The 93,847-nt window shown below is 38.2% G+C and carries 78 protein-coding genes and 1 pseudogene; 11 read left to right on the forward strand and 68 right to left on the reverse strand.

Going from position 1 to position 93,847, the window contains the following annotated elements:
* Nucleotides 1-65: 65 nt before the first annotated feature.
* The 6 genes and pseudogenes from ACVWXS_RS12680 to ACVWXS_RS12705 form a co-directional block, all read right to left on the reverse strand.
* A pseudogene (locus ACVWXS_RS12680) lies at nt 66-221 on the reverse strand (IS3-like element ISBsp3 family transposase); the annotation flags it as partial.
* Between the two features lie 183 nt (nt 222-404).
* Nucleotides 405-2,252, reverse strand: coding sequence for an N-acetylmuramoyl-L-alanine amidase (locus tag ACVWXS_RS12685; protein ID WP_456958455.1), 1,848 nt, complete (start codon nt 2,250-2,252; stop codon nt 405-407).
* 289 nt (nt 2,253-2,541) lie between these two features.
* Nucleotides 2,542-3,474, reverse strand: coding sequence for a C40 family peptidase (locus ACVWXS_RS12690; RefSeq protein WP_456958456.1), 933 nt, complete (start codon nt 3,472-3,474; stop codon nt 2,542-2,544).
* Between the two features lie 498 nt (nt 3,475-3,972).
* Nucleotides 3,973-5,055: a CAP and S-layer homology domain-containing protein gene (locus ACVWXS_RS12695; protein WP_456958457.1), complete on the reverse strand. Its 1,083-nt coding sequence runs from the start codon at nt 5,053-5,055 to the stop codon at nt 3,973-3,975.
* A 169-nt stretch (nt 5,056-5,224) separates the two neighbouring features.
* Nucleotides 5,225-5,875, reverse strand: coding sequence for an S-layer homology domain-containing protein (locus tag ACVWXS_RS12700; protein ID WP_456958458.1), 651 nt, complete (start codon nt 5,873-5,875; stop codon nt 5,225-5,227).
* Between the two features lie 61 nt (nt 5,876-5,936).
* Nucleotides 5,937-9,428, reverse strand: a complete 3,492-nt coding sequence (locus ACVWXS_RS12705) for a hypothetical protein (protein ID WP_456958459.1) — start codon at nt 9,426-9,428, stop codon at nt 5,937-5,939.
* A 491-nt stretch (nt 9,429-9,919) separates the two neighbouring features.
* Between ACVWXS_RS12705 and ACVWXS_RS12710 the strand changes: the two genes are divergently transcribed.
* Nucleotides 9,920-10,597, forward strand: coding sequence for a hypothetical protein (locus ACVWXS_RS12710; protein WP_456958460.1), 678 nt, complete (start codon nt 9,920-9,922; stop codon nt 10,595-10,597).
* Nucleotides 10,597-11,853 (forward strand): HlyD family secretion protein, encoded by a 1,257-nt coding sequence (locus ACVWXS_RS12715; protein ID WP_456958461.1) that lies wholly within the window; start codon nt 10,597-10,599, stop codon nt 11,851-11,853. Before ACVWXS_RS12710 ends, ACVWXS_RS12715 begins: the two co-directional genes overlap by 1 nt.
* Before the next feature lie 275 nt (nt 11,854-12,128).
* Here the strand turns inward: ACVWXS_RS12715 and ACVWXS_RS12720 are convergent, their stop codons facing one another.
* Nucleotides 12,129-13,622 (reverse strand): S-layer homology domain-containing protein, encoded by a 1,494-nt coding sequence (locus ACVWXS_RS12720; RefSeq protein ID WP_456958462.1) that lies wholly within the window; start codon nt 13,620-13,622, stop codon nt 12,129-12,131.
* Nucleotides 13,623-13,931: 309 nt separating this feature from the next.
* Entirely contained in the window at nt 13,932-16,979 is a 3,048-nt protein-coding gene (locus tag ACVWXS_RS12725) for an S-layer homology domain-containing protein (RefSeq protein ID WP_456958463.1), read from the reverse strand.
* 350 nt (nt 16,980-17,329) lie between these two features.
* Between ACVWXS_RS12725 and ACVWXS_RS12730 the strand changes: the two genes are divergently transcribed.
* From ACVWXS_RS12730 to ACVWXS_RS12740, 3 genes are read left to right on the forward strand one after another with little or no spacing between them, the layout of a single operon-like run.
* Nucleotides 17,330-17,725, forward strand: a complete 396-nt coding sequence (locus tag ACVWXS_RS12730) for a hypothetical protein (RefSeq protein ID WP_456958464.1) — start codon at nt 17,330-17,332, stop codon at nt 17,723-17,725.
* Between the two features lie 25 nt (nt 17,726-17,750).
* Nucleotides 17,751-19,175: an MBOAT family O-acyltransferase gene (locus ACVWXS_RS12735; RefSeq protein WP_456958465.1), complete on the forward strand. Its 1,425-nt coding sequence runs from the start codon at nt 17,751-17,753 to the stop codon at nt 19,173-19,175.
* A 10-nt stretch (nt 19,176-19,185) separates the two neighbouring features.
* Complete coding sequence (locus tag ACVWXS_RS12740) at nt 19,186-20,367, forward strand: DHHW family protein (protein WP_456958466.1); 1,182 nt, start codon at nt 19,186-19,188, stop codon at nt 20,365-20,367.
* 362 nt (nt 20,368-20,729) lie between these two features.
* Here the strand turns inward: ACVWXS_RS12740 and ACVWXS_RS12745 are convergent, their stop codons facing one another.
* From ACVWXS_RS12745 to ACVWXS_RS12770, 6 genes are all read right to left on the reverse strand, one after another.
* Nucleotides 20,730-21,734 carry an acyltransferase family protein gene (locus tag ACVWXS_RS12745; RefSeq protein ID WP_456958467.1) on the reverse strand — a complete coding sequence of 335 codons (1,005 nt, stop codon included), beginning with the start codon at nt 21,732-21,734 and terminating at the stop codon, nt 20,730-20,732.
* 267 nt (nt 21,735-22,001) lie between these two features.
* Complete coding sequence (locus tag ACVWXS_RS12750) at nt 22,002-26,477, reverse strand: endonuclease (RefSeq protein WP_456958468.1); 4,476 nt, start codon at nt 26,475-26,477, stop codon at nt 22,002-22,004.
* Nucleotides 26,478-27,918: 1,441 nt separating this feature from the next.
* Nucleotides 27,919-31,593 (reverse strand): S-layer homology domain-containing protein, encoded by a 3,675-nt coding sequence (locus ACVWXS_RS12755; RefSeq protein ID WP_456958469.1) that lies wholly within the window; start codon nt 31,591-31,593, stop codon nt 27,919-27,921.
* 452 nt (nt 31,594-32,045) lie between these two features.
* Nucleotides 32,046-32,762, reverse strand: coding sequence for a WecB/TagA/CpsF family glycosyltransferase (locus ACVWXS_RS12760; protein ID WP_456958470.1), 717 nt, complete (start codon nt 32,760-32,762; stop codon nt 32,046-32,048).
* Nucleotides 32,759-34,030, reverse strand: coding sequence for a nucleotide sugar dehydrogenase (locus ACVWXS_RS12765; protein WP_375200067.1), 1,272 nt, complete (start codon nt 34,028-34,030; stop codon nt 32,759-32,761). Before ACVWXS_RS12765 ends, ACVWXS_RS12760 begins: the two co-directional genes overlap by 4 nt.
* A gap of 296 nt (nt 34,031-34,326) precedes the next feature.
* On the reverse strand, nt 34,327-35,253 hold the full coding sequence (locus ACVWXS_RS12770) for a nuclease-related domain-containing protein (protein ID WP_456958471.1): 927 nt from the start codon (nt 35,251-35,253) through the stop codon (nt 34,327-34,329).
* 104 nt (nt 35,254-35,357) lie between these two features.
* Here ACVWXS_RS12770 and ACVWXS_RS12775 point away from each other — a divergent pair, with 104 nt between their 5' ends.
* Nucleotides 35,358-35,726 carry a hypothetical protein gene (locus ACVWXS_RS12775; protein WP_456958472.1) on the forward strand — a complete coding sequence of 123 codons (369 nt, stop codon included), beginning with the start codon at nt 35,358-35,360 and terminating at the stop codon, nt 35,724-35,726.
* A 23-nt stretch (nt 35,727-35,749) separates the two neighbouring features.
* Here the strand turns inward: ACVWXS_RS12775 and ACVWXS_RS12780 are convergent, their stop codons facing one another.
* Together ACVWXS_RS12780 and ACVWXS_RS12785 are read right to left on the reverse strand one after the other, a co-directional pair.
* Nucleotides 35,750-36,598, reverse strand: coding sequence for a flagellin N-terminal helical domain-containing protein (locus ACVWXS_RS12780; protein ID WP_456958473.1), 849 nt, complete (start codon nt 36,596-36,598; stop codon nt 35,750-35,752).
* A 215-nt stretch (nt 36,599-36,813) separates the two neighbouring features.
* Nucleotides 36,814-37,287: a transcriptional regulator gene (locus ACVWXS_RS12785; protein WP_456958474.1), complete on the reverse strand. Its 474-nt coding sequence runs from the start codon at nt 37,285-37,287 to the stop codon at nt 36,814-36,816.
* Nucleotides 37,288-37,472: 185 nt separating this feature from the next.
* On the opposite strand from ACVWXS_RS12785, the gene ACVWXS_RS12790 reads away from it, so the two are divergent.
* On the forward strand, nt 37,473-39,047 hold the full coding sequence (locus ACVWXS_RS12790) for a hypothetical protein (RefSeq protein ID WP_456958475.1): 1,575 nt from the start codon (nt 37,473-37,475) through the stop codon (nt 39,045-39,047).
* A complete protein-coding gene (locus tag ACVWXS_RS12795; RefSeq protein ID WP_456958476.1) occupies nt 39,044-41,806 on the forward strand; it encodes a DEAD/DEAH box helicase in 2,763 nt (920 codons plus the stop codon). The genes ACVWXS_RS12790 and ACVWXS_RS12795 overlap by 4 nt, the downstream gene beginning before the upstream one ends.
* 238 nt (nt 41,807-42,044) lie before the next feature.
* Here ACVWXS_RS12795 and ACVWXS_RS12800 read toward each other — a convergent pair whose 3' ends face one another.
* Nucleotides 42,045-42,464, reverse strand: coding sequence for a single-stranded DNA-binding protein (locus ACVWXS_RS12800; RefSeq protein WP_374963871.1), 420 nt, complete (start codon nt 42,462-42,464; stop codon nt 42,045-42,047).
* A gap of 304 nt (nt 42,465-42,768) precedes the next feature.
* On the opposite strand from ACVWXS_RS12800, the gene ACVWXS_RS12805 reads away from it, so the two are divergent.
* Both ACVWXS_RS12805 and ACVWXS_RS12810 read left to right on the forward strand, forming a co-directional pair.
* Nucleotides 42,769-43,194 carry a YwpF family protein gene (locus ACVWXS_RS12805; protein ID WP_368636194.1) on the forward strand — a complete coding sequence of 142 codons (426 nt, stop codon included), beginning with the start codon at nt 42,769-42,771 and terminating at the stop codon, nt 43,192-43,194.
* Between the two features lie 100 nt (nt 43,195-43,294).
* Nucleotides 43,295-44,275 (forward strand): nuclease-related domain-containing protein, encoded by a 981-nt coding sequence (locus ACVWXS_RS12810; RefSeq protein WP_456958477.1) that lies wholly within the window; start codon nt 43,295-43,297, stop codon nt 44,273-44,275.
* Between the two features lie 332 nt (nt 44,276-44,607).
* Here ACVWXS_RS12810 and ACVWXS_RS12815 read toward each other — a convergent pair whose 3' ends face one another.
* From ACVWXS_RS12815 to rpiB, 30 genes are all read right to left on the reverse strand, one after another.
* The gene (locus tag ACVWXS_RS12815; protein WP_456958478.1) at nt 44,608-45,003 is read right to left on the reverse strand and encodes a hypothetical protein; all 396 of its coding nucleotides are present in this window, start codon (nt 45,001-45,003) and stop codon (nt 44,608-44,610) included.
* Nucleotides 45,004-45,112: 109 nt separating this feature from the next.
* Nucleotides 45,113-45,496 (reverse strand): hypothetical protein, encoded by a 384-nt coding sequence (locus tag ACVWXS_RS12820; RefSeq protein ID WP_456958479.1) that lies wholly within the window; start codon nt 45,494-45,496, stop codon nt 45,113-45,115.
* Between the two features lie 164 nt (nt 45,497-45,660).
* The gene (gene fabZ, locus ACVWXS_RS12825) at nt 45,661-46,104 is read right to left on the reverse strand and encodes a 3-hydroxyacyl-ACP dehydratase FabZ (protein WP_368636188.1); all 444 of its coding nucleotides are present in this window, start codon (nt 46,102-46,104) and stop codon (nt 45,661-45,663) included.
* Nucleotides 46,105-46,244: 140 nt separating this feature from the next.
* A complete protein-coding gene (locus ACVWXS_RS12830) occupies nt 46,245-46,529 on the reverse strand; it encodes a DNA-directed RNA polymerase subunit beta (protein WP_456958480.1) in 285 nt (94 codons plus the stop codon).
* Between the two features lie 47 nt (nt 46,530-46,576).
* On the reverse strand, nt 46,577-47,416 hold the full coding sequence (locus tag ACVWXS_RS12835; protein WP_456958481.1) for a flagellar hook-basal body protein: 840 nt from the start codon (nt 47,414-47,416) through the stop codon (nt 46,577-46,579).
* A 24-nt stretch (nt 47,417-47,440) separates the two neighbouring features.
* On the reverse strand, nt 47,441-48,274 hold the full coding sequence (locus ACVWXS_RS12840) for a flagellar hook-basal body protein (protein ID WP_456958482.1): 834 nt from the start codon (nt 48,272-48,274) through the stop codon (nt 47,441-47,443).
* 20 nt (nt 48,275-48,294) lie between these two features.
* Complete coding sequence (mreB, locus tag ACVWXS_RS12845) at nt 48,295-49,290, reverse strand: rod shape-determining protein (protein ID WP_068986217.1); 996 nt, start codon at nt 49,288-49,290, stop codon at nt 48,295-48,297.
* Between the two features lie 643 nt (nt 49,291-49,933).
* Nucleotides 49,934-50,113: a hypothetical protein gene (locus ACVWXS_RS12850; RefSeq protein ID WP_456958483.1), complete on the reverse strand. Its 180-nt coding sequence runs from the start codon at nt 50,111-50,113 to the stop codon at nt 49,934-49,936.
* 102 nt (nt 50,114-50,215) lie between these two features.
* Nucleotides 50,216-50,473, reverse strand: a complete 258-nt coding sequence (locus ACVWXS_RS12855; RefSeq protein ID WP_068986219.1) for a sporulation transcriptional regulator SpoIIID — start codon at nt 50,471-50,473, stop codon at nt 50,216-50,218.
* Nucleotides 50,474-50,649: 176 nt separating this feature from the next.
* Complete coding sequence (locus tag ACVWXS_RS12860) at nt 50,650-51,333, reverse strand: peptidoglycan DD-metalloendopeptidase family protein (RefSeq protein ID WP_402983288.1); 684 nt, start codon at nt 51,331-51,333, stop codon at nt 50,650-50,652.
* A 37-nt stretch (nt 51,334-51,370) separates the two neighbouring features.
* The gene (spoIID, locus tag ACVWXS_RS12865) at nt 51,371-52,312 is read right to left on the reverse strand and encodes a stage II sporulation protein D (RefSeq protein WP_456958502.1); all 942 of its coding nucleotides are present in this window, start codon (nt 52,310-52,312) and stop codon (nt 51,371-51,373) included.
* Nucleotides 52,313-52,362: 50 nt separating this feature from the next.
* Entirely contained in the window at nt 52,363-52,839 is a 477-nt protein-coding gene (locus tag ACVWXS_RS12870) for a hypothetical protein (protein ID WP_456958484.1), read from the reverse strand.
* A gap of 219 nt (nt 52,840-53,058) precedes the next feature.
* Nucleotides 53,059-54,372, reverse strand: coding sequence for a UDP-N-acetylglucosamine 1-carboxyvinyltransferase (gene murA / locus ACVWXS_RS12875; RefSeq protein WP_456958485.1), 1,314 nt, complete (start codon nt 54,370-54,372; stop codon nt 53,059-53,061).
* Between the two features lie 378 nt (nt 54,373-54,750).
* Nucleotides 54,751-54,990, reverse strand: coding sequence for a DUF1146 family protein (locus ACVWXS_RS12880; protein WP_368636182.1), 240 nt, complete (start codon nt 54,988-54,990; stop codon nt 54,751-54,753).
* A gap of 104 nt (nt 54,991-55,094) precedes the next feature.
* A complete protein-coding gene (locus ACVWXS_RS12885; protein WP_402983279.1) occupies nt 55,095-55,502 on the reverse strand; it encodes a F0F1 ATP synthase subunit epsilon in 408 nt (135 codons plus the stop codon).
* A gap of 24 nt (nt 55,503-55,526) precedes the next feature.
* Entirely contained in the window at nt 55,527-56,942 is a 1,416-nt protein-coding gene (atpD, locus tag ACVWXS_RS12890; RefSeq protein ID WP_285396856.1) for a F0F1 ATP synthase subunit beta, read from the reverse strand.
* Between the two features lie 49 nt (nt 56,943-56,991).
* Nucleotides 56,992-57,849: an ATP synthase F1 subunit gamma gene (gene atpG, locus ACVWXS_RS12895; RefSeq protein ID WP_368636180.1), complete on the reverse strand. Its 858-nt coding sequence runs from the start codon at nt 57,847-57,849 to the stop codon at nt 56,992-56,994.
* 47 nt (nt 57,850-57,896) lie between these two features.
* Nucleotides 57,897-59,405 (reverse strand): F0F1 ATP synthase subunit alpha, encoded by a 1,509-nt coding sequence (atpA, locus tag ACVWXS_RS12900; RefSeq protein WP_368636179.1) that lies wholly within the window; start codon nt 59,403-59,405, stop codon nt 57,897-57,899.
* Between the two features lie 28 nt (nt 59,406-59,433).
* Nucleotides 59,434-59,970 (reverse strand): F0F1 ATP synthase subunit delta, encoded by a 537-nt coding sequence (locus ACVWXS_RS12905; protein ID WP_374963887.1) that lies wholly within the window; start codon nt 59,968-59,970, stop codon nt 59,434-59,436.
* Nucleotides 59,967-60,485, reverse strand: a complete 519-nt coding sequence (gene atpF / locus ACVWXS_RS12910; RefSeq protein ID WP_368636177.1) for a F0F1 ATP synthase subunit B — start codon at nt 60,483-60,485, stop codon at nt 59,967-59,969. Before atpF ends, ACVWXS_RS12905 begins: the two co-directional genes overlap by 4 nt.
* A 174-nt stretch (nt 60,486-60,659) precedes the next feature.
* Nucleotides 60,660-60,884: a F0F1 ATP synthase subunit C gene (gene atpE / locus ACVWXS_RS12915; RefSeq protein ID WP_004269474.1), complete on the reverse strand. Its 225-nt coding sequence runs from the start codon at nt 60,882-60,884 to the stop codon at nt 60,660-60,662.
* Between the two features lie 65 nt (nt 60,885-60,949).
* Nucleotides 60,950-61,672 carry a F0F1 ATP synthase subunit A gene (atpB, locus tag ACVWXS_RS12920; protein ID WP_456958486.1) on the reverse strand — a complete coding sequence of 241 codons (723 nt, stop codon included), beginning with the start codon at nt 61,670-61,672 and terminating at the stop codon, nt 60,950-60,952.
* Between the two features lie 36 nt (nt 61,673-61,708).
* Nucleotides 61,709-62,080: an ATP synthase subunit I gene (locus ACVWXS_RS12925; RefSeq protein WP_456958487.1), complete on the reverse strand. Its 372-nt coding sequence runs from the start codon at nt 62,078-62,080 to the stop codon at nt 61,709-61,711.
* A 517-nt stretch (nt 62,081-62,597) separates the two neighbouring features.
* A complete protein-coding gene (gene wecB, locus ACVWXS_RS12930; RefSeq protein WP_456958488.1) occupies nt 62,598-63,719 on the reverse strand; it encodes a non-hydrolyzing UDP-N-acetylglucosamine 2-epimerase in 1,122 nt (373 codons plus the stop codon).
* Between the two features lie 179 nt (nt 63,720-63,898).
* Nucleotides 63,899-64,114 carry a hypothetical protein gene (locus tag ACVWXS_RS12935; RefSeq protein ID WP_456958489.1) on the reverse strand — a complete coding sequence of 72 codons (216 nt, stop codon included), beginning with the start codon at nt 64,112-64,114 and terminating at the stop codon, nt 63,899-63,901.
* A 91-nt stretch (nt 64,115-64,205) separates the two neighbouring features.
* The gene (upp, locus tag ACVWXS_RS12940) at nt 64,206-64,835 is read right to left on the reverse strand and encodes a uracil phosphoribosyltransferase (protein ID WP_068986233.1); all 630 of its coding nucleotides are present in this window, start codon (nt 64,833-64,835) and stop codon (nt 64,206-64,208) included.
* A 126-nt stretch (nt 64,836-64,961) separates the two neighbouring features.
* Nucleotides 64,962-67,121, reverse strand: coding sequence for an EAL domain-containing protein (locus tag ACVWXS_RS12945; RefSeq protein WP_456958490.1), 2,160 nt, complete (start codon nt 67,119-67,121; stop codon nt 64,962-64,964).
* A 289-nt stretch (nt 67,122-67,410) separates the two neighbouring features.
* The gene (gene glyA, locus ACVWXS_RS12950; protein ID WP_368636172.1) at nt 67,411-68,652 is read right to left on the reverse strand and encodes a serine hydroxymethyltransferase; all 1,242 of its coding nucleotides are present in this window, start codon (nt 68,650-68,652) and stop codon (nt 67,411-67,413) included.
* Nucleotides 68,653-68,712: 60 nt separating this feature from the next.
* Nucleotides 68,713-69,255: a TIGR01440 family protein gene (locus ACVWXS_RS12955; protein WP_368636171.1), complete on the reverse strand. Its 543-nt coding sequence runs from the start codon at nt 69,253-69,255 to the stop codon at nt 68,713-68,715.
* Between the two features lie 92 nt (nt 69,256-69,347).
* On the reverse strand, nt 69,348-69,785 hold the full coding sequence (rpiB, locus tag ACVWXS_RS12960) for a ribose 5-phosphate isomerase B (RefSeq protein WP_402983265.1): 438 nt from the start codon (nt 69,783-69,785) through the stop codon (nt 69,348-69,350).
* 561 nt (nt 69,786-70,346) lie between these two features.
* On the opposite strand from rpiB, the gene ACVWXS_RS12965 reads away from it, so the two are divergent.
* Nucleotides 70,347-71,090, forward strand: coding sequence for a hypothetical protein (locus ACVWXS_RS12965; RefSeq protein WP_456958491.1), 744 nt, complete (start codon nt 70,347-70,349; stop codon nt 71,088-71,090).
* Nucleotides 71,091-71,266: 176 nt separating this feature from the next.
* Here the strand turns inward: ACVWXS_RS12965 and ACVWXS_RS12970 are convergent, their stop codons facing one another.
* From ACVWXS_RS12970 to ACVWXS_RS13070, 21 genes are all read right to left on the reverse strand, one after another.
* Nucleotides 71,267-72,550 (reverse strand): methyl-accepting chemotaxis protein, encoded by a 1,284-nt coding sequence (locus ACVWXS_RS12970; protein WP_423490775.1) that lies wholly within the window; start codon nt 72,548-72,550, stop codon nt 71,267-71,269.
* A gap of 8 nt (nt 72,551-72,558) precedes the next feature.
* Nucleotides 72,559-72,999 carry a low molecular weight protein arginine phosphatase gene (locus ACVWXS_RS12975; RefSeq protein WP_456958492.1) on the reverse strand — a complete coding sequence of 147 codons (441 nt, stop codon included), beginning with the start codon at nt 72,997-72,999 and terminating at the stop codon, nt 72,559-72,561.
* A 24-nt stretch (nt 73,000-73,023) separates the two neighbouring features.
* Nucleotides 73,024-73,521 carry a manganese efflux pump MntP gene (locus ACVWXS_RS12980; RefSeq protein WP_374963898.1) on the reverse strand — a complete coding sequence of 166 codons (498 nt, stop codon included), beginning with the start codon at nt 73,519-73,521 and terminating at the stop codon, nt 73,024-73,026.
* Nucleotides 73,522-73,875: 354 nt separating this feature from the next.
* Nucleotides 73,876-74,910, reverse strand: a complete 1,035-nt coding sequence (locus ACVWXS_RS12985; protein WP_456958493.1) for an L-threonylcarbamoyladenylate synthase — start codon at nt 74,908-74,910, stop codon at nt 73,876-73,878.
* 100 nt (nt 74,911-75,010) lie between these two features.
* Nucleotides 75,011-75,601, reverse strand: coding sequence for a stage II sporulation protein R (locus tag ACVWXS_RS12990; RefSeq protein WP_427418761.1), 591 nt, complete (start codon nt 75,599-75,601; stop codon nt 75,011-75,013).
* A gap of 44 nt (nt 75,602-75,645) precedes the next feature.
* The gene (prmC, locus tag ACVWXS_RS12995) at nt 75,646-76,506 is read right to left on the reverse strand and encodes a peptide chain release factor N(5)-glutamine methyltransferase (RefSeq protein WP_456958494.1); all 861 of its coding nucleotides are present in this window, start codon (nt 76,504-76,506) and stop codon (nt 75,646-75,648) included.
* Entirely contained in the window at nt 76,493-77,569 is a 1,077-nt protein-coding gene (prfA, locus tag ACVWXS_RS13000; protein WP_068986671.1) for a peptide chain release factor 1, read from the reverse strand. The genes prmC and prfA overlap by 14 nt, the downstream gene beginning before the upstream one ends.
* Nucleotides 77,570-77,798: 229 nt before the next feature.
* Entirely contained in the window at nt 77,799-78,371 is a 573-nt protein-coding gene (locus tag ACVWXS_RS13005) for a thymidine kinase (protein ID WP_368636164.1), read from the reverse strand.
* Between the two features lie 125 nt (nt 78,372-78,496).
* Entirely contained in the window at nt 78,497-78,700 is a 204-nt protein-coding gene (gene rpmE, locus ACVWXS_RS13010; RefSeq protein ID WP_068986673.1) for a 50S ribosomal protein L31, read from the reverse strand.
* 171 nt (nt 78,701-78,871) lie between these two features.
* Entirely contained in the window at nt 78,872-79,921 is a 1,050-nt protein-coding gene (locus ACVWXS_RS13015; RefSeq protein ID WP_456958495.1) for an NAD(P)/FAD-dependent oxidoreductase, read from the reverse strand.
* A 41-nt stretch (nt 79,922-79,962) separates the two neighbouring features.
* Nucleotides 79,963-80,916 carry an ABC transporter substrate-binding protein gene (locus tag ACVWXS_RS13020; RefSeq protein WP_456958496.1) on the reverse strand — a complete coding sequence of 318 codons (954 nt, stop codon included), beginning with the start codon at nt 80,914-80,916 and terminating at the stop codon, nt 79,963-79,965.
* A 59-nt stretch (nt 80,917-80,975) separates the two neighbouring features.
* Nucleotides 80,976-82,010: a FecCD family ABC transporter permease gene (locus ACVWXS_RS13025; RefSeq protein ID WP_456958497.1), complete on the reverse strand. Its 1,035-nt coding sequence runs from the start codon at nt 82,008-82,010 to the stop codon at nt 80,976-80,978.
* Nucleotides 82,007-83,059 carry a FecCD family ABC transporter permease gene (locus ACVWXS_RS13030; protein ID WP_456958498.1) on the reverse strand — a complete coding sequence of 351 codons (1,053 nt, stop codon included), beginning with the start codon at nt 83,057-83,059 and terminating at the stop codon, nt 82,007-82,009. The genes ACVWXS_RS13025 and ACVWXS_RS13030 overlap by 4 nt, the downstream gene beginning before the upstream one ends.
* A 44-nt stretch (nt 83,060-83,103) precedes the next feature.
* Nucleotides 83,104-83,898: an ABC transporter ATP-binding protein gene (locus ACVWXS_RS13035; RefSeq protein ID WP_456958499.1), complete on the reverse strand. Its 795-nt coding sequence runs from the start codon at nt 83,896-83,898 to the stop codon at nt 83,104-83,106.
* A gap of 36 nt (nt 83,899-83,934) precedes the next feature.
* Nucleotides 83,935-85,659: an ABC transporter ATP-binding protein gene (locus ACVWXS_RS13040; protein WP_456958500.1), complete on the reverse strand. Its 1,725-nt coding sequence runs from the start codon at nt 85,657-85,659 to the stop codon at nt 83,935-83,937.
* Nucleotides 85,660-85,746: 87 nt separating this feature from the next.
* Nucleotides 85,747-87,648 (reverse strand): AraC family transcriptional regulator, encoded by a 1,902-nt coding sequence (locus tag ACVWXS_RS13045; RefSeq protein ID WP_456958501.1) that lies wholly within the window; start codon nt 87,646-87,648, stop codon nt 85,747-85,749.
* A gap of 315 nt (nt 87,649-87,963) precedes the next feature.
* Entirely contained in the window at nt 87,964-89,247 is a 1,284-nt protein-coding gene (gene rho, locus ACVWXS_RS13050) for a transcription termination factor Rho (RefSeq protein WP_368636156.1), read from the reverse strand.
* A gap of 229 nt (nt 89,248-89,476) precedes the next feature.
* Nucleotides 89,477-90,436, reverse strand: coding sequence for a class II fructose-bisphosphatase (gene glpX / locus ACVWXS_RS13055; protein WP_368636155.1), 960 nt, complete (start codon nt 90,434-90,436; stop codon nt 89,477-89,479).
* Nucleotides 90,437-90,531: 95 nt separating this feature from the next.
* Nucleotides 90,532-91,818, reverse strand: coding sequence for a UDP-N-acetylglucosamine 1-carboxyvinyltransferase (locus ACVWXS_RS13060; protein WP_423470868.1), 1,287 nt, complete (start codon nt 91,816-91,818; stop codon nt 90,532-90,534).
* Nucleotides 91,819-91,880: 62 nt separating this feature from the next.
* Nucleotides 91,881-92,531, reverse strand: a complete 651-nt coding sequence (fsa, locus tag ACVWXS_RS13065; RefSeq protein ID WP_374963914.1) for a fructose-6-phosphate aldolase — start codon at nt 92,529-92,531, stop codon at nt 91,881-91,883.
* Between the two features lie 246 nt (nt 92,532-92,777).
* Complete coding sequence (locus ACVWXS_RS13070; RefSeq protein ID WP_368636152.1) at nt 92,778-93,632, reverse strand: class II fructose-bisphosphate aldolase; 855 nt, start codon at nt 93,630-93,632, stop codon at nt 92,778-92,780.
* Between the last annotated feature and the right edge of the window lie 215 nt (nt 93,633-93,847).

Consider the following 93,847-nt stretch of genomic DNA (forward strand, 5'->3'; position numbering starts at 1 on the left):
TCATATCGTTTGAAGAACCACCTAGCTCCAGAAGGTGAGTAATTTTATACACAATTAAGTGAGCGTTTTTGTACATAGATTAGTTGACATTTGTAAAAGTCACTTTCCGTAAAAATTTGTGCAGGCCCTTTCCCGGCTAAATTTTCTTTGACCGCTTTGATTTTAAATGCTGGCTGATATTGAATGGAACGATCTGAAGCAGATGCCACATTTGGATTCACCGCTAATTGTTTTCTTTGATGTTCTGAAAAATACTTTTACTCATGATGTTACCCCGTTCTTAATTCGTAAAGTTTAGTATAACGGGATTTTCAGTTTTAAAAAACACAAAAACCCCGAACAGAGACACTTTTTTTAAAGTGTCTACTATTCAAGGTTCAGTTTAAACAATGTAGCTTCTTTTATTATTGTTTTGCGTAATATTGTGAAATCCCTTTGAAGATGGATTCAGCAAATAACTCCGCATATTGATCATCTGTCATTTTAGCGCGATCTTCACTATTTGATAGGAAGCCTAGCTCGACTAAGATAGATGGAATATTCATGTTGCGAATTACATAGTATTGCTGTTCTTTGACACCACGATTTTTCATTTTTAAGTTATTAACAATTTGATTGTTTACAAATGTTGCAAGATCAATGTCTTCCTGATGCATATCACCTGTTGAAATAGCATAATATGTCTCAGTGCCCTGTGCAGATGTATTTAGAGCCGAGTTTACATGAATACTTACAAAAATCTCACCATAATTTGCATTTGTAAAATCTACTCGATCTTGTAATGTAGGGTAGGTATCACCCGTACGTGTCATCAACACCTTAGCACCTTCAGCCTCCAGTTTTTCCTTGACACGAGTACCAACCTTCAATGTAATGTTTTTCTCAGAAATAGAACCGTTCACTGTGCCATGGTCTTTACCACCATGACCTGGATCAAGAATAATAATGCGATTCTTTAATCCATTACCACTTTGATTTAATAATTTTAAGTAAGATTTATGGACATACCCTTTTTGACCGTTATAAGTAACTTGTGCCCAATAACCGTTAATACTGTTCACTTGAACATATTCGCCCTTTTTCAACTTACTCACAATCGTAGAAGTAGAGTTAGCTTCTGTGCGAATATTTAAATTATCAACTGTCGCTCGACCTAATAGATTACCTGTAACTGTTGGAGGAGTTGGATTTGGATCTGGCGTAGAAGGTTTTTCTACTTCAACATCCTCTGTACTATTCGCTACAATATAGCCTGGTAAACCATTCACTACAGTTAAATGGTAGCCACTTACCGTCTTATAAACTGGTAACTTCGTTTTGCTATTAACTGTTGTAATAGCTTTCGAAGAAGAAGTTGGCTTTACGTAAACATTTAAATTTTGTGTTGCTGTAACCTGTTTTTGGACATTCCCTAATGCGTTACCATCTGCATCTAAAAACTGAGCATACGTTTTATAAATATAAGCATATGCACCTTTATAGGTAACTTTTAACCAGTCTCCTTCAACCGCATAGACTGATAATTTACCGCCTGTATTGACAGTTCCTACTATATTAGCAGAAGATGAAGAATCTTTAGATTTACGGATATTTAATCCGTCAGTTGTTGAGGAAATTAATCCAATAACCTGTGATGTATCAGGTACAGCTACACCTTTAACAGGTAGCTCTAAACGATACTCTTCACTTTTCGCACGCGCTACAAATAACGCAAATTGTGCACGTGTCACTTGGCTATTTGGGTTATAATTTTGACCGCTTCCCTTTGTAATACCGTTATAGTAAATCGTATTCACGTATTTCACGTACGGATTTGTAATACCTACATCCACAAAAGGAGAATCGATATTTTCATATTCACTTGTATCAAGGTTAAACGCTTTTGTTAAAACATGACTCATTTCATCACGAGTTAAAGGCTTGTTTGGTAGGAATTGCCCCTTTGTATTTGTGGCAAAGTAACCAAGCTGTACAGCACGTTCTACATAACCTGAAAGTTCTGTGCCGACTTCTACATCTGAAAAGTTTGATTTATTGACAACTAGTGGCTTGTTACCTGAAGCAACAACAACCATTTTGGCAACTTGCCCACGCGTTACGTTATTATTAGGTTTATAATACGTTTTGCCATTTTCCGTATATCCTTTAATAACACCTAAATTTACTAAATAATTGATCTCTTCATAAGCTTCATGATCTTTAGAAACATCTACAAACCCACCACTAGCTTGGGCACTATGTATTGTAAACATAGAAGCTGAAATGAATAAGACGCATAATATAAGACTAATTTTTTTGAGGTACACTGTCTTATTTCCTCCCTTCCTGTTCTCATGTTCATTTTAACAAAAATTCACAGACAAAACTATCATACGAATGTAACTATTCTACTATTTTTAAGCATCACCCCTTTTTGATATTTCATAAATTGAGGAGAGCCTGCAGGTGCAAGCTCTCCTCAATTTATACATTATTTAAAAAGAACTTCCCTGCATGATATTACTTTAAACGTAGCCCTTGTCTAAGTAATACGGAATTTAATTATTTTTGTAATTGTTGTGCGCGTTCAATAAATGTTTGAAGTTGCGAAATTTTTAACATTTCATCGTAACCGAAGCTACCATTTCCTTTACCTTCTGTAATACCATTTGAAGCTAGAATTGAAACAAATTCATTTGCCCAATGATTTGAAGGAGCATCAGTAAATGTTACAACATCGCCTTGTTGTTCTAATCCAAAGGCATGTACTAATACTTTAGAGATTTGAGCACGTGTTATCGGTGAAGATGGGTTAAATTTACCATTACCATCACCATCAAAGATACCTAACTTCGATACAGCAGCAATCGCACCAGCATGTTCATATGTTGGTTTTACGTCTGTAAATTTCGTATTTTTATCGGATGTATCCAAGTTAAGTGCTTTAGCAATTTGCTCTGCCACTTCAGCACGAGAAGCGTAAACTGTAAAATCGATAGCAGCTTTCTTTACTTCTTCTTTAACAGCTTCAGCTTGTTCACTATCAAATGTTGCTACGCGTTTAGCACCAATGTAACGAGAACCCCAATAGTATGGATCGTTTACATCTGAGTAACTAACACCTTTACCAGTTTGTGAGTGAATCATTTTTCCGTCACCAGTATATATCGATACATGTGAGACACCTTTACCACTAGTATTGAAGAATAGTAAGTCTCCCACTTGTAAGTCGTCTTTTGCTACCGCTGTACCTTGTTCGTATTGTGAACTTGATGTACGGTTTAATTTAATACCTAAATCTGCAAATACTTTAGATGTAAAGCCTGAGCAATCAAGCCCTTTAGTAGTTGTACCTCCATACACATATGGAATACCTAAATATTTGGATGCTGTTTCAGTAACATCAGATGCTGTAGCTGCTTCAGCTGTATCTATGTGAGTTGTTGTAAATAACATAAAGGATGCAAAAATCGGTAATAACCATTTCTTTTTCATATTTCGGTATACCCCTCTCTGAACTTTTTTGCCTATAAATAGACTATCATAAAAGGTGCTATTTTAATTTTTCAATTGTGTAACGGTTTACAAAACGCAAAAAAACGCTGATACACCAACGTTTCCGTGGTTTATCAGCGTTAAAATATGGGTATTAATTAATGGATATCCCGGCGTTTTGTAACATTCCTGTAATATTAGCTATGCTTTGTTACAATAGAACACGAGATTAGGAAGTTCTAATGTAATAGTTACGGATTTGAGGTATTTTCACACGAATAATTGATTTACTTCGACTTCGCGGAGATTTGCTTCGCCTTCGCGGATATTATCCGGCGGCGTGGAGATTTGCTTCGCCTCCGCGGGGATTCACCTCGGCTTCGCGGATATTTACCTCAGCTTCGCGGATATTCACTTCGCATCCGCGGGTATTTGCTCCGGCCGCGCGAATATCCACCACTACCCACGGGTATTTATTTTCCCCTCGGTCTGCTCAAGTTATTGACTAGAAAACAATTGCACCCAATAGTAATTTCCTTTGCTATCAATCGCAATGGCTACTCCGGTATTTGTGTAATTTTCACGTAAAATATTTTCACGGTGAGTTGGAGAGGCCATCCACGCTTTCACGGCCGCTTCTGGTGATGGGATGTTTCTTCCTATATTTTCTCCTAAACTCGTATATGGGTAGTCGAATAATGTCGCTAGATCCCACGGCATTCCGTAATAAGGGGATTCGTGCTCAAAATAATGTCGATTCACCATATCCTGCGCCTTAATAACAGCGACTTGTGTTAAAGCTGCATCATGGGTAAGTGGTTGCAAATTTTTCTTTTGTCGTTCAACGTTAACTAAACGAATGACATCATTAGACATGGTTGATGAATAATTTTTTGTCGGTATATAAGACTTTGATAAAAAGTCATACGCTAATTCGAAATTGGTTACCTTCATTGAAAAGTCAAGACTTCGCTCAACCAAAGAAGCAAATTGAGCACGTGTGACCAATTGATTCGGTGCAAACTGTTGTGCATTGACCCCTTTAATAATACCGACATCTGCAAGTGATTCAATATAGTCTTTCGCCCAATGTCCCTCTTTCACATCGTTAAACTTACTTTTATTTTCGGAATCCACTTCAATTTGATAAGCAAGTGTTAACATTTTGGCAATTTGCATACGTGTTAAAGGGGCTTCAGGTTTGAAACAATCACCATCTTGTAAAATACCTAATTCAACTAAAGCGCAAATTTCTTTGTAGTATGGATGGTTAATCGATATATCTGTAAATTTTGGCGTATATGTAGTATCCAGTTTTATCTGCATGGAACGAGCAATTGCAGCTGCAGCCTCTGCCCTAGTAATCGGTTGCTCTGGTCTAAAGAAGCCATCATTATAATTTGTCATATAGTGCTTCTCTAACATATGTTCTATCGAGCTACTAGCCCAATGTGATGGTGAAACATCCTTTGCAATATTAGCCGCCAATACTTCTTCAGATGTGCTCGCCAGAGATACAGCATATGATGTAGTCAGCAAAATAAGTGACATGCCAACAACACCAGAAACTTTTTTTAACATAGCTCCCTTCCCTTCATTCAGTTATGTATCGTACTCGGTTTTCCTGACGACAATGCCCCATGACTTCGGGTGATAAGCCTCAAATATACCATTAATTCCTATTTTTCCCTAGATTGTTTTTAAAAAAACACTCCAAGATTGCGGATAACCTAAGAGTGCGTCTTTGCTTTTATTCAACGCTAATAATATAAAAATCATTTTCGTTTTTTTGTAAGGTGCGATATAGGAATAACGCCATCTGACCGCGAGTAACGTCTGTATACGGAGAGAATGTTGTCGCACTAGTACCTTGTGTAATCCCGTAATTTAATAACGTTTGAATATACTTATTGGTTTCATTATCTTTTGTAAAATCTGAAAAAGGAGCAGATAATGTTGTTGCCTGTTGTAAATCAAAGCCAAGTGTCAGCATCTTTGCCATTTGACTTCGATTAATAAAATGATCCAGATTATAATTTGTATTTTTCTGGATAATTCCCTTTTCAGCAAGTGCAGCAATATGACCGTAATATTTATGAGAGGCAGGTATATCTTTGAAGCCAGGATTTACTACATTTTTTGTCTCCAATTTTAGAGATTCAGCTAAAAAGTATGCTGCTTCCCCTCGCGTTAAATTTTGATACGGACTGAACGTAGTCGGTGTTGTACCAAATACAATTCCCTGACTATATAATTCACTGACTGCTTTGTATAATTCTGCTTCGCTTCCACTATTTTTTATATCTGTAAAAGGCATAGTAGCTGCTTCTGTAGGAATGACTGCGACACAGGGTACTACTACTGCTGCAGTGGCAATAGCCCACGCTTTATGTACCTTCACATTAACGCTCCCTTTCCTCAAGGCCATAAAAATGAGGAAAAGAGGGACTGACCCTCTCTCCTTATTCTAAACCTAATGTTCTTAAATGATCCTGTAAAATACGGTAATTATACACTAAATCCTGTTGTTCCAGCGTTAGTGCATCGTATGATTTTTGTGCAGCCAGTACTTTCTTTTCAAATGTTTTAGCGTCTGGGTCCAACTCGCCAATCGCTTCTACAACTTTTAATACTGCCGCTACATCTTTTTCTGCTTTCTTTAAAGTATCGTAGTTAAGGACCTGTCCTTTTACTTTAGAGTCTAATGCTTTATATGCCGCAGAAGCATTCGCTACATCTTGAATATATGTGCTAGAAGCCGGATTAAGACCTGAAATAATTTCTACAACCTTCTTCACTTCACTCATACTTCTCTCCGCATCAAGCAAAATATGATAATTAGACACTCTTTGCTTATCTGCTGTATTTAAGCTATCGTAATCTCTTCGCACAGATTCGATCATACCAAAATACAGTTTATCGCTTGGTTTTAAATCTTCAATACTCTTATAAACTTTAATAACATTATCTAACGATAGAAGCAACTGGTCGTTATAAACATATTTACGCTGAGTGGCAGTAAGATTATCATATGCTTTTAAAATCTTTTGGTATTGGCTGTCCATATTTTTTGATGTCATCAGTTTATCAATTTCGTTGACAACACTTATAACAGGTTTAATAAGCTTTTCTTGCTCCTGCAATGTTTTATAGTTTTCAACAGACATTTGTTGATCTTTTGGTAACGCATTATATGCTGCGCGTATCTCTTCAATACGTTTAACATATTGATTTGGCTGGACAGACGGAAGCTCATCAATCATGCGCTGTACATTACCTGCCCCTAGGATACTTGACTCAGCGGCTTGTAATAAATTGTAGTTTGTTACATATTGCTGCATGTCCTTACTTAGAGCATCGTATAATGCACGAGCTTGTACAGTATCCGCATGGAATGTTTTACTAGACGGCTTTAACTTGCCAATTAATTCAATCACTTTTGCAGTTGGTTCATACTTTTGTAAAGTATCAATATTTTTCACATATTGCTTTTGATCCTTTGTCAGCTTATCGTACGCTTTTCGTGCTGAGTTTACTTGACTAACAAATTTACTTGAGCTTGGATCTAATGTATCGATTTGCACCATGGCAGTTAAAATAGGTTTTACTTGCTTTTCACGATCCGTTAACAACTTCACATTAGAAACAAGCTTTTTCTGTCCTGATGTTAGTTTGTCGTAGGCAACGCGGGCATTCATGAGCTTTGTTAAATAATCCGGATCATCAGGCACTGCCGCATCTATTAATGCAATAACAGTGTGTGCAGATTTCAGCTCAGTTTCAGCGGTAACAAGCTTTTCATAGTTTATGACAGCATTTTTCTTTTCTGCTGGTAATGCATCGTAATTTTTTCGCGCCGTATCTAAATCATTTAAAAACGTCTTACTTGTTGGTTTCAATGTTTCGATTAATCCTATTAATGTAGCAACATCCTCGACGGCAGCTAGTTGGTTATAGTTTGTAACACGCTTTTGTGAGGCAGGATCTAATGCATTGTATGCCTTACGCGCAGCTAAAACTTTTTTTGTATAATCCTTATTTGCTGGATTTAAGTCTGCAATTAATTTAATAACCTTCACAACATTAGCATTATTTTTCTCATAAGTTGTTAATGTCTTGTATTGTGTTACTAATTTTTTCGCATTTTTGTCCATCGTTTTATACTCAGAAGATAACGCTGCCACTTTTGCTACAAATGTAGTATCTGGTTCATTAGCTAAAGCAATAACACGATCATCGAAATTTTTTGCTGTTGCAATATAGCCTTTTGCGGTTTGAAGAGCTGCATTATTTGTTACAAGTACTTTCGCTTCGGACGATAGCTTTTCATAGTCTGCTGATAACAGTTCAACTGTTTCTTTATATGTTTTTTGCGAAGGGTTTAAGGCCATGATTCGTGTCACAATATCCATCGCCTCTACTTGATTCTTCAACGTTTTATAGCTTTTCACATATTCACGTTTTGTAGGGTCAAGCTTTAGGTAAGCTGTGTTAGCAGCCTTCGCTTTTTTCGTATAATCCTTCGCAGCTGGGTCTAGCTTTTCTACAAGGGATATAACATTTAAAACGGCTTTATGTGAACTTTCCCAGCTTGTTAGCTCCGGCAAATTGTTCACGATTTTCTTGACAGTGGCCGCGTCTATTTTTTGTCCCGCAGGTGCGACTGGTGTATTATAAGCTGCACGTGCTTTCTCGATTTGTGTAATTTTATCTGTAGTTGTAGCAATTTCCGCAATGAGTTTTTCAATTTCTTGCGCTGTTGCTATATTTGCCTCAGCCAATTCTAAGTCAGCGATATTTTTCACAAAATCTTTTTTAGCTAAAGTTGTTAACTGATCACTTGCTGCCTTTACTGCAGTACGATAGTCGGCATTACTTGACGGACGTAATGCTGTAATTTGCTTGGAAATATTAGCCGCTCCCTGATATGGCTCAAGCTCTTTATAATTTGTAACTAAACGCTTTGAGCCTTCATCTAGTCTATTGTAGGCAGTTTCAATTGCTGTTACAGCACTAATAAAGCTTGCAGCAGATGAGAAGTCTTCTGGTTTCTTTTGCGTTAGCTGTGTAATACTAGCAATCACTTGATCTGCCGATGATAAGTTTGCTAACACATCTGTATATTTTTTATATGGCGTGACCGCTGTATTTTTAGGATTATGTGCTATAACAATTTTCTTTTGATCAGCTGTCAGAGTGTTTAATCCAGTCGTTACTTCAGTAGCAGCAGCAGCAATTTCAGTAGAAGTGGATGACTGGTTATCGAGAACAGCAATAAAAGAATCTAACTTAGTAATTGTATTCTCTACATCTTTTGCATCCTTGTTCATTTTCAAAAGCTTCTCAATATCTGCACCGTTCTGTTTGAAGTAATTAATACGCTCTGGTTCTCCATAGCCATATTGAGTTGATGTACCTCGAATTGAAGAAACAATGCCATTTGCCTCTGCTGATGCAAGAGCTGTATTTACAGCATTCTCGAAAGTCTTTTGAACATTTAAATAAGAGCCTGCTTCTGTTTCTGAACCTAAAAAAGTAGTGTAATTTTGATGTAATTTTGTCACATCATCAAAAAATGTTTTATTTGTATAAGACAACTTACTTATTTCTGTTCCGATATTTTTTAATTTGGACAATAAATCTCGTTGTGCCACAACATATTCGTATTTCGCTTTAATGAAATTGATTTCATCTGGTTTGAAGTCTGTAGTACTTAAAACCGCTACATCTCCCTTTGCTACTACCATTTCATCATTCGTTGATGTAACAGATAGTTTGCCAAATTGTGCAATTGTTTGTGATCTAGTGTCTGTTGTTGCTACATTAACATTAGCAACTTGCTCCACGTGAGAACTTGTTTGAGGTTGTGTTTCTTGAGCATTGGCAATCGCTGCCGGAGTTAGTAATAGACTTGTGATTACACCAACTTTAATCTGTTTCTTCAAAATGCCCACCCTTTCTACATTTAATAGGAAAATAAATATGTATCATTTAATTCTTATTTGCTACCTTTAGTATCGGTGCTTATCACTCTATTTCAAGCTATTCTCTTTAAGTTGCTCACCTTTACTAACATAAAGATAATTGTTATTTTTAGATTGAATAGTCTTTTTATAGGAAGTTATTGTTAGGATACTATATAATTGAAATATGTGCATTGATCTGGTGCAAATTTTGGCAAAAGATGACTAATTACGAGTAAAAGTGCTAATAAGCCTTATTTGATCTTCCTAAAAGATAGACTTAGGAGACAGACGTAGTGGTAAATATTGTGTCAAAAAAATACGCACATCGAGTAACAAAAACTTTGTATAATTGTCTTAAAAAGACGTTTCTCTTTATCGAGGGAAATCCATGAAAAACTCAGCATTTCTACTATGTTATTTACCAGTAATTAGGTGTATACTACAACTTTAATATGTATTTACTAGAAAGGGAGCTATATATGTTTTATCAATATAAGTTTTGGCATAGCTTAATGCATCCCACTAACTTTACCCAGGCTGTTGAGCAAGGGGAAATAAGAGGCTATAAAAAACGATCCTTCACCGTTTTCCTGCTCTTTATGATGCTATTTGTCATTCGTGAGTATTGGGGCATGGGGACTGAAAGCTTAACAACATTATTTGCATCGAATCATCCCAATGAATACTATACAGCCCGTTTACTATCAATGGTCGGGGCTATTGCCTGGGGAATCATCTATTATTGCTTCCATTATTACGGCGTTACATACTTGTTACATCTATTAACAGACATCCCTTACAAATGGATTCAGAAGGTACAACTTTATGTAATGGTATTTTTACTTATTGAAAAAACAATTTTATTTGCTGTGTTTTATGCAGTTGGTTACACAACAAACTTCTCCTTCTTTTCACTTGCACCAATTACTCAGCAAGTAATTGATACGGATTTTGTGCTATTTGCCATCAATCAATTCACCGTAGCAACTGTACTAACAATTATTGTACAATACACGTTCCTTTCGAAATGGGAGGAATTATCAGAGCGTAAAGCTTTATTAGCGAAAATTATTGGACTTTATGTATTAATGGCTATCTTTATTGGAATGGTTAGTGTGTTACCACTTCAAGAATGGCTGGCAAGGGGGTTAGGATGATGCGCTTTATTAAATCTAGACCTTGGACAAGTTTGAGTATTATTGTGATCGCATTATTAATCGGTGTAAATGCTTATTTTGTATTTAAGGACGATAGTGAAGTAGCAAGATCCTACTTCATCGATGAATTTCAGAAAGCTTCTACTGGTAAACGTGTAGAGACGGTTGAAAAGGATGCGATTGTTGCCCCTTCACAAACTTATACGATTTCAGCAGATGCAAAAAGCCTTTCTGCCATAGATGTAAAACGTGGACAGGAAGTAAGTGCCAATGATTTACTAGCCACCTACAAAACCGAGGAAGTTGACGGTGAATTAACAAAGCTTGAGGCTGAACGCACTGCCTACGAAACCGAATTAAGTGATTTAGAATCTGCTTTAGATCAGATAGAATCCGAATACGGTGACAACAATGACCCGACAAGCTCTATTAATACCGATCAAATTAGTGATAAGTTAAATGTCTCTGTTCAATTTGAATTAGGGCAGCAAACTTCTCCATCAACAGCAGTGGCAATTTTAAACCGTCACATTGCAGAAACCACTCGTCAAGTAGCCTTAATGGATGCGCAAATAGCCCAAATTCAGGCACGAGAAGGCGTTATTTGCCCAGTAGACGGTGTAATTTCAAAAATCACAGAAGAAGCTGGTGCTGTGACATTTGAAATCTATTCATCTGAAAAGGCTATGCTTGCCTACTTATCTGAGGATGAATGGCAAAAGGTGAAAGATGGACAAACCGTTGATTTTAACTTGCAGCATTACAAAGATGATCTAGCAGGTGTTGTGTTTCAAAAACAAAAGATCACGACAAATAATGAATCCCTTTGGGCAAATGAATTAGCCAAATCTGCAACACTACCTCAACCTTCAAGCTACGAGGTAATATTGCATCCAGATGACATTCTAGAAGACATTCCATTTTCAACTGTTGGTAAGGCTTCAATTACCGTAAATGAAGCATCCGATGCGTTTAAAGTAGATTCTGATTGGGTAAAATCCGGAAAGAAAAATAAACATAGCGTTTATACTCTTGATGAAAATGGTAAAATACACCTTGAGGAAATTGATGTAGCCTTTAAAACAGCAGATTCTACTATGTTTACGGGCGATCTAGATGTTGGAACACCTATTATTACAAATGAAGAACGCAATATTTTAGCTCGCTCCTTCCGTTCTATGCCTCTTAAAAAAATTGAGTGGCAGCATTTTAAAGAACTCGACTGGAAAGACTACGTGAAATATATTGTCTTTTAACATACAGAAACCTCCCCGAAATGTCGGGGAGGTTTTCTGCTGTTGGCGATATTTTTAGTTTAATTGGTGATGTTCTCTGGTTTATCAGCGGTTCTGCGCTTTTATCAGCGGTGTTGTCTGGTTTATCAGCGGTTCTGCGCTTTTATCAGCGATGTTCTCTGCTTTATCAGCGGTTCCGGCACTTTTATCAGCGATTTCTCTGTTTTATCAGCGATACTAGCACTTTTATCAGCGATGTTCTAAATTCTACCGACGATCACCATCTTTTTCTTATCTCAATGTTTAATTTCCATTTGTTCTTGTGTCGCTATTTCATAGTACATCGCAGTTACGCCACTTACCTCATAGACCATGCCATGTACATATAGCTTCTCACCATTTGCTCCAATCAGGCGGATAGAAAAAGTAGAATCACCTTTTCCAACTCTTTTTACAGTTACACCTTCTGCTGAAAGCTCTACATCCACTATTTTATGATCATACATCGCGCCTGTGTATTGTTCAATTTTGAAATCTTTCACAGTAAAGCCGATTTCACTTTTTGGAATGAACACACTGCTTTTTTCAACCGCAGAAGTTGTATACAAATCATAGCCATCAGATTCTGCTCGGATGCCAATTCGTACCGACTGTCCTTTATCATCCGATAATGTTGCAATATAGTCCCCTGCTTGTGATAGCCAAAGCACATAGTTACTGCCCTTAGGAACAGTTTCTGCTCCCCAGTCTTCAAGATTAATCGGTTGATAGCTGTAGACTTTCTCACTCACTGCATGACCAGCAGCCGTAGTTAGCTCAATATTTTTCGGATTAAAACCTAAATCCTCCTCCAAAAACAGCGCTGAGCCTGGCGTAACTTCATCGGTTGGCTGGCAATTAATTTGTAGCTTTCCATCTACTTTTGTTACATCAATTTTATATTTTTGCATTTCCATTATTTCATAATTTTCTTCATTACCCATATTGTAGCCAATAAGCATGAAATAGCCCGATCCTTCTCGTAACGCCTCTATCTTCACATCATTATCTGCTCGAAGAATGCGGAAAAATTCATGCTCACCATCCGCCGCTAGGTTGTCTGAAGAAAAAGCCTCAATATAGTTTGAGTCAAGCTCACTTGCGGTAAATGTTTGGATCACTCGTTTAGCCTGCATCGCTTCAATACGATGTATAAATAACGCAAGCTGTGAACGTTTGACCGTCTCTTTTAAACCAAAAGTAGTTGGTGTAATCCCCTTCGTTATATTATTTTCAAACAATGGAGCGACTGCATAATGCGCTTCTGAATATTTTACAATATCTTTAAATGGTAATGTCTGATCAACATTATCACTTTCTAACTGATACGCCACTGTTAGCATTCGCGCTAATTGTTCTCGTGTAATCGCTTGATTGACACCAAAGCTGCCATCAGCAAAGCCTGAAATAATCCCTTTATTTTCTAGAGCTGCGATTGCTCCGTAATATTCATCGCTCGGCTTTACATCTGTAAATTGTGGGTCCACTACATTTTTAGTATCTAGCCCTAAAAGACCTGCTAAAATCTTCGAAGCCTGTCCACGCGTCACATCTGCGAATGGCTTAAATGTACCATCTGCATATCCTTTAATAATACCGCGTGCTGCTAAATCCTTGACCGCGGCACCATATTCCGTCGTGTAATCAACATCCGTAAATTTTTCTGCTGCCTGTACAGTTGGCACTACTACAATAGCACTTGTCGCTAATGCTGCAACGATTGCTCCCTGAAATAAATTCTTTCTCTTCATCCGCTCATCCCCCTACATATTTTCTCCATCATACTATGATAATGCATGGTAATAATACTAAAAGTTTCATATTCTTCTATATGTTATATATTACAGAATGTGTTGTTGAGCTTCTCTCCGTGTTTTACTACAAATAGAAATAGCCCTAACATCTGTATTAAATGTTAGGGCTATAACTTCATTACATATACAAAAAATTACGGAGATTTCTCTCCATCAAAAAGCCTTGTGACCATAATGAAACAAAAAGTTTCATCTAATCACAAGGCTAAGTTACTAGTTCACTAGTTTATAGCATAATCCTTTTAATTAAGGAGCAGCTACGATTGTTACTTTTAATTCTTTTGTTGCGTTACCGATTTTAACTTTTAAAGTTGCTTTAGCTTCTTTAACATCAGATTTTAATGTTGCTGTTGCTTCCGCTGTACCATTACCAGTAATTGTTAAATCTGTTGCTTTTTCAGGTACGATTGTAACTGTATCTGCAGCAAGTGCTGTGATTGCTTTGTTACCGTATTGGTCAACCGTTGCAACGTTTACTACTGCAGGTGCTTCACCTGTAGATTTTAAGCTTGCTACAGTTTGACCAGATACTAATGTAGCTTCTGTAATAGCTTTAGCTAGGTTGTAATCACCTTTTGCTTCTGATGCTGTAAAGAAGAAATCTTGCGTTTTTTCAGCGTCAGCTGAAACAACGAATTTTTGTTCTAAAACTTGACCAGTTGCATTAATTGTTACTTTTAATGTAAATTCTGTGTCAATTTTGTTAGCTGCTGCTGTTGTATCAGTGTTTAAAGCTGTGTCAGCAATATTTACTTTACCTGCAGATACCACTTGTGGTGCAGTTAATTTACCGCCAGTTACTGTCGCAGTATATTCGCTGTTAACAAGTGCTACTTTACCACCGTTTAGTAAACCGTTAACTGTAATTTCTTTTTCTGCTCCTGCTTTTGTTTTACCAATTTCAGCAATTTCATAACCGTTGTATTCTGTACCATCAGTTACTTGTACTTTTACTTCTACAGCAGAATCAATTGTGCCATTTGGAGTTTTAAGTGCCACATTTAATGTTGCAGTACCGTTTTTACGAGCAGTTACTTCATTTGCTGCATTTACTGATACTACATCTGAAGTTCCAACTAATGTTACTGTTACAGGTACATCAGAGTTTTTCATTTCACGACCGTATTGGTCTTCAATGATTAAGTGGTCTTTTGCTGTAATTGTAACTGGAGATTTAAAAGTTGAAATTACTAAAGGTTTTTTAAGTCCACGAACTACAGTTGGTACTGCTGGTGCTTTAACATCTACAGTAACAGTAGCAACTTTGAAAGTTGAAGTTTGGAATACTAATGCTTGTGTTCCAGCCGCTCCAAATGTTGTTTTGTAGTATACTTGACCATCTTTTACTTCAAGAGCTGATTCAGGAACTGTAGTACCACCAACTTTAATACCTTTGTTTTTATCCGCTAAGATTTTTTTGTTAGTGATTACATTGCCTTCTTTATCAGTAACTGTTAATGGGATTAATGTAGATTCCCCAGCTACAGCAATTTCTGGTTGAGAAACAGAAATTGAGTTAGATGTAACAGTTTCTGCAACTTTAACAGTATATTTAGCTGATTGACCGTTAGTTGTTGAAATTAATAATACATCAGTATCACCAGCTTTAAAGATATCTGATATTGCAACTACTAATTTATCTTTATCGCCAATTTTAACTTTTGAAACAGTGTTAGCGATTGTTAAGTTTGTTGTGTTTGTGTTTGTAATTACTAAACCAGTTGCTTTAGCAGGGTCAGTAATTTCTTTTCCGTATTGATCTTTAAGATTTAATACGATATACGCATCAGAAGCTTTAGAATTATCATTTAAGACTACCTCTTCACCTTTAGCGTTATAAACACCATCTACTCCAATAGAAGAAACTGTAGATTCAGCAGATAATTTTACAGTTTTAGTAACTGATGTACCTGTAGCAGAATCAAATAATACTACTGGTACTAAATCGCCGATTTTTTTGCCTTCAACAACAGTACCTGATAATTTAACTACACCTTTAGCTGAATCAGCAACTACAGTTGATTTATCATTTGTTGTTAAAGAAGTTGTTTTTGTAATATCTGTACCATATTGGTCTTTAACTACATAACCAACAGTTGCAGTAGTACCAGTTCCGAAAGTACCGTCAGTTTTAACGGCTTTGTCAACTATAGCTACTTCGTCTAAGATTTCAATTGAATTCACTTTTTGAGCTTCAATTTTAACTGTGCTAGTTAATGCTTTTTCAGTTAAACCAGATACGTTTACAGTGTAATCAGCTGCTTGGAAGTTTGTAGCACCTACTAATTGAACTGATTTTTTGTCTTCAGACCAAGTAAGAGTTACGTTTTGTTTGAAAGTACCGCGTAATAATTCAACTGCAGCTTTAGAAGTATCTTCTACAGCTTTATTGAATTTAACTTCGATTGTTTTAGCGTTAATAGCTTTTACTGATTCTAATTTAACGTCAGTTACATATGTAACTACAGCTGAATAAGTTTTACCATCGATCACAAACTCTACTTTTGTTTCTTTGTTTTCTGGAAGAGCAGTTTCTAATTTTACAGTATGTTTTTTGTCATCAGAAAGTGTTACTTCTAATGTTGTTGCATCTACAACTTTAGCTTCTTTAACAGTTAAAGTTTCACCTTGACCAATTTTAGTAATTGTACGGTGTAAGAATGATGCAAATTGACCGCGTGTTAATGTGTTTTTAGGATTGAACGCTTTCACGTTTGTAAGTCCAGCATATTCTAACGCGATGATTGCTTCACGATTTTCAGTTGCTGTAGCTTTGTCTAAATCAGTGATTGTTGTTTTGAAGTCAGATTCTTTGTAATCTGCTACTAAATCTACGTTATAAACAGTGTTGATCGCACGTACTAAAACAACTGCCATTTGTTCACGGCTCATGTTATTAGTATGCATTAATTTGTTGTTAGAGCCTTTGAATACGCCAGCATCTTTAACAAGTGCTGCATATTGTAATAACTCTTTGTCAGGTGTTGTTGTTGGTAAATCAGTGAAACGTGCTTCTGTTTCATAGTTTGCAGGAATTTCGTAGTTTTCTGATACTAACCATTTACCTAAGAATTTTGTTACATTTCCGCGAGTTACAACGGCATTCGGTTTGAATGTTCCATCTGGGTAACCAGCTACGATTTTAGCGTCTGCTAATGCTAAAATTGCATCCTTGTGGTCACTTTTTTCAATATCAGAAAAGCTGCTTGCTGCGCTTGCTGCTGGTACGATTGCTGATGCTACTAGGGCCGCTGATGCTGCGCCGACAACCCATTTACTATATTTTTGTTTCATATGAAAGAACCTCCTAGATAAATTAGCCACTTTTGGTGACTACGAATCTATTATAAGATTACGCGATAATAAATTTCAAAGGGCAAGATTTGGAATGAAAGATATGGTAAATGCTTATTTCTAAAGGGTTTTTAACCATATTTTAGATTAAAGGATAAAACATATCCATCCTGAAAATTAACATACAAACCTTACTGCCACACGGAAAATATACCAATTTGCCCATGTCTTTTTTACCAACCATTTTTTCGACAAAAATCGACTTTTTACCAATATTTGATTAAAAACCAGTAGTGAACAATTCGTGAATTTACGTTACAATGAGGTAGGTAATTTATTCTTGCATTTCCTTGTTTATATTAGAATTATCTAGCAGTTTTGCAGATTATCAGTTATTTTGGCGATTTTCACGATGTTATCAGCGATTTTGGTCATCTTATCAGCGATGTTCACTGGACTATCGGCGTGTTGACATTTTATCAGCGATGTTCTCGGTTTTATCAGCGATTTTGGGCATTTTATCAGCGATGTTCTCGGTTTTATCAGCGATTCGGGGCATCTTATCAGCGATGTTCTCAGTTTTATCAGCGATTCGAGACATCTTATCAGCGATGTTCTCGGTTTTATCAGCGATTCGAGACATTTTATCAGCGATACCCACGATGCTATCAGCGATTCGAGACATTTTATCAGCGATGTTCTCGGTTTTATCAGCGATCATGGTGATTCTATTAGCAATTACATAATTATTAGAGATGGGGATTTGAAGGAATGGTTTTTAGTAGCCTTATATTTTTATATGTATTTTTGCCATTAGTGCTCATTGTGTACTTCATCTCTCCGAAGATGCTACGCAACACAATATTACTGTTGGCCAGTCTGTTCTTTTATGCATGGGGCGAACCGAAATATGTACTTTTAATGATGATTTCAATTTTGCTCAACTATATTTTGGGGATTGTTATTGAAAAGACAGTTTCGCAGTCCAAACGAAAAGCGCTACTTTGGCTTGTTATTGTGAGTAACCTAGCCATCTTAGGCTATTACAAATATGCCGGCTTTTTTGTGGACATTATTAACAATTACTTGGAGCAGCCAATTGAATGGGAGGCTGTACCCCTTCCAATCGGTATTTCGTTCTATACATTCCAAGCACTTAGCTATGTAATCGATGTTTATCGAAAAGACGTAAAGGCACAGCGTAATTTTTTGGATTTATCACTTTTCATAACATTGTTTCCACAGCTTGTGGCAGGACCGATCGTTCGTTATCAAACGGTAGCTGAGCAAATTAAAAAGCGTCTCTCTACAGCAGAGGATTGGATGATTGGTACACGTCGCTTTGTACAAGGGTTAGCTAAAAAAGTACTGATTGCGAATCCGATGGGCGAAGTCGCCGATCATGTCTTCAGTTTATCAGGTGGCGATTTAACAACAGGTACTGCTTGGATAGGTATCTTAGCTTACTCGTTACAAATCTATTTTGACTTCTCAGGTTATAGTGATATGGCCATTGGTTTAGCACGAATTTTCGGCTTCCATTTTGAAGAAAACTTTAACTATCCGTACATTGCACAGTCCGTCACAGACTTCTGGCGTCGCTGGCATATTTCGCTTAGCAGCTGGTTCAGAGACTATGTCTACTTCCCACTTGGAGGTAGTCGCGTAAGCCACGAATGGAAGCTCTATCGAAATTTATTAATTGTGTGGACACTAACTGGCTTTTGGCATGGAGCAAGCTGGACATTTATGGCTTGGGGTTTTTATTACGGAATATTAATTTGCCTCGAAAAATGGGTGCTTTTAAAATGGTTGGAGCGTATTCCTCGTTTCTTACGCCATGTTTATATTCTTATTATCGTTATGATAGGTTGGGTATTCTTTAGAGCGAATGACTTTACATATGCTTTTGGGTTTATCAAAACGATGTTTGGGCTCTCCGATGCGGCACTTTATAATTATGAAACGATTTTACTGGCGAAAGACTATGCCGTGTATTTTGTAGTAGCGATCATATTCGCTATGCCAATTTATAGACTTTATCAAACGTGGAGCGAGCAAAAAGCAACCGCTTCCCTATCATTTGATTGGAGTCTACGTCTTGTACAAACAATTTACTATGGGGCATTGTTGCTCTTTATTACGATGTTTTTAGTAAACGCAACACATAATCCATTCATTTACTTTAGATTCTAGGTGGGACAATATGCGAAAAATACAAATGTACCTATTACCAATAACCTTTTTTTGCATCATTTTCGGTGGCTTCGTCGTGCATGTGTTAACGGTAGATCGTCCACAATCAGAAATGGAGAACCGTCCGTTAGAATCTGCAAACATTTCACCAAGCCCACAGGAGATCTTTTCCGGGGCATGGTCAAAACAAGTAGAAACATATATTTCCGATCAATTTCCTGCACGTGATACATGGATGCGTAACTATGTTTACTTCCAACGTGCAATGGGGAAAACCTACTTAAACGATAAGTACGCAGTTGATGATGACAGCGGCTGGATTATTTCAAAGCCCGCTGAAGCAAAATCTGATGAAGAGCTTGCTTCCTTCGCCGCCGATTTGCAAAATTTAAGCGAAGGGCTTGCTGAAAAAAATATCCCGTTTACGTTTTACTCACTACCAGCAAAGGCGACTTACTCACGTGAGCCAAGTCCTAGCTATATGCCTGATGATGCGGGAATAGCCAATAATGCGCGCCTACATGAGCTTGTTACTGATGCTGGCGTAGACAATATCCGTCTCTATGATGAAATGAAGAACGACTTTTCTGCTGAACGGAACTTCTACAAAACCGATCATCACTGGACGATGCGTGGCGCATACGCAGGCTACGAGGCACTCATGAACACGATGAGCGAGCGACTCGGTGAAACAATTGAGCCGATTCCATACGAGGAAGCCAACACTTATTGCTTACCGAATAAGTTTGCTGGCTCATGGAATAAAATCCTGTACATGACCGTCGATAACCACGATGAAATTTGCTACAACGAGCCCGCTTCGTTCGCAACGCAATTTACAATCTATGACGGTACAATCGAGGATGGCGTCACGGCTCCGTACGAGTCAGTATACGGTCGTGCCAAACAAATGAGCCCTGACACAGTCGTAAATTATGCTGATGCTTACAGCCGAGACTTTGCAGAGCTTACGATTGTTAACAATGACTATGACAGCGACAAACATGTCGTCGTCATCAAAGATTCATATTTTAATGCCATTCAATTTCATGTAGCTAGTCATTTTAAAAAGCTAACGGTTTTAGACTTACGTTATTTGGATAAAGATGTTATTTCTTATTTACAAAGCATGGACCCAGACTACGTCGTGCTTGCTTACAATGACCGCAATTTAAAATTGATGCCCGAGTAGCGAAAGCTTTTAGTGTGACTATTGTCTTATCTTTTAGCGGCGCTATCGTTGAAGTTAGCGGCGGGATTCCGACTTTTAGCGGCGCAACTTGCTACTTTACCGGCGGAACTCCGACTTTTTGCGGCGATACTTGCTACTTTACCGGCGATACTCCGGCTTTTAGCGGCGCAACTAACGACTCTACCGGCGATATTCAACTTTTAGCGGCGCAACTTCCTACTTTACCGGCGATACTCTGACTTTTAGCGGCGTAACTTGCTACTTTACCGGCGATACTCCGGCTTTTAGCGGCGCAACTAACGACTCCACCGGCGATACAAAAAAAGCAGTGATTTCTATAATGAGAGAAATCACTGCTTTTTCTATGTGACACGCTTTTTAATTTTCCCTACTACCCACTGACTATATGGAAGTAATGAAATCAACTTGGTCACCGCAATACAAACGACTAACGTCCACAGCATCAACAGTGGCACTCGGACTAGCGTGCGATCAAAGTGCTCTACAAACCAGCCTGTCGATAAACGCAGAACTTCCCAATGCATGAGATAGATCATAAACGAATATTGACTCAGCACTTGAACCGTTTTCGTATAAGGTATCGACTGTCCCCAGGCAATTACTAGTAGGGCAATACTTAAAACAAGCGGCATTAAATCAAGGCGTCTCGAATGCGTATCTGTATAACCGAGCAGCATACGGATGTATAAAAAGGCAACAGATAACACGAAGAACACAATTGTCGCGTAACGATACTTTTTCGCAAGCGCGGCAATCTGCGTATAATACACCCCCATCGCATAAGCAATAGCAAAATACCCAAGCCAACCCGTAAAGAATAAACGAAACATTAACTCATTCTCTTCAAAAATCGGATATGGTAATAAAATCACCGAATGATGGACAAGCGTAATCAGCATACATAACGGTAAAAACCAAGCCATAGACCACTTAAAACGTTTCATCAACGCAAAGACTACATACAGCTGCATAATGACCAAAACAAACCAGCCTACAAACTCACTGTAGAAGACATTGCGGACAAATTTTTCCCATAATAAGCCCTTGCGATAAATTGACTCGACAATTACTGCATCGATCATGGCCCATATTAAATAAGGCAGAAAAATATATTGAATTCTATTTGACCAAAAGTTACTCGGTATTTTATCCTGATAACGATTTGCCAAAATTAATATAGACAATAAAATAAATGTCGGCGTCGCGTAACATAGCGCAATACGTAAAAACAGATAAAATGGCTGCTCCGGTATCGCACCAACTTCAATAATAATCCACGAAGAAGTGTGTAATAATAAAATAGATAAACACGCGACCACACGTAGTAAATCCCACTCTTTAATCACAAAACATTCTCCTAAATATTTTTATCTCTAATTTAAGGATGTCATAGTTTGTCGAAGAATGCAATGGCAATACTAGCAATCTAATTTTTACACTATAATGAGGAAATTACTTATATAGAAGAAAGGTGAAATGAATGGGGAAGTTTTAAACGACGACTAGCAGCCCGCTCAATCCAGCATAAGGCTGCAGTGAAACGAGCACAGTAAACGACAAACGCCCGCTTCAGGTTAGCAACTGAAGTGGGCGTTTGTCGTTTTGAGTTTAATTTACCATATCTTTTCTACCCATTCTGGATGGTCTATAAATGGGTTGCGATTACCTTGGATTTCGTAAATTCTCTCATTTCTTTGTTTTTCGTAGGCATCTACAGGATCTTGCTCGTGCCATTGTAAAAGAACAGAAAGTTTACCGTGGTAAGGAGCTGTTCCATTGTTGACTTTGTCATTTAGTTCAAGGTCTACCTTATCTCCAGTCTCGTATCGAGTTGCCATATATAATAGTATACGTGCTACGTCACCTTTTACGCGATTAGGTGGTTCGAATGAATCTGAATCTTTCAGGCAACCATTGCAGCCTGCTACTGGACTGCCGCCATTGTCGAAATCTAAATTTCCTCTTGAGCTATTAACTTGTACATCGGTTGCACGTAAGTGATGGATATCCGTTCCTGGTCCATTGCTTGTTCCAAAATCGCCATGTGATTTTGCCCATGTATGCTCTCGGTTCCAGTTCCCTACATTGCCACCACTGTTTGTTTTGGGACTAGATTTTCCAGAGTAAAATAAAAGGACATTGTTTGTATTATTAGGATCTTCATCCGTATACTTTAATGCATTCCAAACCTCATCATAAGAAAGTACCTTTTGTTCCGAAATGATATCGTGAAGAGCATTTTTTAGTGCCTGCCCCTCTTTGTTATAGGCAGCTGTATAATAATCATTCGCAACAACTGTAACACTGAAACTTGCTGTAACACTTTTTTTACCATCAGATGCTGTAACACCAACAATATGGCTACCCTCTTCTAAATTAAGAGTTAATGTCTTGCCATTTACAGTTCCTTTTGTAGCTGTAAATGAAAGCTCATCACCATCAGGGTCTGAGAAATGATCTGTTAAATCAATGTTAATTGTCTCTCCAACAGCTACAGATTTGTTTGCTATAGGATTTTTAATGATAGGTGCATTATTTTCAGAAGGTAAAGAAGGATCTCCAATGGGTTCCCCCTTCGAATTTGTAAATTTAATTTGCTCAGGAGCTGCACCCTTCTTATAGATTATCGATTTGATATCTATATTTTCAGCACCTCTTATTTCACTAACATTTGAACCTTCAATCGTGATTGATTTCACAGCAGTGCCTTTTAAGTCGATAATCGCCCCTGCTTTTACTGGACTAAGGATAACATCAGTCGTCTTAAAGCCTTCTCCATGTAGCTCCGCATAGGCACCTTTAAGGACCACACCTTTTGGAATAACAGATTGAGCATCTAAATGCACTGCCACACTAGGTTTATTTATTGTCAATTTGTTTTTTTTGTAGTTCTTAAAGTCATATACGATTTCAGGCTGAATCGGTTCAACACTTGAATCTTTCTTCATATCAATTTGAACCATGACAGGATCATGGTCACTTGCACGACCAGCCATGTCCGTAAAATCAGCATTAATATGAAGGACATCGACAACTGTTTTGTCTGCTAGATTATTCGAAACTAAAATATGATCTAATACTTGTGAATTCCCTTGGTATACGTATGTGTAACGATCAGAATCTTCCACTTTATTAATCATGTTCGTCATTAATTGACCTTCATGTATTTTTAAAGCATCCGCAAATTGAAAATCATTAAAATCACCTAATGAAACAATATTTGCATCTGGATTGTTTGATTTAATATCTTCAATAAAATCATAAACAATGTGTGCAATTTTTTGACGTTGCACTTCACTTCCATATTGTGGTGGTTGCTTAGCACCAAATAATGGCGTATCTCCATTTTTAGAATTCCAATGGTTGGCGATCACTACTACGTCTTCACCTTGGAATTCAAATTGTGCCGCTAATGGTTTACGACTACTATTAAACGCTTCGTTTGTTGGATCAATACGGCCAGGGTTCAGTGTTAACTTCCCATCTTTATAATCTACAGCTGTTGTAGCATCCCCTGCTGGAATACCTTCCTTCAACTTCACTCGCTCTGGATTATAAAGGAAGCCAACACGAATATTCGCATCTGGTGCTCCACCGTCTTGATTGTTGATAGGATCAATATTAACATACTGATATTCAACACCACTTGCAGCTTTGATCTCGTCAATTAGTCTTTGATAACTTTCATTTGCGTTTGAATCACCAGGAGAAGCACCGTTATTATCTTGCACCTCTGTTACACCAACGATGTCTGGGCTTCCCATATCAATGCCAATTGCTCGTGCTAACTTTTTCGCCTTATCATCAGTCGTAGAACTTTTGTTATTCGAGAAGTTTTCTAAATTATAAGAAGCAACTGTTAACTTATCATCGGCTTTTACAATTTTTGTTTTCTCTGGTGATGCAGTACCCTTTTGATGCGCGGCTTTCATTTCATCTAAAGGAACATAGATTTTAAAGTTTTGATAGGAATAGCCTACGACTCCCGTAATGGGTCCTTTAAATTGATCACCTGTAGCCACTTCAAAATCACGTGCAGCTGCATTCGGTTCTAAACGGAATTGAATTCTGTTTGGATTAGCATTTCCTTTCTCGTACAATACGCCACCGTGAATTGTATTTGTTGATTCACTGTCAAGCACTGTCACCAGATCTCCATGCTCTTGTGGTGCTACCGCTTTTACGTCCTCTACTTCTACCCGCATCCCTTCAATGCTTTCCCAGAAATCTATAGCATCAATCGTTGGGTTAAATGTTTGAAGTTGATCACTGTCAATACTGCTTAAGGACATTTTTAATTTATCAATTTCAATTGGCTTTGGTAGCGCAACACTATTTTTCACTACTTCTACTTTTCCGCCTTGATCGTTACGTACATTGATTTGCGTTGTTTTTAAATCTGTTTGTTGTCGATCACTATAACCATCATAGGCAAATTCATTTACTTGACCTTTAACAGATACTAAGTCCCCTACCTGAACTGGCCAAGAGTTTTTACCACTGTAAAGTAAAATCCCTTCAGATGTATTCGGATTATTGTCAGCTAAATCATCAGGTGTTTGAATGTTATAATACCAATTGTTATTTAACATGAATGAATAGGTTACGACACCTTCAATTCCCTCAACAGTTTTACCATTGAATGAAGAAGTATGATTGGCACCTTGAATATCATGAATTTGTAATTTATCTGCAATAATATAATCAAACGTAGTTACTTCACTAAACGTACCATTTTTATCTTTAACAATTGCCTTTAATGTAGTATTTTCACTGATTTCTAGTGGTATCTCATATTTATGACTTTTATCAGTTGGCTCAGTGCCATCTAATGTGTAATAAATTTCTGCATCTGCAGTCGGTGTTGTCAACGTAACTGTTGTTTTCCCTGTAAACGTTCCACTTCCAGGAGATGCAATAGCAGGTTTTAATGCTGAGCTATCCACAACAATATCTGCTTTTGAGCGAGGAATAACTTGATAGTCTTGATCGTACTGTTGGACAATACCAGTGATAGATTCATAGGACGTACCCGCAGTTAATCCAAGTGAATTTGTTTCATCACGCACAAGGAAATTCGTCCCATCATTTGCAGTAAAGTTCGCCCATCCATTCCCTTGTTGAACATCTGTAAGCGTAACATTTTTCACTGTTACTAGCTGTGATTCGTTTGCTTCCGTTACTTGATTACCAGTTACTACCTTTGGCGATGGCGCACCAGAATTTCCACCTTTTTCAACGATTGTAGCACCATCTAATTGTAGTAATCCGCGATAGTCAGCTATTTTACCTGTTAAAGTAACCTCATCCCCGATAGACAATTCTAGACTAGTAGGTCGTACTGCAATACCACCTGTATCATCTTGGACGGAGAATGTATTTTTCAAGCCTGCTGTTACTTTCCCTTTGATCGTTACCGTTTCGCCCACACCTTTAGTTCTAGCATCTCCAATTGAGAGGATTGCCGGTGCTTCAGGGTCAACGGGTCCACCTGAATTAGTATCCATTACGTGTTGCCCTAAATTAGAAAAATCATCACTTGAAGAAGAGTTCCATTCTAAAGCTGCGTTAAAGGGGTCATCAATAGTTGGATCACCCGACAAGACTGAATTCTTTCTTACTAAAGTTACATCTTTAGCAAAATCTGCTGAAGGACCAACTTGTCCAATGGAATCAATGATTTCACCCGATTTCCTTAATACGATTGGATCATTTCCATTGAAATTAATAACAGTTGAGTTTTCTAGATTTCCTTGTGCTTTAATGTTTGGATCTGCATCTTTATGATATAAAACATACGTAGCTCCATTTTCTAGAGTACCTGTCAAACTCACTTTATTTTTCGCATTAACTTCTCCGTTCGTATGAAGCTCTAACGTATAATTACTTAAATCAACCGCGGCACCTGTACCATTATAGATTTCAATCGCTTTATTAAAGGAACTACCTTCAATATACTCTGAAATGATTAAATCATTTGCGAGTGTTTCGGCTTTTACTGTAATCGGTGCTACAGGTGTGACAACACTTGCAACTAGAGTTGTTGCTAAAAAGGCATTTATCGGCTTTTTCCACTTCTTCTTTGACATCCAGTCAATTCCCCTTTCAAACTTAGGAAAGTTAGTTTTTAAAATGCAAAGCCTCCCTCAATTAAGAGAAGACTTTGCAAAAAAATTATAGAATTGTGTTTCCTTTAACTGTGATTCCATCAATATTAACTTTTTCAGCATTTGTTTTTGAAAGATCTACATTCTCTTCTACTATTGGCACTAACCTCCTTAACTGCTGTCACCTTTCTTTGGGCCTACACCATACAGGCGACTTTCATCGCATACGGCTTGCCATCAATAGTTGAAATAATTTAAACCTATTTCCCCACTATATGTATATGTTAACATATTATTGTTAATGACTTATTTTAATAGTATCTATATTGTGTAAATTAATTTTAATATTAGAAATTGGTAGGTTCATCACCGAAAAATGTGATTAATTTTCTATTAATTCAATAACTTTACATCTCGCTATAAAAGAACTTCGGAGTACTATCCGTCATTACTTTGCCTATTTAAGATAGCAATTACCTTCTGCATCTGTATAATCTACCGATGATGTCACAATAGGCTCTGGTAACGGTGCTAGTATTGCTCTAGAAATTAGCCTTTCATAGATTTCTTCTTTTTCAAAAAAAGTGACTCGTAACCTACTTTATCAATTGATATTGTACTACCAATTAGCTTATTAATGCCTTCTATAAAACGTTGTAATTCCTCCATCTTCTTATTCCTCCTGTACTACATGTAGCCCTATTCTTTTAATAAATGAAAACTAAACTATCGGTACATAGAATTAAATTGTCAATCAGGTCTACCCCAACAATTTAACTTAATTTCATGAATTTCCTCGTAGCACTCTCTCTGAAAATGATTAATATTCACCTCCTAAATAGAAACAACCCCAATAACCCTGCTAAGGTATTGAGGTTGTTTCATACTATATTAAAATAATAATATATCTTTAACTTTATATTTATTACCTTTTATTCCTACATAGATTCGTTGTCTATCCATGTATATGTGTTGTCGAATTTAATACTGGCAGATACCATTGAAAATATACTATATGACACATTGTTAACTGTCGGTGGATTTGTTCTAAAATTATTGCTGTTTTGGATAAGAATTTTTGAGTTCTATCCACACGATATTTCAAACAGAAAATCCCCTTACGCCACAAAGGACATAAGGGGATTTCCGCAATTCTTCAACTAGATTCAAATCTCATTTCTTACGAAATGAATTATCTTAATAGTTTTAGAAGCTGTTACCTCGAACTTATAAACCTTTTGATTTTAGAAGTTCGATAGCTTGATTTACTGACTTATAGAAATTAACATCTTTCTATCATTGCTACTATATAAAAGATTAGTTAGTTCCTATATCTATATTTTATTTATCTCCAAAAATGAACCCCCTGTAGAAAATAATCTCTACAGGGGGCAATAAAGTAATACTACTTTATAAAACTATATTAGTTATTCGTAACTGTTAATTTAGCACCAGCAGTTGGAGCTTCATTTCCAGCTTTTTGAGTTAATACTACAACATCAGTACCAGTAACTGAAGCTGTATATTTTGCAGTTGCAGTTGCATTAATTGCAGCTACGATATTTGTAGCTAAAGTATCAGCTGTCGCATCTGCAGCAACTGTTGTGTAAGTGTAAGTTTCAGTTCCTACTTTTACAGTAACAGTTTTACCTACTTCAATGTCATTAGCAACTTTGAATGAGAATTTAGCAGGATTTTTAGTTAACTCTTTACCATCAACAATTTTATCAGCTGTAACACCAGCTAGTGTTCCTGGATTAGCAATTGTTACTGCACCAGTTTCAGTAGAAGATACTTTAACAGTATCTGATACTACTTCTGCTTTAATTTTAGTACCATCAGTTGCAACTTGGTCAGTAATTGCTTTAGCAATTTGAGCCGCAGTAGCATTTGCTGGAAGAGCAACAGTTGTTGTTGCTACATCTGTACCTTTTGTTAAAGTTAGACCGATGTTACCAGCTAAGTTAGTACCAGGTGTTAATACTAATGATGCTGCAGATGCAGGAGTTTCTGAATAGTCAACAGCAGGGTTACCAATAATAGAGAAGAACTCTTTAGAAGTAACATTTACATCAAAGTTCACAGTAGTTACTGCTTTACCGTCAGTTACAATTGCACTAATTGTAGTTTTACCAGTTGTTTTTGGTGAAACAGTAATTGATGCTTTATCAGTAGCTACAGTCGCAGTCGCTACAGCTGCATTAGTTGAAGTAGCAGTTAGAATTTCTAATTTATCACCATCTGCATCAGTAGCTAATTCACTCACAGTAAGTTTTAAATCTGTACCATTTGCTGCTACTGTTTTTGCTGGAATATCTTTTGCTACTGGAGCTTTATTTTCAGCTGGGTTAGTAGCTGGTACATATTTTTTAATAGCATCAGCACTACCTTCTTGAACAGTGATTACTTTAAATGTAATTGTATCACCATCAACAGTGTAAGATACAGTAATAGCTGCATTTTTAGCTTCATATTGAGCTAATAATTTTTCAAATGCTTCTTCACCGTATACTTCATTACCATTTGCTCCGAAGTATTTGAATTTTTTACCAGTTACGTCAGCATATTTCACTGGGTCTTTACCATCGAACCAAATTGAGTTACTGTCTTTACCTTCATCTGGTGTGTTGTAGTATTTAACTGTTCCAGTATATGAGTTTGGAACTTCTTTTGTTGCAGTGAATTTTGCAGTTGCTTCTTTAGCAGTGAATGCAAAGTCTTTGCTATTAGATTGTTTAGCAATACCAGTTGCAACTACTTTTACTGCTGTAGATTTACCATCTACTGAAGTAACTGAAAGTTTACCACTAGTTGGTTGTACTGTGTAGCTACGGTTTGGAGAAATTACTTGATCTCCAACTTTAACATCGTTTTCACCTGTATTGAAAATCGTGTAGTTTACATCATGTAAAGTGTAGCTTGTAGACATTACTTTACCACTTTGGTTTACAAGTTCAGCCTCAAAAATAGCTGGTGCACTAGCATCAAAGTCAGATTTCTCTTTACCATTTGCATCTTTAACTACTAATTTAGCTCCGTCTAAATACTCAGCTTGGAAGTAAGAAATTGGTGCAACAGCATTTGGTTCACCTTTATCTAATTTAGCTTCTTTTGCATTTGGAGTATTAATATCAATCCATACAACTGGAGTTGCATAAGAATTTATATCGTCATTACCAATGATGAAGCTTGCTTCACCTTTTGAGTTAGTTTTAACACTGATTTGTTTGCCATCATAAGCAACTTGTTTACCATCTTCAAGTTTAACGAATTTTGCATTAGTATTTGTAGCAATAACGCCATCAACATCTTCGTTTAATGCAACGTTAACTGTTTCATTTGCAGCTAATTTACCGTCTTTATCTTTAACAACTACATTGTATTTGCGTCCGTTTTTGAAACCTGTAGCTGCAACTTCGCCACCATCACGAGTTACTTCAAGAGCATAAGCAGCTTGTTGAGCAGAGAATGTTACTTTCTTAGCAGATGCTTGTAATTTATCAGCAGTATATTTTTTCTCAAATTGATTTGAGTTTGTGCTTGATTTTTCAGCTACATAAACTACTGGAGTTGCTTCAGCATTTGAACCTGAAACTGTGAATGTAGCTTCACCTTTTGAATCAGTTGTAATTTGTGCAGCTTCAACGATTTGACCGTTGCTTAATTGAGCTACGTTTTTACCGTTGATAGTTACGTTTTGTAATTTATCAGCAGTTACATCAATGTTTTCTTTTGCAGCAACATTTAAAGTTACGCCTGATACCGGTTTACCAGTTTCTGGGTGCTTGTAAGTTACTTTGTAAGTTTTGTTAGCGCCATTGTTAATTGTATCGCCTGTAGTTACTTCAGTAATAGTTAATGTTTGATCAACAGCCCAGAATACATAGCCAGTTGAGAATTTAGAACGATCACCTGTAGCATAAGCTGTTACAGTATCTTCAGTTGCAGCATAACGAGTGTAAGTGTAAGTAGCGATACCTTCTTCGTTAGTTAAAGCTTCCACTGTTACAGGAGCTTTTACTCCGTTAGCAGAACCTGGAATGAAGAATGTTACTGGGATACCAGCTTTATTTTGACCTTCAGCTACAGTTACTTGTGCTTTAAGAGTAACTTGTTGACCAAGTTTACCTTGAGTTGATTTTTCAACTAAATCAACTTTTGTTGGGATTACAGCGTTAACACCTTTGAATTTACCGATTTCTTCGCCATTAGAAGAAACAGTGTACTCTTTGTCAGCTGTTTGAGGTGCAGTAGTTAAAACAACAACTTTTTTGTTAGTTTGTTTTACAGCTGCGTTCTTAACTTCTAAATCTTTGATTTCGAATTTAAGAGCTTGTACGTCATCAACTTCTTTGTCAAAAGTTACTTCAACAGTTGTGTTGTTGATAGCTTTTACAGAAGCTTTTGCATTATTTGGTACTTCAAGGTTGATTGTACGGTATAAGAATGAAGCGAATTGACCACGAGTGATAGAGTTAGCTGGGTTGAATGCTTTACCTGGTAGGGTAGCTGCATTTGTTAACTCAGCATATTCTAAAGCAGTGATTGCTTCACGTTGTTCAGCAGAGAAAGCTTTGTCTAAGTCAGAGATTTCGCTCGTGAATTTAGCTGCTTTGTATTCTTTTACTAAATCTAGTTCATAGATTTCGTTGATAGCACGTACTAAAACAACTGCCATTTGTTGACGTTGCATAGTTTGTGTGTGGTTTAAGTTGCCGTTTGAACCAGCGAATACGCCTGCATCTTTAGCAAGTGCAGCATATTTTACTAATTCTTTTTCAGCTGTTAATGGAAGATCGTTGAAGCGTTGTTTTGTATCCCAGTCAGCTGGAGCTTCAAAGCCTTCAGTTTCTAACCAACGGCCTAATAATTTAACTACTTGACCACGGTTAATAGTTGTGTCTGGTCTGAATGTGCCGTCAGAGTATCCATTGATGATACCTGCATCAGCAAGAGCGTTGATCGCATCTTTGTGAGTGTTGTTTGCTACGTCTGTGAATCCTGCAGCAGAAGCCACTGGTACGATAGCAGATGCTACTAATGTAGCTGTAGCAGCTGTTGCTACGAATTTTTTGTATTTCTTTGGTTGGTTAGCCATAGAAAAATTTCCTCCTCTAAGTTAAAAAAATTATGTTTCTACTACATAGAAATGCAGTAAATAAACAACTACACATAAAAGTATAGTTGTATCCCTAAAAGTTGTCAATCATATTTTGGGAAACTTTCTAATTCATTTCCGGAAAAATAAGGTCTTGCAACTCTCTTTTACCATTGTTATCTATTTAAGCTGATTTTTCAAGTGATATTACACAAATTTCTAACAAAATTCTGATATTCTATCAATAAATGTTCAAATTTCTTAAAATCATATAAATTCATAGAAATTTAAACAACGAAAAAAGCTCAAGCATATAAATGCTTGAGCTTTTTTCGCTTGGGCTACCAACCGTTGTTTCCTTGCAGGGAATTCTATTTATTTCATAGAGGAAATTCCTATACACATACAGTCTAACACTTTCAATTTAAAACGACAATACCAATTTTTAAAAATTATTGGCGTTTTTGTCTTGCTACTTCCAGTAAAAATAATGGAAGGGCGATTTGGCGCTTGATACGCTTTGGTTCTTTCATTAATCGATAAAACCATTCCAGGCCAAATTTTTGGAAAATTTCAGGTGCACGTTTCACTGTACCTGCAAGCACATCAAATGACCCACCTACGCCTTGATAAATAGTTGGATGTAATTGCTCGCGATTGGCATTGATCCAGTTTTCTTGCTTTGGACTGCCCATCGCTACAAAAAGTAAATCGGGCTGTGCTTCGTTAATGCGGTCAAGTACCTTCTGTTCATCCTTTTCATAGCCGTCCTGTATGCCGACTATTTTAATAGAAGGAAATAATGATTCTAGCTTTGCTTTTGCTGCATCTGCTACACCTGGTTTCCCTCCGTAAAGGAAAATGGGCTTGCCACGTTTGGCCGCTTCCTCGCAAAGCTTCATCATCATATCGACGCCTGTAACACGTTCACGAATTTGCCCTTTTTGAATTTTTGAAGCAAGAATCACGCCAATGCCGTCTGGAATTTGAATTTCCGCTTCGTTCAGAAGCTTCTTTAGAGCAGGGTCTTCTTTCGCCTTGATAATCTTTTCTGGATTGATGGCAACAACGAGCGCTTTTTGTTTTTTTTCAATGCGCTCAAATGCCATCTCCATTAATTCATCGTAGCCTTCCGTATTGACATTGATGCCAAGTACTGTTTCTTTCATCGGTTTTTCGCATCTCCTAGTAGGTGGAACTGGAAGCCTGCTTCTTCCCAATTATCGCGTTTTAAGCAATTTTTCGTATCGAAGACAATTTTTGATTTTGCTGTAATGTCTGCAGCGTTTAATGCTTTGAATTCATTGTGATCTGTTAACACTAAAATGATATCAGCATCTTTTGTTGCTTCTTCTAAGCTTTGTGTTTGTGTAGCATGTTTGTTTTCTTTAATGTGTGGATCGTATGAAATCACGTCTAATCCAAGGTTTTGTAACTCGTCAATAACGATTGTTGATGGACTTTCGCGCATATCATCCACGTTTCCTTTGAAGGCTAGTCCAAGAACAGCTACTTTGCCACCAGCAATTTTGTTTTGATTTAAGATGGCTTGTGTTTTTTGTGCTGTAAAGCTTGGCATACTATCATTCGTATTACGAGATAGGTGAATAATTTGTGCCGTCTCGCCACCTAGCTCAACTAGGAACCAAGGGTCAACTGCGATACAGTGGCCACCTACACCTGGACCTGGGAAGTGAACATTTACACGTGGGTGATAGTTCGCAAATTTAATCGCTTCCCAAATGTTCACATCCAGCTTCTCTGCTAATTTCGCAAGCTCATTCGCAAACGCAATATTGACATCACGATAAGTGTTTTCCATTACTTTTACTAACTCAGCTGTTGTTGCATCCGTAAGGTGAATTGTACCATTCACAAATGTTTGATAAAGCTCTTTTGTCATTTGTGCAGATGTATCATCAATACCACCAACGATGCGGTCGTTGTTCACTAACTCTTCAAAAATACGACCAGGAATAACACGCTCTGGTGAGTGTGATACGAATAAATCTACACCAAATTCAAGATTTGCCTTGATCAGTTCAGGTAGCATAATGTGCTCCACTGTTTTCGGTGGTACTGTCGATTCAAGAATGACAAGGTTACCTTTTTTCAAGAATGGCACGATCGAAGCTGTAGCTTGACGTACATATTCTAAATTCGCTGTATTATCAGGATTGATTGGTGATGGTACAGCCACGATGAACACGTCCGCTTCCACTGGTGTCGTTGACGCCGTTAGGAAACCTTCATCTACTGCTTTGTTTAAGCGCTCCTGTAATCCGTTTTCTTCAATATGAAGTTTTTTCTCTTGAATACTTTTTACTGCTGCTGGGTTTACGTCCACCCCATGTACTTTCACGCCATGGTTGGCAAACATTACAGCCGTTGGTAATCCGATGTAGCCAAGTCCAACGACACAAATTGATTTCGTCATTCTCTATTCTTCCTTCCGTTTTCAAAAACGAGTAGTTAAATTATATATTCTGTAAATGCTTAGTGCATTTTTGTTCTGCATTATAGTATACAACTTTCAAGGGAAAGTGTGAACCAATTTGTTATTTTGAAGTTGTTTTCTGTGTCCGATTTGAAAAAATTTTGTTGGTTTGCGGCGAATGCGGCGCGTTTATCAGCGTTTTTTGGGTTTTATCAGCGATTGTGTTGGTTTTATCAGCGATGTTCTGGGTTTTATCAGCGATTGTGTTCGTTTTATCAGCGATGTTCAAGGTTTTATCAGCGATTCACGTATAAACCAGACAATTCGTACCTACTGTTCTTGTTAGATCCGCTACGTGGTAATTGTAATTTTTGTAATATCCGTTTGGCTACATGCCCACTCTCAATAGTCAAAAAATCGCAACATTCATGATTCGTGATCGTTTCGCCAACAAGCATATAATAATCCTTTAGAGCCTGAATATGAGCATCAGGACATCGATGTTGACAGCTCTGGCAATGCCAAACGGTTTTCAATTTCTTCATCCCAAACTGACCACAATTTTCACAATGAACACCCCGTCGCAAAGCAGAGCCCTCAATTTGGTAGTATGAGCATAGTGGAAATGGCGTTCTGTCCCTTAAATGTGACAAAATAATGTGTTTGATTTCGTTCATTGTTGATGTCTCTTTGCTTTTCTCTATATGTTTATGCAGAAATAGCGGTAGCTCTTTTGCCATTAGAATCGGCAATCCGCTGTCCTCTCGATGAATATTGACATTATTGAAGGGGAACACAACAGCTCCGTATATAGGTATAGAAATATTTTGTGTATCTAAGAAATGTTTCATTCCTTGAATATACTGTTCAAGTTGGATTTCGGGATGTGTAAAGACATGAACCTCTCCAGATTCTGAGGTACGAATAAGCTGACGTGGGTCATTTTTTAAATGTACAGTTCCTCGAATATTTTTAACTTCTAATAGTATGATCGCGTTGGGGACAATGATGAGAATATCAATTTGCATGGGAAGAACAGAGGGAAGAATGACATTGTGGAAAATGTGGCAATCATTTAGCAATGCTGTTTGCCGCAGTTCCTTCATAACATATTGCTCTCCAAAATCGCCAGCTTCTTTAATTTTTTGTTCCTGCTGAAGATTTTGATATTGGGGATGCGTGGGCTGTAACCGAGTCACAAGTGCTTGAAGTCCTACTGTCAACGGAGATGGTGCGAAGGGTTTTATGATCAATTAATTCTCTCCTTTTCTATTTTATATATTGTTAGATTTATCAGATAATTACGTACCCTTTCAGCGATTATAGCATGGCTGTTAGCGGTTTTGGTATGTTAATCAGCGGTTTTTACTTTTTTATCAGTGGTTGTTTCACTTTTATCAGCGGTGTTCTCTTTTTATCAGCGATTGGTTTACTTTTATCAGCGGTGTTTTCTTTTTATCAGCGATTGCTTCACTTTTATCAGCGGTGTTCTCTTTTTATCAGCGATTGCTTCACTTTTATCAGCGGTGTTCTCTTCTTTATCAGCGATTGCTTTACTTTTATCAGCGATGTTCTCTTTTTATCAGCGATTCTTTCACTTTTATCAGCGATGTTCTCTTTTTATCAGCGATTGCTTCACCTTTATCAGCGATGTTCTCTTTTTATCAGCGATATCCACTTTGCTATCATCGGTTAACCCAAACTAAAAAGGAATCACCTTTAGTATCGGGGATTCCTTGTTGTTCCGCTTTCGAGTAGTTTTAGAATTGATTGTGCTTGCTGTAGGTGCATTGCTAGTACGTATTGACTTGCCTGCATTAGGATTTGTGCCTTTACCATGTTCATCATTTCTTTTGCGATATCTGCATCACGAATACGAGACTCGGCAGCTTGTAAGTTTTCCGCCGTGTTTACGTTTGCATTATACGCATACTCTAGACGATTTTGATAGGCACCTAGTCTTGAACGCTCGTTTGATACACGCTTTAAAGCCTCGTCCATAGTAGATATCGCTTTATCGGCACCCTCCCGAGTTGCAATGGATGTCGTATCATCCAAGCCAAGTGCTCCAGACCCCATATCATTAATGAATAGCTCGATGCTTTGACCTGAGTTGGCGCCCGCCTGAATTTTAATTCCGTTTGTAGTGTGATCCCCATTCAGTAATGTCTTGGTATTAAATTCAGTGTCCTTCGAGATGCGCTGAATTTCCTTTTTTAATTCTTGAAATTCTAAATCGAGTTTTTTCCGATCACTGTCTGTTAATGTATCGTTGGCAGCTTCTACTGCTAACTCGCGCATGCGTTGAATCATTGCATGTGTTTCATTAAGTGCACCTTCAGCTGTTTGAACAAGTGAAATACCGTCCTGGATATTTTTCGCTGCCATATTCAGCCCGCGAATTTGTGCACGCATTTTTTCGGAAATCGCGAGCCCTGCTGGATCATCTGCTGCACTATTGATTCGGTAACCTGAAGAAATCCGAAGCATTGACTTGCTCATTGCACCGTAATGTCTATTCATATTATTTAAGATAGATAAACCCGTTGCTGACCATTTTCCAAGCATCATTTCACCACCTTTATTTTTATTTATATCGGTATATGCTCAACTCATTTTAGTTAATTTTGGTAATACATTCTAATTTAGTAGGTTCTATATATTAATCGTATCTAATTCATTTTCAAGATTTCGACTTTAGACCTAGATGAATTGTCAGCAATTTATAAAAGCACCCGCTTCTCACATGTGAAAAGTAGGTGCTTAATTGCAATACCGTGTATTCAAATTTCGAAGCCTCCGAGTTGATGGTTCTTTTGTTGTAGCAGTTCATAAAAGAGTGCTTTATCGTTATCTAATAATGCCTGGTCGATTAAATAATCATAGTTTTTTTGCTCCAATTCTGTAACGAGCTGATCTACTTCGCCAACAGTCACTGAAGAAACGAGTGGTAGCTGTGGCTTTGGTGTAGCATTTTCAAGAATCGGCGCTAGATGCTCATGAACATTTGTAATTAATAATAATTGATATAGCGGTAGTCGGATAAAACGATTCCCCTTTTGGAAAACAAATACCTCAGATAAATTTTCAATTTGCTGTGTATTCAAGTTGATAATCATCTCTTTACCTTCAATCGGAATGAAATGGAAAATCTCATTCTCTTTTAAAATAGAGAAATATTGATAAGCAAACACTAGACGTAATTTATCTCCAGTGATTTTTGTGTAAAACGGCTTCATATACTGAACTTGCATCATTCCTCATCCCTCCCGATTTGTCTGATTATTCAGATTTTAACATAAATCAATAATCTTGTTAACTATCTTCTCCTTGATTTTTCACTTTCAAATCATTCAGCTTATCATGTCCGTATTTTAGTCGTATAATGGAAGGACAGTCTTTTTTCCTTCATACTTAAATGTCCACTGAAAGGAGTGAGGTTATGGCATTGTCTATTGCCCAATTAGCTAAGGAACATCAAGAATTTGTCTTTACGAAATTAAAGGAAGCTGAACAGGCATTACATCCTTCCTCTACTGAAGACGAGGAGCTAGTGCGTCGTGCTGTTTTTTCGGTGCGGAATAAATCAGTTGTCTTTGAACGTTTTAATGGAGCAAGTTCTATATTATATGCAAGCGTACAGGATGTCAGACCCGCTTCTGTAGAAATTGATTTTGCTAAAGAGGAGCTGAGCTGTAACTGTCCTCAGCTGAAATGGTGTAGACATCAGGTTGGCGCATTACTTGCCCTCTATCAGTATTTTGATTCTGTGCAAGATTGGTCAAGTGCTTGGCGTGCACAAAAATCAGTGCAATTAAAATCATTAGCAGATGAGCGGAGTCCAGAAAGTTGGCAATTGATGGTCAATGAAATAATGAAACGTTTATTGCCGCCCGGGCGTATTTTAGAAGGCTATGGTCTTTCTGCTATACGAACGGATGCATTGGAGAGACTTCAACGACATATGCCCTTTGAGCGTGAGTGGCAGCCACTTTATAAGCTCTTCATGGAGCTATCCATCTTTAATACAATATGGCGTCATGTAAATGAAACAAAAGGGCATTCAGTGGATTCTCCTTATATGAAATATTTTATTGATCAAAGTGTTCAATCATTCGAGAGTATACTGACGGAGTTAACTGGTCGATCACGACTTTTTGCCACTGACCCATTTTATGATTCACTTCAGGAACTAGTCAGAGAGTTTTTATTGGAACGACAAGGATTGTTTGCTAATCGACTACAAATTTATATGCTGCTTTGGGCTGTACTTTTTTATGAGAAGCCGCGACGAGAACAGGAATTAGCACTTATAAATAATCTGGAAAATCCTTCATCAGAGATTTCCTTACAGTCATTAAAACTGCTATTTTATGTACTGCTGCAAAAAGAGGAATTATTACAGGAAAGCATTGCACAGATTGATGTACAGCGAATGCAGGACCTATTTGAGCTTGCTATTTTTGCAAAGCGTGCTGGCGAGTCACATGCACAGTCCATCATTTTACGTGCGATGCTACCATTTGCCGAAGTCTTTTTACAGCAAACGGTGCCAGTTGTAAAGCGAGCTCAATACGTACAACAATTTCAACTTTTGTACGAAGATATACCACTTACGGAGGAAGAGGAAACTACATTATATAGTGCATTTGGTGTTTACGGGCTTCAACCATTTTCGTTCTTTCTTATTAAAAAGGGACGTTATCGTGATTGGGTTGCCCTTCACCAGTTAAACCTCTCCTCCCTTTCTTATTTAGAAATGTGTGGATTAAAGGATGTGCTACAAGTTGCTCCTGCAACAGTATTGCCCTTATATCATCTATATGCCATGTCTGAAATTACGCAAAAATCACGTATGAACTATAAGCAGGCTGTACGAATTTGGAAAAGTATGCGCAGTGCAGCAAAACGTGCTGGCAAAACCGCTTATTTTGAAACATATATGCAAACAATTCGTGCAGAGTTTAAACGCCTGCGTGCATTACAGGAAGAAATTGAGAAAGGAAACTTAGTATGATGACTATTAATGCTCCTTCCCCGTTTTCAAAAAAACTACAGCTTCGTATTGAATCAGTTCAGGAAGGATATTTTACGTTACAGGGCTTTACTGCTGGCGGTGCAACAGTGGATGCAGACTCACTTATTTCTTCATTATTTTTTAACTATGAAGCGAATGTCTATGGTCTATTAAGCAATCGTACGGATCTTACTGTTGAAGTCTCAACCTCTGAACTTCTAGATATTTTTTCACCGCGGTATCTACATCCTTTTATTGAATGGATCGGTGTAGACGCAGAAAGTCAGGTGTGGCTAGAAAAAGCGTCGGCTCTACAAACGTATTGGCAGGAGCCCTCGCTCTGGTCGTACGCTGCAATTGCTGATGATTTTTCGTCACTAGCATTCCCTATAGACGGTATTGATACGGCATTATTAGAAATGGCCGTGCAGCAAAAGCTTGCCCAAGCGGGTCTTGTACTGTCTGATTTACCAAAGCTATTGCCATTTTTCTTACGTGGTGGCTGGCCATTAGAGCAGGAACGACAGGCAGGTACAGTGACTGTCTCCCTACGCTTAAGTGAACCTGAGGAAGATTCAGATGTGTGGCTTCTAGAAACGGTACTGAGTACGGCTACAACCAAAAACTACTGGACGCCTGCTATGCGAAAGCAGTCATTACCAATTGTTGATGCTCTACCAGCGAAATGGCAAATGTTTGCTGATGCTATTGAACAACAACAAGCACAAATTGTAGATCTTCTTTCTATTGAAGATATACGTAGCGATATTTTCATCCGTATCATGCTTGAGGATTTAGAAGTACGAACATTTTTACGTGAGGATTTAGCTAGATTACAGGCACTCGGCTTTGACGTTGTACTACCGGCTTGGCTAAAGGATTTAAAACAATCTAAACTTCGTGTTCGTGTAAGTACTGGCAATGTAGCGACTAAGAAGGTTGCTGGACTAGATGATATTTTAACGTTCAAATGGCAGTTTTCTATGAATGGACAGTCCATTTCACCTGAGCAATTTAAAAAGCTTGTGGATGAGAAACGTGAATTCATTCGTATTGGGACAGAGTGGTTTCGTGTGGATGCGAACTGGATGCACGAAATGCGCGCATTGATGCAGCAAGCAGAAGATGAAAGCTGGACCGTTCGTGAATTGCTATTTCGTGAGTTACCAGAGGATTTATCTTTACCTCTTGAAGAAGAAGATGCCGATGATGCAATGCGAGATGACCCGATTTTTGCATTTGAATTGCAAAAATCGCTTAAATCCTATATGGAGCAGCTTTCTGAGAAAAAAGGACTTCCTACAGTACCAGTTCCTACATCTTTGCAGGCAGAATTACGTCCTTATCAGCATGAGGGCTTTGAATGGCTTGTCTTCATGCGAGAACAAGGCTTTGGTGCCTGTCTAGCTGATGATATGGGTCTTGGTAAAACGGTTCAGCTTATTTCATATTTACTTCATCTTTATGAAACGACTGCGGATACTAAGCCATCCATCATCATTTGTCCTACGTCAGTACTAGGTAACTGGCAAAAGGAAATAGCTCGCTTTGCTCCTTCCTTAATTGTGCATACGCATTATCAGGCAAATCGTGCAAAAGAGGATGATTTTAAACAGCTAGTAGCAAGCGAAAAACCACATGTAATTTTATCTACCTACGGCACGGTCTCACAGGATGCTGAATTTTTGCAGGAAGTGGATTGGGCAGCAGTTGTTCTAGATGAAGCTCAAAATATTAAAAATATGCAAACACTACAGTCAAGGGCTATTCGTAAATTACAAGGTACGCATCATATTGCCTTGACAGGTACACCGGTTGAAAACCGATTATCGGAGCTATGGGCTATTTTTGACTTTATCCATAAGGGCTATTTAGGTAGCTTCGGTCGCTTTAACGAAGAATTTATTTTACCAGTAGAACGAGATGAGTCGGAGTCACATAAGCAGAAGCTACGTGCAAAAATCCAACCATTTTTACTTCGTCGCACAAAGCGTGATCCAAACTTACAGCTTAACTTACCTGATAAACAAGAGTCTCATGAGTTTTGCCCATTAACAACTGAGCAAGCCTCTCTATATGAAGGTTATATATTAGAGACGCTCGATCAGCTGGAGCAATTAACAGGCTTTCAAAAAAAGGGACGCGTCTTAAAGATGCTTAGTAAATTAAAGCAATTATGTAATCATCCTGCCTTGTATTTAAAGGAACCTTTCGAGGATGCCGATACAATGCTAACTCGTTCTACAAAATTAGAACGTATCGTGCAAATGGCTGCTGAAATCGTGGACAATGGCGAGCAGTGCCTCATTTTCACACAATATATTGGGATGGGGCAATTACTACAGCATTGTTTTAGTGAACTATATAATGTTGATGCACCGTTCTTAACAGGTGCAATGCCTAAGCAGCAGCGTGACCGCTTAGTAGAGGCTTTTCAGGCAGGCGATTTCCCGATATTTATCCTCTCCTTAAAAGCAGGTGGAACAGGGCTAAATTTAACGGCTGCAAATCATGTATTACACGCAGATCGCTGGTGGAACCCTGCCGTTGAAAACCAAGCGACAGACCGTGCATATCGGATTGGGCAAACACAATTTGTGCAAGTGCATAAGTTTGTTACAATCGGTACAATCGAAGAAAAAATCGATAAAATGCTGGCCCAAAAATCTGCATTATCCGAAGAACTCATTCAATCAAGCCAGTGGTTAACTGAATTAGAAAATCATGAACTTCGTGATTTAATGATGCTTGATTATTAAAGATTTTTTTATGCGCCAAGAGCAAAAATGCTCTTGGCGCTCTTTTTAATTTCGCGAATTTCGGTGGATTAATGTTGTTACTTCTTCCCTACTTACTTCATATTAATATTTAGTTGTGTCGAAAATGGTCATTGCTGTGCGGTCTTCAGCAATGATCTACGTTAATGAATGGTATACATCATTCCTTTCTCGGTGTAAGTAATACAGGAGAATGGCTGATCAGATAACTTGTCACTTGCTATACTACTGGTAATTGTACTTCTTCAGGTAGCACAAAATCCTTTAAGCCTTCCTGCCCGTCAGGTGGCTTTGGTGGCACAATAGCCTCATCACTATCCCTTGGCTTAAGATGATAAAATCGGACATCTTCTACGACTACTTCTGTTATAAAAACCTTTGTGCTTGCTTCATTTACAAATGATCTTGATTGAATACGGCCATTTGTCCCAATCAATGAGCCTTTTCCGCAATATTTGACGATATGCTCTGCCAGCCTTCCCCAAACTGAACAAAGAATAAAGTCAGCATCTACTTCCCCGCGACTGTTTTTGTAATTGCGATTAATGGCTAGCGTAAAATTTGTTTGCACGCGATTTCCTGATAAGTGTCGCAACACAGGATCTTTTGTTAACCTTCCGACCAGTCCGACTTGGTTCATCGATTCACCTCCTTTGCTTTTGATTGCTCTCATCTTACAAGAAAGATTCTAGCATTGGCAAAAGTCGATATTTATCATTTCCTTCAGTTTTTAATCATAAATTGGTTATATTGAGGTTTTTATTTTTCAAGAATTTAATCATTTTTCGATTCGAATGCTTTTGGCTGTAATAGTAAATGCTAATTGTTGAAATATGCAATTTCGCTGTTTTTGTACAATGTGCGAACAGACTGCCAATCGTAAACAAGGGTGATTTGAATATGTTATACTAAAAAGGATGACCGACTTAGGAGGATATTACATAATGAAAACATTTAAAATGCTTTCCTTTGACCTTGTCACAAAAGATGGCATACAACCGTTTCCTTTAGTCGATGGTATTATTATTAACCAGGAAAACAGCCATCAATCTTGGATTCTTGAACTGTTTATGGACCGACAATATCGTTCAACTTTTGATGAACTTTTAGCGAATGCTACTGTCTTTAATGTACGTGCAGTTATTTCATCTCCAGATAATGAGCCTGCTCCTTTCCAAGTTATCGTACATAACGTTCAAGAAATTGGCGAACACATCTCTGTACTTTTAAAAGGGACGTTAAAAATAAAACGTTCAAAATATGCAGAGCAATTACTAGCCGAGCTATTAGCTGAAGGAGTTTCTTTAGATAAGCTTTTGGAACGCTTCTCACACGATATGAAAGAACGACCAAAACTAAAAAATGATTGAGCTTGATTTAACGATGCAAATTTCTGCATCGTTTTTTTTATTGGACAAGGAGGGGTTTTACTGTAAAATATGATTTAAAAATTATAGGAGGTAACCACACTTGACGATTGCGATTAGAGAGAAACCAATGAAATTAATGTGGCTAGAGGCATTAAAGAGACGGTTGTTAGAAGAAGATCCAGACTTTAGCTATTATCATGAACAGTTTCGCAGAGTCGATGCAGGCTTTGCAGGTGAAAAGAAAGTTGACCGTGAGTGGCTTGAATTAGTATCTCCCTATACTTTTTTCGTATTGCATAATTTAATGCTGATAAATTCCGCACAGCATTCACATCAACTCGATACACTTTTCATTTGCACTAATTTTATGCTAGTTGTTGAAATAAAAAATATTAATGGACGTCTTGATTTTGACGATATTACTCATCAATGTATACGAACGAAGCCAGACGGAACCGTTGAAGGATTTCCTAATGCCCTTACTCAGACCCAACGACATATGCAATTTCTTAAAGTTATTTCCCAAAACTATTCTCTCCCCACTGAGGGCGCAGTTATCATTGCTAATCCCTCTGCTATTATTGCAAGTCACCCAAATACAATTCCAATTTTTCACGTATCAGGACTTCAAAAACATCTTCACTCCCTATTTAAAAAATACCCGCAAGCTTTTTTAAGTGATAAACAGCTAACTCAATTTGCTCAACAACTTCTTAGTAGACAGCTGCCTTCGAAAATTCCGGCTCCTATCGATCCTTCACGTTTTCGTCAAGGCGTACTTTGTCCGAAATGTCAGTACAAACCACAAATGCATTTTGCTCGAGGTATTTGGACCTGTTCACGGTGTCACTATACTAGCAAAGCAATTTTTGCTGAAGCCTTGCAAGATTACCGATACTTAGTTAGACCAACCATTACAAATAAACAGTTACGTGAATTTTTCAATATTCCTTCCAGTGATGTTGCCAATTGCTTACTTAGAAAATTTCAATTTCCCTTTACTGGTTCTAATAAGGATCGCGTTTACCATTTACCTGAGAATTTAATAGAATATATGAAGCCGTTTTTTCACTCTTCATGAGATGTTGGTTTGCTAGGGTGCGCGGTGATTCAGCTTTGCGCGAAGCCGCTTCCCTTGTTTACGGATATTTACACTTCGTTCGCGGGTATTTCTCTTCCTTCCGCGGATATTTACCCTTTGTTCACGGGTATTTCTCTTCCTTCCGCGGATATTCATACTTCGTTCGCGGGTATTTCACTCCATTCCGCGGATATTCACCTGCGCGCGGGTATTTCTCTCCGTCCCGCGCAGATCTCCGCTTTCAACGTTTAAGTATTCATCCTTCATATGCGAGATTTTCACTAGCTAATGCAAAAAAGAGTGTTCCATTGTTGGAAGCACTCTTTTTTAGTTTATCGCGTATTCATGTTGTTATTCTCTCGAACGTCTACTTTTTCTTCAACGACTTTTTCTTTAATGACATTACCATTTCTATCTACGCCGTTAGCATTAGGTACGTTGTTGTAACCATTTGTACCATTTAAGTCAGTGTTTGTTCCTGGTGCTGTTGTTCTTGGTGCTGTTGTTCCTGGTGTTGTAGCTTCAGGCATAACAGTACCATTCACGTCACGATCGTAAACGTCATGTTTTCTATCTGGATCTACAACGTCTTCGACTTTATCAACACCTCGTTGAACGTCGTTCTTTACATTCTCCGCTGGTCTATCTTCAACCGCTTCATTTCCCCAGTTACATCCTCCAAGGAATACAGTAGCAAGAATAATGGCTAAAAAAGACATTTTCCACATTAAAAAAAACCTCCTTTCTTGGGTGCTATGTCAGCAAATACAATAGGTGCATTTGTGATCCTACATAGATTACCCGGGAAAGGAGGGAACTATCCGATTTTCGTAAAAACTATTTTTGTTTTTCTTTTAACAATTGTTCAATGTACGCTGCTTCAGCTTTACAGTTGTAGCTATAATCTGTACCTAGCTCTTTCTGCAAGGCCTCAATTGTTTCGATTTGCTTAGCCGTTGGTTCTTCATTTAAAATTTTTGCAATTACTTCATCGATTTTCTTCGCCATTTCTTCATGGAATTCAGTACTCATCAAAACATCTGCTGGGATTTTTTCGATCCATGCGGCATTTTCTTGAAAATAAGTTTGCCAGCTAGCAATGAAGTCTTCCATAGAAAAACGCTCTTCTTTCCAATCAATACTTGTTAAGTATGATTCAAAAGATGTTGAAATCGAACGCGTAATGCTAATTTTAACACCTGAAGACAATTCCTTATACATCTATATAATCCTCCTACGTTTTAAAAAAACCTAAAATTACATGTATTTAAAATTTACAATTGCATATATGCTATCGCATTTTAAGAACTTAATTAATCTATTAATTAACAGTAAGGTCATTATTCGACATAATTATTTTATATCTTTTAACCTATAATTGCAAATTACGCCTGTTTTGGCTGCTCAGGTCCAATAGCAAATAGAATATCAGCTTCACATACTAGCTCTCCATCGACTGTTGCCACACCGTGACCTTTGCCCATTGCTCCACGTAGTTTCACGAACTCTACTTCTAATCGAAGTTGGTCTCCTGGTACTACTTGACGCTTGAAACGACAATTATCAATACCTGTCAAGAAAGCTAGACGACCTTTGAATTGATCTGCATTTAATAATGCTACTCCACCAACTTGTGCTAGCGCTTCTACAATTAAAACGCCTGGCATTACAGGGTAGCCTGGGAAATGCCCATTAAAAAAGTCCTCGTTCATAGAGACGTTTTTTAAACCGACTGCACGCTTCCCTTCTTCTAATTCAACAATACGATCAACAAATAAAAATGGATAACGATGTGGTAAAATTGCTTGAATTTGCTCTGCTGTTAACATTTCTTTTCCCCCTAAATATCAATTTCGCCTTGGCGTTTTCACAGGATGTGAAGTTCTTAGCATAAGTTCTTCTATTCAGAAGCTGCCTACTGAATGAAGTTCAATAAATATGTAAACATAAAGTATGGTAAAGAATAATATTATTCTTTACCATTCATAATATCAAATATATGCTGCCATGTTTCAGTTTTGAAAACATCCATGGCATTACCTGAACCAATAACACTGTAGCCAACTATTGCACCTACAATTGCGGCAACAACGATTAAGACGAGAACAAGTACAACGCGTAGCCAAATCGGAATCAGCCGTATTTGCACCCATCGAACCCCTCGTTGCTCTCCATTTGAGCTGTGTTCCTTCTCTTCTGGTGGCGTATCGGTTTCTTGTGCCGGCACAGAACGTCGACGTGAATCGTTTGTCATAAATTGTACTCCTCTTCATTCCTTACTAAACAGTATTAACGGATTTACTATCGAATACCATTAATGAGCCCAAGCATTTGGTCTGCTAAAGTTACCGCTCTTGCATTGAATTGATAAGAACGCTGCGTTTGGATTAAATCCGTCATTTCTTTTGAAAGATTTACATTTGACATTTCTAACGCACCGTTTTGCATGCCAATTTGCTGACGATTTGCTCCTTGTAATTCAGTGACAACTTCAGCTTGTGTATATCCAAGCTGAGCGAGGTTATTCGGTAATGCAACATAAGAGCCAGAAATATGCTCCATTAGCTGTGGCTTTTGAAATTCTGTCACTGCTAAATCAGTACGAATAATATCCCCATTCGGCTCAGTTGCCTCTAAAACGCCGCCATTGCGTACAGCGATACTTTTCACATTACTTGGTAATGTAATAGCTTGTCCTGTTGAATCTGCCAATGGATATCCATCTGCATTTACAACCATTACTGTTCCATTATCTAATGGTGACAAATAAAAGTCACCTTGACGAGTATACACTGTTTTTGTGCCATTTTCACCATCTGGCATCAAAATATTGAAATATTGCTTCGGTTTTGTGAAAGCAAAATCAAGATCGCGATCTGTTGTTTGTAGGGAGCCTTGCTTGTGATTTGATTGGATTTGTCCAAGCATTGCACCTGCACCATAACGGATGCCAAGAGGTGATTGTCGGTCAGCACGATCTTGTTTATCATTATTAAATTGCTGATAAAGCAGTTCATTGAATGTAGCTTCTTGTGATTTGTAGCCAAGTGTATTGCTATTGGCGATGTTATTACTAATTGTATCTAATTTATGTTGTAATTGCCCCATTGTATTTGTTGCAGTAATCATTGTACGTAGCATGATCAAACGCCTCCTGTTCGCCTATTATACTTTTCCGATTTCGTTGACAGCCTTTTCCATGCTACGATCATAAGCCTGTAACACTTTTTGGTTAGCTTCGAAAGCGCGATATGCTGTCATTAAATCTGTCATTGTGCGACTAGAATCTACGTTTGAGCCTTCTAGATAATTTTGACGCAATGTAAAGGATACGCCATTTGCTCCGTAAGCTGTCGGTAAGTCTTCACCGTTTGCTGTTCGAATTAAGCCATTATCCTGTTTACGTAGCGTGTTCGGATTCTCCGCAAATGATACGCCAACACGTGCTACTTGCTGATCATTAACATAAATTGCTCCGTTCTCATCTAGGCGGAAATCATCATTCGGTAGCTGGATGCGTTGACCTCTGTCTGATAACACATACAGTCCTTGTGGATTTACTAAATAGCCTTGACCATCTAAAGTAAAATTCCCGTTGCGTGTATATGCCTCGCCACCATCTGGATGTGCTAAACGGAAGAAAATAGATCCCGTGACGCCATCATCATTTTGTGGTAAGTTTCCATCAATCAAAGCCATATCTGTCGTGAAATCAGTATTGTAGATTTGGCCTTGTATGTAGTTGGGCAATGTTTCTTGCATATAAATCCCTGTATTTAATGCTCCAACTTGACTCATATATTGAGAGCCTGCTTGTTGATTGGCAGGTGCATTCGTTTTTCCTACGCTTGACATGAGCATATCGGGAAATGAACGAATTGTTGATTGGTCTGCCTTAAACCCTGGTGTATTCGCATTTGATAAGTTATTAGTTAGTAGCTCTGTTCTTCTTTGTTGTGCAATCATTCCAGTTGCAACTGTATAAAATCCTTTAAACAAAGGAATCACCTCTTAAATTTTTATAAGGATGCGGGCACTCGATCAATATTTTCAAGCATAATGCCTGTACCAATTGCTACACAATCCATAGGGTGCTCTGCAATGAACACAGGTACCTTTAACTCTTCTATTAATAGCTGGTCCATTCCATGTAGTAATGCACCACCGCCAGTAATAATTACCCCACGATCAATTATATCAGCTGATAGTTCTGGTGGCGTTTTTTCTAAAACATTTTTTGCAGATTGGACAATCATAGCAACCGATTCATGTAATGCACGTTCAATCTCCTCAGAGTGAATTTCTATTGTACGTGGTAGACCTGTCACCATGTCACGACCACGAATATCCATTGAATCGTTTCTCGCGCCCTTAAAGACTGTACCAATTGTGATTTTTATTGCCTCTGCAGTACGTTCACCAATTAGCAATTTATATTCTTTTTTAATATATTGTAAAATATCATTATCAAAAACGTCTCCTGCAACCTTAATGGATTCGCTCGTTACAATATCACCCATTGATAGAACTGCTACATCTGTTGTTCCACCGCCAATATCGACTACCATATTACCACTAGGTTGGAATATATCCATGCCTGCACCAATTGCTGCAACTTTCGGTTCTTCTTCTAAGTATACTTTTTTTCCACCTGATTTTTCTGCAGCTTCGCGAATAGCTTTTTGCTCAACACTAGTAATGTTTGTTGGACAGCAAATTAAAATACGTGGTTTCGCTAAAAATCCTTTTACATCTAATTTATTGATGAAATGTCGTAGCATAGCTTCTGTAACATCAAAATCCGCAATAACACCATCTCGTAATGGGCGAATTGCAGTTATATTTCCTGGCGTACGCCCTACCATTTGGCGAGCCTCTTCCCCTACCGCTAATACTTTATTAGTTTTTTTATCAATCGCCACTACAGATGGTTCATTTAAGACGATTCCTTTGCCTTTAACGTGTATTAATACGTTCGCAGTTCCTAAGTCAATGCCAATATCTTTCGAAAACATTTTATATTTCTCCTTCCCGCCAGTTCCAACTACATAACGTTCATTTTATCTGTTTATCTAGAATATTTTATCATATTTCATTGGTAATTTCACCTAATTTTAGTGAACGGAACGGTTTTGTTTCAATTATATGAACAGTCATAGAAAAGAAGAAATCGTTTAAGCAATCTTTTATATGGTATCTTATTTGTTTTGACTCATCACAATAACGTGAGGTTGATTTCCGTTCCGGCTGGGCGCTTTCGCGCAGAGCAAAGCTTCCTGGGGGCGTCCTATGAGCCGCTTTTGTTGTTGCTGTCGCTACGCTTTCGCACAGAAAACATCCGCTTCGCTGCAGGGTCTCGGGCCTACACGATGTAGGTCACGAAGGCGTTATCACAGGATGTGATGCTCTTAGCCTTCGTTCCTCTACCGCTAATCCCCAAGGAGTCGCCCAGCCTCCACTCCAATCAACTTATATACATTGTATCCGTTTTAAAAATATGTAGAAAATGAAAGTGGCTGGGACAAAACTGGTCAAAACCTTAAAAAGCAAGATAAATCAATTTAGAACGTTGATTTCTCGCGTTTTTTGGTGTTGAGTTTTTAAATTTTGCGTAAAAAAATATACTTATGTCATAAGCGACGTAAATGATCAGTGCGGTCAGAGAGTGTTGCATGAAGGTAGATGTCGATATTTTTCAAAAGTTGGTTGATAAATTAAAATAGTTGGTTGATAAATCGATAAAGTTGGTCGATAAATTAAAATAGTTGGTTGATAAATCGATAAAGTTGGTCGATAAACAATCAAAAGTTCTCGACAAATCTCAAAACTGCAGCTCATTAAAGATTTTTGTCGCTGCCGTTGCGTTGCGCTCCACTTTCACTGCAGAAAAATGAGGTTTTGTCTCAACCTCCCTGTGCAAACAAAAAAAAGAACGAATCATTATTGACTCGCTCTTTCTTTCCACTTGTTTTTTGTTGCCTCTCCTCCACGAATATGACGTACGGCCTTATGATAGGCGAGAATTTCTTTCACTTGCTCAGCTAATCCTTCATGAATTGTTGGCAATCGCTCTGTTAAATCTTTGTGCACCGTACTTTTTGAATAACCTGTCATTTTCGCGAGGACACGCACAGTTTCACGCGTCTCAATCAATAATTCACCGAGGCGTATGCAGCGCTTCCGAATGTGCTCGTGCACGTTCTTCGTCCTTTCCACACAATTTCACAAAATGGCGTTGGCATCAGATGCACGTCTGCGCATTTCTTCACCTTATGTGAGGACAAAGCTATTCAGAACACATTTTACATTTTCACGATAAAATACTGATTTTTTATGCATTTTTTAGTATTTATTTTTCTCTTTAAAATACTGTATTATTTAGGGTCCTTATTTTCAAAGGCTAGTAATTGTTTCGGATTAATATATTTTCCGTTATCTAGTACTTCAAAATGCAAGTGAATGCCAGCTGCTTGGTTCCACTCATTGTCAGTCGCTTTTCCAAGCGCTTGACCTTGTGTTACCTCATCGCCTTCTTTCACGGCAATGTCCTTTACAGAGCTATAATGTGTTTGCTTACCATCTGCATGCTCAATAACAATTTTATTACCCGTAAATGCATCTAGTTTTACTTCTAGTACTTTACCACTCATAGCAGCAAGTACTTCAAATTCTTCACCATTCATAGAAAGCGAAATACCGGAAGATGTCGTAAATGTTTGATTAAATACCATTAGTGCTTTTTCACGTGACTCTGCATTAGCCTCTACTTCATAAAACTCTTGTGAAACTTGGACTTTACTTAAATCTGCTTCCTTGAATGGGTACTTCATAGTTTCTGTACGTGCATTTGTTTCAACTACAGGACCTGAATCTACTTCTGCTACTTCTGATGACGGAGCCTCTTCTACTTTCGATACGAGACTATTGTAACCAAATAGCATCCCTGCTAGCATTAGAGCGCCACCTCCGTAAACTGCTGGCCAAAACCATGGTTTCTTCTGTACTTGAACTTTTTCATTTTGATCTTGAGAAGTTTTACTATTTTTATCCTCTCTCATTTTCATCACCTCTAGTTGCAGTGTGAACAACTAAAAGTTATTTTAAACATGCATCTATCGATTTTATTTCAATATCTTGATAATAATAGTGTAAAATTTCGGCAGCAGTTTTCCCATTACTAGCCATAGCCTCTGCTCCGTATTGACTCATTCCTACCCCATGCCCGTATCCTTCCGTGCTAACCTGTACATTTCCTGTAGCCGCATTATATGAAATTTTAAAATCCGTTGATGGTATTTGTAAAAGTGTTCGAACTTCTCGACCTGACCACACATTCTTGCCTAGCTGCATGCGCTCAACACGTCCGGAATCATTTATAAATAACTGTACACGGTTGAAATCACTTGCGTGCCATTTAACAGGCCACAGTGCATTCCATTCCTTTAATGTCCATTCCTTTATAGCTGAAAACTTTGGTGATGATTGATCAGATATACTTGCAACACTTTGTAAATATGGTAGATCATTACCGCTATAACCGTGGGCACTCTCTGTTTTACCGTTGCTAGTAGAGTGAAACATTGCCGTAATTAATTCATTATTATATAGAAGAACTTGTCCTTTCGTTTCGTTAATGGCCTCGACAATTTTCTTTTCATTCCCCGGGAAATTGCTAGTCCAATTCTCTTTTCTTTGCTCCTTATTGTAAAAAACTTGTCTAGCTACTGTAGGAGCGATGGCTATTTTACCGTAATTTGTCGATTTCAATGCGTATGTTCTCGCTGCAATTGCCTGCGCTTTTAAAGCTTCTTTTTTAAACGAAACGGGCATTTCTGCAGCAACTACACCAGTCACATACGTTTCTAAAGGGATTTTCTCCTGTTGTCCCTCCACTTCTATAAATATTTCACAAGCCTTCTCCGTTGTAGTTGTTGAAGGTGACTCTTCAACCGTTTGTCTCTCACCTAATGCCACAGGAAGCATATATAATGCTCCAATCAAACTAATTATGCTTATACTCATTATCCATTTTTTCATAAGGAATAATATGCTAGAAATCTTCAAAATATGTGAATGTTGAGGGCTCTCTAAAAATCGCTTATTACCATAACGTGAGGTTGATTTCCGTTCCGGTCGGGCGCTTTGTTGCTGTCGCTTCGCTTTCGCACAGATAAAACATTTGTCGCTGTCGCTTCGCTTTCGCGCAGATAAAACATTTGTTGCTGTCGCTTCGCTTTCGCGCAGATAAAACATTTGTCGCTGTCGCTTCGCTTTCGCGCAGATAAAACATTTGTTGCTGTCGCTTCGCTGTCGCACAGAGCAAAGCTTCCTGGGGGCGTCCGATGAGCCGCTTTTATTGTTGCTGTCGTTGCACTTTCGCACAGACAAAACCCAGTTGCTGCCGCTACGTTAGCACTACGCTTTCGCACAGAAAACATCCGCTTCGCTGCAGGGTCTCGGGCCAACACGATGTTGGTCACGAAGGCGTTATCACAGGATGTGATGCTCTTAGCCTTCGTTCCTCTATTGCTGATCCCCAAGGAGTCGCCCAGCCTCCACTCCAATCAATTTATAACATGGCATACGTTTTAAAACGCTAAATAGAAACTAAATTGTGTAGAAATACGCTTCTTTTCGCAGGTACATTATCACTTTTGAGATTCTTTTAGTCCTCTTTCCATCTAATGATCATGCTTCTTCCTATAACAGCGTCAATTTGCCAGATTAAACTACAAAGGAAAAAACCCTCTGCTTGAACTTAAGCAAAGGGTTTTGAGATCTATTTAGTTTGTTGGTAATTCAACAGCTGATTCCTCAGTGATGATTACATCTTCAACTGGTACACGTTCAATATTTGCGCCAAGAGCAGCCAGCTTGCCGTGGAAATCAACGTAACCACGATCTAAGTGATGAAGTTTTGTAACTCTAGTCACACCTTCTGATACAAGACCTGCTAAAATTAGTGCAGCCGCCGCTCGTAAATCTGTCGCCATCACTTCAGCACCCTGAAGATCTACAGGCCCTTCGATAAACACAGAACGTCCTTCTATTTTAGCACTGGCATTCATGCGACGGAACTCCTCAACATGCATAAAACGATTTTCAAAAACCGTTTCCGTAATTATACTCGTACCTTCTGCAGTTAACATCAAGGCCATCATTTGGGATTGCATGTCTGTTGGGAATCCTGGATGTGGCATTGTTTTAATATCGACAGCTTTTAATGTATTAGAAACACGTACACGGATGCCTTCATCTAGTTCAACAATTTCTACACCCATTTCACGCATCTTTGCAATTAATGCTGTCATATGCTCAGGAACAGCGTTTTCAATCGTTACATCGCCTTTTGTAATTGCTGCTGCAACCATAAATGTGCCAGCTTCAATACGGTCAGGAATAATATGATGTTCTGTCCCATACAATGTATCGACACCTTCGATACGAATCGTATTCGTACCTGCACCGATGACACGGCCACCCATATTATTAATAAAGTTTGCAAGATCTACAATTTCAGGCTCTTTCGCTGCGTTTTCAATTACAGTTGTTCCTTGTGCTAAAGCTGCAGCTGTCATAATATTTTCTGTTGCCCCAACGCTAGGGAAGTCCAAATACACATTGGCGCCTTTTAAACGTCCCTCTGCCTTCGCTTCTACATACCCATGACCAAAGGAGATTTTTGCTCCCATAGCCTCAAAGCCCTTTAAATGTAATTCAATTGGGCGAGAACCGATTGCACAGCCCCCTGGTAAAGCAACACGAGCATAGCCATTTCGAGCAAGTAAAGAACCCATCACTAAAATCGATGCACGCATTTTACTGACAAATTCAAACTGAGCTTCACTAGAAAGTTCTTTTGTTGTATCTATATATACTGTATTGTCTTCCGGTATATATGTAACCGCCGCGTTTAGACTTTTAAGTACTTCATTTATAGTAAAGACATCTGCTAAGTTAGGGACTTCTTTAATTACATTTTCTCCTTCAGAAGCAAGTAAAGCCGCCGCTAGGATTGGTAACACTGCATTTTTTGCGCCCTCTACACGTACTTTTCCCTGTAGCTTTTTGCCGCCAGTCACTATTATTTTTTCCACCTTATGTCCCTCCGAATTCAATCTATTAACCTATCATATTTTTATTTTAACAAGAAGTATAATGTCATAATCAGTAAACAAACAACTCTATAGTACAACTTTTCTTACGCTCGTTCAAGCATCCAAATCACTATTTTAAGACATTTATTGATATTTTGCTATTTATTTATTGTACGCATAATTTTTTTTTTTGTGAATGACCAATAACATGGAAGAAAAGCATTAATTACTAATACTTACCCAAAGATTTATGAACAAAAACAAAAATCTATAGGTTTTCTTAACACTAATATTTACATATTTCAAAGGACCACATAATGATATTATAAAGTCCTGTGAAATATGTAGTTTCCATCAAAAAATAGGCATAAGGGGCTATTAAAATAAATACGGAAGTTTTCCTGACCAGTTTGATATTTGGAGAAAGAAATTTGAAACGGCCGATCCTATCGCAATACTTAACAAAATATAAATTAACTGAACTTGAAATACTTTATTCTTCTTGAAGAGCTTTTCTAGCATAAAAGCTTGTAGCGCGTAAAAAGTAATAGCGATAAAAAATATATGCGATAAAATTCCTATTAAAGCTTCTTGTCCTATGGCCTCATACATTTCCATGTTGGTTCCTCCATATTCATTTCTCTAGCAGCACTCTCAAAAGGCTGCATTTGGAATAAAGTTAAAAAACGGACAGATATTGAATCTGCCCGTTAAAATTTGAATTAGATATTACCCTCATGAACGTTGATACGATTCAACGCACGTTTTAATGCTAGGTCAGCACGTTTGAAATCAATGTTGTCTTGTTTACTTTGAATACGTCCTTCAGCACGTTTAACGGCTTCTTTAGCACGTTTAACATCGATGCTTTCAGCAATTTCAGCAGACGGAGCTAAAATTGAGATTTTTTCAGGACGCACTTCAATGAAACCACCGCTTAAAGCAACCATTTCAGTCGAACCGTTTTCTTTTTTAAGCTTCACTGCACCAATTGCAAGTGGAGCGACCATAGGAATATGGCCTGCAAGAACACCGATTTCCCCTGAAGTTGTTTTAGCAATTACCATTGATACTTCAGAATCGTATACTGGGCCGTCGGGAGTGACAATATTGACTAGAACTGTCTTCATATTTTTTCCTCCTCGTCCCTAGTATTAAACCTCTACGCCCATGCTTTTCGCTTTTTCAACTACTTCATCAATTGAACCAACTAAACGGAAAGCATCTTCTGGTAGGTGATCCCATTTGCCATCAAGGATTTCCTTGAATGAGCGAACAGTTTCTTTAACAGGTACATAAGAACCTTTTTGACCAGTGAATTGTTCCGCAACGTGGAAGTTTTGAGATAAGAAGAATTGAATACGACGAGCACGTTCTACTGTTTGTTTATCTTCATCAGATAACTCATCCATACCTAAGATAGCAATGATATCTTGTAATTCACGGTAACGTTGGATTGTACGTTGTACACCAGTAGCGATTGCGTAGTGCTCAGCGCCTACGATTTCTGGTGATAAAGCACGAGAAGTCGAAGCTAATGGGTCAACCGCAGGGTAGATACCCATTTCTGATAATTTACGCTCAAGGTTAGTAGTAGCATCTAAGTGGGCGAAAGTTGTAGCCGGCGCCGGGTCAGTATAGTCATCGGCTGGTACATAAATCGCTTGAATAGAAGTTACAGAACCTTTGTTAGTAGATGTGATACGTTCTTGTAATTTACCCATTTCAGTTGCAAGTGTTGGTTGGTAACCTACCGCAGAAGGCATACGACCTAATAGGGCAGAAACCTCAGAACCTGCTTGTGTGAAACGGAAGATATTGTCGATGAATAAAAGTACGTCAGCACCTTGCTCATCACGGAAGTATTCTGCCATTGTAAGACCAGTTAAAGCTACACGCATACGTGCACCAGGTGGTTCGTTCATTTGACCGAATACCATCGCTGTTTGCTTGATAACGCCTGAATCGCTCATCTCGAAGAATAAGTCGTTCCCTTCACGAGTACGCTCACCTACACCAGCGAATACAGAGATACCTGAGTGCTCTTGTGCGATGTTATTGATTAATTCTTGGATTAATACTGTTTTACCTACACCGGCACCACCGAAGAGACCGATTTTACCACCTTTGATATATGGTGCTAATAAGTCTACTACTTTGATCCCTGTTTCAAGAATTTCAACTGTAGTTGAAAGTTCATCGAAAGCTGGTGCTTCGCGGTGAATTGAATCACGACGAACGTCAGCTGGAATCTCTTCACCTAAGTCGATTACTTCTCCAAGTACGTTGAATACACGACCTAAAGTAACTTCACCAACTGGTACTGAGATAGCTTTTCCTGAGTCTGTTACTTCTGCTCCACGTTGTAAGCCATCAGTAGATGACATTGCAATTGTACGAACAGAATCATCACCTAAATGAAGAGCAACTTCTAATGCAAGAATTGTTGGTTCTTCATTAGGACGTTCAATCTTAACTGTTAGTGAGTTATAGATTGCTGGTAATTGGCCATTGCTAAATTTTACGTCAACAACTGGACCCATTACTTGAATAACATGTCCTTTATTCATTACTGTGTATCCTCCTATCGTATTCTTATACGACATTGGGAAGCTGGGCCTATTCTAAGGCTGCAGCTCCACCAACGATTTCTGTAATTTCTTGTGTAATCGCCGCTTGACGCGCACGGTTATATTGCAATGAAAGGTCTGAAATAAGATCAGATGCATTATCAGTTGCATTTTTCATAGCCGTCATACGAGAAGCATGTTCACTTGCTTTTCCATCTAATAATGCGCCGTAAACTAAGCTTTCCGCGTATTGTGGAAGTAACACTTCAAGAATTGCTTCACCAGATGGCTCAAATTCGTAAGAAGCATTACTGCTAGCAGGTGCAAGATCCGTTAATGGAAGAAGTTTTTTCTCTGTCACTTCGCTAGCAATTGCGCTGACAAAGTGATTGTAGTACATATAAAGTTCATCATACGTACCATCAGTGAACATACCAACAGCTTTACGAGCGACTTCTTTAATATCAGCAAATGATGGTTGGTCCGGAAGACCGACAACATCGCTGATGACATTATGATCACGTTTCACAAAGTAGTCACGAACAACACGACCTACCGCTAAAATAACGTATTCGTCTTTTGATTTATGACGCTCGTCAATTGTACGTTGTACTTGGCGTAGGATACTTGAGTTGTAAGCACCTGCAAGACCACGGTCAGAACCAATGACTAAGTAAGCTGTTTTCTTAACAGGACGAGCAGTTAACATTGGATGTCCACTGTCTTTTGTTCCTGAAGCGATCGCGCCTACTACATCCTGGATTTTTTCCATGTAAGGAACGTACGCTTTAGCGTTTTGCTCTGCACGACGTAACTTTGAAGAAGAAACCATCTGCATCGCTTTTGTAATTTGTTTCGTACTCTTTGTAGAAGTAATACGACCTTTTATTTCGCGTAAGTTTACCACTGGTATTTCACCACCTTTTGTTTTTTAATCAAGTGACTAGCTCGAACTTATTCTGATTTAGCGAAAGTTTTTTTGAACTCTGTTAAAGCTGCTACGTAATCAGCATCAGGAGCAAGCTCTTTTGTAGTACGAACATGATCTAAAACGTTTGTGTGGTTTGTATCTAACCAGCTTAAGAATTCACCTTCAAAGCGAACGATATCTTGTACTGGAATATCATCTAAGTGACCTTTAGTTAATGCATAAAGGATCGCAACTTGCTTTTCAACTTTAAGTGGTTTGTTTAGGTCTTGTTTAAGAACTTCAACCGTACGTTTACCACGTTCAAGTTTACCAAGTGTGATTTTATCTAAATCAGAACCGAATTGAGCAAATGATTCAAGTTCACGGAATGCAGCTAAGTCAAGACGTAGTGTACCCGCAACTTTTTTCATCGCTTTAATTTGAGCAGATCCACCTACACGTGATACAGAAAGACCGGCGTTAATCGCTGGACGTACACCTGAGTTGAATAAGTCAGATTGTAAGAAAATTTGTCCATCAGTAATTGAGATTACGTTAGTTGGGATGTATGCAGAGATATCCCCAGCTTGTGTCTCAACGAATGGAAGAGCTGTAATTGAACCATTTTGATATGTTTCATTTAACTTCGCAGCACGTTCAAGTAAGCGGCTGTGTAAGTAGAATACGTCACCAGGGTAAGCTTCACGACCTGGAGGACGGCGAAGAAGAAGTGAAAGTTCACGGTAAGCTGATGCTTGTTTAGAAAGATCATCATACACGATTAAAACGTGTTTACCTTGTAACATGAATTCTTCTGCCATAGATACACCAGCTAATGGTGCTAAGAATAATAATGGAGCTGGTTGAGAAGCAGAAGCTGTCACAACGATTGTGTAATCTAAAGCGCCATTTTTACGAAGAGTTTCTACTACACCACGTACAGTAGATTCTTTTTGACCGATTGCAACATAGATACAAATCATGTTTTGGTCATTTTGGTTAAGAATTGCATCGATTGCTACTGATGTTTTACCAGTTTGACGGTCACCGATGATTAACTCACGTTGACCACGACCGATTGGTACTAAAGCGTCAATCGCTTTGATACCAGTTTGTAGTGGTTCGTGTACTGATTTACGAGCCATTACACCGAAAGCTGGACTTTCGATTGGACGAGATTTTGTTGTGTTGATAGGACCTTGTCCATCCACTGGTTGACCAAGTGGGTTTACAACACGACCAATTAGTTCTTCACCAACTGGTACTTCCATGATACGACCTGTACGACGAACTTCATCGCCTTCTTTGATGTCTGCGTATGGACCTAAGATTACGATACCAACGTTACCTTCTTCTAGGTTTTGAGCCATACCCATAACACCGTTAGAGAACTCTAAAAGCTCTCCAGCCATGACGTTGTCGAGGCCATGAGCAAGAGCGATACCGTCACCAATACGGATAACTGTACCAACTTCGCTTACTTTAAGTTCAGATTCATAATTCTCAATCTGTTGTTTAATCAGACTGCTGATTTCTTCAGCCTTGATGCCCATGTATGTCACCTCTCACATTTCTAAATTATTAACCGATTAATTCACGTTTTAGACGCTCAAGCTTGTTCGCTACTGAGCTATCATAAATATGGTTACCGATTTGAACACGAATCCCACCAAGTAAAGATGGATCGATTTCGTTTGTAATGTTTAATGATTGTTTCCCAACAAGTTTCGAAAAAGCTGCCGAAATATTAGCGCTTTCTTCAGTAGAAAGTGCACGAGTTGAGAATACTGTTGCATCTGCAGTACCTTGTGATTGTGCAGCAAGTTCAGCATATGCTGTTGCGATTAGCTTCACTTCGTTTACACGTTTTTTCTCAACAAGTAGTTGAACTGTGTGTAAAACTTCTGGAGTTGCACCAGCGAAGATTTCAGCTATTATTTGTTTCTTACGTTCGATAGAGAACTTAGGAGCATTTAAAAGTGTTAAAAAATCAGGAGATTCTGTAACAACCTTTGTTAGTTCGTTTAAGTCTGCTCCAACTTCAGCAAGAATGTTTTTTTGTTGCGCTAATTCAAAAAGCGCTTGAGCGTAACGTTTTGCTACAGTTGAATTACTCATCGAGCTTCCCCTGCCTTCGCAATCGTCTCTTCAATTAGAGCACGGTTGTCTGCCTCAGAAATCTCTTTGCTAAGGACTTTAGATGCTGCAAGTACAGATAATGAAACGACTTCATCACGTACAGCTGCAATAGCTTTTTCTTTTTCAGACTCAATTTCACGTAAAGCCGATTCTTTTAAGCGGTTTGCTTCATTGCGTGCTGCAGTAAGAATTTCTTCTTTTTGCACTTCGCCTTGCTTCTTAGCGCCTTCAACAATCGATTGTGCTTCCGTACGAGCTTCTTTAAGAAGGCTCTTTTGTTCTTCTAAAAATTGGTGCGAATCTTTGCGCGCTTTTTCAGCTGCTTCGATTTCACTTGCTACTAATTCTTCACGTTGTTGCATGATGCCCATAAGTGGACCCCAAGCGAACTTTTTAAGTAACATCATTAACAATAAGAAAATAACTAATGTTGAGACGATGTCCCCGCCATTAAAACCAGTGCCGGCACCTAGTACAAGATAATCTAAAAACACGATTGTTTCACTCCCTTCAAGAGCTATGACTTCAACATAATAATTTAAATACTTGAAAACTACCTATTTTAAAAAGCTATATTTACACATAGCTTTTATCAGTTCCAAAATGAATGGCGAAGTTTCATCTGAGAATCCTGCTTCGCCACTAGTCAAATTCAGTGTACAACTGAATTATTTGTTCATTACGATGAATGCTACTACTACTGCGATGATCGGTAGGGCTTCAACTAATGCAACCCCGATGAACATTGTAGTTTGAAGAACGCCACGAGCTTCTGGTTGGCGAGCGATACCTTCTACTGTTTTTGATACGATAAGACCGTTACCGATACCTGCACCAAGTGCACCTAAACCGATTGCGATTGCTGCTGCTAATAAACCTAATGAACCTGTCATTTGAAAATTTCCTCCTTGGAATTGTTTGTTTTTTTTTGGTTCAAGCATAAAGTGTATGCTTTATATTAATGGTCATCGCTCACTTTATGAGCCATGTAAACCATTGTTAACATTGTGAAGATAAAGGCTTGGATAAAGCCGATAAACATAGAGAAACCTTGCCATGCCATCGTAGGAATAATTGCCCCGACGAATCCCATAACACCTGTTGACGCTAAACCTGCAAGTAAGCCTAGTAAAATCTCACCCGCATAAATGTTACCGTAAAGACGAAGACCTAATGTTAAAGTGTTTGCAAACTCTTCTACGATTTTTAATGGGAACATGAATGACATTGGTTTAAAGAATGTACCAACATAATGACCTGTACCCTTCATTTTAATACCATAGTATTGAGTTAGAACTAAAATCATTGCTGCAAGCGTCATCGTAACAGTTGGGTCAGCTGTAGGTGATTTCCACCAAAGTGTGTGATCATAGGCAATCGAGAATGGAAGACCTAATAAGTTAGATACAGCGATAAACATAATAAGCGTGATACCTAAAATGTGGAATCGCCCACCAGTTTTCCAGTCCATGTTGCTTTTGATGATGTTCTTTACGAAATCCATAATCCATTCCATAAAGTTTTGCATACCAGTAGGTTTTAACTTTAAGTTTCTAGTTGAGATAACCGCGATTAAGAAAACGATTACAGCAGCAACTAGTAACATCATAACAGTTGAGAGGTTGAATGTTAGATAAAACAGACCAAAATCAACTGTTTTTAATGGAGCTTCATGAGTCATTGTTATTTTTCACCTCTCTTTCTAATTTAAAGCACATTAGTGGTTCCTTACTTGTGACACAATTCTCTCGACAAAGAGAAAAACGTACGGAATCATTAGCCCTATGACCGTGCTAATTAAGTGAAAATAGTTTGGCAACGAAATTGCTAGAGCGACTGCCGCTACACCTGATCCAAAGCGAAGTGCTGTACCAAGCGAGCCTATTTTCTTCCCTTCACTAATGGATCGATCAAACTTCTCCATACGGCGAACTAAAATCCAAAAATTATACGTACCAAATAATGCACCGATTGCGATGCCCGCAAAAACCGTCTGATAGGGCGTAAACCCCCAACCTAATGCGCAGAGTCCGAGCAAAAAAAATAACGCTCTCTTCTGCACAGCAAAAATGTGATGCAAATCTAGCATTGGTTTATAATCTCCTGAATCATTTTTTCGAGTAAAGAAAACGTTTGCTGACCACTATGTGAAATCAGAAAAGAGCAGTGAAAAACACTACTCACAGCGGAATAGTAACGGGAGAGTCATTTTGAAATTACAGGTGTAAATTCAAAAAAAATGTCTTACACCCCGAAACACACAAAACGTTGCAAATCGACAGTATTGTTTTAACTGTCAATTTAGTAGAAACTTGATATAACAAGTGTTTCAACGTCTATTAACGACTAGAAACCCTTATCATTATTACCCTTTGTAAGCATACAATAGGAGATATTTGAAGTCAATTAGTAAAGGAGAAAAACTTCACAGCCACTATATTCTTGTCAAATTGTTGACAAATTTGTGTATGAAATTTCATAGTTTCTAAATTAGACTTCACAATTATGCAAAAAAAAGCTAATTTACGACACGTTTATGCTCGTAAATTAGCTTACCCGTCAAAACAGGTACATTAGACTTATTTTTCAGTTTCAAACATAGTAGATTACTTGACTTTTAGTAAAAATTCTAGAAGAGTCTTTACAATACGCTCTGAAGCATGTCCATCTCCGTAAGGATTTGATGCTTTCGCCATTGCTTCGTAGGCATTTGTATCTTCTATTAATTGTTTTGCTAAAGAATAGATTGTTTCTTCTTCCGTTCCGGCTAACTTTAATGTCCCTGCCGCGATACCTTCTGGACGCTCCGTTGTGTCTCTCAGTACTAGAACTGGTTTACCTAACGAAGGAGCTTCTTCTTGGACGCCACCAGAGTCAGTTAAAATCATATAGGAATTTGCCGCAAAGTTATGGAAATCAAAGACTTCAAGAGGTTCGATTAAATGTACACGCTTGTGATCTCCTAAAATTTCATTAGCAATTTCTCGTACAGCTGGGTTCATATGCACTGGATAAACAACTTGTACATCCTCATGCTCTGCTAATATTCTAGTAATTGCACGGAACATATGACGCATTGGTTCACCTAGATTTTCACGACGATGCGCTGTTAATAAAATCATACGATCTGAACCTATTTTTTCTAGGACAGGATGTGAATAATGTTCACTTACTGTAGTAGCTAATGCGTCGATAGCTGTATTACCCGTCACAAAAATAGTTTCAGGGTTTTTATTTTCATCTAAAAGATTTTTCTTTGACACTTCTGTCGGCGCGAAATGAAGGTCAGCCATGACACCTGTTAACTGGCGGTTCATTTCCTCTGGGTATGGTGAATACTTATTCCATGTACGAAGACCCGCTTCTACATGTCCGATAGCAATTTGGTTATAAAATGCAGTTAAGCTTGCAATGAAAGTTGTTGCTGTATCGCCATGTACTAAAACAATATCTGGCTTTGCTTCTTTCATGACTTTGTCTAAGCCTTGTAACGCATTCGTTGCCACGTCAATTAATGTTTGACGATCTTTCATAATATTTAAATCATAATCTGGTGTGATTTTAAATGTTTCTAATACTTGATCGAGCATTTGGCGATGTTGGGCTGTTACCGTAACAATCGATTCTATTTGCTCAGGATGCTTTTGTAATTCCAATACAAGCGGAGCCATTTTAATAGCTTCTGGTCTCGTACCGAAAATCGTCATTACTTTCCATTTTTTCATCAAAACGATTTGCACCGTCCTTTATTATATTATATGAAAAGTGCTTTACTTCTATTGAACTGCTCCAGATGAGGCAAGCATCAGACTTCAAGAGAAGTATCGCCTAAACATACTAGGAAACGTCCTTCAATATTGAAGGACGCTTTCAAAAGTTATAAGTTGCCTAAAAATTACATACTAAATTAGTTCATCTCCATAACGTGGAGTTGATTTCCGTTCCGACTGGGCGCTTTGTTGCTGCCGCTTCGCTTTCGCACAGATAAAACATTTGCCGCTGACGCTTCGCTTTCGCGCAGAGCTTCCTGGGGGCGTCCGATGAGCCGCTTCACTCGCGTTGCTCGCTCCAGGGTCTCATCTGTGACGCTAATCCCCGAGGAGTCGCCCAGTCTCCACTCCAATCAACTTATCAAAATGACATATATTTTAACAAAATGTCATCCCTAAATTTCAGTAGTGAACCTTGTTATGACCGTAGCAATTTACTCAGTATTATTTCGTACCGAATAGACGATCTCCTGCATCACCTAAACCAGGTACAATATAGCCGTGGTCATCTAATTTTTCATCAAGTGCAGCAATATAAATATCTACATCTGGATGTTCATCTTGAATGACTTTTACACCCTCTGGCGCAGCGATTAAGCACATGAATTTAATGCTTTTCGCACCACGTTTTTTCAGTGAGTTGATCGCTTCCACTGCTGATCCACCCGTTGCAAGCATTGGGTCTACAATGATGAAATCACGTTCTTCTACATCTGCAGGAAGTTTTGCATAGTACTCTACAGGTTTTAATGTTTCTGGATCACGATAAAGACCGATATGACCAACTTTTGCAGCTGGAATTAGCTTTAATACGCCATCTACCATGCCGATACCTGCACGTAAAATCGGGACAATCGCAAGTTTTTTACCAGAAAGTACTTTTGTTTTAGCAACTGTAACAGGTGTTTCAACTTCAATTTCCTCTACTGGCATATCGCGTGTAATTTCGAATGCCATTAATGTTGCAACTTCGTCTACTAGCTCACGGAATTCTTTTGTGCCTGTATTCTTATCTCGAATATAAGTTAACTTGTGTTGGATTAGTGGATGATCAAATACGTATACTTTGCTCAAAGGGAATCGCTCCTAACCGTTCGGATTTCATTTTTATCTCACCTAGTATAACAGAAAATAGGAGTCGTCTCAAAAATAAATTTGGGACAACTCCTTTTCAAGAATGTTTACTACATATAAGAGCGATTATTTATCAAGTACTGCATCTAACTGTTCTATTGTCATCGGTTTGTAATAGAAATATCCCTGTCCGACTGTACAGCCGAGTGTACGTAAAATCTCAGCCTGTTCTTTATTTTCAATGCCTTCTGCAACTGAAGTCATTCCTAGATTTAACGCTAATTGAATAATAGATTGGACAATAGCGAGCGTCGCAGCATCACTAATAGCATTAATAAAGCTTCGATCTATTTTCAATTCCGTAAACGGCAGTCTTTGTAAATAACTTAAGGATGAAAAGCCCGTCCCAAAGTCGTCCACTGAAGTTTTAAAGCCGTAGCTCTTTAATTCCTGAATAATCGCAAAAGCTGTTTGAAAATCAACGAGACCAATATTTTCAGTTACTTCTAATATGATATATTGCGGATCGATATTATATTTCTGAACTAGCTGTACTGTATCCTGTACAAAATGTTCATAATAAAAATGATCCGGTGAAATATTCACTGCGACTTTTACTAGTTTTTTTCCTAAACTTTTGCGTTCAGCTAACCATGCAAGAACAAGCTCTAATATTTGAATATCGATTTCTCGAACCTTCCCTGCACTTTCCGCCACTGGAATAAAAATCGTCGGAGATACAAAGCCCAGTTTCGGTGATATCCAGCGGGCAAGCGCTTCGAGACTTTGAATGTCACCTGTTCGCAAATCCACTTTAGGTTGTAAGTTCACAGTGATTTCTTTATTTTTTAATGCTTCTGACAAATGATTCAACACCATCATTTGCTCCTCAAGCACATCATTTCTTTCTTGCGTGAATATTTCCATATGAGTGCCTGGTTTATTCGCTGCAAAGGATACAGCATTATCTGCAAAGCGTATCGCATCAGTAATTTGTATCTCTTCATTATAAGAAGCGATTCCAGTTTTCAATGTAATATAAATTTGCTTTCCTCCTATTATAAAAGGCTGACGAATGATCTCTTTTATACGCCTTTCATAAGTTAAGAAGTTCTCATTGGATGTCGCGTTTGAAATAATTAAACTAGTGCTAGTAAATCTAGCAATATATTCGTGATGTTCATGCCTCTGTTCATCTAGACGTTTCGCAATTTGTCTTAAAAGCTCGTCTCCCGCTTCACGGCCATACAACTCGACGATTTGATGAAATTCACTTGGCTTTACGATTTTGATATTGCCATTTTGACCGTATTCTTTCTCTTTTTCTATCTTATTTAAAAAACTATGTCGATTGGGTAACCCCGTTGTAATATCGATATAGGCTAAATCCCATATCTTTTTCTGCGTTTTTGCATACGAGTATGCCAATGCAACAAGTGTCCCAATTTTTCGAAACATTTTTTCAAAAAACGCTTGATCACTATGATGTTGCTTTAAAAATATCGCAAACAATCCAATTGCTTGCTGTTGTTGATTGTGTATGGGCATAAACCATCCAAATTGCTTTTTAGAAGAACAGGCAAACATTTTATGTTCTTTCGGAATATCAATTTCATCCAGGCTTTTAACTAGAATGGATGTCTTCCCTTTCATGATTTCCTTATAAAATCCATTGTTTTCACAACGCTCCGAAATACCTTTTGTTTTATGATCCCCTTTAAAAATTTGCAATTGATTTGTTTCTGTTTTGACAAGAATCATACTTGATATATACGGCATAAAAAATTCATCTAAGCCTTTGCAAATAATGCTCATTTTTTTATCAAAGGAATTGTCCTTTTCAATCGCTTCATACATTGCTTTCTCAAGGCGCATTAAAAATTCCTTGGTGTGATAATATGTCACATCCTTCACAAGTACTAATACAAATAATGTTTCATTGTTATTATTTTGAAACGGCAGTGCTTGTATCTCTGCTAAAAAAGGAGGTTTATCGAAGCATTTATGGTGCAATTTAGCCTGTACCATAACTCCGCTATGTATTTTTTGTTTAATCATTTCAATAGTTGTCATCTGTTTTTCGTTTGACAGCAATGAAAAATAATCGGTATTTATTATTTGCGGACGTGTAGTATTTGTAAGCACACAAAAAGAATCATTACATTCCAATACGCAATGATTATTTGTTGCATCAAAAATTACATACCTTTCCTTAGAATTATTACCTAATCTACGAATTGTATTTAATAGCACTTCATTTTCTATAACCTTCGTTTTAGTAACCATCCAACCCCTCCTCCCTTTATCACTTCAAATCTCTCTTACATTGTACATAAAAAATTCGATAAATTGTCACTTTCCCGAAAATTTCTTCTTTATCAGGACATTACCTGTCCTTAATCCACTATAATATATCCTTTTCTACTATGTTTATGTAAATTAATTCAAAAATAAGAGTAAATTATTTTTATGTTAGCAGAAAAGATGCTTTTTACAGTTTTAACTTCCTTTCCAAAATAAAAAGGCTGTGGTTAAGGTGATATATTACACTTTAACCACAGCCTTTTATATTAAATTATGCGTATAATGGATGTTTGTCAGTTAATGCTATGACACGAGCTTTCGCTTCAGCTTTGACTGCTTCATCTTCCGGATTTTTAAGAACTGTTGCAATAATTGCACCAACTTCTTTCATGTCCTCTTCTTTGAAGCCACGAGATGTGACAGCTGGTGTACCAATGCGGATACCAGAAGTTACGAATGGAGATTCTGTATCGTAAGGAATTGTATTTTTATTTGTTGTAATACCTACTTCATCAAGTGCGTGTTCTGCCACTTTACCTGTTAAACCAAGAGATTTCACATTAAGAAGTAACAAGTGGTTATCCGTACCACCAGATACAATTTCAACACCTTCTGCAATTAACACTTCGGCTAAAGCTTTTGCATTCGCTTTAATTTGTTTTGCATATTCTTTGAATTCTGGTTGTAATGTTTCACCGAATGCTACAGCTTTGGCAGCGATCACGTGCATTAATGGTCCGCCTTGGATACCTGGGAATACAGATTTATTAAGCTTTTGCTCCCATTCTTTCGAAGCAAGGATTAAACCACCACGTGGACCACGTAATGTTTTGTGTGTTGTAGAAGTGACAAAATCAGCGTATGGCACCGGTGATTGATGTTCTCCAGCAGCTACAAGACCTGCAATGTGCGCCATATCCACCATGAAATATGCGCCTACTTCATCAGCGATTTCACGGAATTTAGCAAAATCGATTTCACGTGGGTATGCAGATGCACCTGCAACAATTAGTTTTGGTTTATGCTCTAATGCTTTTTGGCGTACATCTTCATAATCGATTACTTGTGTATCTTTCGTTACGCCATATTCAACGAAATTATAAAGAACACCCGAGAAGTTTACTGGAGATCCATGTGTTAAGTGACCGCCATGAGAAAGATTCATACCAAGAACTGTATCACCTGGTTCTAAAATTGTGTGGTATACAGCCATGTTCGCTTGTGCACCAGAGTGTGGTTGAACGTTCGCGTATTCTGCACCAAAGATTTCTTTCACACGATCACGTGCAATATCTTCCACAACATCTACGTGTTCACAACCGCCATAGTAGCGTTTACCTGGATAACCTTCAGCATATTTATTTGTCAAAACAGAACCTTGTGCTTCCATTACTGCTTCAGATACAAAGTTTTCTGATGCGATTAACTCGATATTTGCTTGTTGACGTTTTTTTTCCGCAAGAATTCCATCTAATACTGCTTTGTCTTGTACTGCTAATTTTTCGTATGCCATGTTTGAAAAAGCCTCCTAAGTATAATCATTATTTGTATACCACTGATTTCAGAGGTAATTTTATTTATATACTGCACGTTCTCCGCCAATTAGCTTTGGACGTGTTGTTGCAATCGTTACAACTGCTTCTCCTACCATTCGCACAGAAGTACGAACTGGAACAGCTACTGCCTTTAAATGCATGCCAATGAGTGTTTGACCAATGTCAATGCCTGCATTCGCCTGCACAGCTTCTACAACAATTGGATTTGTAAATTGTGTAAACGCATAAGCGGACATCGAGCCACCTGCAGTACGAACTGGTACAACCGTTACTGGTTCGTAGCCAAATTGTTCTGCGGTTGTTGCTTCCATTGTAATAGCACGATTAATATGCTCACAGCCTTGAAACGCTAGATGCAGCTGATGTTTCTTTGCAAATGCCTGTAGCGGCTCGAAAATCGCCTCTGCTGTTTCAATTGCTCCTGCTGTGCCAATTTTCTGACCAATCACTTCAGATGTTGAGCAGCCTACGACAAAAATTGTATTTGGTCGTAAGGTTACCTGCTCTTCAAATTCACTGAGTAACTGAGTCAAATGTGTTCGTATTTGTTGTACAACCACGATGCTCAGCCCCTTAATTTATTAATATTTATACCCTACATTTAAAAAGCTCACGGAACTTTTTAAATGTGTAATAGCTTTACTTGCTTAACTTATTGCTCAAGCTCAGCGATTTTTTCTATGCGGCGTGTATGACGACCACCTTCAAAATCTGTTTCAAGCCATGCTTTAACGATTTCTAGCGCAAGGCCTGGCCCAACTACACGCTCACCCATCGCTAAAATATTTGAATCATTGTGGCAACGTGTTGCCTTTGCGCTAAATACATCATGCACTAAAGCACAACGAATGCCTTTAACTTTATTTGCAGCAATGGACATACCAATGCCTGTACCACAAATTAAAATACCTTTATCAAATTCCCCGCTAGCAACACCTTCAGAAACTGGTTTTGCATAATCAGGATAGTCTACTGAATCCGCAGATTGTGGACCAAAATCTTCGTAGCTAATATTTAGCTCATCTAACAGTTGCATAATCTCACGACGTAAATTATTGCCTCCGTGATCAGAAGAAATTGCTATTCTCACTGGGTTCCCTCATTTCGAAATTATAGTCAACACTAGTGTACCACTTCTCCCTCAAGAATAACATGATTTTTCTTGCATTTTTATGCTGATTTCTCCTAAAAGACGAACATTTCTTGTAATATACTATAAAATCATTCACTTTTATGTTCGTTTTATTGTGGATAATGTGAATATCATGTTGATAAATTCGGATAACAGTATTTTGTTGTAATATTCCATCTTCTGAAGTTTTTTTACCTTTTCAATTACAGTGGACATACTATATCAATATTTTTTCTAGGTATTACCAGCGGTTAGTGATACAGGGTGACTTTACATCCAATGTTGGGTACGGCACAATATAAAGCTTCCTCGGTTTGATGGTGCTATTCGTCGCTTCGTTGGTTCTATCCGTCGTTTGGACTCTTCTTTCCGTCGCTTTGTTGGTTCTATCCGTCGTTTGGACTCTTCTTTCCGTCGTTTCGTTGGCTATCCGTCGTTTGGACGCTTCTTTCCGTCGCTTTGTTGGTTCTATCCGTCGTTTGGACTCTTCTTTCCGTCGCTTCGTTGACTATCCGGCGCTTGGCTTCTTCTTTCCGTCGCTTCGTTGGTTCTATCCGTCGTTCGGCTTCTTCTTTCCGCCGCTTCGTTGGCTATCCGTCGTTTGGCTTCTTCTTTCCGTCGCTTCGTTGGTTCTATCCGTCGTTCGGACTCTTCTTTCCGTCGCTTCGTAGCTATCCATCGTTTGGACTCTTCTTTCCGTCGCTTCGTTGGCTATCCATCGTTTGGCTTCTTCTTTCCGTCGCTTCGTTGGTTCTATCCGTAGTTCGGACTCTTCTTTCCGTCGCTTCGTTGGCTATCCGTCGTTTGGCTTCTTCTTTCCGTCGCTTCGTTGGTTCTATCCGTCGTTCGGACTCTTCTTTCCGTCGCTTCGTTGGCTATCCGTCGTTTGGCTTCTTCTTTCCGTCGTTCGGACTCTTCTTTCCGTCGCTTCGTTGGCTATCCGTCGTTTGGCTTCTTCTTTCCGTCGCTTCGTTGGTTCTATCCGTCGTTTGGACTCTTCTTTCCGTCACTTCGTTGACTATCCGTCGCTTAGCTTCTTCTTTCCGTCGCTTCGTTGGTTCTATCCGTCGTTTGGACTCTTCTTTCCGTCGCTTCGTTGACTATCGGTCGCTTGGCTTCTTCTTTCCGTCACTTCGTTGGTTCTATCCGTCGTTTGGACTCTTCTTTCCGTCGCTTCGTTGGTTCTATCCGTCGTTTGGACTCTTCTTTCCGTCGCTTGGCTTCTTCTTTCCGTCGCTTCGGCTCTTCTATCCATCATTTTGACGTTTCTATCCACGACTTTTACTCTTCTTTCCGTCGCTCTGATTTTATCCGCCACTTTGGCTCTTTTTTCCATCACTTCCTTGATTCTATCCGTCGCTTTAAATTTAATATGAAATATAAAAAAACTGTAGCAAACTCAGTTAACATCCGAGTTTGTCTACAGTCTAAAATGACAGCTATGCTTGTCTATCAAATTGTTGAATCATTTTATATAGCTCTGCTGATTGTTTTTTCAAGCTTTCTGCTAATTGCTCTACTTGCTCAATGGCATATGCCTGTTCTTCCGTTGCACTGCTGACCTCTTGTGCACCTGCTGACGTTTCTTGAGCAATAGCTGCAACTTCTTGAGATTGACGCGCAGTTGTTTCAATATTATGCATTTGTTGTTCAATCAGTGAAGAGATTTCCACAATTGCACTTGCCATTTCATGTACACTTGAGGACATGCCTTCTACCGCTGTCGTCGTTTCTGATACACGTGCAGCTTCCTTTGTCGCAAATGCCACTTGCTGATTCATTTGTTTTACAACAACCCCAACGTTTCCTTGCATAGATTGAATAAGAGACGTAATACCTTGCACCGCTTTAGCACTCTCATCAGCCAAACTACGAACCTCTTCAGCTACTACAGCAAAGCCTTTTCCATGTTCTCCAGCACGCGCTGCCTCAATCGAAGCATTTAAAGCTAGTAAATTTGTTTGTGCTGCAATATCGCCAACTAAGCCAATGATGCGCTCTACTTGTCCAGCATTATCTTCTAATAAACGAATGCTCTCTAATGCTTCATTATTGCCAGCCGCAATTTGTTGAATACTATTCACTAACGTTTCGATCGCTTTAGTAGTTGTCGTTAAATTATGTAGAATCTCTTTGGATTGCGTTGCTGATGCCTCAGCTCTACTATTCACTTCTGTAGCGAGAGCTCGTACATCTTCAATCGCTTCAGCTGTGTCTTGTACTGCTGTAGCAGAAGCCTCTGCACCTGTTGAAATCTGCTTAACGGTAAAGGAAATACGCTCTGCCTTTTTCGTTGCAACAGCCGCTTCATCAGATAGGTGGATAATCGATTGATTTGTTTGTTGGAAGTTCTGGTCTATACTTTCCACCATTTGTCGTAAATTTAACACCATTTGCTGGAATGCCTCTGCAACAGAACGAATCTCATCACTTGTATTCGGCATTTCTACATCTTGTCCAATTTTCCCATCCGCTACACGGGAAGCAGAATTTTCAAGCTGCTGTAAAGGTTTAATTAAAATTACACAGAAAACCGCAGCCAAAATACCTGACCACGTAATCCCTAACAGGTACGTAATAATTTCAAACAGTTTACGATTGCTTTCTGGGAAGAAGGTAGGTTGTAAATATTCGATAAATATAAAACTGATACTGTATGTGATTAGTGCTAGAATACTGACAAATAATACTAGTTTAAGTCGTAAGCCAAACTGTTTTTTCATAGAGCTCCTCAATTCTCTTCAAGTTTTTTTACTAATCGTTCTACCAATTCTTTCAATTCTGCAAATGTTATTTCATAAATTTCTTTACTACCACCGTAAGGATCTACAACATTTCCTATGCTACCTTCGCTTGTATACTCTTTTAAAGTAAAAACTTTTTGTTCTGCATGAGGATAATTAGCGATGATTGTATCTTTATGGGCAGTTGTCATTGTTAAAATTAAATCAGCCCATTCCATTTCAATTTTAGATAATTGTGTTGCTAAATGCTGATGTGTCATATTTGCTTCATTTAATACTTGTTGCGCATGTGCCGACATCTGAGCATTAGGCATGGCATAAATACCTGCTGAACGGACTTCAATATGGCCAATTTGTTGATGTTTTAAAATAACTTCTGCCATCGGACTGCGACAAGTATTCCCGGTACAAACAAATAGTATTTTCACACTTATCACCCTCCATTGTTTTCTCTATTGCAAGAAAGCTAAAAAACTCATAATAATTAAAATAATTCCTGTAATTCTTTGTAATTTATCCCCAAATAAGACCTGACTTCTACGTGCAATTACCAATGACCCATAAGAGCAAATAAGAGCACTTACACCTGCACTAATAATAAATAATGTTTTCTCCAAATGTAGCATACCAAAAGAAATACTTACTGAAAAGGTGTCTAGGCTTGCAGTCACAGCTAAAAGTATTGGTGAAATCGTTACTTTTTCCTCTTTCTGTGAGAATAATAGTATATGTAAGCCAATACAAAATAATAAAATACTTGAAATCCATTGCCCCCATTCTAATAGGAAACGAACTAAATAGCTTCCTATTTCGAAGCCTACTAACGGAAAAAGCATATGCAGAGCAGCTGTCCACACTGATAAAAATAATCGATATCTAACATTTGGTATTAATACATATAAACCAATCACATCTACAGACGTTATAATACCTGCAAGAATTCCCTGCAAGAAAGCACTCCTTCACTCCCTAATATTTTATCATTTTATGCTCGAAAATGCAGTATTATCATAATCCTTTTTTCTTAGAAACAAGGTGTTAAAAGTCCCATCAACACTAGCAACCATCTTCCGTTATAGTAAAAATTCGCTACGCTTTCCACCACTATGGCGTGAAAACAAGCGTCTAAGCAGATTTTTATCTTCATAATAAAAAAAAGCATGCCAGAAGTAACTTTCTAGCATACTTTATTTCAATTATTATGGCTCATCACGATAACGTGTGGTTGATTTCCGTTCCGACAGGGCGCAAATGTCATCCACAGCTTTTGGTGATGAACCTTTATTATAGAAAGATTGCTTTTTTTACGGAGTATACCATTTACCGCCGGCAGCTTTTTCAAGTCGATTCATAATTGCAGCCCCTACCCCGTCAGTCGATGTTGTGGTCGCTAAGATAATTGTAGCCGCTGTTTTATCGCAGGCTCTTAATGCATGGTACAATGCCGCCCCCATCTCTTCTTTACTACCAGCTTCTCCTATCGAAAAATAAAAATCAGCCTCGATGTTAACAAAACTAGCTGGTGCAAGTAGTGCTACTTTATGCCCTTGTGTTTGCAATTGATGTACAGCCTCATTCACTTTTTGCAACTCGCATTCAATTAATCGTACAGGGGCGTTTGGAGCATAGTGTGTATATTTCATACCAGGAGCTTTTGGAGTAGCCTCTAGTTTTTGTTCTATTTTTGTCGGCTGAAGAACAGGACCAATCTTAGCCTCTAGCATTTCCTTTGTGATTCCACCTGGACGCAAAATAACTGGAGGTTCGTGTGTAACATCTAACACTGTGGATTCCAATCCAATTCCAGTAGAACCTCCATCTAAAATATATGGTATGTACCCTTCCAAATCATCTTGAACATGGATTGCTTCTGTAGGACTTGGCTTTCCACTACGATTCGCACTCGGCGCAGCAAGTGGCTTTTTTAATTGTTGAAGTAATGCGAGTGCAACTGGATGATCTGGCATGCGGATGCCGACAGTCTTTAGCCCAGCTGTCACACTGTTTGCCAGTACATTTGGTTTTACAGGCATAACAAGTGTCAGTGGACCTGGCCAAAATAAATCCATGCATTTTTTGGCTACTTCAGAAATATGTTCTATATAGAGTTCAACTTCCTCTTTCGTGCCAATGTGGACAATTAGTGGATTGTCTGAAGGACGACCTTTTGCTTCAAATATCTTTTTTACTGCTATGTCATTTGTGGCAACAGCCCCTAAGCCATAAACCGTTTCTGTTGGAAATGCCACAACCTCACCCGCATTTAAGATATCCACAGCCTGTGTATAATTTGTCTGACTATTCACATTACTATCCACAATCTTGCAAACGGTTTCCATGATTAAAACCTTCCTTCAATTTTTGATTTTACTGAATTATCCACATAATGTTTATAACTTATCAAAAATTGTGTATAAGTTATCTGAATTCGTGCACAATTCATTCAAAAAAACCTTTAATCCATTCCCATATAAAGAATGTAACTTGTTCTTCCTCTTCTTCTGTTTGTTCTTCTTTATCGGGCTCACAAACTGATGGGAATATGCTACACCACCAGTTATCACCGCGTGCATCGCCGATTTTCACGACAATAGAATGATACATATTTTGTGGATAAAGCACAGCGTTTTGTCTCTTTGGTGGAAATAAGTTATCCCCAATTACAATCTGTGTATCAAGTTGTGGATAATTTTCTTTTATTTCTGCTTCGATTTCTTGTTTTAATGAAATAATTTGCTCGTTATCCACAATTCCTGCTTCAGCACTAGCTACAACTTGCTTAAAATACGGCTTTAAATCTTTGACAAGCTGCTCCTTTTCAAGCTGATCCTGTGTCGTATTACTATTGGCAATAACACGTATACGAAAATCATTTTCTTGCTCATAATCCGTAGCTTCTTTCGCAAAACCTACTAATGATGGAATATATAAAATACATAATTGTAAAGCAATCGCAACTAATACTAGTCTTGCAAAAGCTAGAAAAATATTTTGTTTAGGTAATCTAATAATCTTGTATTCGTTTAACATAAAAATCCCTCCTTGCTCAACATTGTTGGCAAGAAGTAGATACTTTATACATGAATTTCACAAAAAATCATTCGTGGCTTACCATTAATATCTTTTTCTATCGAAACTGTAGCTTGTGGAAAACTATTTTTAAAGAATTGAGCCACCTGCTCCCCTTGTGTATAACCGATTTCAAGGCCAATGAGGGCTGGTTTATTCATAAGGGCTGGTAGCTGCTCAGCCAATTTTCTATATAAAATAAGTCCGTCTTCTTCTGCAAAAAGAGCACTATGTGGTTCATGCTCTAAAACAGTACTAGACATCTCTTTCGCTTCATCAAAAGCAATATAAGGCGGATTAGATAACACAATATCGAATTTTTCACCTACAAGAGGAGCCGTTAAATCGCCTAATCGAAAATCAATATCCGCCGCTAATCTTTGGGCATTGTTTTGTGCTGTAGTTAAAGCAGCTTCAGATAAATCAGTGGCTACGACTGTTAGCTCTGGACATTCTAACTTCATAGAAATGGCAATTGCACCACTACCAGTTCCGATATCTGCAAGCTTCAATGCGCTATGATGAAACATTTTGTTCATACGATTGATTGTTCCAAGCACTAATTCCTCTGTCTCAGGTCTTGGAATAAGCACTGACTCATCGACAATAAATGAACGACCATAAAATTCTTCACTGCCAACGCAATACTGTACAGGTCGTCCACTCGCATGCTCTTCGATTAATTCTTTAAATCGATCTTTTTGTTCAGCTGTTAATACGTCCGGTAAATGCAACATCACTTCTGAATAACTTGTGCCAAGTACATGCTGCATGACAATGCGGGCTGCTGTTTCCTCACAACCATGATCCACTAAAAAAGAAGAAGCCCATTGAAGGGCCTCCATTACATTATTATAGGTCATCATTTAATCGCTCTAACTTTGATGCTTGCTCTTCTAAAATGAGTGCATCAATGATTTCGTCAAGTCTACCTTCGACGATTTGGTCTAGCTTTTGAATCGTTAAACCAATACGGTGGTCTGTTACACGGTTTTGTGGATAATTGTATGTGCGAATTCGCTCAGAGCGATCGCCTGAACCTACAGCTGATTTACGTGTAGCATCGATTTCTTTTTGTGCTTCTTGCATATATTTATCAGCAACACGAGCACGTAGAATTTTCATCGCCTTTTCACGGTTTTTAATTTGCGAACGTTCATCCTGCATCGATACAACAACACCTGTTGGTAAGTGGGTCATACGCACAGCTGACATCGTTGTATTTACCGATTGACCACCTGCACCAGAAGATGCAAATGTATCAACACGGATATCTTTCTCATGGATTTCAACATCTACTTCTTCCACTTCAGGTAAGCAGGCTACTGTCGATGTCGACGTATGAATACGCCCTTGAGACTCCGTTGCAGGTACACGTTGTACACGGTGTGCACCATTTTCAAACTTGAATTTAGAATATGCACCTTGACCATTAATCATAAAAATAACTTCTTTATAGCCGCCCATTGGGTTTGGCGTCGCTTCCATTATGTCAATTTTCCAGCCTTGTGTCTCCGCATAACGAGAGTACATACGGAACAAATCTCCAGCAAAAATATTCGCCTCGTCTCCACCAGCTGCACCACGAATCTCCATAATAACGTTTTTATTATCATTAGGATCTTTTGGAATTAATAGAATACGTAAACGTTCTTCTAACTCTTCTTGCTGATCTTTCAGCATATTGAATTCTTCTTTTACCATTTCGTGCATATCAGGATCTTTTTCACTATCTAGCATCTCACGTGTATCAACTAATTGTTCTTTTACACTTTTATATTCACGATAAGCATCTACAGTTTCCTGGATATCTGATTGTTCCTTGGAATATTCACGTAATTTTTTATTGTCATTCACAATATCAGGATCACTTAAAAGCTCTGTTAGTCTTTCGTAACGATCCTCCACTGCTTGTAATCGATCAAACATGGATTTCACCTCTATTTAGTTTTTTAAAACGTTTCCTCTTTTAGCATCCTAACTTGAAAAGAGAAACTCTACATTAGCATCACGCTAAGGCGTAATGGTTGCTTATGAACATTCTTTATTTCCACTACTTAGTATAAGGAAAATTTCACTTGTATGCTACTTTTTCTTAGCTCTATCAACTAAGCCAGTTTCTAGGCAAAACAAGAATAATCATTGTTTTTTCGTAGCGTTATAGTGGCGGATGCGCGTGACACTTTCGACAAACTGGATAGTAGGAATCATTTCCTCCAATTTGAATTTGATCTCCTGTATAAACAGGTTTTCCACCTTCATCAACACGTAAATTCATTGTCGCTTTTTTTTGACAGAACCAGCAAATTGTTTTCATTTCCTCAATTTTATCTGCATATGTAAGCATGTACTGACTGCCTTCAAATAACTCATTTTGGAAATCGTTTTTTAGACCGAAGCCCATGACCGGAATATCTAACTCATCTACGATATATGCTAACTGCAAAACATGCTCTTTTTTTAGAAATTGTACTTCATCAACAAGTACACAATATGGTTTTACAGCATTGTTTTTTACTAGCTCAAAAATATTTGTATCATCATTAACAGGAATGGCTTGTTGACGTAAGCCTACTCGACTTGAGATAAAGCCTACTTCATCTCGCGTATCTATGCCTGGTGTAAACATCATTACAGGTTTTTGTTGTTCTTCATAGTTATGCGCAACTTTTAGAATTTCTATGGATTTACCACTATTCATTGCGCCATGCTTAAAATATAGCTGTGCCATGTGTCTTCTCCCTTTCTTTTTGTCAATCTGGATTTTGAAAAGACTTGCATCAACGTGATCTTATTATTTTGATATACTGAAAAAAATACCTGCCAAGCACATGCTTGGCAGGTATTAAACTAACATTAGTTTTTAAGACCGTATTTTTTGTTGAAACGATCCACGCGACCATCATTAGACGCGAATTTTTGACGTCCAGTATAGAATGGGTGACATTCGTTGCAGAACTCGACAACGATGTTTTCTTTTACTGAACCAGTTTGGAAAGTGTTACCACAAGAGCAAGTTACTGTTGCTACTTTGTAGTCTGGATGAATTCCTTGTTTCATATTCGTTTTCTCCTCTCGCCCTGAACCATCTGGAACAGAGTAATATCGAACTGTACCTTACATAGCTCGAATATGTCAGCTACATATGTACACGTTGCATACTTTTGAAGTATAGCATAGTTATTTTGTTTATTTCAAGAGAAAATATTTATAATTCCCTTTTAGTACTAGTTAACCACGCACCTCACGATAGTCATGATCCACTAATCCATTTTTTTTATTTCTTTCTTTGAATCGAATGTTGTGGGAGGACACGTACGCTACTTTCGGTGCATCTGGCTCTATGTAAAGTTTTGCACTATTCAATGCTAAAATACCATCCGTAAATGCACCAGCTATTAATCGTACCTTACTCGGATGATCAATGAAATCTCCCGCTCCATATACACCTTCTATATTTGTTTCTCGTTTTTCATTGACGATCGCCACACCATCTTGTAGTTGTAATCCCCATTTTTCAAGTGCCCCATAATCACATTTTAATCCATGATTTACGATAACCGCATCTACATGCACACGCTCACTTTCTGCTGTTTCTTTATTTATTATTGAAACAGATTGTATCAATTTACTGTCACCATGTAGTTGCTCCACTTCATAAGGTGTTTTTACACATACAGAGGATTCACACATTTTTAATACATTTTTTTCGTGACCACCAAAGTCATTACGACGATGAACAATTGTCACACTAGCTGCAATTGGCTCTAGCTCATTTGCCCAATCAACTGCAGAATTACCACCACCAGAAATTAGAACGTGTTTATTACGGAAAATCTCTAACTCTTGTACTGTGTAATGTAAGTTTGTAACTTCATAGCGGTCCGCACCTTCTATTTCTAGCTTTTGCATAGAAAGCACACCGTATCCGACTGCTAAAATGACCGTTTTTGAATAATGCTTCTCGCCTGTTGAGGACGTTAAAATAAATGTACCATCGCTCTGCTTTTCTAATTTCTCAACCTTTTGATTTAAGACAATAGTCGGATCAAATGTTTTGGCTTGTTGAATAAGCTGTTCAATTAATTGACCACCTAAAATGGGTGTTACACCGCCAACATCCCAAATCATTTTTTCTGGATAAATTAACATGCGACCACCAAGTTGAGCGCTATATTCTATAATTTTTGTCTTTAAATCGCGCATCCCACTATAAAAGGCCGTATAAAGTCCTGCAGGTCCTCCACCAATAATCGTTACATCATACATTTCTAATGTCATATTCGAAATTCCTCATTTCATCTTTTCTCATATACGATCATTTATTTTTCATTCTTTTTCTTTTCTAACAACATATTTGTCACTTCTTCTACTTGTGCAAGTACAGCAATCGGGTCAAACGGCCAAAATCTTTTAGCATCTAAATAAAATACATTGTTATTTTTTACTGCATCCATTGACTTCCACAGAGAATCTTCTCTGTTTAATTCAGCACCATTGGATTCATCTAAGAAAATATAGTCTCCCGCATATTCAGGCAGTACTTCATAAGAAACTTGCTTGAACGTTTCCCCCGTTTCAATTAACTCCTTTTGAATATTTTGGGGTGCTTTTAGTTGCAATTGCTTATAAATAGCCTGCCCACCGCGATAAATACCATCACCGTATAAATAAAAATCTTTGCTGTATGCCCCAAAGATAGAAAATGTTTCATTTGGATCTAAAACTTCTGCTAGCTTTTCACGATTTTCTGATACTTTCTCTGCAAACATTTTCAGCCAAGCTTCTCCTTCTGCTTGTTTTCCTAATATTTCAGCAATCCCTCTTACTTCTTCTTCCACACTACGGTAGGTTTCATACGGCAAAACAACCGTTGGCGCTATTTTTGATAATTTTTCATACGATTCTGCATCCGCTTGAGCTGTAATAATTAAATCTGGCTTCAACGCTAAAATAGATTCAATTGCACTTTCCCCCGTATTTTCTATATCATCAATTTGATCTTGAATGTGGACATTTTCTAAATCTTGTTGTGTCGCACCGACTGGCTTTACCCCTAATAGTAATGAAGTTGGCAAATATGCATCCACTACAAGTCGCTCAACTTTTGTAGGAATTTCAATTTCTCCATTAATAGTGGATATCTTTTTTGTCGTAGCTTCTGTTTCCTCTTTAGTCGTACTGTTTACTTTATGATCCTCAGAGTTCTCATCATTGCTACTACATCCGACAAGCATAATTACTACTATCATTAAAAATATAGTTCGTTTTTTCATTATTCATCACCCTTGATAATAATATTCATTCTCAATTGAAAATTAAAAAATACTCCCTTTTATTCCTTTAATCGTGCTAGTAAATATAAGAAATATGGTGCTCCTAAAATAGCTACAACAATCCCTGCTGGAATTTCTGATGGCTCGAAAATAGAACGACCGATTGTATCAGCCATTAACACTAATAAGCCTCCTAAGAGTGCTGTTGTCGGCAGTAAAAACTGATGCTTGGCCCCAACGAGCTGCCGTGCCAAATGTGGTGCAATTAGTCCAACAAATCCTATACCACCACTAACTGACACACTTGCTCCAGCTAGTCCTACAGATGCTGCTAGAAGCCAACGTCGTTCCCTTTCAATGGAAGCCCCTAATCCGACTGCTGTTATTTCTCCTAAATTTAAAACATTTAATACGCGTGACTTTGAATACACAAATGGCAGTAAGATTAATAACCAGGGCAATAAGGATACTACAAATCTCCAATTTGATCCCCAAATACTCCCCGCTAACCACGTTGCAACGAATTGATAATTTTCAGGTGATAAACGCAGTGTCAGGACAATCATTGCTGAGCTAATGCCCGCTGCCACAGCAATTCCTGTTAATAGTAAGCGCATTGGTGTAATTCCTTCATGACGACGATAAGAAAGTGTATAAATTAATATAGCTGTTATTCCTGATCCTACAAATGCTAACGCTGGCAGTAAGTATACAGGTACTGCTTTAGTAGATGGAAAAAATGAAATATACAGCATAACTGCAAATCCAGCTCCAGCATTAATTCCTAAAATGCCTGGGTCAGCTAGAGCATTTTTAGAAATGCCTTGTAAAATAGCCCCTGAAATCGCCAATCCCATTCCCACTAACACAGCGAGAACAATACGTGGTAGCCGAAATTCAAATAAAATAAGTTGCTGTTGAGCATCCCCTTGACCAAAGATCGTTCGCAAAACCTCTATTGGTGTCAGCTTTATAACTCCTGTATTCATACTAATGACAAATGTGATGACTATAAGTAAAGTTAGTGTACCCATAATTAGGTAATTTTTCTTTTTGGATTTTTGTTGAGTTGGTGTTAAGAAGCTATTGCTCACAGTTCTTTTCCTCCTTTACGGGCTAAATATAGGAAGAATGGAACTCCGATAAAGGCAATTAACGCACCAATGGGTGTTTCATAAGGTGGGTTAATCATCCGTGCAACAAGGTCAGCCAACACCACAAGTAATGCTCCATATATGAATGAACAGGAAATGATCCAACGATAATCATGTACAACTATGTATCTCGTTAAATGTGGAACGATTAACCCGACAAACCCGACTGCTCCTACAACTGATACAGCCGCCCCTGCTAAAACTAAAACAATTATAATCCCCCATATTTTCACTACATTCGTACGTTGACCTAGTCCTATGGCAATTTCTTCTCCTAAGCTTAGTAATGTAATTGAACGTGATAAAATAAGAGCACCAATCATTGCCGCAAGGATCCATGGTGATAATATTTGAAGATGATACCATTTTGTACCTGAAACGCCACCTGCATACCAAAATGCTAAGTCCTGTCCAATACGATAGTAAAGGGCAACCCCTTCCCCTAACGCTCCTAATAGCGCACTTACAGCAGCCCCCGCCAATACTAGTCGCATTGGTGTTAGACCACCTTTTGACAGCGACCCTACTCCATAAACAATCGCAACACCTAGACCTGCCCCAACAAATGACCATAAAATCATATACATATACGATAAATCTGGAAAAAATGCAAAGCATATTGCTAGCATAAATGCGGCTCCAGAATTTAATCCTAATAATCCTGAATCGGCTAATGGATTGCGTGTCATACCTTGCATAATCGCACCTGCGACTGCAAAGCATGCACCTACTAATGCTGCACCTAGCACTCGTGGTAATCGAATATCATGTATGATTTGATGCGTTGTTAAATCTGGTGAAAAATGAATAATAGCTGTCCATACAGTCCTTAATGAAATATCTGCCGCACCAAGTGAAATGGAAAAACCGATCGAAAGTATCAACCCTATTACCCCAACGATTAAAGCTACTACACCACGGACTGGATGAGATCGTTTCTGTAGTTCATCTAAATCTCTGAGCCCTCCTACTCCTGTCGACGTAGTCATATAGTTCCTCCTTATTACTTACAATTTCATTTTTCTACAAAACGTTATTCTTTCATGTCGTACAGTTGGTAAGATAAGCAAATTGGATTTTTACTATATGGGCAGACGGCCATCTCTGCATCAATATTGAAAACCTTTTGTAAATTTTCATTTGTCATCACTTCATTTGGCTGTCCATTCACGATTAATTGTCCATCTCTCATAGCCATCATAAAGTGAGAGAAACGAGATGCGTGGTTCAAATCGTGTAATACCATCACAATTGTTCGTCCTTGCTCTTTATTTAGCTTTTGTAACAGTAATAAAATATCTAACTGGTGCGCTAAATCTAAATAAGTAGTAGGTTCATCAAGGACTAGAATATCTGTCCCCTGAGCTAAAGCCATGGCAATCCATACTCTTTGACGTTGACCACCTGATAGGGCCTCAATTGGACGGTCACTAAACTCTCTAAGTCCTGTAACATCAATTGCCCAATGAATATATTCATAGTCTTCCTTGCGCAATGTACCGAACCCTACTTGATGCGGAAAACGCCCATAGGATACTAGTTCAAAAACCGTTAATCCTTCTGGTGCAGTTGCTGTTTGAGGTAAAATAGCCATTCTTTTCGCGATTTCTTTTGTCTTCAACTGATGAATTGCTTTTCCATCTAAATAAACTGTTCCATCTTGTGTTCGTAGTACACGTGCAACGGCCTTTAATAAGGTAGATTTGCCACAGCCGTTTGGACCAATAATCGTTGAGATTTGTCCTTTTGGAATTTCTACACTTAAATCATTTACAATGAGCGTCGAGGAGTAACCAATTGCCACACGATCTATCTCAAGTACAGACATATAAAACTTCCTTTCTTTTTTATGTCAATTTACTCCTTAGATTTGTAAGCCGAATTGCGCTGTGTACAAACCGTAATAAGCATTTCTTCTATCCATTAATTGTTGATGCGTACCTTCTTCAATAATGCCTTTTTTCGACACAACGACAATTCGATCGGCATCCTTTATCGTTGCTAAACGGTGTGCAATCACTACTGTTGTGCGTCCTACCGCAAGCTCGTTTAAAGCTTGCTGAATTGCCTGCTCGGTTTCTGTATCCAATGCGGATGTTGCCTCATCCAAAATCAATATTTTAGGATTTTTCAAGAAGATACGTGCGATCGATAATCTTTGCTTCTGCCCGCCTGATAATTTCACACCACGTTCGCCGATTAATGTATCCATTCCCTCTGGAAGAGCTTTAATGACATCTGTAAGCTGCGCTCGCTGTGCAGCATACCAAATATCTTCCTCACTTGCGTTTAAATCACCATAAGCAATGTTTTCTCGAATTGTGCCATCAAATAAAAAGACATCCTGTTGCACAATCCCTATATGCGAACGTAAAGATTGCAGCTTAAAATCTCGTATATCCATGCCATCAATTTTAATTGAACCTTCATTTACTTCATAAAAACGTGGTAATAAACTACAGATGGTAGATTTCCCTGCACCTGATGGACCCACTAGTGCAACTGTTTCACCAGGGCGTACCTTTAAATTAATATGATGTAAGGCACGATTATTTTCAGCGTAACCAAACGATACATCATTAAATGTAATTTCCCCGTCAATTTCATCGATCGCTTTTACCTCTGGACGATCTGCAATTTCAGGTGCTGTTTCAAGAAATTCAATGTATCTTCTAAACCCTGCCATTCCTTTCGGATAACTTTCAATAAACATATTAATTTTATTAATGGGGTTTAAGAGAATACCTGATAATAAAATAAATGCGATGAATTCACCATTTGTTAAATGATCCTTTAAAACGAAATATGACCCAACAAATATTGTAAATAATGTTAAAACTTTTGTGAGAATACCCGAAATTGCTTCATTCCAAGCCATTACTTTATAAGAAAAGAGCTTTGTCATTCGAAATCTTTCATTGTTTACTTTGAAACGTTTAATCTCATGTTCTTCATTCGTAAAAGCTTGGACAACACGAATACCACTCACATTGTTTTCAACTCGTGCATTAAAATCCGCAATATCCCCAAACATTTGACGGAATGCTTTGGACATTAACTTTCCAAAAATAATCGTTAACATTAAGATGATTGGTACTAGTAGGAAAATTAGTATTGTAAAGGTTGGATCAATGTAGAACATAACACCGAATGTACCTACAATTGTCATGGCGGCAATAAACATATCTTCAGGACCATGATGTGCAAGCTCGCCAATATCCATTAAATCGTTTGTTAATCGGGATACTAGATGCCCTGTTTTGTTGTTATCGAAATAACGAAACGAAAGCTTTTGAACGTGACTAAATGCTTCTCTTCTCATATCCGTCTCAATATTAATGCCAAGCATATGTCCCCAATACGAAACGATAAAATCAAAAATGGAATTGACGATGTATAGCATTAGTAGCAATAAACTCGCCATAATAATCCACTTCAGTTCACCGTTTGGAAGAATATCATCAATCACCTTATTTAAAACGATGGGAAATGCTAGTTCGATAAGGGCTGCTAGTATGGCACAGGAAAAATCCAATATAAATAATCCTTTATAGGGTTTGTAATATGAAAAAAAACGCTGTAATAACATTGAGGAAGCCTCCTATTATCAATATCATTCATTGTGTTTTAGTAAATAAGCTACCTGATCATTCACAGGTAGCTCACATTTCTGTTGTTAATTTTTCTGAGCCTCCGTGAACTCTACTATTTTGTCAGCCATATCTTCAGCTTGATGTAATCCAGAGAGCGGATCAGAGGCAAAATAATATTCTGGTTCTAAATCGATTGTTTTATTATTTTTTACAACATCTAGATTTGTCCAAGTTGAAGGGAATTTCCCTTCTTTATTAAAGAAATTAGTAACAAAAACATAGTCCCCAACATAGTCTCCTACTACTTCATAGGAAACGTCATAACGACCACCAGAATCTTCTTTTGTATCATAGAGCTCTTGCACTTTTTCTTGGGGCTTCATACCAAGAATTTGATAGAGCGCTCTACCTCCTGACACACTTGAATTCCCAACAACCGTTGCATTCTTTTCAAATACATCAAAAATCGTAAAAGTGCTTCCTTCTGGGATAGCATTATTTATTTTTTCTTGTGCTTGAGCTACGCGATTCTCAAAGTCTTTAACAAATGCGCTTGCTTCTTCCTGTCTACCTAAATATTCACCCATTGCCTTAATCTCATCAGTCGCTGATTTATGGGCACTTTCAGAAAATACGATTGTCGGTGCTATTTTTTCATATTTTTCTACATCTTCTTTATTCCATGTAATGATTAAGTCTGGTTTTAACTCTAAAATCTTCTCTAACGACACGTTACCATCAGTTCCGATGTTCGTAATTTCTCCATCTTTGTAGTACTGCTTTAAAAAGGCTGCATAGTCTAAATTAGCTGTCACGCCTCCTACTGGAACAACATCTAATGCTAAAATCTGACCAAGATACCAATCTGTCACGATTCTCTCTGCTTTTATTGGAATCTCTACCTCTCGCCCACTATCATCTGTAACAGTTCTTGTCTCTGATGAATTAGCTACCGTATCTTTGTTAGTCGTTATTTCATTATTGCCTTCACTACATGCTGTCAGTAAAACTAACAAACTTAGCAAAAAAGGCATCTTTATATGCTGAATCATTTTTTTCATCATGATCACATTTTCTCCATTCTCAAATCGTTTTGCTTGCGCGAGCTGATTCTCATTGTATTGAAAATGATTCTCATTTGTAATGGCAATTTCGGACAAGTAAGATGCATATTTCAGCCTAAAATTACTTGGGGCCATATTTGTTGCCTTTTTAAAAGCCCGACTAAAATAATATTCATCTTCAAAACCAAGTGAAATAGCTATTTCTTTTATGCCATATTGATTTGCTACTAAATATTGCTTTGCCTTTTCTATTCTCAGTTGCTGTAAATAAATTTGTGGACCTACTTCAAAACGAGCCTTAAAAATACGTAATAAATGACGTGTGCTAATGTTAAGTAAATCGGCAAGTACCTGTATAGATAAAGGCTCATGAATGTGTTGTTCTATGTATAGTCTCGCTACTTCTGCCTTATCCATGTCATGTGGCTTCCCTTGCCCTTCAGCTAGTTCTTGAAAAATACGATAGACGAGCTCATAAAAAGATGCTTTCACTGATAAATGCCCTTGAATAGAGCCTGACTGCCATTTGTGGTACATATTTTGCAGAACTGTATGAATAGCAATTGGATTTGCCGGTACACAGGAGAAAGTTGTTTGGAACGGCTGATATTGCATCTGTAAATGTTGCATAAAAGCATCTTTGTACATGACATCCCCTTTATAGAAAATGAGGAAGTAGCTAATGCTTTTTTCTGCGGTAATATGGAGAGATTGAGACTTTCCAATATGAAAAATACTAAAGCGTTGCACATGATAAGGTTGCTCATTTATGACAATTTCTGCATCTCCTGCTGTCATGACAAGGAATGCGCTATTTTTTACAACCTTTGTCATTCGTACATTGGTATTACTGACATAATCAATCTGCTTCAACTGGATATATGCATTTTGCCATAGAAGCATATAGGCATCATAATTCATTTCCGTCTCCTTAAAAATAAGATTATATGTTACCATTATATTGGTAATGATAATGATAATCAATATCATCGTTGTTAAATAGTTAATTCTAACCTATAGAGAATTGTCGAAGCTTATTCTCTGCCTTCTTTCGTTTTATCGGAACAATTTCAGCATTTGTCGGAACATTACCTCATTTTATCGGAACAATCTCAGCATTTATCGGAACATTATTTCGTTTTATCGGAACAATCTCAGTTTTTATGTAACACTATGCCCTTTTTAATGCAAAAAAAACCACCACCGACTATTGTCTAGTCAATGGTGATTCATGTTTTATAGAAGCCCTTTACCTTTAGTAGCTTTTTTCATATCTTCATTAAGCTTTTCAAAGAACTCTTCATTTGATTTTGTTGTACGTAATTTTTTCATGAAGCGCTCCGCAAAATCAGGTGCGTCCGAGAATGTTTTACGAATTGCCCATAGCTTTTCAAGTTGCTCAGGCGCAAGCAGAAGCTCTTCCTTACGTGTACCTGAACGACGGATATCAAGCGCAGGGAAAATACGACGCTCTGCTAATTGGCGATCAAGATGAAGCTCTAAATTACCTGTCCCTTTAAACTCCTCATAAATAACCTCATCCATACGAGATCCTGTATCCACTAAAGCTGTCGCTAAAATTGTTAAGCTGCCGCCTTCTTCAATATTACGTGCGGATCCAAAGAATCGTTTTGGTCTATGGAATGCAGCAGGATCAATACCACCTGAAAGCGTACGACCGCTCGGTGGAATAACTAAGTTATAAGCGCGTGCTAAACGTGTAATTGAGTCCATTAAAATAATAACATCACGCTTATGCTCAACTAAGCGGCGTGCACGTTCTAACACAATTTCTGCAACTTTCACATGATTTTCTGGAACCTCATCGAAAGTCGAGCTCACTACATCTGCATTCACAGAACGTTCAATATCAGTTACTTCCTCAGGGCGTTCGTCAATAAGTAAGACAATTAACTCTGCGTCAGGATAATTTGTTGTAATAGAATTCGCGATCTCTTTTAATAACGAAGTTTTCCCTGCCTTTGGTGGTGCAACGATTAATCCACGTTGCCCAAAGCCTACAGGTGCCACTAAATCCATAATACGAGTCGATAAATTACGTTGAGTTGTTTCAAGTTTAATTTGTCGGTCAGGATATAAAGGCGTTAATGCAGGAAAATGCACACGTTCCTTTGCCACTTCTGGGTCTTCACCGTTAACAGCATCCACTTGTAGTAGTCCATAATAGCGTTCATTTTCTTTAGGTGGACGCACCTTACCAGATACCTTGTCCCCATTTCGTAGATCAAAGCGACGAATCTGAGAAGCAGAAATATAAATATCCTCTTTACTTGGAGAGTAGTTAATTGGTCGAAGGAAGCCGAAGCCCTCTTGCGAAACAATTTCTAGTACACCTTCCATAAAGAAATAGCCCTCTTGCTCTGAACGCGTTTTCAAAATAGCAAATATTAATTCTTTTTTCGTTAGCTTGCTATAATATGAAATTTTATATTGGCGTGCAAGGGCGTAAAGCTCTTTTAACGTCATGTTTTCTAATTGAGCGATTGTCAATGCAGACATATGCACAACTCCAGTCTTTTTCAAAATATAATGCAATTTTTGGGATTATCATAGAAGTTTTTTTTTACGAAAGGCTCAGTTCTCAAATTGACTTTTGCACCTGTACACTTTCTCTTTTATCACAAGTACACCAATCAAAATGCCAAACCTTATAAACTATGGGATGGTTTAAATTTAGAAGAAGGTACCTAGCGCAAAAGATGCACTAGGTATATTTTAGAAGAAAATTTTATTTATAGCTAGGTTTTTTATCAAGAGCGTGACGACCTTCTACAAAACGGACAGTTCCAGTTTTAGCTCGCATAACAACAGAATGTGTTAAAGCATAAGCCCCTTTATATTGAACGCCTTTTAATAACTCGCAATCTGTTACAGCTGTCGCTGCAAAAATAGCATCGTCACCTTTAACTAGGTCATCTAAATGTAGAACTTTTTCTACGTCTATACCCATTTTTTTGCAGCGTTCTAACTGTTCTTCATCTTCTGGTACTAGTTTCGCTTGGAAGTCTCCACCTAAACATTTTAATGCAACAGCTGAAATTACACCCTCTGGTGCACCACCTGTACCAAACATAATATCAATGCCTGTTTCATCAAAAGCTGTATTGATAGCGGCTCCAACATCGCCGTCTTGAATAAATTTAATGCGCGCCCCAGCTTCTCTGATTTCATCAACAATTGCTTGGTGGCGTGGTCGATCTAAAAGAGTAGCTACCACGTCTGAAATATCTTTATTTTTAGCTTTTGCTACCTGTAGTAAATTATAAGTAACAGAAGCATTAATATCGACCTTACCAGCCGCTTCCGGTCCTACTGCAATTTTCTCCATGTACATATCAGGTGCATTTAACAGATTACCCTTATCTGCAATGGCAAGAACTGTCATTGCACCATTTGTACCCTTGGCCACAATATTTGTACCTTCTAATGGGTCAACTGCGATATCTACTTGAGGACCTCCATTACGCAAGCCCAGCTCTTCACCAATATAAAGCATTGGTGCTTCATCCATTTCACCTTCACCAATCACTACTGTAGCATGCATTGGAATTGTATCGAACATTACGCGCATCGCTGTCGTTGCTGCATCATCTGCCTCAATTTTTAAACCGCGCCCCATCCATTTCCCGGATGCGATTGCTGCTGCTTCTGTTACTCGGACTACTTCCATCGATAAACTACGTTCCATTGTTCTATTTGCCTCCCGTTATCGGCATACTTCTTCGCCGAAACATTCAAATTACCTCTATTGTAACATAGTTAGTTCAAAACTTTTAGCTCTCATTATTCCTTCGTCTCTGCTACGCGTGCCATTATTGTTTCACGTCGAATATTAGCGCCTAAATCACGTAATTTCTCAATAAGTGAGCTATAGCCGCGCTCAATATGATAGATATCATGAATTTCTGTTTCGCCTTCAGCTAAAAGGCCTGCTAATACTAATGCGGCACCAGCACGAAGATCTGTAGCTGTTACAGTTGAGCCCTGTAATTTACTAGGCCCTGTAATAATAGCCGTATTTCCTTCAACACGTGCATTGGCATTCATACGACGAAGTTCATCAATATGCTTAAATCGAGCTGTATAGATTGTATCTGTTACCTTTGAGGAACCAAATGCCTGGGACATTAAGACAGCAAGTGGCTGCTGAATATCCGTTGGGAACCCTGGATACACTAATGTTTTAACATCAACTGCATGCAATGTGGAGAGATCTGTTTTTGGCACAAAAATACTTTCTTCACCGATGTCAATCTTCACACCCATTTCACGAAGCTTCGCAATAATTGCCTCTAAATGTAATGGAATAACATTATCGATTGTAATGCCTTCACCTAAAGCGGCAGCCATAATCATAAACGTAGCAGCTTCAATGCGATCTGGAATAATTGTATGCTCTGTACCATGAAGCTCCTCAACACCTTCAATACGAATAACACTCGTACCTGCGCCTTTAATATTAGCACCCATGTTAGTGAGAAGAGTTGCCACATCAATAATTTCTGGTTCTTTCGCTGCATTTTCAATCACTGTACGTCCCTTTGCAAGGACAGCAGCTAGCATAATATTAATGGTTGCTCCAACACTGGAAACGTCTAAAAATATTTTAGCACCAATTAATTCATCCGCACGTAAATAAATTGCTCCATGCTCATTCGTGATTTTTGCTCCTAATGCCTCAAAGCCTTTTATATGTTGATCAATGGGACGCGGCCCTAAGAAGCAGCCTCCAGGTAAACCAATTACTGCTTTTTTAAAGCGACCAAGCATAGCGCCCATTAAGTAATAAGAGGCACGAAGCTTTTTCACATTGCCGTTTGGTAATGGCAACGCGATCATGTCCGTTGGATCAATTGTCATTGTGCCATCCTCAAATGAAACTTCTCCACCGATTTCCTCTAATAAAGCCTTTAATGTCCATGCATCAGAAATTTCTGGTAGCCCTCCAATTGTCACTGGAGAGTTCGCCAAAATTGATGCAGGAATTAAGGCGACTGCACTATTTTTTGCACCACTAACTTTAATTGTACCTTGTAGACGATTTTCGCCTGTAATTTTATAAACATCCATTTTGCGTTCTCCCTCATGATTGGAAAGTAATTTTATTGCTAACGGCTCACTTTATAATCTTATTATTCGCCTTTTCTCTTATTCCAATCCGCTAAAAATCCTTCAATCCCTTTTTCCGTTAATGGATGGTGGAAAAGTTGCTTTAATACTTTAAAAGGAGTAGTTGCAATATGTGCACCAGCAAGTGCTGCCGCTGTTACATGCTGTGGATGACGAATAGAAGCAGCGATAATTTGCGTATCGATATTATGAATTGTGAAAATATCTGCAATTGTTTCGATTAGCTCTACACCATTTTGGCCCATATCATCTAAACGACCGATAAATGGTGATACATATGTTGCACCTGCACGAGCAGCCATTAATGCTTGGTTTGCACTAAAAATTAATGTTACGTTCGTTTTAATACCTTTGTCTGCAAAGAAACGACACGCCTCTAAGCCAGCTGGAGTCATTGGTAATTTAACTGTAATATTCGGAGCAATAGCAGCCAATTCTAAGCCTTCTTTAATCATACCTTCTGCATCAAGTGCAATGACTTCCCCACTTACTGAGCCGTCTACAAGCTCTGAAATTTCACGAAGTCGATCATGGAAAGAAACATTCTCTTCTTTTGCAACTAATGATGGGTTTGTTGTAACTCCTGATAAAATACCCCATGCGTGTGCTTCTTTAATCTCTTCAAAGTTTGCTGTATCAATGAAAAATTTCATAATATTCCCTCCTGATCACTATTTTGCTCATTACTATAACGTGGGTTGATTTCCGTTCCGACTTATTTACATGGAATACGTTGTAAAAAATGTCATCCTCGAACCCCAACATTTGATGCTGAGCCTTATAATTGAATATTTGCCTAATTTTTTTATTTCAAAAACAAGAGAAGGTCGATAACGGCATCAACGCTTCTCTTATTATGTGTATTCATCTATGCTTTTTTAACTTATTAAATGCAAAAATTATGCTTTTTGTGCACTGCCAAATTCGCGAATTTTCCCCATTACTGTTGCTTTAATCGCTTCACGTGCTGGTGCAAGGAATTTACGAGGATCATAAACAACTTTATCATTATCAAGAACTTCGCGGATTACTTTTGTCGCAGCAATTTGATTTTCAGTATTAACGTTAATTTTTGCTGTACCTAATGAAATTGAGCGTTGGATATCTTTTGTTGGGATACCAGTACCGCCATGTAATACTAATGGAAGGTCTGCTAAGTTTGAGATTTCTTCCATTTCTTTAAAGCCTAAGTTTGGTTCTCCTTTGTAAGGACCGTGTACAGAGCCAAGTGCTGGTGCTAAGCAATCGATAGCTGTTAACTCAACCATTTTACGGCATTCTTCTGGATCAGCGTACATAATACCACCGATTACGCCATCCTCGTCACCACCAACTGTGCCAAGCTCAGCTTCCACAGAAACACCCTTAGAATGAGCGTATTCAACCACTTTTGATGTAATTGCAATGTTTTCTTCGAATGGATGATGAGATGCATCAATCATAACTGATGTGAAACCTGCATCGATCGCTTCTTTACATTTTTCAAAGCTTGAACCATGATCAAGATGAATAGCCACTGGTACTGTAGTGCCATAAGATTCCATTAAACCTTTGACCATGTGTACAACAGAAATAAATCCGCCCATATATTTACCGGCACCTTCAGAAACGCCTAGAATCACTGGAGATTTTTCTTCTTCAGCTGCTTGTAAAATTGCCTGAGTCCACTCAAGGTTGTTGATGTTGAACTGACCCACCGCATAACCTTCTGCCTTTGCTTTAATTAACATCTCTTTCATAGATACTAATGCCATACTAAAAATCCTCCTCATAGGACTATTCTTTCTACATAAATATGCTATTCAATCATAGCAAAAATAACAGCCCCTGAAAAGCAGGGGCTGTTATTTTCTACACGAAAGCGAAGTGCAACGCAGCGGCAGTGTCAACCGTAGTGCAGTGAAACGTAACGAAGGTTACGCGAAAGCGAAGCGACAGTGCAAACCGTAGTGCAGTGCAACGCAACGAA

The sequence above is a fragment of the Lysinibacillus sp. TE18511 genome (genome assembly GCF_054062295.1).

Coding starts and splice junctions, on each gene's coding strand:
- rho (WP_368636156.1), bottom strand. CDS start 89,247: ATGTCTGCATTGACAATCGCTCAATTAGAAAACATGACGTTAAAAGAG.
- ACVWXS_RS12885 (WP_402983279.1), bottom strand. CDS start 55,502: ATGAAGACAGTTCTAGTCAATATTGTCACTCCCGACGGCCCAGTATAC.
- atpD (WP_285396856.1), bottom strand. CDS start 56,942: ATGAATAAAGGACATGTTATTCAAGTAATGGGTCCAGTTGTTGACGTA.
- ACVWXS_RS12750 (WP_456958468.1), bottom strand. CDS start 26,477: ATGTCAAAGAAGAAGTGGAAAAAGCCGATAAATGCCTTTTTAGCAACA.
- ACVWXS_RS13040 (WP_456958500.1), bottom strand. CDS start 85,659: ATGTTATTACAGCGTTTTTTTTCATATTACAAACCCTATAAAGGATTA.
- ACVWXS_RS12760 (WP_456958470.1), bottom strand. CDS start 32,762: ATGAAAGAAACAGTACTTGGCATCAATGTCAATACGGAAGGCTACGAT.
- ACVWXS_RS12725 (WP_456958463.1), bottom strand. CDS start 16,979: ATGAAACAAAAATATAGTAAATGGGTTGTCGGCGCAGCATCAGCGGCC.
- ACVWXS_RS12880 (WP_368636182.1), bottom strand. CDS start 54,990: ATGGAAATGTATGAGGCCATAGGACAAGAAGCTTTAATAGGAATTTTA.
- ACVWXS_RS13060 (WP_423470868.1), bottom strand. CDS start 91,818: ATGGATGTTTATAAAATTACAGGCGAAAATCGTCTACAAGGTACAATT.
- fsa (WP_374963914.1), bottom strand. CDS start 92,531: ATGAAATTTTTCATTGATACAGCAAACTTTGAAGAGATTAAAGAAGCA.
- ACVWXS_RS12850 (WP_456958483.1), bottom strand. CDS start 50,113: ATGAGCTGCAGTTTTGAGATTTGTCGAGAACTTTTGATTGTTTATCGA.
- ACVWXS_RS12735 (WP_456958465.1), top strand. CDS start 17,751: ATGGTTTTTAGTAGCCTTATATTTTTATATGTATTTTTGCCATTAGTG.
- ACVWXS_RS12805 (WP_368636194.1), top strand. CDS start 42,769: ATGAAAACATTTAAAATGCTTTCCTTTGACCTTGTCACAAAAGATGGC.
- ACVWXS_RS12985 (WP_456958493.1), bottom strand. CDS start 74,910: ATGGAAACCGTTTGCAAGATTGTGGATAGTAATGTGAATAGTCAGACA.
- ACVWXS_RS12695 (WP_456958457.1), bottom strand. CDS start 5,055: ATGTTAAAAAAAGTTTCTGGTGTTGTTGGCATGTCACTTATTTTGCTG.
- ACVWXS_RS12710 (WP_456958460.1), top strand. CDS start 9,920: ATGTTTTATCAATATAAGTTTTGGCATAGCTTAATGCATCCCACTAAC.
- ACVWXS_RS12905 (WP_374963887.1), bottom strand. CDS start 59,970: ATGAGTAATTCAACTGTAGCAAAACGTTACGCTCAAGCGCTTTTTGAA.
- ACVWXS_RS13005 (WP_368636164.1), bottom strand. CDS start 78,371: ATGGCACAGCTATATTTTAAGCATGGCGCAATGAATAGTGGTAAATCC.
- ACVWXS_RS12800 (WP_374963871.1), bottom strand. CDS start 42,464: ATGAACCAAGTCGGACTGGTCGGAAGGTTAACAAAAGATCCTGTGTTG.
- ACVWXS_RS12765 (WP_375200067.1), bottom strand. CDS start 34,030: ATGACGAAATCAATTTGTGTCGTTGGACTTGGCTACATCGGATTACCA.
- ACVWXS_RS12945 (WP_456958490.1), bottom strand. CDS start 67,121: ATGGTTACTAAAACGAAGGTTATAGAAAATGAAGTGCTATTAAATACA.
- atpE (WP_004269474.1), bottom strand. CDS start 60,884: ATGACAGGTTCATTAGGTTTATTAGCAGCAGCAATCGCAATCGGTTTA.
- ACVWXS_RS12685 (WP_456958455.1), bottom strand. CDS start 2,252: ATGTTTACAATACATAGTGCCCAAGCTAGTGGTGGGTTTGTAGATGTT.
- ACVWXS_RS12815 (WP_456958478.1), bottom strand. CDS start 45,003: ATGTGGAAAATGTCTTTTTTAGCCATTATTCTTGCTACTGTATTCCTT.
- ACVWXS_RS12835 (WP_456958481.1), bottom strand. CDS start 47,416: ATGCTACGTACAATGATTACTGCAACAAATACAATGGGGCAATTACAA.
- ACVWXS_RS13015 (WP_456958495.1), bottom strand. CDS start 79,921: ATGACATTAGAAATGTATGATGTAACGATTATTGGTGGAGGACCTGCA.
- ACVWXS_RS12690 (WP_456958456.1), bottom strand. CDS start 3,474: ATGAAAAAGAAATGGTTATTACCGATTTTTGCATCCTTTATGTTATTT.
- prmC (WP_456958494.1), bottom strand. CDS start 76,506: ATGATGACCTATAATAATGTAATGGAGGCCCTTCAATGGGCTTCTTCT.
- ACVWXS_RS12925 (WP_456958487.1), bottom strand. CDS start 62,080: ATGCTAGATTTGCATCACATTTTTGCTGTGCAGAAGAGAGCGTTATTT.
- ACVWXS_RS12785 (WP_456958474.1), bottom strand. CDS start 37,287: ATGATGCAAGTTCAGTATATGAAGCCGTTTTACACAAAAATCACTGGA.
- fabZ (WP_368636188.1), bottom strand. CDS start 46,104: ATGTTAACAGCAGAGCAAATTCAAGCAATTTTACCACATCGTTATCCA.
- ACVWXS_RS12990 (WP_427418761.1), bottom strand. CDS start 75,601: ATGTTAAACGAATACAAGATTATTAGATTACCTAAACAAAATATTTTT.
- atpA (WP_368636179.1), bottom strand. CDS start 59,405: ATGGGCATCAAGGCTGAAGAAATCAGCAGTCTGATTAAACAACAGATT.
- ACVWXS_RS12790 (WP_456958475.1), top strand. CDS start 37,473: ATGGCATTGTCTATTGCCCAATTAGCTAAGGAACATCAAGAATTTGTC.
- ACVWXS_RS12755 (WP_456958469.1), bottom strand. CDS start 31,593: ATGGCTAACCAACCAAAGAAATACAAAAAATTCGTAGCAACAGCTGCT.
- ACVWXS_RS13070 (WP_368636152.1), bottom strand. CDS start 93,632: ATGGCATTAGTATCTATGAAAGAGATGTTAATTAAAGCAAAGGCAGAA.
- glpX (WP_368636155.1), bottom strand. CDS start 90,436: ATGGAACGTAGTTTATCGATGGAAGTAGTCCGAGTAACAGAAGCAGCA.
- ACVWXS_RS12740 (WP_456958466.1), top strand. CDS start 19,186: ATGCGAAAAATACAAATGTACCTATTACCAATAACCTTTTTTTGCATC.
- rpmE (WP_068986673.1), bottom strand. CDS start 78,700: ATGAAACAAGGAATTCATCCAGACTACAAAGTAGCAACAGTAACTTGC.
- glyA (WP_368636172.1), bottom strand. CDS start 68,652: ATGGCATACGAAAAATTAGCAGTACAAGACAAAGCAGTATTAGATGGA.
- prfA (WP_068986671.1), bottom strand. CDS start 77,569: ATGTTTGATCGATTACAAGCAGTGGAGGATCGTTACGAAAGACTAACA.
- ACVWXS_RS13030 (WP_456958498.1), bottom strand. CDS start 83,059: ATGACTACGTCGACAGGAGTAGGAGGGCTCAGAGATTTAGATGAACTA.
- ACVWXS_RS12780 (WP_456958473.1), bottom strand. CDS start 36,598: ATGCTTGGAAAATGGTCAGCAACGGGTTTATCTATCTTAAATAATATG.
- ACVWXS_RS12830 (WP_456958480.1), bottom strand. CDS start 46,529: ATGACAAACGATTCACGTCGACGTTCTGTGCCGGCACAAGAAACCGAT.
- ACVWXS_RS12970 (WP_423490775.1), bottom strand. CDS start 72,550: ATGAAAAAACAGTTTGGCTTACGACTTAAACTAGTATTATTTGTCAGT.
- ACVWXS_RS12715 (WP_456958461.1), top strand. CDS start 10,597: ATGCGCTTTATTAAATCTAGACCTTGGACAAGTTTGAGTATTATTGTG.
- ACVWXS_RS12860 (WP_402983288.1), bottom strand. CDS start 51,333: ATGAGAGAGGATAAAAATAGTAAAACTTCTCAAGATCAAAATGAAAAA.
- spoIID (WP_456958502.1), bottom strand. CDS start 52,312: ATGAAAAAATGGATAATGAGTATAAGCATAATTAGTTTGATTGGAGCA.
- ACVWXS_RS13045 (WP_456958501.1), bottom strand. CDS start 87,648: ATGAATTATGATGCCTATATGCTTCTATGGCAAAATGCATATATCCAG.
- ACVWXS_RS12795 (WP_456958476.1), top strand. CDS start 39,044: ATGATGACTATTAATGCTCCTTCCCCGTTTTCAAAAAAACTACAGCTT.
- ACVWXS_RS13035 (WP_456958499.1), bottom strand. CDS start 83,898: ATGTCTGTACTTGAGATAGATCGTGTGGCAATTGGTTACTCCTCGACG.
- mreB (WP_068986217.1), bottom strand. CDS start 49,290: ATGTTTTCGAAAGATATTGGCATTGACTTAGGAACTGCGAACGTATTA.
- ACVWXS_RS13020 (WP_456958496.1), bottom strand. CDS start 80,916: ATGAAAAAACGAACTATATTTTTAATGATAGTAGTAATTATGCTTGTC.
- ACVWXS_RS12775 (WP_456958472.1), top strand. CDS start 35,358: ATGGCTGTTAGCGGTTTTGGTATGTTAATCAGCGGTTTTTACTTTTTT.
- ACVWXS_RS12820 (WP_456958479.1), bottom strand. CDS start 45,496: ATGTATAAGGAATTGTCTTCAGGTGTTAAAATTAGCATTACGCGTTCG.
- atpB (WP_456958486.1), bottom strand. CDS start 61,672: ATGACTCATGAAGCTCCATTAAAAACAGTTGATTTTGGTCTGTTTTAT.
- ACVWXS_RS12720 (WP_456958462.1), bottom strand. CDS start 13,622: ATGAAGAGAAAGAATTTATTTCAGGGAGCAATCGTTGCAGCATTAGCG.